The organism is Rhodoferax sp. EU05-FHT12H12, from assembly GCF_058791215.1.
The window spans coordinates 478,652-576,063 of the sequence record NZ_JBYTDI010000003.1 but is presented as its reverse complement, the minus strand read 5'-3'; the positions used below and the strand labels follow the sequence as shown (position 1 = coordinate 576,063).

Genomic DNA, 97,412 nt, shown 5'->3' with positions numbered 1-97,412 from the left:
ACCCTACGGGGATTCGAACCCCGGTACTCACCGTGAAAGGGTGATGTCCTAGGCCTCTAGACGATAGGGTCAAAACCTTGGAACTTATCCGTTACAGAAGAATTGGTGGAGGTAAGCGGGATCGAACCGCTGACCTCTTGCATGCCATGCAAGCGCTCTCCCAGCTGAGCTATACCCCCAATTTCCTTGACTGCAACACAAGCGTTACCTTGCTTTGCATTCAACTTCCGAGCCTCAAATTATATACAAGTTTTTCAGCCCCTGACAAGTCTTGCCATAACTTTTTCTCTTCCGCTCAATTCCAGCACCGCATCGAGCGACGGCGTCTGCGCCGTACCCATGACCAGCACGCGCACCGGCATGGCCAGTTGCGGCATCTTCAAGCCATGCGCTGCCAGTACTTCTTTGATCACGGCGGCAATGGACGCCTTGTCCCAGGCACAGGACGCCAGCTTGTCTGCCAGCGTTGCGATGGCCGGCTTCACTGCGTCGGTCACATGCTGGGCCAACTCAGCGGCATCGACTTGCACGTCTGCATAAAACTTTGCTGCCCATTGGGCCAGGGCCACGGTAGTGTCGCAGCGGTCCTTCAGCAAGGCGCACAGCTGGGGCAAGTGGTTTTCCACCGTCTCTGCGGGCAGCTCCACCCCCAACTTGGCCAGTTGCACGGCCACCAGCGCAGCCAAGCGTGCGTTGTCCGCCTGCTTGATGTAGTGCGCATTGACCCACAGCAGCTTGGCCGGGTCCCACTGCGCGGGGCTCTTGTTCAGGTGTGTGCCATCAAACCAGCCCACCAGTTGCTCACGCGTGAACAATTCTTCGTCGCCATGGCTCCAGCCCAGGCGGGCCAAGTAGTTGAGCATGGCCTCGGGCAGATAGCCACCCTCTTCGTAGGCGGTGACGCTAACCGCGCCGCGGCGCTTGGACAGCTTTTGTCCGTCGTCGCCCAGAATGACCGGGCAGTGGCCGAACTGCGGCAACGCTGCGCCCAGTGCGTGGAAGATGTTGATTTGCCAGGGCGTGTTGTTGATGTGCTCGTCGCCACGGAACACGTGGCTGATCTGCATGTCCCAATCGTCCACCACCACGGCAAAGTTGTAGGTGGGAATGCCATCCGTGCGCACGATGATGAGGTCATCGATCTCGCGGTTGCTGATGGTGATGGGGCCTTTGACCAGGTCGTTCCAGGTCACATCGCCGTCCGGTGGATTGCAAAAGCGCACCACGGGCTTCACGCCTTCGGGCACGGGCGGCAAGGTCTTGCCGGGCGCGGGGCGCCAGGTGCCGTCGTACAGTGCCTTCTCGCCACGCGCCTTTTTGGCTTCGCGCACGGCGTCCAGCTCTTCGGGAGTGCTGTAGCAGTAGTAGGCCTTGCCTTCTGCCATGAGTTGATCGACCACCGCCTTGTAGCGGTCCAGGCGCTGCATCTGGTACACCGGGCCTTCGTCGTATTCCAGCCCCAGCCATTGCATGGAAGCGAGGATTTGGTCCACCGAGTCCTGCGTGGAACGGGCCACATCGGTGTCCTCAATACGCAGCACAAACTCGCCACCAAAGTGACGGGCATACGCCCAGGAGTACAACGCGGTGCGGGCCGTGCCCAGGTGCAGAAAACCGGTGGGAGAAGGCGCGATGCGCGTACGAATTTTGCTCATGTTCAAAGGGTGTTCAGACCACGCGCCAGATCGGCGGTGATGTCATCAATATGTTCCAGGCCCACAGCCACGCGGATCAGGCCCTGGCCAATGCCAGCCAACTGGCGCTGCGCCTCGGACAGGCGGCCGTGCGAGGTGCTGGCGGGGTGGGCGGCCAAAGTTTTGGTGTCGCCAAGGTTGGTGCACAGCGACAGCACTTGCATGCTGTCCAGCACATGGAAAGCGTTCTTGCGTGCGGCATCCACATCGGGGGCCTTCACCTCAAACGACAACACCGCCCCACCGCTGCCCGACTGCTGGCGCATGGCCAGTTCGTGCTGGGCATGGCTGGGCAGGCCGGGGTAGAAAACGCGGGCGACCTGCGGCTGGGCTTGCAACCACTGCGCCACGGCCAGCGTACTGGCGGACTGGGCCTTGACACGTATGGCCAAGGTTTCCATGCCCTTGAGCAGCACCCACGCATTGAAGGGTGACAGCACCATACCGGCCGTGCGGATCACGGGCAGGAACAGTTCGTCGCGCTGCTTTTGCGTGCAGCAGATGGCACCCGCCATGACACGCCCCTGGCCGTCCAGGAACTTGGTGCCGGAGTGGATGATGAAGTCGGCCCCCATGAACACCGGCCGCTGCAACACGGGCGTTGCAAAGCAGTTGTCCACGGCCAGGAAGGCGCCCGCGTTGTGCGCGATATCGGCCAGCGCCCGGATGTCACACACCTCGGTCAACGGGTTGGTCGGTGTCTCGGCAAACAAGAGCCGGGTGTTGGGGCGCACGGCGGCCTTCCACGCAGCCACATCGGTCTGCGGCACGAACGTCGTCTCCACACCAAACTTCGCGAACTCGCGGCTGAACATGGGAATGACGGAGCCAAACACCGACTGCGAGCAAATCACGTGATCGCCTGCCTTGAGCAGGGCCATGCCCAGCAAGAGAATGGCAGACATGCCGGAGGACGTGGCCACGGCGGCCTCCGTGCCTTCCAGCGCGGCCAGGCGCATTTCCATGCTGCTTACCGTGGGGTTGCCCACACGCGAGTAGGTGAAGCCTTCTTCTTCCATGGCAAACCGTGCGGCGCTGGAGGCGGCGCTGGACTGCACGTAGCCGCTGGTGAGGTACAGGGCCTCGGAGTTCTCGCCATACTGGCTGCGCTCCAGGGCCGTGCGCACGGCCAAGGTGTCCAGGTGCAGGCCATCGGGTAACTGTTGTGCTGCCATGGTTCAGTCCGCGTGGTTGGGCAGGGCCAGGCGCGAGGTGTCTTCCAGGCTCTCTTCACCGCCCACCCGTTTTTCGTTCAGGCGCTCGATGTCATCGGACGAAATATCGCCGGTGACATAGATGCCGTCGAAGCAGGAGGCATCAAAGCCAGCCAGCTTGTTGCTCAGCGACCCAATGGCCTTCTTCATGCCGTCTACGTCCTGGTAAATCAGGGCGTCGCAGCCAATGATTTCGCGAATTTGCTCTACGGTGCGGTTGTGCGCCACCAGCTCGCTGCTGGTGGGCATGTCGATGCCGTAGACGTTGGGAAAACGCACGGGCGGCGCGGCACTGGCCAGGTAAACCTTGCGGGCACCGGCGTCACGCGCCATCTGCACAATTTCCTTGCTGGTAGTACCGCGCACGATGGAGTCGTCCACCAGCAGCACATTGCGGCCCTTGAATTCGCTGGCAATCACGTTGAGCTTTTGGCGCACCGACTTCTTGCGCACGCCCTGGCCGGGCATGATGAAGGTGCGGCCCACGTAGCGGTTTTTCACAAAGCCTTCGCGGTACGGCAGGCCCAGCAACTGCGCCAATTGCGCGGCACTGGGGCGGCTGGACTCGGGAATGGGAATGACCACATCGATCTCACTGGGCGGCACGGTGGAGATCACACGCTTGGCCAAGGTTTCACCCAGGTTCAGGCGGGCCTGGTAGACCGAGATGCCGTCCATGACCGAGTCCGGACGGGCGAGGTACACAAACTCAAAAATACAGGGCGAGAGCTGCGGGGCTTCTGCGCACTGCTGGGCATGCACATGGCCTTGCAGGTCGACGAACACCGCCTCGCCGGGGTCCACATTGCGTTCGAACTGGAAGCTGCTGCCTTCCAGGGTCACCGACTCGCTGGCCAGCATCACATTGCCGTCGCCGTTTTTGCCCATGCACAGGGGGCGAATGCCGTAGGGGTCGCGGAAAGCCAGCACACCGTGGCCGGCGATCAGCGCGATGACGGCATAGGAACCTTTGACGCGCTTGTGCACATTGCGCACTGCGGCAAAGATGTCCATGGGCTGCAGTGGCAGGCCCCGGGTGGTTTTTTCGATCTCGTGCGCCAGCACATTGAGCAGCACTTCGGAGTCGCTCTCGGTGTTGATGTGGCGGTGATCGGTGTTAAACAACTCTGCCTTCAGGGCATGGGCGTTGGTCAGGTTGCCGTTGTGCACCAGCACGATGCCAAAGGGCGCGTTCACATAGAAAGGCTGGGCCTCTTCTTCGCTGAAGGCGTTGCCCGCCGTGGGGTAACGCACCTGGCCCAGGCCGCAGTTGCCCAGCAAACTGCGCATATTGCGGGTGCGGAACACGTCCTTCACCATGCCCTTGGCTTTGTGCATGAAGAACTTGCGCTCTTGCTGGGTGACGATGCCAGCAGCATCCTGGCCGCGGTGCTGCAGGAGCAGCAAAGCGTCATAGATCAGTTGATTGACAGGTGCATTGCTAACGACGCCAACGATTCCACACATAGGGGTTCACTCTCAAGGTAAATACTTGCCAAATTCTTCGGGCAGCAGGGGCTTGACGCTGCTGAGCACCATGCCGGTCATGCGCGGCCCCATGGCGCTCTGCCACCAGTTTGCGGTGTGTACCGGGGTCATGCCGACGACCGCGGTGACCACCACAAGCAGCAACATGCCGCGCACCAGTCCAAATATGGCGCCCAACATCCGGTCCGCGGGGCTCATGCCTGCGGCTGCCACCAATTTTTTGACTACAAAGGCAATCAGCCCACCGGCAAACACCGTTGCCACAAAAACCAGCACAAAACCCCCGGCGTAACGCACCGCCTCGGCATCGCCGGTGATGGGAATCCACTGGGCGGCCTCCGGCGCCAACCATTGCGCCAGCACAAAGGCCACAGCCCAGCTCACGAGCGACAGCACCTCGTACACCAGCCCCCGCCAGGCGCCCAGCACCAAGGAAAACAGCAAGACGGCCAGAAAGATCCAATCCAAGGTGGGCATAGGCAGGATTCGTTCAGAGTTCCAGGATGGCGGCGGGCAGGTTCAGCTTCTTGAGCTTGTCCACGGCCTTTTCCGCCTCGGCCTTGCTGGCAAACGGTCCGATGCGTACCCGGGTGCGCTGGGCGTCTTTGGCGCCCACCACCTGGGTGTAGGTCTTGAAGCCGGCCTTCTCTACCTTCTGGCGCGCTTCGCGCAGCTTGGCAGCCTCCACATAGGCCCCCACTTGCACGACAAACCGGCCGGTAGCCGCATCGGGCTTCTTCTCGGCAGGCTTGTCCGCCACGGGTTTGCCATCCAGCAAGGCTTGGGCCTTGGCCGCCTCGCTGGGCTTGGCAACCGGCTTCTCTGCAAGCGCCGGCTTGGGCTCCGGTTTGACTTCAGGCTTGGCAGCCGGTTTGGCTACGGGCTTGGGCGCCGGCTTCGCCTCGGTGATGATGGTTTCGGGCTTGGCCTCGGCCTTGGGGGCGGGCTTTGCTTCGGGTTTTGGTTCTGGCTTGGCGGGTGCTGATGCCACCGGTGTGGCGCCGTCGATCACACCACCGCTGACCTGCGAGGGGGTCGCACTGCTGGCAGCCACCTGGGGGGCGCCCAAGGGTGCCACCTTGGCTTTGTCCGGAATCTCGATCGGAATGTCCACCGCAATCGGCCGTGGCTGGCTGTCAAACAGCAGCGGGAAGCCGATGACCCCCAGCAACACCAGCACGGCCGCGCCAATCAGGCGGTGCCGCGCGCGTTTGCGCATGACTTCCACGCTCTCGGGGGCACTGGATGGGGTGGGCTGCTCGTCGCCGCCTTTGCGAAACTTGAAAAAGGCCATGTGTGGGGTGACGGTTCAGGTAGCTTGGGGCTGGAGGTGTTTGGCGTGCAGCTTGGGGGTGCCCTCTTGCAGCACACCGCCCACGGTGTAGAACGATCCAAAGACGACGATTCTATCAGTGGGGTCTGCCGCGGCGATGGCGGCACGCAGGGCCTGCATGGGGTCGGCAAAGGCCTGGGCCGATGCGTCTTTGCGCGTGTTTTGCGCCTGCCATTGGGCCTGCAGGTCGGCGCCCGTGGCCGCCCGGGGCGAGGGCAAATCGGTGAAGTACCAGCGGTCCATCAGCGGCGCCACCTTGGCGAACATGGGCGCCAGATCCTTGTCGGCCATGGCGCCAAAAATGGCGTGGGTGGTGGGGTAAAAGCCCATCGCGTCCAGGTTAGCGGCCAGCGCGGCCACCGAATGCGGGTTGTGCGCCACATCCAGCACCAGCGTAGGCTGGCCCGGAATGATCTGGAAGCGCCCCGGCAACTCCACCAGCGCCAGACCCACGCGCACGGCCTGGGCCGTGACGGGCAACTGCTCGCGCAGCGCGGTGAGCGCGGCCAGCACGCCCGAGGCGTTGACCAACTGGTTAGCGCCCCGCAGCGCCGGGTAGGCCAGGCCGCTGTAACGCCGCCCGCGCCCGGCCCAGCCCCACTGCTGCTTGTCGCCCGACACATTGAAGTCCGTGCCCACGCGCCACAGGTCAGCGCCCACTTCCAGCGCGCGGTCCAGCACGCTTTGCGGTGGCACCGGGTCGCTCACGATCACCGGGCGGCCGGTGCGCATGATGCCGGCCTTCTCCAGGCCAATGGCCTCGCGGGTATCGCCCAGCAACTCCATGTGGTCCAGGTCGATGCTGGTGATGACGGCGCAGTCGGCGTCGATGAGGTTGACCGCGTCCAGCCGGCCACCCAGGCCGACTTCGAGAATCACCACGTCCAGCCCTTCACGCGACAAAGCCAGCAGGATGGCCAGGGTGGTGAATTCGAAGTAGGTGAGCGCAATTTCAGCGCCAATTTGGCCGTCATTTCCGGCTCTAGCCCGCTCCACCTCTGCGAGAGCAGCTACAAATTTGCTAGCATCCGCCGCTTCGCCTTTGAGCCGCATGCGCTCCTCAAAGTGCACCAGGTGGGGCGAGGTGTAGACGCCGGTCTTGTAACCCGCCTGGCCCAAAATGGATTCGAGCATGGCGCAGGTGGAGCCTTTGCCGTTGGTGCCCGCCACGGTGATGACCGGGCAAGTGAAGGAGAGATTCAGGCGCTGGGCGACGGCGCGTACGCGGTCCAGCCCCATTTCGATGCCGTTGATACCTTTGGGGTGCAGGCGCTCACAGTGGGCCAGCCATTCTTGTAGCGTGTTGGGTGTTTCCATACTCCGCCGATTGTCGCCGACCTGCTGTGCTGGGGCAGGCCGACTGGGTACTCCGCTCCGCTCGTGTCCCCCGCCCTTCGGGCTCCTCCTTTACCTCGCTGCGCAGAGCACCCAGCCGTCCCGCCCCAGCCCAGTGCTTACTTCGCAAACCGGTCCGTTGCCGCCAGCAGCACGCTCAAGATGCCGGGTTCGTTGAAGGCGTGGCCCGCGTCGTCCACCAGCGTGAAATCCGCCTCGGGCCAGGCCCGGTGCAGGTCCCAGGCGGTTTTGGCCGGGGTGGCCACGTCGTAGCGGCCCTGCACGATGACGCCGGGAATGCCCGCCAGCTTGTGCGCATCGCGGATCAGTTGCCCCTCTTCCAGCCAGCCGCCATGCACAAAGTAGTGGTTCTCGATGCGGGCAAACGCCAGCGCGTAGTCGTCACCCGCGTGCTTGGCCTTGTTGGCGGCATCGGGCAGCAGGCGGATGGTTTGGCCCTCCCACAGGCTCCAGGCCTTGGCGGCTTCCAGTTGGGCCACGGGGTCGGTGCCCACCAGGCGCTTGCGGTAGGCGGCGATCAGGTCGCCCCGTTCGGCTGGCGGAATGGGCGCCAGGTAGGCCTCCCACAGGTCGGGAAACATCCACGACGCGCCCTCCTGGTAGTACCAGAGCAGCTCGGCCCGGCGCACCGTGAAGATGCCACGCACGATGAGGGCCGACACCGCCTGCGGGTGCGTCTGCGCGTAGGCCAGGGCCAGCGTGCTGCCCCAGGAGCCACCAAACACCAGCCAGCGCTCCACGCCCAGCAGGGCACGCAGGCGTTCGATGTCGGCCACCAGGTGCCAGGTGGTGTTGGCCTCCAGGCTGGCGTGCGGGGTAGAACGGCCGCAGCCGCGCTGGTCGAACAGCAACACGCAGTAACGCTCGGGGTCAAACAGGCGGCGGTGGTCAGCCGAGCAGCCCGAGCCCGGCCCGCCATGCAAAAAGACGGCCGGCTGGCCCTGCGGGTTGCCACACAGCTCCCAGTACAGGGTGTGGCCCTCGCCGGTATCCAGCATGCCGGTCTTGAACGGCTCCAGGGGCGGGTACAGGGTGCGGGAAGTGCTGCTCATGGGGACTCTTTCACTATGAAATTGATAGCTGTTTGCGCATATTCTGCGGGCGCTGGATGCCATTTTGGTTCAAAGATTATGTCAAAATCAGCCCATGACCACCCTCTACGGCATCCCCAACTGCGACACCGTCAAAAAAGCCCGCGACTGGCTCACTGAACACGGTGTGGACTACACGTTTCACGACTTCAAAAAGCAAGGCGTACCCACCGCCCTGCTGCCCGGCTGGATTGAATCGGCCGGCCTGGACACCCTGATCAACCGCCGCGGCCCCACCTGGCGCAAGCTGGACGCGGCCACGCAAGCCAGCGTGGTGGACACCCCATCGGCCATGGCCGTGATGCAGGAACACAGCAGCGTCATCAAGCGGCCCGTGGTGGTGTGGGGCGACGGCGTGGTGACCGTGGGCTTTAGCGACGCGGCCTTTGCGGCCCGCCTCCCGTAAAATCGCAGGTTGCCCGGTGCCAAGCGCGCCGGGCCCCTATTTCCTTTCTATTACGCAGCACCATGACCACCACCCACTTCGACAACGTTTCCGTCACCACCAAAGCCAATGTGTACTTCGACGGCAAGTGCGTGAGCCACGGCTTCACCCAGGCTGACGGCACCAAGAAATCGGTCGGCGTGATCCTGCCCGCCACGCTGACTTTCAACACCGGCGCGCCCGAGATCATGGAATGCGTGGGCGGCAGCTGCGACTACAAGCTGGACGGCACCGACGCCTGGATCACCAGCGGCGAAGGCCAAAAGTTCAATGTGCCCGGCAACGCCAAGTTCCAGATCCGCGTGACCGAGGGCTTTGAGGCTTACCACTACATCTGCCACTTCGGTTGATCAGCGCTTGATCCACACGCTCAGCCACTCCTAAATTCATAGCTGCTTGCGCATATTCCACGCGGGCTAGAGGCACATTTCATGTCAAACACCATTCTGCAAAACATCCCCGTCGGCCAAAAGGTCGGCATCGCTTTCTCTGGCGGCCTGGACACCAGCGCGGCCCTGCTGTGGATGAAGCAAAAGGGCGCCCTGCCCTACGCCTACACCGCCAACCTGGGCCAGCCCGACGAGGCCGACTACGACGAAATCCCCCGCAAGGCCATGGAATACGGCGCCATCAAGGCCCGCTTGATCGACTGCCGCCCCCAGCTGGCTGCTGAAGGCATTGCCGCCCTGCAGGCCGGCGCCTTCCACATCACCACCGCCGGCGCCACCTACTTCAACACCACGCCGCTGGGCCGCGCTGTGACCGGCACCATGCTGGTGACCGCCATGCAGCAGGACGATGTGAACATCTGGGGCGACGGCTCCACCTTCAAGGGCAACGACATCGAGCGCTTCTACCGCTACGGCCTGTTGACCAACCCCTCGCTCAAAATCTACAAGCCTTGGCTGGACCAGCAGTTCATCGACGAACTGGGCGGCCGCTCCGAGATGAGCGCCTTCATCACCGCCAACGGCTTTGGCTACAAGATGAGCGCCGAGAAGGCCTACAGCACCGACAGCAACATGCTGGGCGCCACCCACGAAGCCAAAGACCTGGAGTTTTTGAACTCCGGCATCAAGATCGTCAACCCCATCATGGGCGTGCCCTTCTGGCGCGACGACTGCGTCGTGAAGGCCGAAGAAGTGAGCGTCACCTTTGAAGAAGGCCGCCCCGTCGCCCTGAACGGCCAGCGCTTTGACGACCTGGTGAGCCTGATCCTGAAGGCGAATGAGATCGGCGGCCGCCACGGCCTGGGCATGAGCGACCAGATCGAGAACCGCATCATCGAAGCCAAGAGCCGCGGCATCTACGAAGCCCCCGGCCTGGCGCTGCTGTTCATCGCCTACGAGCGCCTGGTCACCGGCATCCACAACGAAGACACCATCGAGCAATACCGCGACAACGGCCGCAAGCTCGGCCGCCTGCTGTACCAAGGCCGTTGGTTCGACAGCCAGGCCATCATGCTGCGCGAAACCGCCCAGCGCTGGGTCGCCAAGGCCATCACCGGCACCGTGACCCTGGAACTGCGCCGCGGTAACGACTACAGCCTGCTGAACACCGAGTCCCCCAACTTGACCTACGCGCCCGAGCGCCTGAGCATGGAAAAGGTGGAAGACGCGCCTTTCAGCCCGCTGGACCGCATCGGCCAACTGACCATGCGCAACCTGGACATCACCGACACACGCGCCAAACTGCAGGTCTATTCCAATGCCGGGCTGCTGGAGTTGGGCAAGGGGGATGATTTCTTGAAGTTGGGTAAGTAAGTCAATTTCAACCCAATAGTGAAGCCCGCGAAAGCGGGCTTTTTTATGGCCACAATAGTGCACCACGGGTCAGATATTCCCGAAAACACTCAGCAAAAGCGCCGCATCAATGAACGCCGTAGAAATCGAACAAGCCATATCAGAATTGGCTCTCCAATCTTTTGATGCGGCAGAGTTTCCGTACGCCTTTCTGGCGGCCTTCGGGAACAAGGAAACCACCCTTAAGCGCCTACGTAGTGGCAACAACAACGCCTCGGACCTGCCAGGTGGCGTACTGTTGCGCAACAACATACACATCGCCACTTGCGATGCTGGAAATGTCAGTGAGACCTTCTCAGCGCTTCTCGCCAGTACTGCCACCGCCAAGGGTAAAGCCAAGTTCGTCCTTGCAACCGATGGCCTGACGCTGGAAGCGCAGGAGCTGACCACCGACGAAACCATTGCCTGTGACTATTCCAATTTTCCAAATCATTTCGGGTTCCTCTTGCCGTTGGCAGGAATCTCCACCATCAAGGAGATCAAGGACAACCCCATCGATGTGCGGGCCACTGGACGCCTAAACAAGCTGTACGTCGAGTTGCTGCGCGAGAACCCCGACTGGGCCAAGGAAACCCGTCGCCACGACATGAACCACTTCATGGCACGGTTGGTATTCTGCTTTTTTGCTGAAGATACCGACATTTTCAACGGCGAAGGCCTGTTCACCCAGACGGTGGACCAAATGAGCGACCGCGACGGGAGCAACACCCACGAAGTACTTTCCGAAATCTTTCGCGCAATGAACGTGCCAACTAGGCACAACGGCATGCTGGACAACCGTCACCGCCTTGCCGCCAATCTGCGCCCCTGGTCCGATCAGTTTCCCTATGTCAACGGTGGCCTGTTCTCCGGCAGCACCGACGTGCCGCGCTTCACGCGAATGGCCCGCACATACCTATTGCATGCAGGCAGCTTGAAGTGGAGAGAGATCAACCCCGACATATTTGGCAGCATGATTCAAGCTGTGGCCGACGATGAAGAGCGTGGTGCCCTAGGCATGCACTACACCAGCATGCCAAATATCTTGAAGGTGCTAAATCCCCTGTTCCTGGATGACTTGCGCGCCGCTCTGGCCGAAGCGGGCGACAACGATCGCAAACTTCTTAACCTGCGCAAGCGCATGGCGCGTATCCGGGTCTTTGACCCAGCTTGCGGCTCCGGCAATTTCTTAGTCATTGCTTATAAGCAAATGCGCCATATCGAGGCAGAGATTAACGACCGCAGGGGCGAACAGCATTTGGACAGCGAAATTCCGTTGACCAACTTCCGAGGAATTGAACTGCGCGATTTCCCCGCAGAAATTGCACGCTTAGCGCTGATCATTGCTGAGTTTCAGTGCGACGTGCTGTATCGTGGACAGAAAAACGCACTAGCGGAATTCTTGCCGTTAGATGCACAGAACTGGATCGTCTGCGGTAACGCGCTGAGGCTGGATTGGCTGCAAATCTGTCCAGCCACGGGTACTGGCGTGAAACTATTAGCCGACGACTTATTCGAGACGCCGTTAGCGCAAGCGCAAATCGACTTCGAGAATGAAGGTGGCGAAACCTATATTTGCGGCAATCCACCTTATCTTGGGAACAAGCTGCAAACGCCTGAGCAAAAAGCTGACCTTGAAGGTATTTTTTCGGATCTAACTTCTAGCTGGAAGTCACTCGACTATGTTGCCGGTTGGTTCATGAAGGCTGCCAATTATGGGCAGCATACCCAAAGTACGACGGCGTTCGTAAGCACGAACTCCATCTGTCAAGGACAACAAGTTCCCATACTTTGGCCCCTGATTTTCGCAAAAAAACACGAGATAGCTTTTGCACACGCGTCGTTCAAGTGGACAAATCTTGCCAGTCATAACGCAGTCGTAACGGTTTCAATCATCGGTATTTCCACGAGTGCGGGCAGGGTGCGGAGACTTTTCTCCATTTCCGATGCAGGGGACCTTGTATCGAGAGAAGTGGAATTCATCAATGCCTATCTAGCACCAGGTGCGAATCTTGTTGTTGAGGCGGAAACTACACCGATTAATGGTCTTAATCAGATGATGTTCGGAAACATGCCCCGTGATGGTGGTCGTCTGCTAATGAATAACGACGAGCGCAGGGAGCTCATCGCGCAAGACCAAAGGGCCGAGAAGTACCTTAAGGACTTCGTGGGCTCAGAGGATGCGATTCATGGCGGCAGACGTGTATGCATTTGGGTGGGTGAAGAAGACTATAAAGCAGCATCTGAAATTCGTTTTTTGAATGCACGATTTCAGGAGGTTGCTGAGCAGCGGATTGGGATGAAGGCTGCATCAACCCAATCTTTTTCCAAGAAACCATATCGGTTTGTGCAAATTCAGGGGGTAGCAAAGTCACATTTGTTTCTCGTGCCTCGTCATTCCTCGGAATCTAGACCATATCTTCCAATTGCCGTTTTTAACAGCTCAACAATCGTTGCTGACAGTGCTTTCGCAATTTACGATGCTCCACTTTGGAACTTTGCGCTATTCAGTTCTCGCTTGCATCTTGTTTGGGTAGCGACTGTCTGCGGGAAAATAAAAACCGACTTCCGCTACTCAAATACATTGGGTTGGAACACCTTTCCTGTTCCACCTCTGACCGAGCAGAACAAAGCTGACTTAACCCACTGTGCCCAAGAAATCCTATTGGCGCGCGAGACGCACTTTCCCAAGACCATTGCCGACCTCTACGATCCCGAGTCCTTACCTGAAAACTTGCGTCGAGCACATGAGCACAATGACGAGGTTCTCGAACGTATCTACATTGGTCGCATATTTCGGAATGACACGGAACGCATAGAGAGACTGTTCGCCATGTACGCAAGCGGGAGGAAGAGCACCCCTCCCAACTCATCGCTACTTTCTACAAAACGGAAGCCTATATGAGCCAAATTGATTACATTGCTCAGCCCACGTCTAAAACTACCTTGGATGCACTGCAAACTATTTTGCAGAACAACGGCGTAGAACAACTCGACGTAGCGGCCGCATACATTACGGCAAGCGGTGCCCTCGATCTTGTCAAGCGGGCGACGGAAACAATGGGCGGTACTTGGGCAGGGATACCAAAAAGGTGGATCACTTCTTTCGACTACTGTCGGACCGATCCAGTGGCACTCGCTTATCTCTTATCCGTACCGAATTCGTCCATCCGTATATACGACGCGGAGTTTTGCCTACAGCACGGCGGCGCCCCAAAAGTGCCTTTTCATCCAAAGACCTTTCTAATACGCACCGATCTACGCGACTTTGCACTTGCTGGGTCAGGCAATATGTCTAGATCAGGTTTGTCACGAGGGGTCGAAGCTGGGCTTGTTGTTAGTGTCAATCGAATGCCTCCAACTGAAGCAACGGCTGCAACGGCTGTGCTAGCTATGCGCACCTGGTTTTTGAACACTTGGAACACGGCAACGCCTTTGACCAATCTGCTACTAGCGAACTATAGCCAGATCTATGAGCGCGACGAAAACTTGAAGTCGCCAACGCCAACTGAGGATGATGTTGCCAGCACCGACACAGGACGAGGAGCGTTGACAACCAGAGATCTGCAAAGACTCCGCGTGTGCAGGAATTTTTGGATTGATGCTGGGAACATTACTAAGAACAGGGGCCCGGACTTGCCTGGAAATCAACTAATGATGAAGCGCCTTTCCAGGGTTTTCTTTGGGTTTGGCCCAACCATTCTTCCAGAGAACACTCATATCGGAGATGTGGAGATTAGCTTTAATGGCGGCCCAAGCTTAGCTTTCTCTCTGACCTATAGCGACAACAAGATGGACAAACTAGTTTTACCCATACCGGGAAATGGAGGACCTCCCGCTTATGACAAAGAATACTTGCTATTTAGAAGATGCAAGCCAGGGAGCTTTGAGCTAACCATCGGGACTAAAGCAATGAAAAACCAGTGGCTTAAGAAGAGCACCGCCATAGACAGTGCCTTTCGCATGTCCAGTGGGCGCGAGTGGGGCGTATTTTGAAAGTGGCCTGTAAATCACAAGACTTCCGATCAGTACTGACTGCCGACAGAAACTTGGGAGAAAGAAATATATGAGCCGGCCAACGCAAAACCCAACCAACATTTACACGGTGCCATCGGTGTCCATCGCTACGGCTCGCACAGGCGCATCCAGTAAATCCAACGAATTAGGCATGCGCACAATGCAGGAGCGTGCCTATGCAAAACGGGGCGAGCAGTACCTGCTCATCAAGTCACCACCGGCGTCTGGCAAGTCCCGTGCGCTGATGTTTATCGCGTTGGACAAGCTGAATAACCAAGGCCTGCAACAGGCTATCGTAGTGGTACCGGAACGATCCATCGGCGGAAGCTTTGCCGACGAGCCACTCAGTCAGTTCGGTTTCTACTGGGACTGGCAGGTGGCCCCGCAATGGAACCTATGCAATGCCCCCGGTGTGGACGAAGCGCGCGTAGCCCAGTCCAAAGTGGGCGCGGTGCGGCAGTTCCTGGGCAGCAGCGACAAGGTGCTGGTCTGCACGCATGCCACCTTCCGCTTTGCAGTAGAAGAGTTGGGCGTTCAAGCCTTTGACAGCAGATTGATCGCTATCGACGAGTTTCACCATGTTTCCAGCAATCCGGACAACAAGCTTGGCAACCAACTGGGTGCCTTCATCGCCCGCGACAAGGTGCATCTGGTGGCCATGACGGGCTCATACTTCCGCGGCGACAGCGAGGCAGTGCTGGGGCCGGCGGATGAGGCGAAGTTCGAGACGGTCACCTACACCTACTACGAGCAGCTCAACGGCTACCAATGGCTCAAGTCACTTGACATCGGCTACTTCTTCTACACCGGCGCTTATGTCGGTGCCGTCGCCAAGGTGTTGGATCCGGCGCTGAAGACCATAGTCCATATCCCCAACGTCAATGCCCGCGAAAGCCTGAAGGACAAGCAGCGCGAGGTGGATGAGATCATGCACGGCCTGGGTGAATGGAAAGGCGTGGATCCTGCGACGGGCTTTCATCTGGTCCAAACCCCACAAGGTCGCGTTTTGAAGGTAGCAGACCTCGTTGACGACAGCGACGCAGCCAAGCGCTCCCGCGTGCTGGGTTCCTTGAAGGACCCCGCGCAGAAGGACAACCGCGACCACGTGGACATGATCATTGCACTGGGCATGGCAAAAGAGGGCTTTGACTGGATCTGGTGTGAACACGCCCTTACCATTGGATACCGCAGCAGCTTGACCGAGATCGTGCAGATCATCGGCCGCGCTACCCGTGACGCCAAAGGCAAGGAACGTTCGCGCTTCACCAACCTAATCGCCGAGCCTACGGCTGAGCAGTCGGCGGTAGCCGAAGCCGTAAACGACATGCTCAAGGCCATCTCCGCCAGTCTGTTGATGGAACAAGTGCTAGCGCCGCGCTATGAGTTCACACCCAAGGATGCGGGACCTCAGTTGGGCTTTGTGTATAACGGCGGCGAAGGCTACCAGGAAGGACGCACCAATGTCGGCGTGAATGAGGCCACTGGTCAGTACCACGTGGAGATCAACGGCCTGAAGAAACCAGAGACTGCCGAGGCGACCCGCATCTGCAAGGAAGACCTGAATGAGGTAGTCACCAGTTTCTTGCAGGACAAAACTGTCTTGGAACGAGGCCTGTTCGACAAGGAAAACACCTTGCCTGAAGAACTGACCCAGCTAAAGATGGGCAAGATTGTGCGAGAGCGCTACCCGGAATTGAGCGAGACAGACCACGAGGCCATTCGCCAGCACGCTATAGCCGCAATGAACATCACCCAACAAGCCAAACTGGCCTTGGCTCAGGCCGATGCGGAAGGAGGAAGTACAGCGCAAGGCAACACTGCCCTGTTGGACGGGGTGCGCAAGTTCGTCAACGTGAAAGACCTCGACATTGACCTGATCGACCGCATCAACCCGTTCGACGCCGCATATGCGGTACTGGCCAAGGCGATGGATGAAAAGTCGCTGCGTCAGGTGCAAGCCAGTATTGCGGCCAAGAAGGTCAGCATTTCGCGCGAAGACGCGGTTGACCTTGCGAACCGCGCGCGGGCCTTCAAGAAGGAGCGTGGTCGCTTGCCAGACATCAATTCCGCTGATGCGTGGGAGAAGCGCATGGCCGAAGGCGTTGTCGCATTTGCGCGCTACAAGACCCAGGAACTGGCCACCAAACAGAGTGAGGCAAGCAATGGCTGACATCGACGAAGACGAACTGCTTGCCGACCTTGGCATTGAGGTCACACCGCTCAAAGTGTCAAGCCGCACTCCGCGCGAGGAGCGCATCATTGCCGGCTTTGAAGACATCCTGCGTTTTCATCAGGCGCATGGTCGTGCGCCTTTGCACGGTGAAGACCGCGACATTTTCGAGCGCCTGTACGCCGTGCGCCTGGATCAACTGCGCAAACTTCCTGAAGCGCAAACCTTGTTAGCCGGGTTGGACACGCCCGGCCTTCTGGCCGGGGCAGTAACAGCGGCGATATCCGAAACTGGCGATTTGGACGAAGACGCCTTGATGTCCGACCTGGGTCTTGGTGGCGAACCGGCCGCCGAAGATGATATTACGGTGCTGCGCCATGTGCGCTCGGCCGCCCAAATTCGTGCGGCGGAGGAAATCGCTGACCGCACACCATGTGCAGATTTCGGCCGTTTCCAGCAATTATTTGAACAAGTGGAGCGGGAGCTGAAGGCGGGCACTCGACAAACTTTGCGCTTTGGACGCGATGCCAGCATCGTCGTCGGGGACTTCTTCATCTTAAGTGGGCAGTTGGCCTATGTTGCCGAAATGGGCGAGCAGTACCGCACACCCAACAAGGAAGCGAACGCCCGTTTGCGTGTGATTTTTTCTAACGGCACTGAAAGCGATTTACTACTTCGGTCTCTGCAACGTGCACTCTACAAAGATGAGACGGGGCGGCGTCTGACTAATCCGGAAATGGGACCACTGTTTGGCGATCAAGCGGAGGCAGATGATCTGGAAAGTGGAACGATCTATGTCCTGCGAAGCAAGTCCAGTCATCCTTACATCGCCGAGCATCGTGAATTGATTCACAAGATAGGTGTGACGGGTGGAAAGGTGGAAACGCGAATCTCAAATGCGATCAACGAATCCACTTATTTGCTGGCCGAAGTCGAGATTATTGCCATGTACAAGCTGCTCAATCTGAACCGTACAAAGCTTGAAGGGCTTTTCCACCGATTGTTCTCTTCCGCTCAGTTGGACCTAACTATTGCTGATCGATTTGGTCACCCCGTGAAACCCAAAGAATGGTTCTTGGTCCCACTGCACGTCATTGACGAAGCTGTACAAAGAATTCAAGACGGATCAATAACAAGTTTGCACTACGACGTTGCTACCGGCCGACTTGTTGCATAACGCGTTTGCCATCAGGGAGCGAGTGGCATCTAGCCTTGGCAGATCAATTCCCTGCAACGCCACAGCACTTCGCGCAGCCAGTCTTTTTGGCGGTGGTCCAGCATGTTGGACTTTTGCAGGTCTTCTAGCAGCGCCAGGCGCTTGGACTTGTCGTCGGCTGATTTGATCAGCATGCTCCCCTCCCCGTCTAATTTCTTCTAACTAGACTTTACCCGAGGCGGATGGCAACTTCCCAAGCATGGAGGCCGCTATTTTAGCCAAATTAACCTCTAGAGCCCGTGGAATATGCGCGAAAAGCTATCAAAACTATAGTAGTTTCAGCCCTCCCCTCGGGTCAGCTGCGGCGCAAATAACCTTGCGCAATAGGCTCTAGCGCAGCGGGGGTGATGCCCAGCGCCTCCAGCCCCGGGTGCTGGCCGGTGGCTACGTTAGGCGTACGCATGGAGTCCAGGTTATCGCGGCTCATCAGGGGTTCGCCGGGCAGGCATTCCATGGCCAGGGCCTGCAGGCGGCCCATCCATTGCGGCAGGCCCAGCACAGGGCGGCCGCGGCCTTCATTCACACCACTCAGCCGCCCGGCCAGCTGCACCAGCTGGCGCAGGGTGTAGACACCGGGGCCACAGGCCTCCACCACGCCGCCGGGCGCGCCGGGTGCCAAGCTGCGCACCACGGCGTTGGCCACGTCTTGCACCCACACGGGCTGGAACCGGGCATCGGCCCCAGCCAGTGGCACCACGGGGGCGACGGTCTGCAAGCGGGCAAACAGGTTCAAAAACTTGTCTTCGGCACCAAAGATGACGCTGGGGCGCAGCAGCGTGAGCTGCCACGGCGCGGACGCAGCGGCCTGCTGCAACGTGGCTTCGCCACGGCTTTTGCTGCGCAGGTATTCGGAGGGCGCGGCGTCGGGCTGCTGGGGGTCAGCACCCAACGCGCTCACGTGCACCAGCTGGCGCACCTGGGCGGCGCTGCAGGCTTGGGCCAGGCTCTGTGGCAGTGCCACGTGCACCGCGTTAAAGCGGGCGGCATTGCCATGCAACACGGCCACCAGGTTGACCACCGCCTGGTGGCCCTGCACGGCGCGCGCCAGGGCAGCGGGGTCGTGCGCATTGGTTTCCAGCACGGTGAGGCCGGGCAGGTGCAGGATGTGGCGGGCGTTGGCGCGCCTGCGAGTGGGCACGGTGACGTGCCAGCCGGCGCGCACCAGTTTTTCGCACACATGGGCACCCACAAAGCCGGTGCCGCCCAAAACCAGAATAGTGTTCATGCCCGCAATCTACCGCGTGGTGGCGCGGCCATGCGCTTGGGGGTCTTTGTGGGCGGGTGCCCTACACCACCACGGGCTCAGACTCCAGCCGGATGCCAAAGCGTTCGTACACGCTGGTCTGGATGGCTTTGGCCAGGGTCATCACCTCGCCGCCGGTGGCGCCGTTGCCGTCCACGCCCGCGCCGCGGTTCACCAGCACCAGGGCTTGTTTCTCGTACACGCCGGCCTGGCCCACGCTTTTGCCTTTCCAGCCGCAGGCGTCAATCAGCCAGCCCGCGGCCAGTTTGACCGAGCCGTCGTGCAGCGGGTAATGCACCACCTTGGGTTCGCGGGCAATGATGTCGGCGCATTGCTCGGGGGTGACGGTGGGGTTTTTGAAGAAGCTGCCCGCGTTGCCAATGACGTTGGGATCGGGCAGCTTGGCGCGGCGCACCTCGCACACCCAGTGGTAAATCTGGCGCGCCGTGGGCTGGGTGATGCCGGACTCGGCCATCTTGCGTTCCAGGTCGGCGTAGCCCAGCACCGGCTTCCAGGCCTTGGGCAGGGCAAAACGCACGCGCAGTATCAGCGCGCGGTCTTTCAGGCCCAGGGCCTGGTGGGTGTCGCCATCGGCTTTGCTGGCGTGTTTGAACACCGAATCGCGGTAGCCAAAGGCGCATTGGGCGGCGTTCAGGGTGAACACCTGGCCGTTGTGCAGGTCGATGGCGTCCAGCGATTCAAAGCGGTCTTGCAGCTCCACACCGTAGGCACCCACGTTTTGTACCGGCGCGGCGCCCACGGTGCCGGGAATCAGCGCCATGTTTTCCAGGCCGGGGTAACCTTGGTCCAGCGTCCAGGTCACAAAGTCGTGCCAGGCCTCACCGGCGCCGGCTTCCACCACCCAGTGTTTCTCGGTCTCGGCCACCAGGCGGCGGCCGGGCACCTCCACCTTCAGCACCAGGGGTTTCACGTCCCCGGTCAGCACAATATTGCTGCCGCCCCCCAGCACAAAGGTGGGAGACGCCGCCCAGGCGGGGTCGGCCAGCAGGGCTCGCACATCGGCCTCGCTGGTGATGCGCGCCAGGGCGTGGGCCTTGGCCACGATGCGAAAGGTGTTGAAGGCCTGCAGGGGAACATTTTTCTCGACTAACATGGCAAGATTGTCGCACCGGGGCCTCAGCGCGCCGGGCAGGCCCACGGCGCGGGCCACCTTGGTTTGTTGCGCACCCCGGGGCCGTGCAGGGGTGCTTTCTCTCTAGTGAACACAAAAAATGCCTTCTTTTGATACCGTCTGCGAAGCCAACCTGGTCAAGGTGAAAAACGGGGTGGAAAACACCGTCAAGGAAATCACCACCCGTTTCGACTTCAAGGGCACATCCGCCAAGATCGAGATCAAGGACAAGGAAATCACCCTGATTGGGGATGCCGAGTTCCAGCTCGACCAGATTGAAGATGTGTTGCGTAACAAGCTCACCAAGCAGGAAGTGGATGTGCGCTTTCTGGACCGCGGCGATGTGCAGAAGATGGGGGGCGACAAGGTCAAAGTCGTCATCAAGGTGCGCAATGGCATTGAGGCCGAGCTGGCCAAGAAAATCCAGCGCCTGATGAAGGACAGCAAACTCAAGGTGCAGGCCGCCATCCAGGAAGAAAAAGTGCGCATCACCGGCGCCAAGCGTGACGACCTGCAGGCCGCCATGGCGCTGATCCGCAAAGATGTGACCGACATCCCCCTGAGCTTCGACAACTTCCGCGACTAAGCCTATGAAAAACTTGTTCCTGGCTGCCACCCTGCTGTTTGCCGCCCCGGTGTGGGCGCAATCGGTTGCGATCAACGGTACGCTGGGCAACAAGGCACTGCTGATTGTGGACGGCGGTTTCCCCAAGGCGGTGGCCGTGGGGGAGGTGCACAAGGGCATCAAGGTAGTGGCCATCCAGGGGGAACAAATCACCCTGGAGATGGGTGGCAAGCGCGTGTCCATGCGGGTGGGCGATGCCCCGGCCAGCGTGGGCAGTGGCGCGGGTGAGCAGCTCAGCGGCAACCGCGTGGTGCTGGCCGCTGGCCCCGGTGGCCACTTTTTGACGGACGGGCAGATCAATGGCCGCATTGTGCAGTTCATGGTGGACACCGGCGCCACCACGGTTGCCATGAGTGTGGCCGACGCCAAACGCATTGGGCTCAACTACCAAAACGGGCAACCCGTGCAGATGAACACGGCCAACGGCGTCACCCAGGGCTGGCGCGTAACCCTCAACACCGTGCGAGTCGGCGATGTGATGGTGAGTGGTGTGGAGGCCGTGGTGTCACCCGGCGGCATGCCCTATGTGTTGCTGGGCAACAGCTTTTTGAGCCGCTTCCAGATGACACGCAATAACGACCAGATGGTGTTGGAGCGGCGTTTCTGATGTCAAAACCCCTGGACGTGCGCGACGAAAACGCCTACGAGGACCTGCTGGGCCAATGGTCGGACCTGGAAAGCGGTCTGGGCATCATTCTGAGCAGCCCGGCCAGCGCGCAGCAGTTTTCGCACCGCGTGCTGCAGTACGACCGCTGGATGCAGGGCCTGCTGCAGCGCGACCCCGATGTGGGCCTGTACCTGCTGTTCCAGCTGGCCAGCAACTCGCCCGTAGGCTACAGCGCCTCGCACGCGCTGGTGTGCGCCGTGTTGTGCCATTTGGTAGCCACCGAGCTGCACCTGCCGCAAAAAGAACGCAACAGCCTGGTGCACGCCGCACTCACCATGAATATCGCCATGACGGCGCTGCAGGATGAGCTGGCCGACCAGGCCGAAAAACCCACGCCTGCGCAGCAAGACGCCATCCGCGCCCACGCCATCAAGGGCGCCATGATGCTGGCCAACCTGGGCGTGGCGGACGACGACTGGCTGGACGTGGTGTCCAGCCACCACGACGATGCTGTGGACAAGGATGACATGCGCACGGCCGCCCCCTCGGTGCGGCTGGCGCGTATTCTGAAAGTGGTGGACCGTTATGCGGCCATGATCAGCCCGCGCAAATCACGTTCGGGCCGCAGCGCCATTGAATCGGCACGCTCGGTCATGACACGGGCCAGCAGCTCGGTGGATGCCATTGGCCAGGCCCTAGTGCGTGCGGTGGGCCTGTGCCCGCCCGGCACCTATGTGCGCCTGGACAACGATGAACTGGGCGTGGTGGTACGCCGCAGCGCCAAGAGCAACCAGCCCTTTGTGGTGGTGGTGGGCAAGCCCGGCGGCGAGCTGGAGAACCACCCGCGCCTGCACAGCACGGCCGAGGCCTACCCGCGCATCCGCTCAGCCCTGCCCTCGTCTGCGGTGCGGGCACCGCTCAACCATTTCTACATTCTGCAGCTGGGCAGCCACGCGCAGGCCATGGCCTAGGCCACGGCAGCAGCCAGGTTCACGACTTTTTCTGGCCCAGCTTGGACTCTTTGCCTTGCACCAGGCGGGAGATGTTTTCGGCATGGCGCCAGATCAGCAGCAGCGACATGGCGGCAATGGACAGCAACACACTCTTGTCCATGGCCCAGGCCACCTGGTTGCCAAACACGTAGTAGGCCGGCGCAAACAGCGCCGCCACCAGCGACGCCAGCGATGAGTAGCGAAAGAAGTAGGCAATGATGAGCCAGGTCAACCCCACGGCCAGCCCCAGCCAGCCGCTCACGCCCACCAGCACGCCCAGCGCCGTGGCCACACCCTTGCCGCCCACAAACTTGAAGAACACCGGGAACAGATGGCCCAGAAACGCGGCCAGCCCCACCAGCGCTACGGTGCCCTCGCCCAGGCCGTAGGGTGCGCCCCACCATTGCACCGCCACCACCGGCAACCAGCCCTTGAGGGCGTCCAGCAGCAAGGTCACCACGGCTGCGGCCTTGGAGCCTGAGCGCAATACATTGGTGGCGCCGGGGTTTTTGCTGCCGTAGGTGCGCGGGTCGTTCAGACCCATCACGCGGCTCACGATCACGGCAAACGAGAGGGAGCCAATCAGGTAGGCGACCACAGTGGCCAGGGCGGGGTAAAGCACAAAATTCACAACAGGATCTCCAATCACTCTTCCAGCGCGCACTGTACAGGCTTGGCGCCCAGCAATTGCACACACACCTGGGGATCTATCCCTACCAGGTAGCCGCGCCGCCCGCCATTGATGCAGATGCGTGGCAAATCCAGAATGGTGGACTCGATGTAAATCGGCATGGCCTTGCGTGTGCCAAAGGGCGAGGTGCCGCCCACCAGGTAACCGCTGTGGCGGTTGGCCACCTCGGGCGCGCAGGGCTCCACCGACTTGGCGCCAATCTGGCGCGCCAGGTTTTTGGTGGACACCTTGCGGTTGCCATGCATCAGCACCACCAGCGGCTTGGCATCCTGGTCCTGCATGATCAGTGTTTTGACCACGGTGAACGGGTCAAAGCCCAGCACCGCGGCGCTGTGCTGCGCGCCGCCATGCTCCAGGTATTCGTAGGGATGTTCGGTAAACGTCACCTTGCTGGCCTTGAGCAGCTGGGTGGCAGGGGTTTCAGAGACGTGGTCTTTTTTGGCCATAGGTACGTATTTTCCGCGACTTGCCCAATCGTCCCCTGGCTCCTAATATGGGGCAAAACAACACATGGAGCGGGCAGCTATGGCACAACTCACCTGGAATGACACGCCCATGGCGTGCACCGCCTTGCTGGACGATGTGCCCGTCTGTACGCTGAAAATCAAAGACATCGGCGGCGTGGCCGCCAGCTGGCAAGACGACCACCTGTGGCCACCACCGGCCCACATGCCCAAAGCCCCCGCCCAGCCCACCCGCTTTTTTGCCGACTTGGCCGAAGCCAAGGCTGCCGTCGAAAAAACACTGGCGGGCTAGGTTTCGCGGTCCGGGCGTTGCAAGACGAAGCACGCCTATCGGCGCAGCGCCCTGCCTTGCGGCAGAGCGCACGGGCTTGGCCTCACACCGCTGGGTCGCGAATCTCCCAGCGCACTTCGTCAATTTTCTTGAGCAGTTCTTCGGGCAGCACGGTGCCCCAGGCGTCGATGTTCTGGTCCAGTTGCTCCAGGGTGCGCACGCCGATGATGGTGCTGGCGACTTGCCACTTGGTGTAGCAGAAGGCCAGCGCCATCTGGCTGGGCGTGAAGCCGTATTCGCGGGCCAGGGCGTTGTACTTGCGGGCGGCTTTCAGGGCGTCGGGGCGGCCCCAGCGCTGCTTGCGGGTGGACTCGAACTTGCGCAGGCGCCACTCTTGCGACACGGTCTCGCCCAGCAGGCCTTCTTCGTCGTACTTGCCGGTCAGCAAACCAAACGCCAGCGGCGAATACGGCAACAGCGAGACGCCCAGGCGGTGCATGGTTTCGTCCAGGCCGTTTTCTGCGGTGCGGGCCAACAGGCCGTAGTTGTTTTGCACGGTGGCAATACGCGGCAGGCCGTGCTGCTCGGCCAGGCGCACAAACTCGTGCACGCCATACGAGGTTTCATTCGACAGGCCAATGGCGCGCACCTTGCCGGCCTTGACCAGCGTGTCCATGGCGCGCAGCTGCTCTTCGATGGCGCTGCCGCCCACGTTTTCATTGGCGGGGTTGTAGTACATGCCGCCGAACATGGGCACGTGGCGCACCGGCCAGTGGATCTGGTAGAGATCGATGACCTCGATATTCATGCGCTTCAAGCTGCCATCCGCCGCGGCCACGATGTCTTCGGCGGTCAGGTTGCTGCTGCCGTTGCGCACCCAGGGCATGCCGCGCGAGGGGCCGGCCACCTTGGTCGCGATCACCAGCTTCTCCCGCGCACCGGGGTTGGCCTTGATCCAGTTGCCGATGATTTTTTCGGTCAGGTTGAAGGTCTCGGCCCGCGGGGGCACGGAGTACATCTCGGCCGTGTCGATGAAGTTCACGCCGCGCTCCAGCGAGCGGCTCAGGATAGCGTGGGAGGTGGGTTCGTCCACCTGCTCACCAAAGGTCATGGTGCCCAGGCAGATGGGGGTGACGTGCAGGTCGCTGCGGCCGAGTTGGATGGTTTTCATTGCAAAGCAGAGTGTAAAAAATGCGAGAGGTTCGCGGCAGTTGGGAGATGGTAGCGCGGCAGGAATACCCTAGTCACCGCCACAGCCTCCGCCGCAACCGCCACCGTCGGAGCCGCCGTCTGCGCCACCGCCCGAGCCTTCGGAGCCACCAAAGCCACCGGCGTCGCCCGGCGCATCGCTGCCACTTCCGCCCTCGCCCCCAAAGGTGGTGCCACAGTGATCGCCGGAGCCACTCTGGCGGTCGATGTCGCGGCAATCGGGCACGTAGCTGTAGCCACCCGGAATGCCAAATTTTTTGTCCAGCGCAAACAACAGGGGCAGGCGGCTGGGCTGACGGGGGTTGATGCCCTCCTCCTTGCAGGTCCAGTACCAGACACGGCGCAAACCGTCGTTGCGGCGGGCGTCACGCCCCAGCACTTCGGCCGGGCTGTGGTGCAGCAGGCTGCCAAACGCGGCATGGCACCACTGCGCATACCCGCGGGTGTGCAGGATGAACTCGTGCCAGGCGGCATCCACCACCTTGGACGGCATGGCGACAAACTGGCGCTTGCTGCGCAGGTGCGCCATAAAAAACTGGCGCAGGCCGTGCAGCACCAGCTCCGTGTCGCGTGCGCTGAGCTGCGGGTACTGCGCCATGAGCTTGGCGCCCAGAAAGCGTGGCAGCGGTGCCTCGCGCACAAACTGGCGGCGCAGGCTGAACTCCCAGGCCCGCAATGCAAAAAACAGAAACACGGACAGCGCAGCGCTGAGCACCAGTGCCCCAAAAAACATGCTGCGCCAGGGGCTGGCGGCGTACTGCAGAAGGGAGAACAAGGGCACCGCCAGCCACTTGCTCCAACTCAGCCAGGCAATGCGCCGCAGCAGCGTGGGCTTAACGCCGGGCAGCTGCATAACGCACCTCTTCTTGCAGGCGCAACACCCGGCGCTGCACCTTGCCGGTGGTGGTCATGGGCAAGGCGTCCACAAATTCAATCTCCTTGGGGTACTCGTAGGGTGCCAGCTGGCCTTTTACGTGGGCTTGCAGCTCGGCCGTGAGTTTGGCATGTAATTGGGTTGTAGCGCCCGTATTACCTGCGCAAGCAGCTATGAAATCAGGAGCAATCACCACATAGGCCTTGACCAGTGCACCACGCTCGGCGTCTGGCTTGGGCACCACCGCGGCGTTGATGACGGCGGGGTGTTTGACCAGGCAGTTCTCGATTTCACCGGGGCCAATGCGGTAGCCCGCGGCCTTGAACACGTCGTCGCTGCGGCCCTGGTACCAGAGGTAGCCGTCCGCATCGCGCACGGCCAGGTCGCCCGTGCGGCACCAGTCGCCGGTGAACTTGGCGGCCGTGGCGGCGGGGTTTTTCCAGTAGCCCAGAAAGAAGATCGGGTCGGGCTGGCCGTGCACGTCCAGCCGGTGCAGCGCCACATCGCCGGGCACGCCCACTGCGCATTCCTTGCCCTCGTCGTCAATCACCGCCACGCGGTGGCCGGGGTAGCCCATGCCCATGCTGCCGGGTTTGGACGGGTAGCGCAAATTGCAATTGCCGACGATGTAGTTCATCTCGGTCTGGCCAAACATCTCGTTGGGCGGCACGCCAAGCTGCGTTGCACAGTAGCCAAACACCGCGTCACCCACGGCCTCGCCGGCACTCATGATGGCGTCCAGCTGTAGCTGGAACTGCTGGCGCACGGTTTTGCCTTTGGTGCCGGGGTAGGCCTTCATCATGGCCTTGAGCGCGGTGGGGAAGAGGAAGGTGTGTGTGACGCCGCAGTCGCGCATCAGCTCCAGCGCCGTCTGCGGGCTGAAACGGCCGCTGTAGGCCACGATGGGGCGGCCAAAGTACAGCGTGGGGAGCAGCGCGTCCATGAGTCCACCGGTCCAGGCCCAGTCTGCCGGAGACCAGAACACGGCCTTGGAAGTGGCGTTCTTCTTGCCATCGAAACCAAACCAGTTTTGGCTGGCCACAAAACCGCTCAGGTTGCCGATCAGGGCGCGGTGCGGAATCAGCGCGCCCTTGGGGTTGCCGGTGGTGCCGCTGGTGTAGATCAGCACGGCGGGTGCTTCGGCCAGGGTGTCCACGGGCGTGAAGCTGGCGGGGGCTTGGGCCAGCACGTCGGCCCAGTGCACATCGGCCGTGCCCGGCGTGCCCACGCCAATCACGGTGCGCAGCAGCGGGCAGTCGTCGCGCACGCTGTTGAGTGCGTCCAACGCACTGGCATCACCAATGGCCACCACGGCCTCGCTGTCGTGCAGGCGAAACTGCAGCGCCTCGGGGCCAAACAGCATGGAGAGCGGCATGGCCACCGCACCCAGCTGCAGCACCGCCATGTAGGCCACCGCGGTCTCGAAGCGCTGCGGCAGCACAATGCCCACGCAGTCGCCACGCTGCACGCCCAGCGTACGCAGCACGTTGGAGAGGCGGTTGGCCTGCGTCTGCAGCTCAGAATAAGTATAAAAAGTGCTCTCAGCCCCCGTGGAATATGCGCGGACAGCTATTCTTTTAGGAGCATCCGGCAGCGCCGCCCAGCGCTGGCTGCAGGCCTGGGCCATATTGAAGTGCGTGGGCACCTGCCAGCCAAAGCCCTGGTGCAACGCCGTGTAGGCGGCAGGTGGAGCGGCTCGCCTCGGCCGGGGTGTGGTGTCTCTGCCTTGACTGACGGGCATGCCCTGTCTCCTTGTACGTCCTTATGATTCCAGCAATGTACCAAGTCAAACGCCCCTGCAAAAGCGAATTCGTCCCCATCCGCAACCTGCGCTACCACGTGCAAGTGTGGGGCGAGCCAGGCGTCGGCAAGGTGCCGCTGGTCATGGTGCATGGCTGGATGGACGTCGCCGCCAGCTACCAGTTTGTGGTGGACGCGTTCGCGCAAGACCACTACATCATCGCGCCCGACTGGCGTGGTTATGGCCAGACCAAAGCCCCCGCAACCGACAGCTACTGGTTCCCCGACTACCTGGCCGACCTGGACTTTCTGCTGGACCACTACGCCCCCGGCCAGCCCGTCAACCTGGTGGGCCACAGCATGGGCGGCAATGTGGTCATGCTGTATGGCGGCGTGCGGCCCGAACGCATCCGCCGTCTGGTCAACCTGGAAGGCTTTGGCATGCCCGCCACCCGCCCAGCACAAGCGCCGGGCCGGTTTGCCAGCTGGATGGACGAACTGAAAAAACTGCACGCGGGCGAGATGGACCTGAAGGCCTACGACAGCGCCAACGGCGTGGCCCGCCGCCTCATGAAAACCAACCCACGCCTGGGCCAGGACAAAGCCGACTGGCTGGCCCGCCACTGGGCCGCCGAAAACACCGAAGGCAAGTGGTCCATCCAGGGCGATGCGGCGCACAAGATTTCCAACGCCCAGCTTTACCGCGTGGAAGAAGTGCTGGAGATCTACAAGCGCCTGACCATGCCCGTTCTGGCGGTGGAAGCATCGGACAACAGCCTGGACCTGTGGTGGAAGGGCAAGTTCACCCTGGCCGAGTACCACGAACGCCTGCAGGTGGTGCCCAACGCGGAAGTGGCACGCATTGAAGATGCCGGCCACATGATGCACCACGACCAGCCCGAAGTACTGGCCGCGCTGATCGAGCGTTTTATTGCCTGAAACGCCGGTACGCACCAGACACACAGCGGGTTGATAATGCGGCGCACCGTCCGCACCGCTTCAGGAGATTCCATGCAAGCCCGCAACCGACCATCCCCCCTTGTCAGCACCCTGCTGCTGGCCATGGCCAGCACAGCCACAGTGGCGCAAACCCAGGTGGTCCGCCCCCCTGTCGCGCAGTACTGGATGGACGTGGCCACGGTGCGCATGGCGGATATGGATGAGCTGCCCAACCTCAGTGCCCTGGGGGGCATGGCGGCCGGCATGGTGGGCATGCAAGGTGTGGGCGACAACAGCTTTGGCGCCACCAAGGGCATGATGCCCGGCCGCTGGCTGGACATTGCCGTGGCCACCCAGCGCAAGCCCGCTGGCACACAGGCCACCCAAACCATTCCCGCGGGTCTGGGCCTGGGCCCCAGCCTGCCCCTGCTGCCGCCGGAGCCTGTGGCGGCCAAAAACAAACCGCCCCAGGGCCGCGACACGGACGAGGGCATGCCCGAGCAACCCAAGGGCCGCATCCTGCTCTACTGGGGCTGCAGCGACACCGTGCGCCCCGGCCAACCCAGGGTGCTGGACCTGAGCAACGCCAAACCCGAGGACTATGCCCAGTTCATGCGCGGACGCGCCACCCGCGAGCGCGGCGCCACCGCCGCACCGGGCCACGCCATCTGGCCCAATGCCCAGAGCAAACAGCAGGTGCCCAAGGGCGCATCGGTACAGGGCGAGCACAAGGTGTCGGGCGAAGGCATTCCGGCCAGCCTGCAGTTCTCCATCGGCCAGGTGCAAGACTTCATGCCGCCGCTGGTGCTATCCAGCACGGGGGGTGGCGCCAATACCACCACCCTGGCCTGGCAGGCGCAGCCGCAGGCGCGGGCCTACTTCTTGAACGCCATGGGCGGCAACGACGGCGAGATGGTGCTGTGGAGTTCGTCCGACCCCCCCGAGCCGGGCTGGGGCCTGATGGATTACCTGAGCACCCCCAACCTGGACCTGTGGCTGGCCGACAAAACCCTGCTGCCCACCAGCCAGACCCAGTGCGCCATTCCGGCCGGCATTTTTGCCACATCCAAAGGTGCCATGGTGCAAGCCATGGCCTATGGGCAGGAGCTGAACCTGGTGCACCCACCCCGCCCCACCGACCGCCGCGTGGCCTGGGCCCCCGAGTGGTCGGCCCGCGTGCGTGTCAAATCGGTGGCCATGCTGCCGCTGGAAGACAGCGCGGGCAAGCGCCGCGCAGCTGCCGAAAGCCCCACCAACAAGCCGGACAAGGGGGAGGGCGCACCCGAGCAAAAGTCGCTCTTGCCGGTGTTGCCGGGCATACCCGGGGTAGGTGAAGCACTCAAAGGCCTGTTCGGCCGCTAGGCAGGGGCGCCGGCGGGGCGCCCAAGCATGAGAAAATCGGTGTTTTCCCCATTCAGCAGAACGAGAACACCATGATCGAAGCAGAGCGCGTCAACCTTATCGGCACCACCCTGGCAGACCTGAGCAGCAGGACCCAGGAACTTCGGGGGTATCTTTGACTACGATGCCAAAGCCGAGCGCCTGCGCACCGTCAATGCATCGTTAGAAGACCCCTCCGTCTGGAACGACCCCAAGAAAGCCCAGGAGCTGGGCAAAGAAAAGAAGATGCTGGACGGCGTGGTCGTCACGCTCAATGAGCTGACCAGCAACCTCGCGGACAACACCGAGTTGTTCGAGATGAGCAAGGAAGACGGCGACGAGGACGGCCTGATCACCATCGAAGGCGAAACCGCCAAGCTGGCCGAGATCATCGAGGGCCTGGAATTCCGCCGCATGTTCAACAACCCGGCCGACCCCCTGCCCTGCTTCCTGGACATCCAGGCCGGCGCCGGCGGCACCGAAGCCTGCGACTGGGCCAGCATGCTGCTGCGCCAGTACCTCAAGTACGCGGAACGCAAAGGTTTTACCGCCACGGTGGAAGACATCACCGACGGCGACACCGCCGGCATCAAGGGTGCCACCATCAAGATCGAGGGCGAATACGCCTTTGGCCTGCTGCGTACCGAAACCGGTGTGCACCGCCTGGTGCGCAAGTCGCCGTTCGATTCCTCGGGTGGCCGCCACACCTCGTTCGCGTCGGTGTTTGTGTACCCCGAAATTGACGACTCCATCGAGATCGAGATCAACCCCAGCGACGTGCGCACCGACACCTTCCGCGCCTCCGGCGCCGGCGGCCAGCACATCAACAAGACCGACTCGGCCGTGCGCCTGACGCACATCCCCACCGGCATCGTGGTGCAGTGCCAGGACGGCCGCAGCCAACACAGCAACCGCGACGTGGCCTGGAAGCGCCTGCGCAGCCGCCTATATGACTTCGAGCTGCGCAAGCAGCAAGAGGCGCAGCAAAAGCTGGAAGACACCAAGACCGATGTGGGCTGGGGCCACCAGATCCGCAGCTACGTGCTGGACAACAGCCGTATCAAGGACCTGCGCACCAACGTGGAAGTGTCTGCCACCCAAAAGGTGCTGGATGGGGACTTGGATGTGTTCATCCAGGCTTCGTTGAAGCAAGGTATCTAAGGCATGTTGGACGCTTTGATTTTCGACATGGACGGCACCATGATCGACTCCATGCCCTCGCACAAACACAGCTGGGTAGAGTTCGCGCGCCGCAAACAGTTGCAGGTGGACATTGACGACCTGATGCGCCGCACCACCGGCCGCACCGGCCTGGAGTGCATGCGCGACCTGTTTGACCACCCGGAGATGGACGAGGCCGTGGCCATGGCCCATGTGCACGAAAAGGAAGCGGTGTACCGCGAAATTTTCTCGCCCATCTTTGCCGAGGTAGCGGGGTTCAAAGCGTTTTTCAACCTGGCCCATGCGCGCGGCCTGAAGCTGGGCGTGGGCACGGCAGGCGACCGCCACAACCAGGCCTTCGCCTACCAGCATCTGCAAATGCCCATCGCCCCGCTCACCACCGTGGGCGGCGACGAGGGCCTGCCCGGCAAGCCCGAGCCGGCCATCTTTCTGGAAGCTGCGCGCCGCATGGGTGTGGAGCCTGCGCGCTGCATCGTGTTTGAAGACGCACCGCTGGGCATTGAAGCCGCGCGCCGCGCCGGCATGCGCGCCGTGGGCATTGCCAGCAGCCACCACCCTGACGAACTGCGCGGCCCCCACGTACTGGCCGTCGTGCCCGATTACCACACCTTGATCACATCCCAATTTCTGGAGACACACCATGTTGCAACTTCGTGAGGCCTCGGGCCCGGCTGCGGTGATCCACCGCGGCGACTACACCGCCCCCGCCTACTGGATCGACACCGTCGACCTGAGTTTTGACCTGGACCCCGCCAAGACCCGCGTGCTCAACAAGATGACGCTGCGCCGCAACCCCGATGTGGCGGCAGGGCCCCTGCGCCTGGACGGTGAAGAGCTGAACCTGGCCCGCGTGCTGGTGAACGGCCAGGGCACAAGCTTCAAGATGGAAAACAACCAGCTGGTGCTGGAAAACCTGCCCGAAGGCAGCGAGCCTTTTGCGCTGGAAATTTTTACCACCTGCGCGCCGGTCAAAAACACCAAGCTCATGGGCCTGTACGTGAGCAACGAATCGTTCTTCACACAGTGCGAGGCCGAGGGCTTCCGCCGCATCACCTACTTCCTGGACCGCCCCGATGTGATGGCCATGTACACGGTGACCCTGCGCGCCGACAAGGCCAAGTACCCGGTGCTGCTGTCCAACGGCAACCTGGTGGACAGCGGTGTGCTGGAAGATGGCCGCCACTTCGCCAAGTGGGTGGATCCCCACAAGAAGCCCAGCTACCTGTTTGCGCTGGTGGCCGGCCAACTGGTGGCGCGTGAGCAGCGCATCACCAGCCGCGCGGGCAAAGAGCATTTGCTGCAGGTGTATGTGCGCCCTGGTGATCTGGACAAGACCGAACACGCCATGAACAGCCTGATGGCCAGCGTGGCCTGGGACGAGGCCCGCTTCGGCCTGCCGCTGGACCTGGAGCGCTTCATGATCGTCGCCACCAGCGACTTCAACATGGGCGCGATGGAGAACAAGGGCCTGAACATCTTCAACACCAAGTACGTGTTGGCGAACCAGGCCACCGCCACCGATGCGGACTACGGCAACATCGAGAGCGTGGTGGGCCATGAGTACTTCCACAACTGGACCGGCAACCGCATCACCTGCCGCGACTGGTTCCAGCTGAGCCTGAAAGAAGGCCTGACCGTGTTCCGCGACCAGGAATTCAGCCAGGACCTGTGCGCCGAGCCCAGCGCCCGCGCCGTCAAGCGCATCGAAGACGTGCGTGTGTTGCGCACCGCCCAGTTCCCCGAAGATGCGGGCCCCATGGCCCACCCGGTGCGGCCCGACAGCTACATCGAGATCAACAACTTCTACACCGTCACCATCTACGAAAAAGGTGCCGAAGTGGTCCGCATGATGCAGACCCTGACCAGCCGCGCCGGCTTTGCCAAGGGCATGGCGCTGTACTTCGCGCGCTTTGACGGCCAGGCCGTGACCTGCGATGACTTTGCCCAAAGCATTGCCGACGCCAACCCCGGCTCCGCGCTGGCCAACTTGCTGCCCCAGTTCAAGCGCTGGTACAGCCAGGCCGGCACGCCCCGCCTGGCCACGCGTGGTGCATATGACGCGGCGGCGCAGACCTACACGCTGCACTTCAGCCAGAGCTGTGCGCCCACACCGGGCCAAGTCGGCAAAGAGTCCTTTGTCATCCCCGTGAACCTGGGCCTGGTGGGTGCCAGCAGCGGCGCGGCCCTGCCCCTGCAGGTGCAAGGCAGCAGCGTGGCCGGTGCCGACAGCCACCTCTTTGTGCTGACCGAGGCCAGCCAGAGCATCACCTTCACCGGGGTGACCGAAGAGCCCGTGCCCTCCATCCTGCGCGGCTTCTCGGCGCCCGTGGTGCTGGACTTTGACTACAGTGACGCCCAACTGCTCACCCTGCTGGCGAACGACCCTGACCCGTTCAACCGCTGGGAAGCCGGTCAACGATTGGCGTTGCGCAGCGCTATCAATTCAATAGCTGCTGGCGCAGATACCACGGTGGCTACACCCCTTAATGATGCCTATATCGATGCCATGCGCACCGTATTGCGCCACCCCACGCTGGACGCTGCGTTCAAGGAACTGGTACTGACCCTGCCCTCCGAGACCTACATCGCCGAACAGCTGGACGTGGTGGACCCGCAGCGCATCCACGCCGTGCGCGAAGCCATGCGCCTGCAGCTGGCCATCGCCCTGCAGGCGGACTGGCAATGGGCCTACAGCGTGCACGAGAACAACGGCGCCTACCGCCCCGACCCGGTGTCCAGCGGCCGCCGCGCGCTGGCCGGCATGGCGCTCAGCTTCCTGTGCCTGGCTGCCATGCAGAGTGGCGATGAGGTCTGGCCCGGCAAGACGCTGCAGCGCTTCAAAGACGCCAGCAACATGACCGACCGCTTCAACGCCCTGCACGCCCTGGTGGGCAGCAGCCACGCACTCGCGTCGCCCGCCCTGGCCCGTTTCCACGCGCTGTTCAAAGACGAAGCCCTGGTGCTGGACAAATGGTTTGCCCTGCAAGCCGGTACCAGCGACCGCGGTGGCCAGGTGCTGCCCGCCGTGCGCCTGCTGCTGGCCCACCCGGACTTCAACATCCGCAACCCCAACCGTGCACGCAGCGTCATCTTCAGCTTCTGCAGCGCCAACCCCGGTGGTTTCCACCGGGCGGACGCGGCAGGTTATGTATTCTGGGCCGAACGCGTGATGGAGCTGGATGGCATCAACCCCCAGGTGGCCGCCCGCCTGGCCCGCGCGCTGGACCGCTGGAAGAAGCTGGCCGAGCCCTACCGCAGCGCTGCACGTGAAGCACTGGTGCGTGTGGCCGCCAAGGCCGACCTCAGCAACGATGTGCGCGAGGTCGTGGACCGCGCGCTGGCGGACTGATTTTTCAAACTTAGGACCTTTCCATGACACAACGCATCTCGCTCACGCGCTACCTCATTGAGAAGCAGCGCGGCCACGAAGGCAAGGGCAGCGCCCCCGGCGCCATTCCACCCCAGCTGCGCCTGCTGCTGGAGGTGGTGGCCCGCGCCTGCAAAAGCATCAGCCTGGCCGTGACCAAGGGCGCCCTGGGCGGCGTGCTGGGTACGGCCGAAAGCGAAAACGTACAGGGCGAAATCCAGAAGAAGCTGGACATCATTGCCAACGAAGTGCTGATTGAAGCCAACGAGTGGGGCGGCCACCTGGCCGCCATGGCCAGCGAGGAAATGGAAGGCATCTACACCGTGCCCAACCGCTACCCGCAGGGCGAATACCTGCTGATGTTTGACCCACTGGACGGCTCCAGCAACATCGACGTCAACGTGAGCATTGGCACCATCTTCAGTGTGCTGCTCAAGGCGCCCGAAGGCCCCAGCGTGAGCGAGCAAGACTTCCTGCAGCCCGGCACCCAGCAGGTGGCCGCGGGCTACTGCATCTACGGCCCGCAAACCACGTTGGTGCTGACCGTGGGCGACGGTGTGGCCATGTTCACGCTGGACCGCGAGCAGGGCTCGTTTGTGCTGACGCAAGAGAATGTGCGCGTGCCCGAGGACACCAAGGAATTCGCCATCAACATGAGCAATATGCGCCACTGGGATGCGCCGGTGAAACGCTACATCGACGAATGCCTGCAAGGCGCCGACGGCCCGCGCGGCAAGGACTTCAACATGCGCTGGATCGCCAGCATGGTGGCCGATGTGCACCGCATCCTGACCCGCGGCGGCGTGTTCATGTACCCCTGGGACAAGCGCGAACCCGAGAAGCCAGGCAAGCTGCGCCTGATGTATGAGGCCAACCCCATGGGATGGCTCATCGAACAAGCGGGCGGCGCCGCCACCGATGGCAAACAACGCATTCTGGAGATCCAGCCCACCAAGCTGCACCAGCGTGTGGCCGTGTTCCTGGGATCGAAAAACGAGGTGGAGCGCGCCACCCGCTACCACTCGGAAGCGGCCTGATCACAAGAGGCATCCCGCTATAATTGCGGGCTTAGTTGCCGGTGTAGCTCAGTCGGTAGAGCAGCTCATTCGTAATGAGAAGGTCGGGTGTTCGATTCATCTCTCCGGCACCAAAATTGAAAGCCCCTCGCTGTTATGGCGAGGGGCTTTTGCACAGAAAGGGGCTGATGTGATGCGTGCCATATTTGGAATAGTGAGCCTGCTCATCGTGCTCGCCATCGTTGGCGTACTGGCCAAAAAACAGCTGGGTGGCACCACTAGCGTGGCCCCGGGCGCAGCACCTGCCGCAAGCCCGCAGCAGCAGAGCCAGCAAATACAGCAGCAGATCCAACAAACGGTAGAGGGCACGCTGCAGCAGGCGCGGCCCATGCCGGAAGACGCCACCAAATAGCAACTTCCGCTCCCATGTTCTTTGCTTCCAAAATTCTGGCTCTGGTGACCCAGCCTCTGGTGTGGGTATTTGTGGTGTTGCTGCTGAGCCTGCTGGGTGCGCGGCGCTGGCCCAGAGCGAGCCGTACGCTGGTGGGCGTGGCCCTGCTGGGCATGCTATTGACGGCCTGGAAGCCATTGCCTGAAGCCGTGTTGCGCCATTTGGAAAGCCGCTACACCGAGATAGCGCCCGATGCCAAGCTCGACGGGTATGTGGGTGTTGTGGTGCTAGGCGGCGGGCTGGAATCGGGCCGCACGCAACGGGCCCATACGCAGCCCGGCCTCAATGACGCAGGCGAGCGAATGACAGCCACTGTGGCCCTGCTACGCATCAACCCGAATCTGCGCGTGTTGTTTACGGGTGGCGAAGGCATGCTGTTGGGCGTAGGGCAAACCGAGGCCGAGCGGGCCAAGATTTTCTTTGACAGTCTGGGCGTGAAGGTGTCTCAGGTGCAATATGAAGATGCCTCGCGCAACACTTACGAGAACGCGGTGCTGACGGCCAAGTTGCCTGGTGTGGACCCGACCCAGCGCTGGCTGCTGCTCACATCCGCCTCGCACATGCCGCGCTCCATGGCCACGTTCCAAAAGGCAGGCTGGAATGTCACAGCCTATCCGGTGGATTTCCGCACCGGCGCCGACAGCGACTGGCTGGACTTTGCAATGGCCGGTGGTGCCAGCGACTGGCAAAACGCATTGCACGAGCTGGTGGGCCTGCTGGCCTACAAGCTCACCGGGCGCCTTTAGCCCGCGTGGCGCTTAGTCGTTGAGGGTGCGGCGGGCGTGCACCTTGTCGATGCGGCGACCTTCCAGGGCCACCACTTCAAACAGCCAGTGCGCGCAGACGATATTGGCGCCTTCTGCAGGCAGGTCGCCCGACACCGCCATGAGCAACCCCGCCAAGGTGTTGTAGCGGCCGCGTTCTTCGTCGGGCAGGTCGTCTTCTATTTCCAGCCGGGCCTTGAGTTCGCTCAGGGGCATGAGGCCATCGAGCATCCAGGAGCCATCGTCTTGCTGCACGGCCCAGGCTTCGGCTTGTACATCGGGTTGCAGCTCGCCGGTGATGGCTTCCAGCAGGTCGTGCGGGGTGATGAGGCCTTGCACCACACCGTATTCGTCCACCACAAACACCATGCGCGCGGACTTGACGCGGAACTGCTCGATCAGCTCCATGCCACTCAGAGTCTCGGGCACAAACACGGCAGGCTCCACCAAGGCAGCGATGGTGTAGGGATAACGCACACCGCGCTCCAGCAAACGCGCCACGCTGACGACACCAGCTACATCGTCCAGGGAGCCACGGCACACGGGGTACCAGGAGTGCACCCCCTTGCCAGCGCTGCCGCTGGCCATTGACAGGGCTTGCTCTACCGTGGAGTCGGCGTCCAGCCAGGCGATGTCGGTGCGTGGCAGCATCATGGAGGTGAGGTGCCGGTCATCCAGACGGAAGACGTTGCGCACCATTTGGTGCTCGTGTTCTTCGATGATCCCGGCATCCACCCCCTCTTCCAGGCTGGCAGAGATTTCGGCCTCGGTCACCGCGCGGGTGTCCGTGGTGTCGATGCGCAGCAGCTTGAGCATGCCGTGCGTGCAGACCGAGAGCAGGCGCACAAAAGGTTTGGCACCGGTGGCCACCCAGGTCATGGGCAGGGCCACCACGCGGGCCACGGTTTCCGGGTAGAGCTGGCCAATCCGCTTGGGCACCAGCTCGCCAAACAGAATGGTGATGAAGGTGATGCCGGTGACCACAATGGCGGTGGCCGAGACTTCAGCCACGCGGTCAGACAGGGTGATCGTGGTTTGCAACCAGCCGGCCAGCTTGTCACTAAAAGCAGCCTCGCCCACGATGCCGTTGAGCATGCCAATGGAGGTGATGCCGACCTGCACGGACGACAAAAACTGGGTGGGGTTATCCATCAGCGCCAGGGCCGCCTTGGCGCCCTTGTCGCCGGCCTCGGCCATGGTTTGCAGCCGCACTTTGCGACTGGCGGTGAGGGCCAGCTCGGACATGGCGAAAGCACCATTCAGCAAAGTCAGCACGATGATCAGCAAAAAATCCATGGAACCCAAGCGAGAATGAACACCATGGCAATGTACCTTATTGGCGATGTGCAGGGCTGCGACGCCGCCCTGGCGCAGCTCCTCCAGCGCATCGACTTCTCCCCCAGCCGCGACACGCTCTACCTGCTGGGCGACCTGGTGAACCGCGGGCCGGATTCGGCCGGCGTGCTGCGCCGCCTGATGGGTTACGGCGCGTCCGCCCGCTGCCTGCTGGGCAACCACGACCTGCACCTGCTGGCCGTAGCCCACGGCGTGCGCAAGCCCAGCCGCCTGGACACACTGGACGCGCTGCTGGCCGCCCCCGACCGCCCCGCCCTGCTGGACTGGTTGCGCCAGCAGCGCATGGCGATGCACGAGCGCATTGGCAATTCAGAGCTATTAATGGTGCATGCCGGCGTACTGCCTGCGTGGACAGCTATTAAAACCATAGCACTGGCAGCCGAAGTGGAAGCCGTGCTGCGTTCGGACAAAGCGGGTGCGTTTTTCCATGCCATGTATGGCAATGCCCCCGCACAGTGGAACGACGACCTGGAGGGCATTGAACGGCTGCGCGTGATCGTGAACGCGCTGACGCGCATGCGCTTTTGCACCCCCGAAGGCGCCATGGAATTCGCCAGCTCTGGCCCGGCCGACCAGGCGCCCGCGGGTTACCTGCCTTGGTACGAGGCACCGGGGCGCCAGACGGCCAATGTGGCGGTGGCGTTTGGCCACTGGTCGACGCTGGGCTGGCTGGGCCGGCCCGATGTGTTGGCGCTGGATACCGGCTGCGTGTGGGGCGGTTGCCTGAGCGCGCTGCGGGTCGAGCCTGGCGCCGCAGGTGCCCCCTGGCGCACCGAACTACTGCAGGTGCACTGCGAACAATCACAAAAACCCGGGGAATAAACCGGTCAACAAAAACGGCGCACCAGGCGCCGTTTTTTTGATTGGAAACCTGACAAGCCTTATTCGGACTTGAACAGCGCTGCCACTTTGCGTTTGGGTTTGATGTTGGAAGAGATGCTGCGTGTGGCAGGGCGCGCAGATGCTTCCCACGACGGTGCGGCATCCGGTGCCGCACTGGGCTCGTAGGGCTTGTCAAAGAACGGGTCGCGCGAGACTTGCACCGGGCGGTTGTAGTCGTTGCGCGGGGCACGAGGCACACGCACCCGGTCACCATCATCACGCGGGCCACGGCCTTCGCCACGTCCGGCGCTGCGGCCGTTGTCGCTCACCGCGCTGCCATCTTCGTGGTACATGCGGCGGCCATCGTTGATACGGCCTTGCTTGCGAATGTCGGGCTGCTCTTCTTCAAACTCCACCGCTTCGAGTTCAATCTTGGTCTTGATCAGCTTCTCGATGTCGGCCATGAGGCGGGCATCGTTGCCGCCGCCCACAAAGGTCACGGCCAAGCCGGAAGCGCCGGCGCGCCCCGTGCGGCCAATGCGGTGCACATAGTCTTCGGCGTTGAAAGGGATGTCGAAGTTGAACACCGCGGGCACATCCTTGATGTCCAGGCCGCGGGCGGCCACATCGGTACACACCAGCAAGTCCACTTCGCCCTTTTTGAAGGCTTCCAGCGCTTTGAGGCGCTCGTCCTGGCTCTTGTCGCCGTGCAGGGCAGCGGTCTTCAGGCCTTCACGCTCCAGCGAGCGCGCCAAGCGGGCACAACCCAGCTTGCTGTTCACAAAGACAAAGGCCTGCTTCATGCCACGCTGTTTGAGAATCTGGTGCAGGGCGTGGCGCTTGCTGTCTTCGCCCACGCTGTAGAAGTGCTGCTCGACCGTAGACGCCGTGGCGTTGGAGCGTGCCACTTCGATAGTGACGGGGTTCTGCAGATAGCTGCTGGCCAAGCGCTTGATCTCGGGCGAGAAGGTAGCACTGAACAACAGCGTGGTGCGCTGCTTGGGCAGGTAGGACAGGATGCGCTGCAGGTCTGGCAAAAAGCCGATGTCCAGCATGCGGTCGGCTTCGTCCAGCACCACGTACTCGACCTGGTTGAGCACGGCATTTTTGGCTTCGATGTGGTCCAGCAGGCGGCCGGGGGTGGCCACCAGCACTTCCACGCCTTTTTTCAGCTCCAGGGTCTGGGGCTTCATGTCCATGCCGCCAAACACTACGGCACTGCGCAGGTTGGTGTGCTTGGCATACAGCTTGACCTGCTGGGCGACCTGGTCGGCCAATTCACGCGTGGGCAGCAGCACCAGCGCGCGCACGGGGTGGCGGGCGGGGGACGTGGACGCGTTTTCGTGCTTCATCAGGCGGTGCAGCAGGGGCAGCGAGAAAGCGGCCGTTTTGCCAGTACCGGTCTGGGCGGCGCCCATCACGTCCTTGCCCGTAATCACCACAGGAATCGCCTGCGCCTGGATAGGCGTCATGAATTCATAGCCCATGTCGGCCACGGCGCGCTTGAGCGGCTCGGCCAGCGCCAGATCGGCGTAACGCATGGGCGGGGCTTCGGCGGGCGCAGTGGCGGCAGGCGCGGAAGCAGGGGATTGCAGTTCAGTAGTCAATTCGGTCAGGCATAGCCAAAAAGGTGCTATCCATCCGATAGCGGGGGTGCCCCAAGACTCAGGGCAAACCCCGATTATCCCCTACTCCTATAAAGAGCGGGCCGAGAAGGTGTCGCAGGCCTTGACGCTGCCGGTTTTCAGGCCCTTGTCAAACCAGCGCTGGCGCTGGGCGCTGCTGCCGTGGGTAAAGCTCTCGGGCACCACGGACTGGCCGCTGCCGCGCTGCAGGGCGTCGTCGCCAATCTTGGCGGCGGCATTCATGGCCTCGGCCACATCGCCGTCCTCCAGCAGTTGGCGCGCATTGTTGGCGTGGTGCGCCCAGACACCGGCAAAGCAGTCGGCCTGCAACTCCAGGCGCACGCTCAGGGCGTTGCCCTCGGCTTTGCTGGCGCGGCCGCGGGCCTCTTGCACCTTTTCACTGATGCCCAGCAGGTTCTGCACATGGTGGCCCACCTCATGGGCAATCACATAGGCCTGGGCAAAGTCGCCTGGCGCACCCAATTGCTTTTGCAGGGTTTCGTAAAAGCCCAGGTCGATATAGACCTTCTGGTCGGCCGGGCAGTAAAACGGGCCCATGGCGCTCTGGCCCTGGCCGCAGGCCGTGGAGGTGGCGCCGCGGAACAGCACCAGCCGGGGTTGCTGGTAGTCCGCCCCGCCCTTTTTGAACACCTCGGTCCAAACGTCCTCCGTATCCGCCAGCACGGTGGAAACAAAGCGGGCCATGCGGTCGTCGGCCGGCGGACGCTGTGCCGGGGCCTGCTGCACCATGGGTGCGGGGCCGCCCTCGCCGCTCAGCAGCCCCAGGATGGTGAGTGGATTGATGCCCAAAGCCCAGCCACCCAAGAGCGCGACGACGAGGGTGCCCACGCCGAGTTTGCTGCCCAGCAGCGCGCCCAGCAAACCGCCCAGACCGCCGCCGCCACCAAAGCCGCCATCGGATCCACCGCTGCGGCGGTCTTCGACGTTGTCAGATTCGCGATTGCCTTCCCATTTCATGGTGTGGGTTTCCCTGGGGTGGAGTTTTCGATGAACTGGGCCAGCCCGGTGGACCAGTCGGCAGACGCGGGATGCAGGTCCTGCAGCGATGCAATCTCGACACCGGCATCGGCCAGCATTTTTTCGGACGCGCCGTTGATGCGCTCCTGGTGCGCCTTTTTGTCCAGATAAATCACGCGTTTGATGCCAACCTGGATGATGGACTGCACGCAGCGCGGGCAAGGGTATTGGGTCGCGTAAATGGTGGAGCCATGCAGCGGCAGCGTGGTGCAGTTGAGGATGGCGTTTTGCTCGGCATGGACGATGTAGCTGTGGCGCGAGTTCAGCGGGTCGGTGTCGTCGTCCTGCCAGTAGTGCGCGTCATCGTCGTTGCAGCCGCGCGGCAGGCCGTTGTAGCCCACACCGGAGATCTTGTTGTCCGGGCTCACGATGCAGGCCCCGTTGCGCTTGCGCGCGTCCTTGGAGCGGCCCGATGCCAGCAACGCCACCCCCATGAACATGGAATGCCAGTGGATCAGGGAGTCGTTTTTCATAGCGCGTTGGAAGGTTGGGCTCAGTCTAGCACTGCATCGCGAAGCCCTCTGGGGCTGCGAGACAGGGTGCCACGCCGCTCCAGCAGCACCGAGGCCGCAAACACAAACAGGCCAATGAACGACAGGAAGGCCCCCACATACCCCGTGGCGGCGTAGCCGTAGCCCCATGCAATGGCCAATCCCCCCAACCAGGCACCCAAGGCGTTGGCAATATTGAAGGCGGAGTGCATGGACGCGGCGGCCAGCGTCTGGCCGTCGGCCGCCACATCCATCAGCCGCGTCTGGATGGCCGGGCCGGCCGCAAAGGTGCAACCAATCAGAAACGAGGTGAGGCACAGCATCCAGGGCGAGGCGGCAGTGAGGCTGAACAGCGTCATCACCACGATGTTGAACACCAGCATGCCGCCTATGGTGCCCATGAGCGCGATGTCGGCCAGCTTGGAGCCCACCACATTGCCCACATTCATGCCGATGCCGAACAGCACCATGATCAACGGAATCATGCCCGCCGGCATGTGCGCCACCTCGGTGGCCGTGCTGGCAACGTAAGAGAAGATGGCGAACATGCCGCCAAAACCGGTGGCCGCGAGTGTGAGGGTGAGCAACACCTGCGGGTGGGTAAACGCCACCAATTCGCGCACCACGCCAGCCCCCTCTGAAGGTTTGTCACGCGGCAGGTAAATCCAGATCAGCGTCACCGTCAATACGCTGATGAGCCCCACCGCCAGGAACATGACGCGCCAACTGAGGTACTGCCCAAACAGCGCCATCACCGGTGTGCCGATCAGCGTCGCGCCGGTCAGCCCCAGCATCACATAGCCCACGGTGCGGGCCCGCATGTCCAGCGGCACCAAAGATGCCGCCACCAGCGCGGAGACACCAAAGTAAGCGCCGTGTGGCAGGCCTGACAAAAAGCGCAACACGATGAAGCTCACAAAATCAGGCGCCAGCGCACTGGCGAAGTTGCCCACGGTGAACACCGCCATGAGGATCAGCAGCAGCGTGCGCCGGGACGACTTGGCACCCGCGATGGCAATGATTGGCGCGCCCACCACCACGCCCAGGGCGTAGGCGCTGATGACATAACCGGCCTGCGGGGTGGTGACCGCAAAGGTGCGGGCCACATCGGGCAGCAGGCCCATGATGGCGAATTCACCAGTGCCAATGGCGAAGCCGCCACAGGCCAGTGCCACGATAACCAAAACAATTTGCAGCCGTGTCAGCACGGGGGACTCTTCTGTCGCAACCATGGTTTCCTTGGGAGGGGCGGTGGGTCACACCGTGAGGCAGGGGCGGGGCCAGCGCTTGCGCACCGACCCGCCGCGGGCCTCGAACTATACGGGATTACCCTTAACCCCACCTAGCAACGCTACCAAATCAGGAGCTGCTCGCGCAACATCCACGGGGGCTAGAGGCCTAAAAGGCTTGAGAAATGACGGTTTGCTCGACCAGGCGGTCATCGCCCAGCACGATCAGCGAGAACAGCAGCTCGCCCAGATTGGCGGCCAAGGCCGTCTTGCGGGCCAGCAGCGGCGTGGCCCGGGGGTTGATGACGATGAAGTCGGCCTCGCAACCCGGCAGCAGGTTGCCCACCGCAGGTCCTCCGTTCGCACCGTCCAGGCCCAAAGCAGCTGCCGCACCTGCCGTGTGCTGCCACCACAGGTGCTGGGGCGAGAGCGACAGGCCGGGCTTGGTCTGGCCTTCGCGGCCCACGTAATACGCGGCCAACATGGTGTGGAAGGGGCTGAACGAGGTGCCGCCCCCCACATCGCTGGCCAGGCCGTACTGGTAACCGACACGGTTGGCACCCTCGTAGTCGAAGAAACCGCTGCCCAGAAACAGGTTGCTGGTCGGGCTGACGGCCGCCGCGGCGCCGGTGTCGCGCATCAGCGCGCGGTCGTCGTCGTCAAAGTGAATGCAGTGGGCGTAGATCGCGCGTTCGCGCATCAGGCCAAAGTCGTCGTAGGTGGCCAGGTAGCTGCGAGACTGGGGAAACAACTCACGCGCCCAGGTGATTTCGTCCTTGTTCTCGGCCACGTGGCTTTGGATCCAGACATCACCGTACTGCTGGGCCAGCTCGCCCGCGCCGCGCAGCTGGGCATCGGTGCTGGTGGGGGCAAAGCGCGGTGTGATGGCGTAGCCCAACCGGTCCACGCCATGCCAGCGCTGGATCAGAGCCTCGGTGTCACGCAAGCTTTGCTCGGTGCCGCTCACGCCGCCCTGCCCCTGGTTCAGCAGGTCCGCCGGGGCATGGCGGTCCATCAGGCACAGGCCGGTGATCAGGCGCATCTTCTGGGCCTGGGCCTCGGCAAACAGGGCGTTGACCGACTCCACATGCGAAGTGGCGAAGGTGAGCGCGCTGGTAACGCCGTTGCGCAGCAACTCTGCTACAAAAAAGGTAGCTGCTTGCGCACTGTAGTCGGGGGCTTCAAAGCGTTTTTCTTCTGGAAAGGTGTAATTTTCCAGCCACGGCAGCAAACCGGAAGCAGGCGAGCCGATGACGTTGGTCTGCGGGTAGTGGATGTGCAGGTCGATAAAACCCGGCGCGATGATGCGGCCCGGGAAATGCTGCACGGCCAGTTGCGGGTACTGCGGCGCGATGGCGCTGTAGGCGTCGATGGCCTGCACCACCTGGGTGCCCTGGGCATTGGGGCCGACAACCAGCAGGCCATCGGTTTCAAAACGGGCCTGCCCCGGTGCATCGGGGGCAAACCACAAAAGGGAGGCACGGTAAGCTTTCATGCGGGCAAGCATATATCGCAGCGCAGCAATGTCCATACCACGGCACGCATAGCCCCTATGGATTTACACGCAGCCGCGCCAAGGCCTTCAGGCGCGCAAGGTGCAACTGTCGCCAATGCCTTCGCGCCACACGCGCACCTGCCACAAGCCGCTGAATTCCACTGCCATGGCGCGCCAGATGAAGGCAGCCAGGTTTTCCAGCGTGGGCGGGCCCAGGTCTTCCACTTCGTCCAGCAGGTGGTGGTCCAGGCGCGGGCGCAGCACGGCGATGGCGTTGCGCAGGTGGCCCAGGTCCACCACCATGCCGGTGTCTTCGTCGGCATTGCCGGCCACGCTGATTTCGGCGTGGTACGTGTGGCCGTGGATGCGGCGGCTGCCAGCCACCTCCTCCGCGTCGTCCAGCGTGCGCTTGAGGGTGTGGGCGGCGTCAAAGAAAAACTTCTGGCTCACCTCGCAGCGGCGCGGAATGGGGATGGCGGGTGCTTGGGTCATCGGATGCCTGTGATCTTGTGGGTTTGCAGGGACAGGCGCCACTGCGGGCGCTCCAGGCATTGCGCAATGCAGGCCCGGATGTTGTCGGCCCGCAGGAGGTTGTCCATGGGTTGCAGGTAGCGGTGCAAAAAGTCCGCCGCCTCGCACTCGGCCAGCGTGATGCCGGCTTGGGGCCACACCAGCTTGAGCTCATGCCCGCTGCGCTGCACCCAGGTGGAGCCCGCCTTGGGGCTCACGCAGATCCAGTCGATGCCCTCGGGCGCGGCAATCGTGCCATTGGTTTCCACCGCAATCTGGAAACCCTGCGCGTGCAGCGCCTCAATCAGCGCAGCGTCCACCTGCAGCAACGGCTCCCCCCCCGTCAGTACCACAAAGCGGTGGGCCGCATCGGTGTCGGGCCACTGCGCAGCAATACGCTCGGCCAATGCCTGGGCGCTTTTGAACTTGCCGCCCAGTGTGCCGTCGGTGCCCACAAAGTCGGTGTCGCAAAACTGGCAGACGGCGCTGGCACGGTCCTGCTCGCGGCCGGTCCAGAGGTTGCAACCGGCAAAGCGGCAGAACACCGCAGGGCGGCCCGCGTTGGAGCCCTCGCCCTGCAGCGTGTAGAAAATTTCTTTGACCTGGTATGTCATCGCGGCCTCAATGGCTGACTTTGCCCTGCACGCCGGCCACCAGCCAGTTCATGCTCAGGATGTCGGCGTCGCTCAGGGTCTTGCCTTTAGCGATGGCGAGCTTGCCCTCGTTGTCCAGCACGTCGGCTTTGGCTGCAAAGGGATGCAGCTTGCCGGTAGCAATGTCCTTCTGGCGCTGCAACACTTCGGCCTGCACGGCCTTGGGCACCTTGCTGCCAAAGTCACCCACACGAATCATCCCGTCCTTCACGCCGCCCCAGACATTGCCGCTCTTCCAGCGGCCGTCCAGCACGGCCTGGGTGCGGGCGGTGTAGTAGCTGCCCCACTGGTGGGTCACGGCCACGATTTGCGCGTCAGGCGCGACCTTGCGCATGTCGGAGTGGTAGGCCACAGCCAGCTTGCCGCGCTCTTGCGCCGCGGCCATCACGGCGGTGGAGCCGGTATGGAAAGCGATCACATCCACGCCCTGGTTGAACAAGGTCATGGCGGCATCGCGCTCACGCGGCGGGTTGAACCACTCCCCCAGCCACAGCACCTTGACCTGGGCCTGCGGGTTGACCGAACGCATGCCCAGTGTGAAAGCGTTGATGCCTTGCAGCACCTCAGGAATGGGAAAACCCGCCACGTAGCCGGCCAGCTTGCTCTTGGTCATGCGGCCCGCGGCCACACCAGCCAAGTAGCGACCCTCGTAGTAGCGCGCATTGGCCACGGCCACATTGAGCGCAGTCTTGTAGCCGGTGATGGATTCGAACTTCACGTCCGGAAACTCTTGCGCCACCTTGAGCGTGGGTTCCATATACCCAAAGCTGGGGGTGAAGATGAGCTTGTGGCCCTGGCGCGCCAGGTCGCGGATCACACGTTCGGCATCCGGGCCTTCGGCCACGTTTTCTACGTAGGTGGTCTGCACCTGGGTGCCCAGGGCGGCGGCCACGGCCTGGCGGCCTGCCTCGTGCTGGCGCACCCAGCCGGCGTCGCCCAGGGGCGCGACGTACAGAAAACCAACCTTGAGCGGCTGGTCTTTGGCAGGGTCAGTGGTTTGGGAGATGGCGCTGTGGGGCGCGCAAAGAAAACAACAAGCGGCCACGGCAGTGGCTGCGAGGTTTTTATACATGGTAGTCCTCTACATGGCCCTGAGACATCACAACCAGCGCTTCAGGGCAGCGGCGCCGGGCGCATATTTTACGCCACACGGCATAATTGAGAATAATTCTTGTTTGGAACGCTTTTCTCGCCATGCCCACGCCTCACTTGTCATTGCCCGAATCCGCCCACGATCTGGCCCGCTGGACACCTGCCGACTGGCAGAGCGTCATCACAGGTGAACCCACCACCTCGGCGCAGTGGATGTTGCACAGTGCCCGCCTGGGCCATGCCGATGCACAAACCATCCTGGGCCAGTGGCTGCTCAACGGCCATGGCCTGAACCGTGACCCGGTAGGCGCACTGGCCTGGTTCCTGAAAGCGGCCGCACAGGGCCACCCCATGGGCGTCAACATGGCGGGACGCTGTTTTGAGAACGGCTGGGGCGCCGATGCCGATTGTTTTGCCGCGGCTAATTGGTACCGCCAAGCCGCCACCAAGGGACTGGATGCCGGCATGTACAACTACGCCAACCTGCTCGCCACGGGCCAGGGCGTGAAGCAAGACGCCGCAGAAGCCCTGCAGTGGTACCGCAAGGCCGCCGCCTTGGGCCATGCCAAGTCCATGACCAAGATCGGCTTCTTTTACGAAGACGGCCGGGTGGTGGCGCAAGACAGCGCGGCGGCCTTCACCTGGTTCGAGGGCGGTGCGCGCGGTGGCGACTTTCGTGGCCAGTACAACTACGCCAGCATGCTGGCAGCGCGCGGCCAGATGGATGTGGCGCTGGAGTGGTTGCGCAAGGTGCCGCTAAGCGCAACCCCTGGCTTCAAACGCTTGGCCGGGGAGCAACTGCTGCAGTCGCCCCACCCGGCCTTCCGGGCCGTGGGGCAACAAATGCTGGATGCACTGTCCAGCGTGGCAGCGCCTTAAGCAGCCAGGCCAGCACGCGTGGCAAGGACACGCGCTGCGGCACCAACAGATCCAGCTCAGCATCCGATTGCGCCACGATGCGCAGCCAGTCGGACACCTGTACCCGGTGCACCGCACCGCGTGGCAACGCCATGCGCTTGCTCCACAAACCATCGTCCAGGGCGATGCGCTGCTCCAGCACCACCGCGCCAGTGCTGACCCGAATCACCGTACCCCGTGGCATGTGTTCAAACAGAGACTGCCCCTGGGCCAGCACACGCTGGTCCAGGGGAAACGATGCGGATCCGCTGGGCATAGACCACCTCCGGGTTGCTGCGTTGAAAGGGCAAAGCGCCTCATCACAAGGGCTTTGTGCACCGGGGAAATCGTAGGGTCCAGCCAGGGTTCGTAACAGGCACAGCGGCGCACTGTCTGGGCCAGAACAGATGCCACACCAGCCATCTGTTACGGTACGGTTTTGACAAATCTGTACCTGTTCTCCCCACCCCGGATCAAGGACTATCGGCCATGGACACCGCATTGATCACCATCACAGGACACCGCGCACCACCCACGGCAGAGCCCATCTACCAGCGCCTGGCCGCGCACTACCGCGGCGCCATCCAGGCAGGGTCGCTGGTGGTGGGGGACCGCATGCCCTCGCTGCGCAGCCTGATGCGCCAACACGAGGTCAGCCTGTCCACCGCCATGCAACTGAGCCGGCAGCTGGAGAGTGAAGGCTGGCTGGAGGCGCGGCCGCGCTCGGGCTACTTTGTGCGCAAGCCCTTGCGCAACACACTGGCCACGGTGAGCGAGCCACGCATGGATGTCACGCCGGACCCGGCGCAGTACGTGGGCATCCATGCGCGTGTGTCCGACTTCATCGCACGCGGCCGGCTGCACATGGTCAAGACCAATCTGGCCGTGGCGCGCTGTGCACCCGAGCTTTACCCCGCCGAGGCCCTGAAACTGGCCGCCATGCGGGTGCTGCGCAACCACCCGCAGTTGTTGGTGTCGGCCTCGTCACCGCGGGGCAACCCGGTGTTTCGCGCGGTGCTGGCCAAACGCGCGCTGGGCCTGGGGGTGACACTCTCGCCCGACGAGGTACAGATCACCAACGGCTGCATTGAAGCGCTGAACCTGGCGCTGCGCGCCGTGGCCCAACCCGGCGACACCATCGCGGTGGAGTCCCCCACCTTCTATGGCCTGCTGCAGGTGCTGGAGGCGCTGGGCCTGCGTGCGCTGGAAATACCCACCAGTCCGCAGACCGGCATCTCGCTGGACGCGCTGGAAATGGCGATGCAGACCTACGACAACATCAAAGCCGTGGTGGTCGTGCCGCACCTGCAAAACCCGCTGGGCAGCATCATGCCGGACACCCACAAACAAGGCCTGGTGCAGCTCTGCGAGCGCCATGGCACCGCGCTCATTGAAGACGACACCTACAGCGAGCTGGTCAACGAAAGCACGCGCGGAGATACCCCTTTGCGTGCCATGAAGTCCTGGGACACCACGGGCAATGTGATCTATTGCGCCTCGCTGCACAAAATCCTGGCACCCGGCGCCCGCGTGGGCTGGATGGCGGCAGGCCGCTGGCAAGCGCGGGTGGAAATGCTCAAGTTCAGCCAGACCCGTAGCAACGAAGAGCTGTCACAACTGGCACTGGCCGACTACATGGCCTCGCCCGCCTACGACCGCCATTTGCGCCGACTGCGCAGCACCCTGCATGTGCAGCGCGAAAAAACGGCGCAGGCCATTGCCAGCTACTTCCCTGAGGGCACCCGCCTGAACGTGCCCGATGGCGGCTTGTCACTGTGGGTGGAGCTGCCGCAAAAGTTGTCCAGTCGGCGCGTGTTTGACGCCGCCCTGGTGCAGCAGATTTTGGTGACACCGGGGCAGATGTTTTCCAACAGCCTGCGCTTTGACCCCTACCTGCGCATCAACTGCGGCTGGCCCCACCAGCACGACGTGGAACAGGGCCTGCGCCGCCTGGGGCAGATCGTGACCACGCTGCTGGAGACCAAGGCTTGAATACCCTGGCCAGAGCCGTTGTCCTACCTGAACGTCTCGAACACACCATCCAGGCGCTGCACATAGTTCTGGCGCAGTGACGCATCGATGAAGCTGGCGTCAAAGCTGTTGCGTGCCAGCGTATAGGCGTGTTGTGCGGTCAGGCCCAATGCCGCAAAGGTCTGGGTGAAGTTCTCGTTGATATAGCCACCGAAGTAGGCCGGGTCGTCCGAGTTGACGGTGGCCATGATGCCGGCGTCCAGCATGGCTCCAATATTGTGCTGGGCCAGCGTGGGAAATACCCGCAGCTTGAGGTTGGACAACGGGCAGACGGTGAGCGGCATCTTGTCTTTTGCGAGGCGCTGCATGAGTGCGGCGTCGTGGATGGCTTGCACACCATGGTCAATACGCTCCACCTTGAGCACATCGAGCGCGCTCCAGATGTAGGCCGGTGGCGCCTCTTCCCCCGCGTGGGCCACCAGGCGAAAGCCCAGCTGTTTGGCGCGCGCATAGACCTTGGCAAATTTCTCGGGCGGATGACCCACCTCGCTGGAGGCCAGGCCAATGCCGACAATCTTGTCGCGCAGCGGCAGTGCCTGCTCCAAGCATTCAAAGGCTTCCTCTTCGCTCAGGTGGCGCAGGAAACACAGGATCAGCGAGGCCGTCATGCCGAACTTGGCAGGCGCATCGGCACAGGCACGGTACAGGCCGTTGATGACCACCTCGGCGCTCAGGCCGTGGCCGGTGTGCGTCTGGGTGTCAAAGAAGATTTCGGTGTGCAGCACGTTGTCGGCCTGCGCACGCGCGAGGTAGGCGCAGGTCATGTCGTAGAAGTCCTGCTCGGTCTTCAGCACCATGGTGCCCTCGTGGTAGATGTCCAGAAACTCTTGCAGGTTGTTGAACACATAGGCATCGCGCAGCGCCTGCTCGCTGGGGAAGCGCAGCGGCACCTGGTTGCGCTTGGCCAGTGCAAACATCAGCTCGGGCTCCAGCGAGCCTTCGATGTGCATGTGCAGTTCGGCTTTGGGCATGGCACGCAACAAGGCCGGCATGCGGTCGGCGGGAATGGTCGGCAGGTTCATGGTGGCTCGCGATCCGGTCGCTCAGGGGTTATAGACAGATGAAGAGGATGGTACCCGTGATAGCAGTTCGCGTGCCAGAGCAGGCTCAGATCGCCAGGGTGGCGGGCGCGGCCGGGCTGGTGGGGAACACACCACTCATGACCACAAAACCGGGAATGCGTTTGACGCGGTCGGTCCAGCGGCGGATGGCTGGGTAATTCAGCAAAGGAATGCCGCCGTCTTCGCTCATCACCACATAGGGAAAACAGGCGATATCGGCCACCGTGGGATGCGCCGCACCGCATAACCACTGCCCGCCTTGCGCCTCGCGGAACCAGAGATGCTCGTCGAGGATGCGGTACAAGCGGTGGGCACCAGCGCGGGCCGCCTCCACATCTAGTGGGTAAAACAGCATGTCGTGCAGGCGCGCGGCCGACGCGGTAGCGGTAATGCCGTCGGCAAATGCCATCCACTGCAGCACTTCCCCCAACAAGGTGGCGTCATCCACGGGCAGCCACTGCTGGCTGGTGTCATAGCGCCGAGCCAGGTAGGACAGGATGGCCTGCGCGTCGCGCAGCACATAGCCGCCATCATCGATCACCGGCAGTTGGCCTAGCGGGTTGATCTCCAGAAAGGCTTCGCTCTTGTGCTGCGCCGCCGGGTAGAAGCTGATGGGCTCCTTCTCGTAGGCCACGCCCAGCATGCTGAGCAGCAGTCGCACCTTGTAGCAGTTGCCGGAGAGTTCAAAGTCGTAGAGTTTGAGCATGGGGAGAAGGCCTAAAGGTCCAGAACCAGGGTCGGTGTTTTGGCGCGCGACACGCACACCATGGTGCAGCGCTGGCTGCGTCGTTCGTCGGCGGAGAGGTAGACATCGCGGTGGTCGGGTTCGCCTTCGAGCACCGCGGTTTCGCAGGTTCCGCAGGCCCCCTGCTCGCACACGGTGTTGACGCTGACACCCGCCTCGCGCACCACCTGCACAATCGTGCGCCCCGCTGGCACGTGCAAGGTTTTGCCACTGCGTTGCAGCACCACGTCAAAGGCGGTGTTGTCTGCGCGGTCCAATGCCTGGTGGTTGGCAAAGTACTCGCGGTGCAACTGGTCTTCGGGCCAACCCAAGGTACGCGCAGTTTGCAGCACCAAGTCCATCATGGCCCCCGGGCCACACACGTACAAGCGCTTGCCTGCAGTGTCGGCGGCCAACAGTTTCTGCAATGTGTCAGCCGTGCCTTGCACATCCAAGCCAGTGTGCAGCTGCACCGCACCACCCAGCGACTGGACACGCTCCGCAAACGCCACATGCTCGGACCCACGCACAAAGTAATGCAACACAAAGCTGCGCCCCGCGGCCTGCAGCTGCTGTGCCATGGCCAGCAAGGGGGTGATGCCAATGCCACCGGCAATCAGCACACTGTGCGCGGAATCCTGCAAGCCAAAGCGGTTGACCGGCCGGCCTGCAGACAGCGTATCGCCCACTTGCAGGTCATCGCACATGGCGCGCGAGCCGCCGCGCGATGCAGCTTCGCGCTTCACACCGATCACATAGTGCGCACGCTCGGCCGGTCCATTGACCAGCGAGTAGTGGCGCACCAACCCACCGGGTGTCACGACTTCCAGATGCGCACCGGCCGTGAAACCGTGCAGTGGTGCAGCGCTGTCGCTCACCAGACGGAAGGCCACCACATCGTGTGCGGTCTGCACCTTCTCCACCACCTTGAGGCTTTGGCGCGACTGGCGCTCGCCCTGGTTCAGCGGAATGGCCAGGGGCTCGGGCAGCACCAGGCTCAGCGGTGCGTGCGCCTGCGCTTCCAGGCGCGCACGCAGTTGCGAAAAGAGGCCGTTGAAATGGCGCTGGGCGGTCAGGGTCGCCGCCGCATCCAATGGCTGCACAGTACCCCACTGGGCATGCAGAATGCAACTGCTGTCGCTCTGGGTCTGCACTTGTACACGCAAGCTGCCACCGGGCAAAGCCAGGGTGTAGAACTGCCCGGCGCCTGCCGTGCCGTGCGCCTCCAATGGCCCCTCCAGTTCGGTTTCCAGCGCCGCCATCAGCGTGCGCGCTGCCACATGCATGGGCAGGGCACGCAGTGCCACCCGGCTCCCCTGCACGGCCCACGCAGGCACCGCAAATGCAGCGGGCTTGGCCAGCGCCACCCACACCCAGCCATCCTGCTCGATACAGTCAAAACTGTTCACACAGGCCGCATGGTTGTCGCGCCGCCCCACCTCGGCCGGCACGGTGGTGCACTCGCCCGAGCCGGAGGCAAAGCGCCAGCCGTGGTACTGACAGCGCAACTCCTGCCCCAGGTTGATGCCCATGCTGAGCGGCACGCTGCGGTGCGGGCAACGGTTTTCCCAGGCGTTGACCAAGCCGTCATCGCTGCGCCACAGCGCCAGGTTGTAGACACCCACACGCGCAGGAAACACATGGCGCAAGGCCAGGTCGCAGCTGGAGGCCAGCACATGCCAGCCGCGCACAGAGTCCGGGGAATGCAATACAGACGTGCTCATCAAACAATGGCTCCATAACGAACGTGCTTGGCACGCAGCCAACGCCGGTAGGCCACCGACATGGCGTCAATCTTCACAGGAAATTCCAGGTTCCAGGCCAGCGGCAGGCGCTTGGGGTTGTGCGACTGCAGGATGGGCCGGTCCTGCCCAAAAATGATTTGCTGGAAGCGCGAAATCGGCTCCTCGGAGCCAGGCGCATCGACATAACACAGCAGCGTGTGGCCAATGCTGCTGGTCTCCGACACGGGCTGCAGGCCCAACACGATGATGTCGAACTCGCGCGTGTCCACCGACGAGGTCTTCTTCAGCATAGCAATGTGCGGGTGCACCACCCGGTATTCGTACTGCGTGTCCAGGCCCTCCCCCCCTGCAGTAGGCGAGCCTTGTGGTTGCCAGAACTTGCAGTCGGTGGCGACGATCTGGTCGGTCGCGTCCTCATGGTGCAACTTGTACGGAGGCACCTCGGTATGCGGCTCCTTGCCCAGGTAGTCGGTATGCACAAAGGGGAAGTGGCCCATGTCCAGAAAGTTCTCGACACAACGCAATGCCGAGGCATGCACACCAAAGCTGCCGGGGTGGGTGAATACGCGCCCTGGCTGATCCCAGCGTGGCAATTCAACGATGTCGCGCGCGGGGGTGCCCAAACACACCCACACCCAGCCGTGGCGTACCTGCACATGGGGCACGGCTTGGCCGCTGTCGGCAAAGGTCACCGAGACCGCGTCTCCCACGCGGCGAAGCGTCAGCGCGCGATCAAACAGCTGCGTGTGCAGCGGTGCCGTGGCGGGGATGCGATCTGGCGGGCCCAGGGTCTGCCAGTCGTTCCACAGTGCAGCATCGTCTTGTGCATTCATGGGGAGTCTTTCGGAAAAATCACGTTGGTCCCATTGTATTTTGGTATACCAAAATTTCCAAGAATCCACCCCCTAGAATCCAGCGAAACATGAAAAATCTTCGCGTCCAACACTTGGTCGATGCCATCACCGCCGCCATCGTCGCCCGGCGCCTGCCGCCAGGCACTCGCCTGCCGGAGCGCGAGCTGGGTGACATCTTCGGCGTAAGCCGCACGCTGGTGCGGGCCGCAGTGGCCGAACTCAAGACACATGGCCTGGTGGAAGCGGCAGGCCCCAAGACCACCATCGTCGCCCAGCCCAGTGTGGAAGACGCACAAGCCCTGTTCGAGACCATGCAGGTGCTGGAGTCTGGCGCAGTGCATCGCCTCAGCGGCCAGCTCAAACCCAAGCAACTCACCCACCTGCGCCGGCACGCTGCCCGCGAAGTCCAAGCCCAGCGCCGCCAAGACTGGCTCTTGGCCAACCAACTCGGGCGCGCTTTTCACACCGAGCTCGTGGCGCAGTTGGGCAACCCCATCCTGTCGCAGGTGTTCGAGAGTTTGTTGACGCGCGAGGCCGTGATCTCTGCGCTCTACAACACCGAATTCGACTACGACCATCTGCACGACGAGCATCTGGAGTTGCTGGACCACCTGGAAGCGGGCCGCACGGCAGAGGCGCAGGCGCTGGTGATCGAGCACTGGACCCTGGTGGTGAAGGGCTACCGCATCGAAAGCGCCGAGCCAGGCAGCGTGGACTTGGCCACCGCGCTGCAGGCATAAAAAAGGCCACCTTGCGGTGGCCTCTTCGGGTTCACTCGCGCCTCAGCGCGAGATGGCGGCTTACTTGGCGCCGGGAACCTTGCCTTCCACGCCCTTGACGAAGAAGTTCAGGCCACCCAGCATCTTGCCGTCGGCGACTTCGTCCTTCTTCAGGCGTTCCTTGCCGGTGTTGTCAAACAAGGGGCCCTTCCAGATGGAGAAGCTGCCGTCTTTCAGACCGGCCTTGACTTCTTCGACCTTGGCCTTCACATCGGCAGGCACGTCTTCGGCGATGGACACGAGGTCGATCGCGCCTTCTTTCACGCCGTACTCAGTGTCACCTTCAGACTTCCAAGTGCCTTCCAGTGCATCCTTGGTCGCCTTGATGTAGTAAGGCGCCCAGTTGATGGTGGAGGAAGCCAAGTGAGCCTTGGGACCGTAGGCGGTCATGTCGGAATCCCAACCGAAGGCGCGCTTGCCCTTGTCCTGGGCAGTCTTCAGCACGGCAGGCGAGTCGGTGTTCTGGAACAGAATGTCGGCGCCGCCGTTGATCAGGCTGGTAGCCGCTTCGGTTTCCTTGGGTGGGTTGAACCACTCGTTGACCCACACCACTTTGGTCTTGATCTTGGGGTTGCCGGTTTGTGCGCCCAGAGTGAAGGCGTTGATGTTGCGGATCACTTCAGGAATTGGCACCGATGCCACCACACCCAGCGTGCCGGTCTTGCTCATCTTGCCGGCGATCACGCCTGCCATGTACGCACCTTCGTAGGTACGGCTGTTGTAGGTGCGCAGGTTGTCGGCTTGCTTGTAGCCGGTGGCGTGCTCGAACTTCACGTCCTTGAAGTCAGGCGCCACCTTGAGCATGGGTTCCATGTAACCAAAGCTGGTGCCGAAAATCAGCTTGTTGCCTTGGGTGGCCATGTCGCGCACCACACGCTCAGCGTCCGCACCTTCAGGCACGTTTTCCACGAAGGAGGTAACGATCTTGTCGCCAAATTCTTTTTCCAGCGCCTTGCGAGCGTTGTCGTGGGCGAAGGTCCAGCCGCCGTCACCCACAGGGCCGACGTAGGCGAAAGCAATCTTCAGGGGATCAGGCTTGGCCGGTGCGGGGGCAGAAGCAGCAGGTGCTGGTGCGGGCGCAGGAGCCGGCTCTTCTTTTTTGCCGCAACCCACCAGGGCCGCACTGGCCACGGCGGTCAGGGCCGCTATTTTGAGCAATGAACGTTTTTGCAAATCTGTCATGTCACTTCCTTATAAAAAACCGAGGGATGAAAACGAAACAACCACGTATCACGAGCCCGGATAGAACGGCTTGCCGATTGAAGCAGGCATGTTAATCCGAATCCAGCGCGGGTTACGCGATATCAGGGCCAAAACCAAGATGGTGGCGACATAGGGCAGCATGGTCAAGAACTGGCTGGGCACATCCACACCGATGCCCTGCAAATGGAACTGCAACATGGTCACGCCGCCAAACAGATACGCACCAAGCAACACCCGTGCCGGGCGCCAGGTGGCGAAGGTGGTCAACGCCAGAGCGATCCAGCCCTTGCCAGCCACCATGCCCTCCACCCACAGCGGCGTGTACACCACCGAGATATAGGCACCGGCCAGGCCGCACAACGCGCCACCGGCCACCACGGCAGCCAAGCGGATGCCGCGCACCGGGTAACCCAGCGCATGGGCAGACTCGGGGCTTTCACCCACGCTGCGCAGAATCAGGCCGGCGCGGGTGCGGTACAAAAACCAGATCAGGGCCAGCGCAAAGAACACGGTCAGGTAGACCATGGGGTGGTGACGAAACAGGGCCTCGCCGAGAAAGGGAATGTCCGACAAGCCGGGAATGGCGAAAGATGCACGGTCAGGGATTTTTTCCTGCACATACGAGATGCCCACAAACGCCGAGAAGCCGCCACCAAACAGGCTGAGCGCCAGGCCGGTGGCGTACTGGTTGGTATTGAGCCAAATGACCAAGCCACCAAAAATGGCTGCCAGCACCGCGCCCGCCGCCATGCCCGCCACAAAGCCGGCGACCGGGCTGCCGGTGTGCACCACCGTGGCAAAGCCGGCAATGGCGGCACACAGCATCATGCCCTCGGCCCCGAGGTTGACGATGCCAGATTTTTCGTTGATCAACAGCCCCAGTGCAGCCAGAGCCAGCACCGTGCCAGCATTCAGCGTGGATGCGATCAGCAGAGCGTAGGAATCCATTATTTCTTTCCTCCGGCCACAGGCTTGACCCACCTGAAGCGGTAATTCACCAGGGTGTCACAGGCCAGCAGGCTGAACAGCAGCAGGCCCTGAAACACGCCGGTCAGCGACTTGGGCAGCCCCAGGCGCGACTGCGCGAGTTCACCACCGATATAGAACATGCTCATCAGGATGGCAGAGAACACCATGCCCACCGGGTGCAAGCGCCCCACATAGGCCACGATGATGGCCGCAAAGCCGTAGCCCACGGGCACAAACGGGGTGAGTTGGCCCACGGGACCTGCCACTTCCAGCGCCCCAGCCAGGCCCGAGGTCGCACCAGAAATCAGCATGGCAGTCCACAGGGCGCTGCGGGCGGAGAAGCCGGCATAGCGCGCGGCGGCGGGTGCCAACCCGCCCACCTGCTGTGCAAACCCAGCGCGCGTGCGGAACAGGAACACCCACAGCCCCGCCACACCCAGCAAGGCAAAGATCACACCGATGTTCACGCGCGAACCGTCAAACAAACGGGGAATGCGGGTGACAGCATCGAAATTTTTGGACTGCGGGAAGTTGTAGCCCAGTGGATCTTTCCAGGGGCCATAGACCAGGTAGTACAGCACCTGCACGGCGATGTAGACCATCATCAGCGTCACCAGAATTTCATTGGCGTTGAAGCGGTCGCGCAGCAAGGCCGCAATGCCGGCCCAGACCATGCCACCCAGCACACCGGCAACCAGCACATACGCCACAATCTCGCGGCCGGTGCCGGGGCCCGCCATCAGGGCCACGCCGCTGGCGGCCACGGCGCCCATCACGTACTGCCCTTCAGCCCCGATGTTCCAGACATTGGAGCGATAGCACACGGCCAGCCCCAGCGAGATGAGCAGCAGCGGCGTGGCCTTGACGGTCAACTCGCCAAGGGCGTAGCCCGACTTGAGTGGCTCCCAAAAGAACACCATGAGGCCGCGCACCGGGTCTTTGCCCAGCAGGGAGAACAGGATGACACCAATGACCAGCGTGATAGCCACCGCCAGCAGGGGCGAGGCATAGGTCCATAACCGCGAGGGTTGCGCGCGTACTTCCAGCTTAAGCATGTTGCAACTCCGGCGCATTCCACAAACCACTCATCCACTCTCCCAACTTTTCCACCGTGGCTTCGGCCACCGGCACCGAGGGCGACAGCTTGCCACGCGCAATCACGTGCAGGCGGTCGCTCACCTCAAACAATTCGTCCAGCTCTTCGCTCACCACCAGCACGGCACAACCCGCATCGCGCAGCGCCAGGATGGCTCCGCGGATTTGTGCGGCCGCCCCGACGTCCACCCCCCAGGTGGGCTGGGAGACGATGAACAGCTTGGGCGCGGCGTCAATCTCGCGGCCGACGATGAACTTTTGCAAATTGCCACCCGACAGCGAGCGCGCCACGGCGCTGGGGCCATTGGCTTTCACGCCGAAGGCCTTGATGATGCGGGCGGCATGTTCCTCGAGCTGGCCCACGCGAATCCAGCCCCCAGCGAACTTGGGCAGGGAGATGGAGCCGGTACGGGTCAGCAACATGTTTTGTGCCAGGCTGAGCGTGGGCACGGCACCGCGGCCCAGGCGCTCCTCCGGCACAAAGTGCAGGCCCAGCTTGCGCCGCCCGCCAGGGTGCACCGCCGATACATCGGCCTGGTCCATGCGGATGCTGCCTTTGGGCGCACGACAGTCTTCGCCCGACAGCGCATACAGCAACTCCTTCTGGCCATTGCCCGACACACCGGCAATGCCCACCACCTCGCCGGCATGTACGGTGAGCGAAATGCCATCCAGGTCCACCCCGAACTGGTCTTCGCGCGCCAGGCTGAGCTGGCTCACGCGCAGCACCGGGGCACCGGCATGCAGGGGGCGGTGCTCCAGCTGCGGTGGCTCGGCACCAATCATCAGGCGCGAGAGCGAAGCGTTGGACTCTTCGGCCGGGTTGCACACCCCGGTGACCTTGCCGCCGCGCAGCACGGTGCAGGCGTTGCACAGCTCGCGGATTTCGTGCAGCTTGTGGCTGATGTACAGAATGCTGCAGCCCTCAGAGGCCAGCTTTTTCAGCACCACAAACAGTTTTTCCACCGCCTGCGGCGTGAGCACCGAGGTGGGTTCGTCCAGGATCAGCAGCTGCGGGTTGGTCAACAGCGCACGGATGATTTCCACCCGCTGCATCTCGCCCACGCTCAGCGTGTGGACCGGGCGGCTGGGGTCGATGTCCAGGCCGTATTCGGCCGCCTTGGCGGTGATGCTGGCGGTGACCTGCTCCAGGCTTTGTGCCTTGTCCAGCCCGAGCCAGACGTTCTCGGCCACGGTGATGGTGTCAAACAGGTTGAAGTGCTGGAACACCATGCTGATGCCCAGGGCGCGTGCCTCCTTGGGGTTGCGGATGGAGACGGGCTTGCCGTTGAACAGCACCTGACCGGCGTCGGGCTTGATGGAGCCATAAATGATCTTCATCAGCGTGGACTTGCCGGCGCCGTTTTCGCCCAGCACCGCGTGGGTCTGGCCGGGCAACACGCTGAGCGACACCTCGCTGTTGGCCACCACGCCGGGGTAGGCCTTGGTGATGCCGGTGAGCTGGAGACGGGGAACGGAGGAAGGCGGGGAATCGGGTACGGGGGTAACCATGGGTAGGTGTCTCTTATTCTTTTCGGAGTTCGGCCGCGACCGACTTGATGCGCTCGCGCAGCCACTTGTTGGAAGCGCTGGTATGGGTGCGGGCGTGCCAAAGCTGGTAGTACATCATGCGGGGGAATTCCACGGGGCAAGGCAGTATTTTGACCGGCAGTGTGTCCACAAACCGTTCGCAGTACTGCCTGCCGGTGGTGAGCACCAGCAAGGTTGATGCCACCATGCCCGGAATCAGCCCGAAATGCGGGCAGCGCGCCACGATATGGCGCTGCAGGCCCAGGCCGGTCAGGTGGTCGTCAATGACTCCCTTGGCACCGGGGTGGGTGGCACCGGGCGCAATGTGTTCGGCCTCCAGCCACGAGGCCTGGTCCCAGCCGCGGCGCACGGCCGGGTGTTTTTTGGACACCAGGCACACCACCTCGTCGCCAAACAGGCGGCCCAGGTGCAGGTCGTCGGGCGGTTGCGGCCAGTTGCCGATCACCACATCAATATCGCCCTGGGCCAGCAGGGTGCGGTAGTCGCTGGCGCCCGACAGGGGGTGGATCTCGATCTCGGCCAGCGGCGCGTGCGATTTGATCTGCGCGACCAGCTGGGGCAAGAACAGCGGATCCAGGTAATCGCTGGCGGCCAGGCGGAAGGTGTTGCGCGCGGTGGCGGGCTCAAAGCCGCGGGCATCAGAAAACAGCATCTCGGCGGCACGCAATATGCTGGCACTGGGCTCCAGCATGCGCAGCGCCGTTTCGGTGGGCACCATGCCCGAGCCGGAGCGCACCAAAAGTGGGTCGCCGGCAAAGTCGCGCAGGCGTTTCAGCGACGCGCTCACCGCCGGCTGGTGCATGCCCAGTCGGATGGCGGCTTTGGAAACGCTGCGCTCGGTTAACACGGTATGAAGGACCCTGATCAGATGAAGGTCTATCTTGTCGAAAAGGGATTGGTCTCTCATACAGGCGTGTAAATTGGTGCCATATGCTAATGCGTATGGGAGCCATGCCCCTCCCGACTTACCCTCCCGCACGAGGAACCCATTCCATGACAACCCAAGTTTTGAGATTTATCCGCCGCGGCGAGATCGTGACCCTGCCCAACGTCCCCCCCACCCGCACCCTGCTGGAGGTGCTGCGCGAAGACCTGCACTGCACCGGCACCAAGGAAGGCTGCAACGAAGGCGACTGCGGCGCCTGCACCGTGGTGGTAGGCGAAGCAGTAGACGGCCAGCTGCAGACCAAGGCCGTCAACAGCTGCATCAAGATGGCGCACAGCCTGGACGGCAAGGCGCTGTGGACCGTGGAAGACATTGCCGCGGACGACGGCTGCCTGCACCCCGCGCAAGAGGCCATGGTGCAGTGCCACGGCTCGCAGTGCGGCTTCTGCACCCCCGGTTTTGTGATGAGCCTGTTTGGCCTGTACCAGCAGCACGCCCACGCCGGCCAGCCCATCACCCGGGCCGACGCCCAACAGGCGCTCAGCGGCAACTTGTGCCGCTGCACCGGCTACCGGCCGATTCTGGACGCGGCGCAGGCCATGCTGGGCCTGCCCGCCGTGCCGGTGGACGAAGCCAAAACGCTATCAAAACTGGAGCTGCTCGCGCATATTCCACGCGGGCTAGAGGCCGATTTGGCTTATAAATCGCCCACCACGCTGCGGGGCCTGTTGGCCGCGCGTGCCCAGCATCCGCAGGCGCAAATTGTGGCCGGCTGCACCGATGTGGGCCTGTGGGTCAACAAAATGCACATGGACTTTGCCCAGGTGCTGGACGTGACCCAGGTGGCCGAGCTGAAGCGCGTGGAGCAGTACCCGCACCACATCGCCATCGGCGCCGCCGTCACGCTGACCGACGCCTTTGCCGCCCTGGTGGCCGACCGGCCGCAGCTGGGCGCCTTTGCCAGCCGCTTTGCCGGCCTGCCGGTGCGCAACGCCGGCACGCTGGGCGGCAATGTGGCCAATGGCTCGCCCATTGGCGACTCCATGCCGCTGCTGATTGCGCTGGGGGCCAACGTGGTGCTGATGGCCTTGCGCAAAGGCAAGGTGGTGCACCGCGAGCTGCGCCTGGAAGACCTGTACACCGGCTACCGCAAGAACGTGATGGCCGCAGACGAGGTGCTGGCCTGGATCAAGGTGCCCAAGGCGGTGGCCAACGAGCGCTCCAGGGTCTACAAGATTTCCAAGCGCTTTGAGGACGACATCTCCGCCGTCTGCCTGGCGCTGAACCTGCATATCGTGAACGGCAAGGTGGCGCACGCCAGCATCGGCGTGGGCGGTGTGGCCGCCACGCCGGTCCGGGCTGTCAAAACCCAGGCGGCGCTACTGGGCCAGCCCTGGACGGCTGACACCGTGATGACCGCGATGGCCACGCTGCGTGCCGAGTTTTCGCCCATCTCCGACATGCGCGCCAGCAGCGCCTACCGTACCGAGGTGCTGGGCAATCTGCTGCAGCGCTACTGGCTGGAGAGCCAGGGCCTGGCCGCCATCAACCTCGAAAGTTTTGTGCTGGAAGGAGAAGCCGCATGAGCGCCGCGTCCGTCATCGCCTCTGGCATGCCCAGCCTGTCGCCCACCGTGCTGGAGGCCGCCCCCACCCCGCGTGGCACCGCTGCCGGGGTCAACCAGTTCCATGAAAGCGCCCTGGCCCAGGTGGCCGGCGCCGTGCACTACATCGACGACCTGCCCGAGGTGCGCGGCACGCTGCACGCGGCGCCCATCCTCTCAACGCAAGCGCACGGCAAGCTGCTGGGCGTGGACGCCAGCGCCGCACTGGCCATGCCCGGCGTGGTGAGTGTGGTGCTGAGCGAGGACATTCCCGGCGACCCCATGCTGGCCGCCTTTGCGGGCGACGAGCCGGTGTTTGCCATGGACACCGTGCAGTTTGTCGGCCAGGTGGTGGGTGTGGTGGTGGCGCACACCGCCATGCAGGCGCGCCACGCGGCGCGCAAGGTCAAGCTCAACATCGAGGCCCTGCCCGCGGTGCTGACCGTGCAGCAGGCGCTGGAGGCCAAGAGCTTTGTGCTGCCCCCGGTGACGGTGCGTCGTGGTGATGCCACCGCCGCACTCGCCAAGGCACAGCACTCCCTGCACGGCACGCTGGAGGTGGGCGGCCAGGAGCACTTTTACCTGGAGGGGCAAATTGCCTACGCCATGCCGCTGGAGCAAAACCAGTGGTGCATCTACAGCAGCACCCAGCACCCGGGCGAGGTGCAGCACTGGGTGAGCCACGCGCTGGGCATCGACAACCACGCCGTCAAGGTGGAATGCCGGCGCATGGGCGGCGGCTTTGGCGGCAAGGAAACCCAGGCCGGCCACCTGGCCGTGTGGGCCGCCGTGGCCGCGGTGAAGACCAAACAGGCCGTGAAGCTGCGCATGGACCGCGACGACGACTTCATGGTCACCGGCAAGCGCCACCCCTTTGCCTACGAATACACCGCGGGCTTTGACGACAGCGGCCGCCTCACCGCGCTGCAATTGCAGATGGCCGCCAACTGCGGCTTCAGCGCCGACCTGTCGGGCCCCGTGGCCGACCGCGCCATCTTCCACACCGACAACGCCTACTACCTGCAGGACGTGGACATCACCTCCTACCGCTGCAAGACCAACACCCAAAGCCACACCGCATTTCGCGGCTTTGGCGGCCCACAGGGTGTGATCCTGATCGAGACCATCATGGGCGACATTGCCCGTGCGCTGAAGCTGGACCCGCTGGACGTGCGCCTGCGCAACCTCTACAGCGACGAAGCCATTGCTGGCACCGACCAGAAACGGGATACCACCCACTACCAGATGAAGGTGGAGGACAACATCCTCCATCCATTGCTATCAAAACTGGAGCTATCCGCGCAGTATCGGCGCCGGGTAGAGGCCATTTCGGCATGGAATGCAGGCAGCCCCGTGCTCAAGCGCGGCATTGCCATCACCCCGGTCAAGTTCGGCATCAGTTTCACCGCCACGCTGTTTAACCAGGCCGGCGCGCTGGTGCATGTGTACACCGACGGCAGCGTGCAGGTGAACCACGGCGGCACCGAGATGGGCCAGGGCCTGCACACCAAGGTGGCGCAGATCGTGGCGGACGAGCTGGGTATTCCATTTGCGCGCGTGCTGTGCACCGCCAGCGACACCAGCAAGGTGCCCAACGCATCGGCCACCGCGGCCAGCGCGGGCACCGACCTGAATGGCCGCGCCGCCCAGTTTGCCGCGCGCCATGTGCGCGACAACCTGGCGGCCTTTGTCTGCGGGCTGGACGGCTGTGGCGCCGGCGCCATCAAGTTCAAGGGGGGCGAGGTGTTCTCGCCCGTGGCCACGCGCAGCTTTGACGAGGTGGTGAAGCTGGCCTACGCCAACCGCATCCAGCTCTGGAGCGACGGCTTCTACCGCACACCCAAAATCCATTACGACAAAACCACGCTGACCGGCCGCCCCTTCTATTACTTCGCCTATGGCGCCGCGTGTACCGAGGTGGTCATCGACACGCTCACGGGAGAGAGCAAGGTGCTGAAAGTGGACATCCTGCACGACGTGGGCCGCAGCATCAACCCGGCCATCGACGTGGGACAGATCGAGGGCGGCTTTGTACAGGGCATGGGCTGGCTCACCACCGAGCAGCTGGTGTGGAACGACAAGGGCTACCTCAGCACCCACGCGCCCAGCACCTACAAGATCCCCACCGCGGGAGATGTGCCCGAGCACTTCAAGGTGAACCTGTGGCCCGAGCCCAACCGCGAGGACAACGTGTTTGGCAGCAAGGCCGTGGGCGAGCCCCCGTTCATGCTGGCCATCAGCGTCTACGAGGCACTGCGTGACGCCGTGGCCCAGGCACGTGGCGACGACAAGCTGGTGCGCCTGACCGCCCCGGCCACGGCCGAAAACGTGCTGCGCGCGTTACAGTCCGGGGCATGACGCCAGACACCGCCACCACCCCCGCTCCACTCCCAGCGCCCATCACGCTCACCATGCCCATTCCCACGGGCGAGCAGCTCAAGGCCGCGCGCGTTGCGGCCGGGCTGAACCAGGCCCAGGCGGCCGAGCTGATGGGCTACTCGCTGCAAACCGGCAGCCGCGGCGGCCTGCAGTCCCGCACCTGGCAGGCGCTGGAAAGCCCGACCGATGAGCGCTGCATGCAAGGCCCCATGTTCGCCATGTTTTTGCTGCTGACGGGGCAGCACCCGGCCTACACCTTGGTACCCAAGGCGCCAGACTAAGGCCCTAAGGCCGCGCCTGCAGCAGCTGCACCATGGCCTGGTAACCCCGGGCCTGGGCCAGCTGCAGCGCGGTGTGGCCACTGCGGTCGGTGAGCTTGGGGTTGGCCCCGGCCATCAGCAGCTGGCGCACCACATTGGTGTGGCGCGCACCACCATCGCCCAACACCACCGCCTCAATCAGCGCCGTCCAGTGCAGGTTGTTCACATGGTCCAGCGGCGCACCGGCCGCAATGAGCTGGCGCACCACACCCGCGTGGCCCAGGTGCGCCGCGGCTATTAGCGCCGTGCCCTCAAAAGGGCTCGTCGTGTTCTTGGCACTGGCGCCCAGTTGCAGCAGCAAGGCCAGCGTCTCTTCATCATTGGCCACCGCCGCAATCGTCACCGGGTCGTACTGCTGGACCTCCATCGCATTCAGGTCCGCCCCGGCCACCGCCAGCAAGCGAATCGCTTCGCGCTGGCTGGCATAGGTGGCCACATGCAGCGGCGTGCGCTGCTGGGCGTCGCGCACCTCCAGGGCGGGCTTGCCCGCCAGCAGGGTACGCAGCTTGGCTAGGTCGCCACGGTGCGCGGCACTCAGCAGGCCCGTGTACTGCGCGGCCTGCGCCGGGCTGGGTGCAATCTGCGCCTGGGCGGGGACCAGCCCCAGCAGAGCCCAGGCAATCGCAATGGCGGAAAGACGCTGGCGCATGGCGCGACCTTACTTCAGCAGGTCGGCCACCGTGGCAATGGCCGCCACCGCGCACTGCTCGTCCAGGTGGCCACCAGGCGCACCGCCAATGCCCACGGCACCAATCACTTCGTTACCCACCTTCACCGGCACACCACCACCCACCAACAGCATGCCCGGCAGGTAGACCAGCGTGGCCGCAGCAGGGTTCTTCTGCGCGTTGTCCATCATGGCCAGCGTGGTGTTCTTGGCAGAGGCCGAGGTGTAGGCCTTGGCGCGGCTCGCGTCCACCGTGTGGGGGCCGGCGTTATCCGCACGCATCACGGCGCGCACGGTGCCAGCGCGGTCCACCACGGTGGTGGTCACGGCATAGCCCTTGTCTTGGCAAGATGCCACAGCGGCAGTAGCAATGCGGTTGGCCAGCTCCAGCGACATATTGCGTTCAGTACGCACACCTTCGGCTTGCGCGCCAGCGGCGGCCAACAGGGCGATGGAGGCAATGGCGAGGGCAGACAGGGACTTGTTCATACGGTTCTCCTAAAGGGATTTGGATTTACGGCGAACACTTGTTTGCCGTTGGGAGAACTGTAGAAAAAGGCGGCGCTGCGGGGTATTCGTAGGCTTACGCGCGGGGGTCCGTAGAAATACGGAGAAGGGGTCAGATGCAACTCAGGGAAACACTAACTACTCATCTTCAAGTAGTTGCAAAGTTCTATTTAATTGACATTCCTCACTGGCTAGGCTTCGCTATGCGAACCCAGGGGCAGGAGAGGCACACAAGTGATATTGACTCGATGCGAGCGCAGACCTTCGTCGATCTCGTCCAAAAACGGATCTACCATGTACTCTAGTGAAGCAAAAGCAGAGACCTATGTACGCACAAGAACTTGAAAAGATCATCACCAACCTTCGGGAGATGGAAGGTCGTTTTGAGAAGCGCCAGTCTGACACTGCGCCACACTTAAACAGTGTTGATCGTGCTGCTTTCAAACGCCTAATGCTGGAAGCCAAGGGAATCCTTGACACAGTATTGGGGCTCAATGACTTTGGAGCTCCTTTGCTTCTAATGACAACCTTCCCCGGATACGGTGCATTCAATCCGCCGCTGCTCGAGCAATACCACGAGGCCATTGGATTAGTTGAGGGCGGGCTAAATCAAGTGCACCGAAAGAGCAGTCAGGTCAGCAAGCCGCGAGGCGCAATGTCGAAGCCCATGTATGTCGACCCGGCACGTATTCTGCAATTACGCGGCTCAAAGTCGCCCCAATGGGACCTGAAGCGCTTAGTACGTATGCTTGAAGAGCTGAACTCTGCGCATGAACACGAATTACACATGGCAACGGCAATGCTTGTCCGAGCAGTTACCGATCATGTACCGCCAATCTTCAATGCGAAGAACTTCTCGGAAGTTGCGAACAACTATCCGGCGCCTCGATCTTTCACCGACCAGATGAAGCAGTTGGACAACTCACTGAGGAAGATCGCTGACATGCATCTCCATCAGACAGTGCGTAAGGCAGAGGTACTTCCCTTGGCGCCACAGGTGGATTTCCGTGGCGCGCTAGACGTATTGCTTTCTGAAGTAGTCCGATTGCTTCAATAGGCGTCTGAAACACAGTGCTGGGGACCGAGGGATCTGACCTATCCAGAGCCAACAAGCGATGCAGTTAGTTTATGAATGAATCTTGACGGCCAGATGTTGCGATTTTCTTTGGACACAGTTGCAACACTGAAATACGTTTCCTACACCCCATCCCCCTCTTCCACCAACGCCGCATAGTGCCGAATCAAATAGGCCAGTGAGGGCGCTTCCAGCTTCTCAAAAAGGTTGGCCCGATGCGTCTCCACCGTGCGCGGTGACACGGCCATGGCGCGGCCGATCTCTTTGTTGGTGAGGCCTTCGATGATCAGACCCAGCACCTCGCGCTCGCGCTCGGTCAGGCCCGCGTAGCGCTGGCGTGCCGCTTGGTCGGCGGCGTGGCGCTGGCGGGATTTGACGTGGCGGCGCACGGCTTGCTGCAGCGTGTCCAGCAGCAGTTCGTCGTTCACCGGCTTTTCCAGAAACTCGGCAGCACCGGCCTTGAAGGCGCGGCGGCACAGGTCCACCGTGCCGTGACCGGTGAGCATCACCACCGGGTGGTCCACACCTGCGGCTTGCAAATGCTCCAGCACTGCCAGGCCTGATATGCCGGGCATGCGCATGTCCAGCACCACTGCCCCCAGGCTATGCCGGTCAAACTCGGCCAGAAAGCGCTCGGGGTCGGCCCAGGGCTGCACGCGCAGGCCCACGGTGCTGATGAGCAGCGCCAGCGCGTCGCGCACGGCCTCGTCGTCGTCCACCAGGTGGATGAGGGGGGACAGGGATTCGGCGGCACTCATGCGGCGTCTCCTGCGGTGGCGGCGGGCAGTTCCAGCACAAACACCGCACCCGGTTGCGCGGGCGTGTGGCGGATGTGCCCACCCATCTCGGCGGCCAGGGTTTCGCACAGGCTCAGGCCCAGCCCCAGGCCGCCGGGGCGCCCGCTCACAAAGGGTTCAAACAAGCGTTCCGCCAGCGCGGCGGGCACACCGGGGCCGTTGTCTTGCACGCTCAGGCGCACCGTGGTGGGTGCCACAGCCTCCACCGTGAGCGTAAGAACGCGCGCCCTGCCCTCCACCTGCTCCAGCGCGCTCAGCGCGTTGTTCACCAGGTTGTGCAGGATTTGCTCCAGCGCCACCGGGTCGCCCAGCGCCAGCAGCGATGCGGGGCCTTGCAACTGCACGGCCACCGCGCGTTTGCGGCATTCGGGTTCCAGCAGTTGCAGCACGTCGCGCGCGGCCTGGGCCACGTCCACCGGCGTGGTGGTGCCGGTGTTGGGCCGCTCGATGGCGCGGCGCAGGCGGGCCACCACCTCGGCGGCGCGCCGGGCCTGCACCACGGTCTTGTCCATGGCGGCCTGGGCTTGGGCCACATCGGGCGGGTCGTCGGCCAACAGGCGCACGGTGGCCTGGGTGCTGGCCAGCACGGCGGTCAGTGGCTGGTTCAGCTCATGGGCCAGGCCGGCGGCCAGCTCGCCCAGCGCGTTGAGGCGCGACACCTGGCCCAGGCGCAGCAGCTCTTCGGCACGACGCCGGGCCCCGCGCTGGCGCAGCGCACTGGCCAGCGCGACCAGGGCCAGGGTCCAGCCCACCAGACCGGCGGCTAGCGGCCCCCAGGGTAAGTCGCCCAGGGTGTAGTCGCGCTCCAGCACCACGTCAAAGGGCTGGCTGGCCGCGGCCAGCTGTTTGCGGAAGGCAAAGCGGTGCAGGGCCGCATCCGACGTGCTGCCATGCAGCGGCCAGCGCGCGCTGCCCTGCTCCAGCCAGGCTGCAGTGTGGCGGGCGGCTGGTGCCTGCGGGTTGTCGCCATAGGGCCAGTCGGCCCAGGGAACCATGAGCGGCAAAGAGATTTCCAGCGCGTAGGCTGCGGCCTGTGGGCCACTGCCCGCCGCGGGCGCCATCACCACCCAAAAGCGCGCGTTGGGCAGGTCAGCCAGCGCCAGCTGGGGGCTGCCCTTGCCCTGCTCGGCAAGCCGCAGCGCGGCCGACAGGGTGCTGTCGCCGGGCCAGACAGCATCGCCCACGCGCCGCCACATGCGCATGAACTGTGGGTAGATGGCAGGTAGACGAACGTCCAGTGCGGGCTGCATCAGGACCAGGGTGGCCAGCACTGCCTCGTGCTGCACTGCGCGCTGGGACAGCAGGCGGTGGGCAATGCGGGCGTCGGTCTCAAAGGCGTTGCGGCTGCGCTCCATCGACTGCCAGACCAGCCAGCCGCTGCCCACCAGCAGCCCCAGCAACCAGACCACCGCCCAGGCGGCGCGCGGCCGCCGCCGCAAGAAGGACTGGAAACCGGTGGAAAGTGAAATGGCGCGCATGGAAAATTCTGGCACAGCCAGCCCCTGGCGCCTTGGCAAAGCAAGGCCTTCGCTCAAAAATTGTCCGCCGTGCCTCTGAGGGATGTTTGCCCGCTAATGGGGTCGGGCATAAAACTGCACGCCGTTGCGGCCGGCCGTCTTGGCCTGGTACATGGCAAAGTCGGCCGCGCTCAGCAGGGTGTCAAGCTCCGTGCCATGCTGCGGAAAGCAGCTAACCCCAATACTCGCCGTGATGCGGACGGTGTGGGCCCCCAATTGGTAATCAGGCCGCAGAACGTTGAGCACCTTGTCGGCCATGCGGTGGGGGTCGTCGTTCCCTTCCACCAGCACCACAAACTCGTCGCCCCCCAGACGGGCGACCAAGTCCCCTTCGCGCACACAGTCCTGAATACGCTGTGCCACTTGCCGCAGCAGCAGGTCGCCCATGTCGTGGCCCAGTTCATCGTTGATGGCCTTGAAATGGTCCAGGTCGATGAACAGCAGAGAACTCGTCCCACCGCTGCGCTCCATGCGATGCAGGCTGCGTTTGAGCGTGTCCATAAACATGGCACGGTTGGGCAAGCCGGTCAGGGCATCGTGGTAGGCACGGTAGCGCAGCTCGTCGTGCGCACGCTTGCGCTCATCCACGTTGAGCAGCGCGGTCATCACACACACATGCCCCTCGTAACGAATGCGCTGCGAGGAATACAGCCCCCAGAAGGGTTTGCCATCTGCATCTTGCAACAAAAGCTCCAGGTCGGTCACGCTGCCGGTGGCCTCCAGCGCAGCGATCAGTCGGTCGCGGTCGGCACCGTTGACGTAGAAATCCCGCGGGCGCAAGCGCTCCAGCGAAGTTGCCCCCAGGCGGAACTGCAGGCGCGCATGGTTGTTTGCATAGAGCACGCGCTCGTCGGACAGGCGCACGATGATGATGGGCAAGGGGGCAAACTGCAGCACGCTTTTGAGCTGCTCTTCGCCGCTGCGCAGCGCCTCCTGTGTGAGCTCGAACTGCAAAAACAGGCGCCGCGAGAACAAATAGGCCAGCGTGAGCATGAGCACCACGACGAAGAACATGAGCACCAGAATGATCTGGGTGTACTTGCGCGCGGCCTCGCCCAGCGTAGAGGAGAAACGGTCTTCCAGCGGCGTCAGCGCATTGTTGATCGCGTGCAGTTGCAACAGGAACTGCCGCGCCTGTTCGGGTGGCAACGGACCTGCCCGAATGGCCGTGCGAATGCGCTCGCCCACCTGCGTCAAGGTCTCAATGTGATGGTCCGCAGCGGCCCAGATGGTGATGGCCTTGTCGATATCGGGCAGCTTGCGAAAGTTCCGAAACAAAAACACCATGCCATCGATGTCGTCCGGGTGATTGCGCCCCTGCAAAAAACCGTCGCGGGCAATATCCAGATCCGGGTCCGGCTTCTCCAGCTCGATGCGGGCCTGCCGGTCGCCGGTGTTGACGGCCAGTGCCATCAGGTAGGCGCTGTAATCGGCCTCGTTGGCGTACAGGGTGTAGCGGGTCAGGGCGTAGATAGCGTCCTTCTGCCCCTTGGACCACAGTCCCTCGCCCTCCACATAGGCGCGCACGGCAGAAAGCAGGCGAATGCTGAGGTAGGTCAGCACAAAAAGGCCCACCACCACACCCACAAAAACCCAGACCACGGCAAACAGCCGTCTGCGCTTCGTGACGGGCAATACTGGGGCTGAAAGGTCAGCCACAGGTGTCATTGGCACCTCCCCCAAAAGGAATGCCGCTTTGTAGTTAGGACTGCGCGGCTATGCTTGGTGCCACTATACGCGAGGAGCAACGCGGTGCAAACGTCATCGGAACGTCAATGGCAAGGTGAGCGCCCGCCTGAAGCGGCACACCATCAGCGGTCCTTGTTGGTGATGATGCGGTCGGTCTTGCGGGGGCGACCGGCGCGGCCGGCCTTGGACCAGTCGTAGTCCTGGCCATCAGGTGTCTTGCCATCTGCCACCGTGTCCACACCGGGCTTGCCGGCGTTCTGCGGGTTCTCGCTGGCCATGGTCACAAAGGTGTGGCCGGCGTCGCGTTTTTCTTTGGTGATTTGCAGGGCCTGCACGATGGCCTCGGCCTCTTGGCCGTGGACTTGGCCGGTTTCATCGGTCCAGTAAATTTTGAACATGGTGCTCTTGCAGAGGGTGGGTCAGTTTGCCGAGCCACCACAGCAGGCAGCCCATGCACCCATCCTATCCGCAAGCGCGGGGCTTAACCCCCTGCCAAAGACCGCAGGCCCGGCGGGTCCACCAGATTCAGGGTGCGGCCCGAGCCGCTGATGAGGCTGCGCTCGCGCAGATTGCGCAGCACACGCGACAGGGTTTCGGGCGCAATGCCCAGCTGGGCGGCAATCAGACGCTTGCGCTGCTGCAGCTGCACCGAGCAGACGCCCTGTTCGCTGTTTTGGGCATGGCGCAGCAGCCATTCGGCGCAGCGCGCCTCGGCGTCTTTGGCCAGGCGGCTGACCGCCAGCTCGGTTTGCTGGCGGTGGGCATGCGCCACATCCAGCAACACACTGCCCAGAGGTGCGCGGGCATCGAACAGTGCATCCCGAAAAACGGGCAAGGGCACAGCGCGCAGTTGCACCGGGGTTTCGGCCACGGCGTCCATGGCGGCAGGCAGGTTCAGCACGGCGGCCGTGGCGTCCAGCCAGCCCGACTCCAACTGGGCACCCAGCTGGTGCTCCAGCAGCTCCCCATGGGTATTGGCGCTGCCCGCGACTCCCAGCACCACACGTCCGCTCTCCAGGTACAAGACCTGGGCAGACATCTGGCCACGGGTCAGCAAGCGGCTGCCCTCCGAGCGCGTCTCCGAGGGATAGGTTGCCAACAAGGTGGCAAGTGTGGGTGGTAAGGGGGCCAACATGGCTGCCACTGTGCCCCGCCAGCGGCCGCCAGACCTTGAGGCATATCAACGTTTGCGCAGGCGCCCGGCCGCGCTACACCACCAGCAGGGCCCGGAAGTCGTTGACGTTGGTGTGGGTGGGGCCGGTGGTGAACAGGTCGCCCAGTGGCGCAAAAAAGCCCACCGCGTCGTTGCGGTCCAGGCAGTCGGCCAGCGACACCCCGGCGGCGGCGGCACGGGCCAGCGTATCGGGTGCCACCAGGGCACCGGCGTTGTCTTCCACGCCGTCAATGCCGTCGGTGTCGGCGGCCAGCGCCCACACACCGGCCTGGCCTTGCAGCGCCTGGGCGAGGCCCATGCAGAACTCGCCGGCCCGGCCGCCCCGGCCCTTGGCGGCGCCTTCGCGGCGCGGGCGCACAGTGACCGTGGTTTCGCCACCGCTCAAGATCACACACGGCTTGGCAAACGGCTGCTGTGGGGACGCGGGCCGCTGGGCGGCGGTGCGGGCCAAGGCGGCGTGCACCTTGCCCACCTCGCGCGACTCGCCTTCCAGCTCGTCGCTGAGCACATAGGCGTTCAGGCCCATGGCACGGGCCGCGTCTGCCGCCGCCTGCAGGGACTGCTGGGGCGTGGCGATCAGGTGCACCGTGTTGCGGGCAAATACCGCATCACCCGGCTTGGGAGTCTCCAGCGCCCCGCTTTCCAGCATTTTTTCAATGGAATTGAGCTCCAGCCCCGATGAATGCTGCGCAAGCCGCTTCAATATTGATAGCGCCTCTGCCGCGGTAGTGGGGTCGGGAACGGTCGGGCCACTGGCAATGACGCTGGGGTCGTCGCCCGGCACATCGCTGATCAGCAGTGTCACCACCTGGGCCGGGTGGCAGGCCGCGGCCAGGCGCCCGCCCTTGATGGCGGAGAGGTGCTTGCGCACGCAGTTCATCTCCTGAATGCCGGCACCGCTCTCCAGCAGCAGTTGGTTGATGCGTTGTTTGTCCGCCAGGCTGATGCCACCGCCCGCCCACTGCGCGGGCAGGGTCAGCAGCGAGGAACCGCCGCCCGAGATGAGGCAGATCACCAGGTCGTCCGCCGTCAGCCCATCCGTCAGCGCCAGGATGCGTTGCGCGGCGGCCAGGCCTGCCGCATCGGGCACGGGGTGGGCAGCTTCCACCACCTCGATGCGCTGGGGCGCGGCGTCGGCCGGGCGGGGCGGGGTGTGGTCGTATCGGGTGACCACCAGCCCGCTGAGGGGCGCGTCTTGCGGCCACAGCGCATCCAGCGCATGGGCCATGGCGCCACCAGCCTTGCCGGCGCCCAGCACCAGGGTGCGGCCCTTGGGGACGGGGGGCAAAAAGCCCGCCAGCGTGTGGGCCGGCAGCGCCTGGCGCACAGCGGCCCAGTAGAGCTGGCCCAGCACATCGCGCGGCGCCAGCTCGGAGAAGTGGGAAGTAGTTTGGCTTGGCATGGTCATCGCTTTATTTTGAAGGAACTGGGGCAAAATCCGCTGGCGCAATGCGCAAGCACAGCCCGGGATGCTCGGCAACGTGGTGCTCGCCTCTGGTGGCCGGTCTGGCCCGCCAGCGGGATTCGGCCTCGGCAGGACCCACCTTTGCAGGTGGAAAACTTGTTTGACGGAGAGACTCTGACATGGGCACTTTGCTGATCCACCACGCGCGGGCCATTGCCACCTTTGACAACGCCGCCCCGGCGCAATCCACCGAGCTGCGCGACGCATCCATTTATATCGAGGGCAATCGCATCGCCTTTATCGGCGCCACGGCCGATCTGCCGCCCCACGCGCTGCAGGCCGAAGAGGTGATTGACGCCCGCCACCACCTGGTCACGCCCGGGCTGGTCAACACGCACCACCATATGTACCAGAGCCTCACGCGGGCGATACCGGAGGTGCAGAACGCCGAGCTGTTTGGCTGGCTGCGCGGGCTGTACCCGATCTGGGCCGGGCTCACGCCCGAAATGGTGCACGTGAGCACACAGATTGCCATGGCCGAGCTGCTGCTGAGTGGTTGCACCACCAGCAGCGACCACCTCTACATCTACCCCAACGGCGTGCGGCTGGACGACAGCATCGAAGCCGCGGCCGACATCGGCATGCGATTTGTGGCAACGCGTGGCAGCATGAGCGTGGGCCAGAGCCAGGGCGGCTTGCCACCGGACCGTGTGGTGGAGCGCGAGGACTTCATCTTGAAAGACACGCAGCGCCTGATTGAGCAGTACCACGACGCTGCGCACGGCTCCATGCTCAACATTGCGGTGGCGCCCTGCTCCCCGTTCAGCGTGAGCCGCGACCTGATGCGCGAATCGGCACTGCTGGCCCGAACCTACGGCGCGCGCCTGCACACCCACCTGGCCGAGAACGACCACGACCTGGCCTACAGCCGCGAGAAGTTTGGCTGCACCCCCACGCAGTACGCACAAGACCTGGGCTGGCTGGGCCACGACGTATGGCATGCCCACTGCGTGAAGCTGGACGACGAAGGCATCGGCCTGTTCGCCGCCAGCCGCACCGGCGTGGCGCACTGCCCGTGCAGCAATATGCGCCTGGCCAGCGGCATTGCGCCCGTGCGCAAGATGCTCAACGCCGGTGTGCCCGTGGGTCTGGGCGTGGACGGCAGTGCCAGCAACGATGCAGCGCACATGGTGAACGAAGCGCGCCAGGCCCTGCTGCTGGCCCGCGTGGGCCGCGCCATGCAAGCGCCCGAAGTGCGCGAGGGCCGCACCTTCTTTGGCTGCGACCTGGGCCCGGCCGAGATGACGGCGCGCGACGCGCTGAGCGTGGCCACGCGCGGCGGCGCGCAGGTGCTGGGCCGCGCCGACATCGGCCACCTGGCGGTGGGCATGTGCGCCGACCTGGTGTTGTTTGACCTGGACACGCTGGGTTTTGCCGGTGGCGCCGTACACGACCCCGTGGGCAGCCTGCTGCTGTGCGCCAGCCCACAGGCCGACTACACGGTCGTGAATGGCAAAGTGGTGGTGCGCGAGGGGCATCTGGAGACCGTGGACCTGGGCCCGCTGATGGAGCGCCACAACCGCTTGGCACGGCAGTTGGCCGAGGGTGCGCGCTAACTTCGGCGCAGCCTCCGGGCCAAAAACGCTCCTAAAACAGGAGCTGCTTGCGCAGCATCCAAGCGGGCTAGAGGCCAATTTGGCTTAAAAATCAGAGGCAAGACCCGCTGATTTCAGCGTACCAGGCAAGGGCTCTTGGGGTTGAATGCCCAGCCCGGAATCAGGTACTGCATGGCCATGGCGTCGTTGCGCGCGCCTAGGCCGTGCTGCAGGTACAGCTGGTGCGCCTTCTCCACTTCCGCCATGTCCAGCTCCACGCCCAGGCCGGGTGTGGTGGGCACGGCGATCTGGCCGCCCACGATCTGCAGCGGATCTTTGGTGAGGCGCTGGCCGTCTTGCCAGATCCAGTGCGTGTCGATCGCGGTGACCTTGCCGGGTGCCGCGGCAGCCACATGCGTGAACATGGCCAGCGACACATCAAAGTGGTTGTTGGAGTGCGAACCCCAGGTCAGCCCCCAGGTCTGGCACACCTGCGCCACGCGCACCGAACCCTGCATGGTCCAGAAGTGCGGGTCGGCCAGCGGAATATCGACCGACTGCAGCGCCAGCGAATGCGCCAGCTCGCGCCAGTCGGTGGCAATCATGTTGGTGGCGGTGGGCAGGCCGGTGGCGCGGCGGAATTCGGCCACCACTTCGCGGCCAGAGAACACGCCTTCGGCACCGCACGGGTCTTCGGCATAGGCCATCACGCCATGCAGGTCGCGGCACAGGCGCACCGCGTCTTTCAGCAGCCAGCCGCCATTCGGGTCCAGGGTGATGCGGGCTTGCGGAAAACGTGCGTGCAGCGCACGGATGGCCTCCACCTCTTCCTCGCCACGCAGCACACCGCCTTTGAGCTTGAAGTCCTGAAAGCCGTAGCGCGCATACGCGGCTTCGGCCAGGCGCACCACGCCCTCGGCGTCCATGGCTTTTTCGTGGCGCAGGCGTTTCCAGTCGTCCTCGGCATCCGGTTCGCTGATGTAGGGCAAGTCGGTGGCTTTGCGGTCACCCACATAAAACAGGTAGCCCAGCACCGCCACGCTGTCGCGTTGCTGGCCGTCGCCCAAAAGGGCCGCCACTGGCACGTTCAAAAACTTGCCCAGCAAATCGAGCAAGGCGCATTCCACCGCCGTGACGGCGTGGATGGCCACGCGCAGGTCGAAGGTTTGCTGGCCGCGGCCTTCGCTGTCGCGCGCGGCAAAGGCCTCACGCATGCGGTTGAGGATGGCGTTGTAGTTGCCGATGGACTGGCCCACCACCAGGGTGGCCGCATCTTCCAGCGTCTGGCGAATCTTCTCGCCGCCGGGCACTTCGCCCACGCCGGTGTTGCCGCTGCTGTCGGTCAGGATGACGATGTTGCGGGTGAAAAACGGCGCGTGGGCGCCGCTCAGGTTCATCAGCATGCCGTCGTGGCCCGCAACGGGGATGACACGCAAGGCGGTGACGGTGGGCGCGCCGCGCACGGCGCCGGATTCAGTAGGGGTCATGGTCAGTCTCCTCTGCGGGGCGCTCGAAGGAATGGGTGGGTGGCGCCCCTACACATCAGACATCATACAACTAAACCGCGTCGGGTTGGGACTTTCTGAGGCGGTCTTTGCTGTTGGCCAGGTGCGTGCGCATGGCCGCGCGGGCGGCATCGGCGTCCTGGTTGCGGATGGCGTTGAAGATGTATTCGTGCTCGCCGTGCACCCGGCGCAGGTAGTTCAAACGCCCCTCGGGCGCGCTGCTGGCGGTGTTGATCCGGGTGCGCGGAATGATCATGGTGCCCAGGTAGGTCATCAGGTCGGCAAAGTGGCGGTTGCCGGTGGCCTTGGCCACTTCCATATGGAAGCTGAAGTCAGAGGGCACGGCGTCCGAGTCTTCCAGAATGGAGGTCTGGAAGGCATCGAGCATGGCCTGCATGGCCTGCAAATTCGCCTCGGTGCGGCGCTGGGCGGCCAGGCCGGCGGCCTCAGTCTCCAGTGAAATACGCAGCTCCAGCAGGGCAATCACGTCGGCCACGGTGGCAAAGTCCACGTCAGCAATCTGGAAGTTGCCGCTGCTCTGGGGCGCCAGCGCAAAGGTGCCCACACCGTGCCGTGTTTCCACCAGGCGGTTGGCCTGCAGACGCGAAATGGCTTCGCGCACCACGGTGCGGCTCACGTCAAAGCGGGCCACGATTTCGGATTCGGTGGGCAACTTGGCACCGGGCGGGATGGCCCCTTCGCGGATGCTGGCGGCCAGGCTTTCCACCACTTCATTGACCAGACCTCGGGCGCGGCGCGGACGCGCCACATCCCCGACATCAGCAGGTGACGGTTGCGCGACGGAGGCTCTAGGGGTTTGCACTAGGTCCATGGAAAAGCCCTTGACTCGGTTGGAACAGGTGTTGACAATTTAACACATCAGACAACATACAACTGACAAGACAGCATACATTTCATGACGATCAAAGTACACCACACTTTGCTGATGACCGGTGCCGCAGGCGGCTTGGGCACGGCCATGCGCGAGCGCCTGAAGGCCAATTGCGAGGTGCTGCGCCTCTCCGACCGCGCCGATTTTGGCCCCGCACGTGCCGGCGAAGAAATCGCCCTGGCCGACCTGGCCGATGCCGCCGCCGTGGACGCCATGGTGCAGGGTTGTCAGGCCATCGTGCACTTTGGCGGCATTTCCGTCGAAGCCGCATTCGAGCCGATCATGCAGGCCAACATCCTGGGCGTCTACAACCTGTACGAAGCGGCCCGCAAGTTTGGCGTGAAGCGCGTGGTGTTTGCCAGCTCCAACCACGTGACCGGCTTTTACAAGCAGAGCGAAACCATCACGCTGAACCACCCGGCCCGCCCCGACAGCCTGTATGGCGTGAGCAAGGCGTTTGGTGAAGACCTGTCCCGCATGTATTACGACCGCTACGGCATCGAGACCGCCTGCGTGCGCATCGGCTCCTCGTTTGCCGAACCCCGGGACCGCCGCATGCTGGCCAGCTGGCTCAGCTTTGACGACCTGCACCGCCTGGTCACCGCCTGCCTGACCACGCCCATCCTGGGCCACACGGCGATCTTCGGCATGTCGGACAACGCGGTGGCCTGGTATGACAACAGCGCGGCCCGCCACGTGGGCTACGTGCCGCAGGACAGTTCGGACCCATTCCGCGAGGCCATCTATGCCCGCACTCCCCAGCCCGACATCACCGACCCTGCCGCGATCTACCAGGGTGGCGGCTTCCTGTTCCAGGGCGAGCCCATGACGGCCCACAAGGCTGGCAAGTAAACCGGCCATGACCGCTGTTTTTGCCATTTCCAGCGCTCGCGACCGGGTGGGCGAGTCGCCCGTGTGGTCGGTGGCCACCCAAGCCTTGTATTGGGTGGACATTGAGAGCCAGCGCATCCACCGCCTGGACTGGGCCACCCGTATCCAGCACAGCTGGGCGCTGGCCGAACGGGTGGGCTGTATTGCGCTGAGCACCCGCGGCACCGTGATTGCCGCCATGGAGAGCGGCATTTTTGAAGTGGAACTGCAGGACCCGCCCATGGCCCAGGTGAAATGCCTGGCCACCATCAGCCATCCGCAGCCCGGCATGCGCTTTAACGATGGCCGCTGCGACGCGCAAGGCCGCTTCTGGATCGGCACCATGGTGCGTGACATGGGTCTGGCCAGCCCTGCAGGCGGCATCTATTGCCTGGACACGCAAGGCCTGCGCGGCCCGGTGCTGCAGGGTTACATCACCCCCAACGGCATGGCCTTTAGCCCCGATGGGCACACCGCCTACCTGTCGGACTCACACCCCAGTGTGCAAAAGATCTGGCAGCACACCTTTGACGGCGCCACCGGCAGCTGGGGCCCACAGACCGCGTGGGTGGACATGCAGCCCCTGCCCGGCCGCCCCGATGGTGCCGCCGTGGATGCCGAAGGCTGCTACTGGATCTGTGGCAATGACGCGGGCCAGGTGCACCGCTTCAGCCCCACCGGCGCGCTGCTGCAGTCCATCGCCGTGCCCGTGAGCAAACCCGCCATGTGCGCGTTCGGCGGGCCCGAGCTGCGCCACCTGTTTGTCACCTCCATCCAGCCCGCCACGCCCGCCCCCGGCTTCGATGCCGCGCTGGACGGCGCCGTGCTGGTGCTGGAGCCCGGCGTGCAAGGCCGGCCCGAGCCCCTGTTTTCCCAGTTTCCCGTTCGATAGCTTTCCGTTCTTTCAACCAACCATCCCAAAGAGGAGACAAGCATGAAGTTCGTACCCACCGTCCTGGCCACCGCCATCAGTCTGTTGAGCATTGCGGCACACGCCACAGAGTTCAAATCGGCCGACATCCACAACTCGGATGACTACCCCACAGTCACCGCGGTCAAGTTCATGAGCGACGAGCTCAAGAAGGTCACCGGCGGCAAACACAGCATCAAGGTATTCAACAAGGGCGCCTTGGGCACCGAGAAGGAAACCATTGACCAGGTGAAGATTGGTGCGCTGGACATGGTGCGCGTCAACATCAGCCCGATGAACTCGGTCTGCGCCAAGACCAACATCCCGGTGCTGCCTTTCCTGTTCCGCTCGGTGGACCACCTGCACAAGGTGCTGGACGGCCCCATCGGTGAAGAAATTGCCAAGGACTGTGAAGCACAAGGCTTCGTTTTGCTGGCCTATTACGACTCTGGCGCCCGCTCCATCTACAGCAAGAAGCCTGTGCGCTCGGTCGCCGACACCAAGGGCATGAAGATCCGCGTGCAACAGTCCGACTTGTGGGTGGCGTTGACCGCTGCCATGGGTGCCAACCCCACTCCCATGCCTTTTGGTGAAGTGATGACCGCACTCAAGACCGGCATCATTGACGCCGCTGAAAACAACTACCCCTCCTATGGTTCTGGCAGCCGCCACTATGAAGCGGCCAAGTACTACAACAAGACCGAACACTCCATGGCCCCCGAAGTGCTGCTGTTCTCCAAGGCCGCCTTTGACAAGCTGCCCAAGGTTGAGCAAGACCAGATCCGTGCAGCGGCCAAAGCGTCGGTCGCATTCAACCGCACGGCCTGGGCTGCCTACGAGAAGAAAGAGTTCGACATGGTGAAGGCCGCCGGCACCGAAATCGTGGAAGTGGACAAGAAGTCCTTCCAGGACGTCATGGGCCCGGTGTATGACAAGTTCGCCAACACACCTGACATGAAACGCCTGGTGAAGGCCGTGCAAGACACCAAGTAAGCGTGTCGTTCCAACACCCCGGCCTTCTGCCGGGGTGTGTTTCCCATCCACCGGAGCTGTTCATGTATACCCGCTTCTGTGCCACCCTCTCCAAGCTCAGCCTGATGCTTGCGGTGGTTGGCCTCATCGTGCTCATCGCCTGCGTGCAATACCAGGTCATCGGGCGCTATGTGTTTAACGACACCCCCACCTGGGCAGAGGCATTGGCCTTGCTGCTGGTGCTCTATATCACCGCGCTGGGCGTGGCCGTGGGCGTGCGCGACGCGGGCCACATCGGCATGGATTCCATCATCAGCCTGCTGCCCGAGCGCATGCGGCTGAAACTGGAAATCCTGATCCACATCCTGGTCGGCATCTTTGGCGCGCTGATGGCCTACAACGGCTACATCTGGGCCGCCCTCAAATGGAACGACCAGAAACCCATGCTGCCCATTCCCTCCAGCATGGACTACGTGCCTCTCATCATTGCCGGCGTGCTGGTGGTGCTTTTTACGATTGAACATGTGATCGCCCTGCTGCAGGGCAAGGAAGTGGTGCCGGCATGGAACTGATAGTTTTGGGTGTGAGCTTCGGCTTGCTGTTGATCATCGGTGTGCCAGTGGGCTTCGCGGTCGGCCTGTCATCGGTCGCCACCATCATCACTGCCGGCTTGCCGGTCGCCGTGGTGTTCCAGAAGATGGTGGGGGGCATGCAGGTGTTCTCCTTCCTGGCCATCCCGTTTTTTATCTTTGCCGGTGAGCTGATGCTGCACGGTGGCATTGCCCACCGCATCGTGCGTTTTGCCAACAGCCTGGTGGGCCATGTACGCGGCGGCTTGGGCATGTCCAACGTGGTGGGCTGCACCTTGTTCGGCGGCGTCGCAGGTTCGCCGGTGGCGGACGTGTCCGCCATGGGCTCGGTGATGATTCCGCTGATGAAGAAGGAAGGCTACGACACCGACTACGCGGTGAACGTGACCACCCATGCATCCCTGGTCGGCGCCTTGATGCCGACCAGCCACAACCTGATTCTCTACACCCTGGCCACCGCAGGCATTGCGTCGGTCAGCGTGCTGAACATGATGCTCGCCTGTGTGGTGCCAGCCCTCTTGCTGACAGCTTTGAACCTGCTGGCAGCCTATGGCGTGGCCATCAAGCGCGGCTACCCCACACGCGGCGTATTCCCCGGCTGGGGTGAAGTCTTTAACAGCTTCATCGCCGCACTTCCGGGCTTGCTGATTGTGGGCATCATTCTGGGAGGCATCTTGTCCGGTGTCTTCACGGCCACGGAATCGGCCGCCACAGCGGTGCTCTGGGCCTTGCTGATCACCGTGGTGGCCTACCGTTCGCTGTCGTGGAAAGACTTCATCAAGTCCTGCGCCAAGGCGTGCAAAACCACTGGCGTGGTGTTGTTCCTGATCGGCATCTCCAGCGCTTTCGGCTACTTCCTCGCCATGTACGACGTGCCGGAACGCACCGGCGCACTGATGGCCTCGGTCACCCAGAACCCCTGGATGATTTTTCTGATGATCAATCTGGCTTTGTTCGTGCTGGGAACCTTCCTGGACATGGCGCCCACGCTGCTGATCTGCACCCCCATCTTCCTGCCGATTGCCCAGAAATTCGGCATGGACCCGACCCAGTTCGGCGTGGTGATGCTGCTCAATTGCGCCTTGGGCCTGAACACACCGCCGGTAGGTACGACCCAGGCGGTGGGGTGTGCCATCGGGGGCATCTCGATTGGTGCCGTCATGCGCTCCATCTGGCCGTTCTACGGCGCCCTGCTCGCCTGCATGATGCTCGTGACCTACGTGCCCGCGTTCTCGCTGTGGCTGCCCAAGCTCTTGCTGCACTGAACCCAAGACCCGACGTCTTTACCCCTGGAGAAACCGCATGAAAAAGCAACTGATCACCTTGCTCTTGGCCGCAGGCACCAGCTTGGGCGCCATGGCCTGGCCCGACAAGCCCATCACCCTGGTGGTGCCCTTCCCGCCCGGCGGCTCCACCGACCAGATCGCCCGCATCCTCTCGACCAAGATGGCCGAGAAAATGGGTGCTGGCGTGACCTTCGTGGTGGACAACAAGGCAGGTGCCACCGGCACCATTGGCGCAGGGTTTGTGGCCCGCGCACCGGCCGATGGCCACACCCTCTTGGTCGCCTCGCTGGGGCCCTTTGTGATTGCCCCCCATCTGGTCAAGGTGAGCTACGACGCGCTGAAAGACCTGGAGCCCATCACGATTGCGGTGCAAGCGCCCAACGTGTTGGTGGTGCCCGCGGCCTCCGAGCGCAAGTCGGTGGCCGAGGTCATCACCTACCTGAAAGCCAACCCCGACAAGATGAGCTTTGCCTCATCGGGCAACGGCAGCAGCGACCACCTGACCGCCGAACTGTTCTGGCAACAGACCGGCACCAGCGGCGTCCACATCCCCTACAAGGGCGGCGGCCCGGTGATGACCGACCTGCTGGGCAACCAGGTGGAGTCCTCGTTCATGAACATCAACACCGCCATGCCCCAGATCAAATCGGGCAAGCTGCGGGCACTGGCCATCACCAGCGCCAAACGCTCACCCCTGCTGCCCGATGTGCCCACGCTCGAAGAGAGCGGCGTGAAAGACGCCAACGTGAACTCCTGGCAAGCGCTGGCCGCACCACGGGGCCTGCCTGCGGATGTGAAAAAACGCCTGCTGGATGCCGCCGTGGCCTCCATCAAGGACCCCACCGTCGCCCCCAAGCTGCAAGAGCTGGGCTTTGAGCTGGTGCTGAACACGCCCGAGCAGTTCGCCGCCTTCCAGGCGCTGGAATTCGCGCGCTGGCAGAAGCTGATCAGCAGCCGCAACATCAAGGCGGACTGAGCCTCCTATGTCCTCAAGCCCCAGCTCGAACCCGCTGACGCCACGCTGCATCACCATGCATGCGGCGGACAACGTGGCCATCGTGGTCAATGACGGCGGCTTGCCGCCGGGCAGCGTTTTGCCCAGCGGCCTGACGCTGCTGGACCGCGTGCCACAAGGCCACAAGGTGGCGCTGGTGGCGATTGCCAAAGACGCCGCGGTGCTGCGCTACAACGTGCCGATTGGCTATGCCCTGAAAGACATTCCGGCCGGTGCCTGGGTGCACGAGCGCCTGCTGCACATGCCCGAGGCCCGGTCGCTGGCCGACCTGCCCCGTGCCACAGCGGCCGACTGGAATGCCGAGCCCCTGGAGGGCTACACCTTCGAGGGCTACCGCAACGCCGATGGCTCGGTGGGCACGCGCAACATCCTGGCCATCACCACCACGGTGCAATGTGTGGCCGGTGTGGTGGACTTTGCGGTGCAGCGCATCAAGGAGCAGCTGCTGCCGCGCTACCCGAATGTGGACGATGTGATTGGCCTGGAGCACGCCTATGGCTGCGGCGTGGCCATCGACGCGCCCGACGCCATCATCCCCATCCGCACGCTGCGCAACATCTCCAAAAACCCCAACTTTGGCGGCGAGGTGATGGTGGTGAGCCTGGGCTGCGAAAAGCTGCAACCCGAACGCCTGTTTCCCGCCGAGAAGCGCGCTATCGAAATAGTAGCTGCTCACACAGATAGCACGGGCGCTACAGGCACATTTGGCACTCAAACCGGGCCAGAGCTCGATGTGGTGTGCCTGCAGGCAGAGAAGCATGTGGGCTTCATGAGCATGATCGACTCGGTGCTGGCCAGCGCCGTGCCACACCTGGAGCGGCTCAATGCCCGCCAACGCGAAACCGTGCCCGCCAGCGAGCTGGTGGTAGGGGTGCAGTGTGGCGGCAGCGATGCGTTTTCGGGCGTAACCGCCAACCCGGCCGTGGGCTTTTGCACCGACCTGCTGGTGCGCGCCGGTGCCACGGTGATGTTCTCGGAGACCACCGAAGTGCGCGACGCCGTAGACCAGATGACCGCGCGCGCCACCACCCCCGAGATTGCCGATGCCATGGCCCGTGAGATGGCCTGGTACGACGCCTACCTGGGTCGCGGCCAGGCGGACCGCAGCGCCAACACCACGCCGGGCAACAAGGCCGGTGGCCTCTCCAACATCGTGGAGAAGGCCATGGGCTCCATCATCAAGTCCGGCACCGCGCCCATCAGCGGCGTGCTGTCGCCGGGCGAGAAGCTGCAGCACAAGGGCCTGCACTACGCGGCCACACCCGCCAGCGACTTCATCTGCGGCACGCTGCAGCTCGCTGCGGGCATGAACCTGCATGTGTTCACCACCGGCCGCGGCACGCCCTACGGCCTGGCCGAGGTACCCGTGATCAAAGTGGCCACCCGCACCGACCTGGCCCGCCGCTGGCACGACCTGATGGACGTGAACGCCGGGCGTGTTGCCGATGGTGACGCCACGATTGAAGACCTGGGCTGGGAGCTGTTCCGCCTGATGCTGGACGTGGCCAGCGGACGCAAAAAGACCTGGGCCGAACACTGGAAGCTGCACAACGCGCTGGTGCTGTTCAACCCGGCCCCCATCACCTGACCCCACACCAGAACGACCCGATTTCCTGAAGGCATTGCCATGACCTACCCTACCCCTTATCGCCCTTTTCCCAACCAGTTCAAGCAGGACCTGCTGGCCGGCAAACGCCTGATTGGCTGCTGGGCCTCGCTGGCCAGCCCCATCACCGCCGAGGTGCTGGGTGTGGCCGGTTTCGACTGGATTTTGTTGGACGGCGAACACTCGCCCAACGACGTGGTGACCTTTGTGCCCCAGCTCATGGCACTGAAGGACAGCGTGAGTGCGCCCTTTGTGCGCCCCACCAGCAACAACGCCATCGAAATCAAGCGCCTGCTGGACGCGGGCTTCTACAACTTCCTGGTGCCCTTTGTGCAGAACGCCGAAGAAGCCCAGCAGGCCGTGGCCGCCACCCGCTATCCGCCCGAAGGCATGCGCGGCGTCTCGGTGGCCCAGCGCAGCAACCGCTATGGCTCGGTGCCCAACTACTTCCAGGAGGCCAACCGCCACATGTGTGTGGCCGTGCAGATTGAAAGCCGCGAGGCGGTGGCCGCCAGCGGCGAGATTGCTGCCGTGCCTGGCGTGGACTGCATTTTTGTCGGCCCATCCGACCTGGCGGCCGGTTATGGCCACTTGGGCAATGCGGCGCACCCCGAAGTGCAAGCCGCCATTGCCCATGTGTTTGCCCAGGCCAAGGCCCATGGCAAGCCCACCGGCATCCTGGCGCCGGTAGAGGCCGATGCGCGCCGCTACATGGACATGGGCGCCACCTTTGTGGCGGTGGGCAGCGACCTGGGCGTGTTCCGCAACGCCACACAGGCCCTGCGCGACCGCTACCTTGGCTAACACTTCTTTTCTGGCCGGGAGACTGGGCGGCAGCGTGTTCTGCTCCGTGTCCCCCGCCCTTCGGGCTCCTCCTTGACCTGCGCAGAACTCGCTGCCACCCAGTCTTTTCACACCTTCACTGCAACACTATGAAAACTCTCGGATTTATCGGACTCGGCATCATGGGCGCGCCCATGGCGGGCCACCTCATCGCCGCCGGCCACACCGTCTACCTGAACACCCGCAGCGCAGTGCCTGCCGCACTGCTGGACGCGGGCGGCCACGCCTGCGCCAGCGCACAGGAAGTGGCGCAGAAGGCCGACATCATCTTCCTCATGCTGCCCGACACACCGGACGTGGAAGCCGTCTTGTTTGGCGCCAACGGCGTGGCAGCCGGCTTGAGCGCGGGCAAGACCGTGGTGGACATGAGCTCCATCTCGCCCATGGACACCAAGGCCTTTGCGGCCAAGATCAATGCGCTGGACTGCCAGTACATGGACGCCCCCGTGTCGGGTGGCGAAGTGGGCGCCAAGGCCGCCAGCCTGACCATCATGGTGGGCGCCGAAGAGGCCACCTTTAATGCCGTGTTGCCACTGCTGCAGCACATGGGCAAAAACATCACGCTGGTGGGCGGCAATGGCGACGGCCAGACCTGCAAGGTGGCCAACCAGATCATCGTGGCGCTGAACATCGCCGCCGTGGGCGAAGCCCTGCTGTTTGCCAGCAAGGCCGGGGCCGACCCCGCCAAGGTGCGCCAGGCGCTGATGGGCGGGTTTGCCTCCTCACGCATTCTGGAAGTGCATGGCGAGCGCATGGTCAAACGCACCTTCAACCCGGGCTTCCGCATTGGCCTGCACCAGAAAGACCTGGCGCTGGCGCTGAGCGGCGCCAAGACCCTGGGCCTGGCCCTGCCGCAAACCGCCGGTGCCGCCCAACTGATGCAGGTGTGCGCCGCCAACGGCATGGCTGGTCTGGACCACTCGGCCCTGGTGCGTGCGCTCGAAATCATGGGTGCCCACGAAGTCGCCCAAGCCTGACCCGATGGCAACCCCCTCCGCACGTCGCTGGGCCCTCGTCGGCCTGCTGGCCTTGGCCTGCGCCAGCGCGGGTGCGCAAACCAAGCTGCGCGCGTGGAACATCCACCCCGATGGCTACCCCGTCACCGAGGCAATGAAACGGTTTGCCAGCCTGGTGGCCCAGAACACGGGGGGGCGTTACCAGATTGAAATCTTCTCCAACGCCACCCTGGGCGACCAGCCCAAGGCGGTGCAGATGCTGAAGGCCGGCGAGGTGGATGTGGCCGAATTCAGCTCGGGCCCGCTGTCTGAAGCTGTGCCAGGCCTCAAGGCGCTGAACCTGCCGTTTTTGTTTACCGATTCGGCCCACATGTTCAAGCACCTGGACGGCAAGCTGGGCGAACGTTTTGCGGCCAAGCTGCAAGCCGCCGGTTTTGTGGTGCTGGGCTGGTACGACGGGGGCGGCCGCTCCTTTTATTGCGCCAGCCGCACGATCAACAGCTTCAAAGACCTGGCCGGTGCCCGCATCCGCGTGCAGCAGTCCGAGATTTACATCGAAATGGTGAAGCTGCTGGAAGCCACCCCGGTGGCCCTGCCTTTCAAGGACGTGCTGGGCGCGCTGGAACAAAACACGGTGGACTGTGCCGAGAACAACATGCCCTCGTTCGAATCCACCGGGCACTACAAGGTGGCCAAGTCGGTGTATGTGACCAACCACGTGGTCTCGCCCGAAGCGCTGGTGGTCTCCACCAAGCTGTGGGCCAGCCTGAGCCCGGCGGACAAGGCGGCGTTTCAGAAGGCAGGCCTTGAGTCTGCACTGCTGATGCGCGAGCTGTGGAACAAACGTGTGGCCTCCGCCATCGACACTGCCAGCAAACAGGGCGTGCAGTTTGTCCGTGTGAAAGACGTGGCCCCCATGGTGCGCCGGATGGCACCGATGTACGGCAAGTACATGGCCGACCCCAGCACCCGCGAAGAGCTGCTCACCATCATCGGCAACTGAGGGCGCACCAGGCGTTAGGATGGCAGGCCCTGCCCTCCTTTGCCGCGCCTGCGGCGTATCGCCATGCTTGCTCTGGACACCACGCTCACGTTTTTTGCCGCCTCCGTTCTGCTGGCCCTCTCGCCCGGGCCCGACAACGTATTTGTGCTGCTGCACTCGGCCGTGCATGGCCGCCGCGCCGGCCTGCTGGTGGTGCTGGGCCTGTGCAGCGGCCTGCTGTTTCACACCGCCGCCGTGGCGCTGGGCCTGGCCGCCGTGTTTGCAGCGTCGGCCACCGCCTTCACCGCGCTCAAGCTGTTGGGTGCGGGCTACCTGCTGTGGCTGGCATGGGGCGCCTGGCACGCACCGGTGGGCATTGCCGACACCACCACCCAAGCCGCCATGACGCCCTGGCAAACCTACCTGCGCGGCGTGATGATGAACATCACCAACCCCAAAGTGGCAATTTTCTTCCTGGCCTTTTTGCCCCAATTTGCCGACCCGGCCCGCGGCAGCATGGCGCTGCAAATCGTGCTGCTGGGCGGCGTCTTCATGCTGGCCGCGCTGCTCACCTTCAGCACCGTGGCCTGGTTCGCCGCCGGCTTCGGCCAGGTCTTCAAACGCTCACTGCGCGCCCAGCGCGCACTCAATCGCGTGGCCAGCGTGGTGTTTGTGGGCTTGGCGCTGCGGCTGGCGACGGCGCAGCGCTGAGTCCGAAGATCGACCGCTAATCGGTCTTCGCCCCCGCCTCAAACCACTGCTTCACCATCAGGCGCTCGGCGTCGGTGATGTTGGTGGCGTTGTTCATGGGCATGATCTTGGTGACCACCACTTGCTGGTACACGGCTTGGGCGTGGCTGGCCAGGGCCTGGGGGGAATCCAGGCGCACGTTTTTCATCTGCACGGCTTCGCCGTGGCACATGTAGCAGCGCTGGGCCAGCATGGGCTGCAATTCTTTATAGCCAATTGGGGCTGCAGTGCCCGTGGATACTGCGCCAGAAGCTCCTGAATTAATAGCACCTTGCGCAGGCGGTGCGGGCTTGAGCCAGACCAGCATGCCGAGGATGGCCACCACACCGGCCGCCGCATAGGGCCAGGGGTGGCTGTTGCGGCCCAGCTTGTAGCCATGGCGCAGCACAAAGAACTGGCGAATGGCGGCGCCCGCAAACATCATGACGATGAGCACCAGCCAGTTTTGCGGGTGGCTGTAGGTGAAGCTGTAGTGGTTGCTGAGCATGGCAAACAGCACGGGTAGCGTGAAGTAGGTGTTGTGCACACTGCGCTGTTTGCCGCGCCAACCGTGGATCGGGTCTACCGGCTCACCCGCCTTGATGCTGGCCACCATCTTGCGCTGGCCCGGAATGATCCAGTGCGCCACGTTGGCGCTCATGGTGGTTGCCATCATCGCCCCCACCAACAGGAATGCCGCGCGCCCGGCAAACCAATGGCAGGCCAGCCACGACGCGATGCACACCAGCACCGCCACCGCTGCGCCCACGATCAGGTCGCCGTTTTTGCGCTGCCCGAAGCGGCGGCAAATCTGGTCATACGCCAGCCAGAACACCACCAGAAACGCCAGCGCCACGGCAATGGCGGCATGCGGATGCCAGCCCATGACGGACTTGTCGATCAGGTAGGTGCCAGCGTTCCACAGATACGACACGGTGAACAGCGCGAAGCCGGTGAGCCAGGTGCTGTAGCTCTCCCAGTAAAACCAGTGCAGGTTCTCGGGCAGCTTGGGCGGCGCACCGGCAAACTTGACCGGGTGGTAGAAGCCCCCACCGTGCACGGCCCACAGCTCGCCGCTCACACCTTGTTTCTTCAGGTCATCCTCCACCGGCGGCGTGAGGCTGCTGTCCAGAAACACGAAGTAGAACGAAGAGCCGATCCAGGCGATGGCGGTGATGACGTGCACCCAGCGCAAGAGCAGGTTGGCCCAGTCGAGTAAATAGCTTTCCATGCGATGGTTCTCCTAGGATTCAGGTCAGGCCGCAGCCTTGGGTTCAGGGTCTTGCACTTGCAAGAGTTGGGCCGCCACGGCCACGGCAATCACCTCGGGGCGCTTGTCGTGGATACCGGGCACGCCAATGGGACAGGTGATGTGGGCCAGCGCGTCAGCACCAAAGCCACGCGCCTCCAGCCGGTGGCGAAAGGTCGCCCATTTGGTCTGGCTGCCAATCAGGCCGATGTAGGGCAGATCGCTCCGTGCACGCTGGCGCGCCAGGCAGGCGGCCACAATGTCCAGGTCTTCGGCGTGGCTGAAACTCATGATCAGCACGCGCGACTGCGGTGCCAGACCCGCCACTGCTGCTTGCACGGGGTCGGAGTGTTCGCAGTGCACGTTGTCCGGCACCACGGCCGGGAAAATGCCATCGCGGCTGTCGATCCACTCCACCGCAAAGGGCAGGTTGCCCAGCACGTCCACCAGCGCCTGGCCTACATGGCCGCCGCCAAACAGGGCCACCGGCGTGCGCGGTGGCTGCAAGCGCTGCAACACCGCGGTGCTGTCCTGTGCCGTGATGCGCTCAAATTGCAAGTGCACCTCGCCGCCACAACACTGGCCCAGGCTGGGGCCCAGTGCATAGCGCTGGGTAAAAGGCGCGGCACCCAATTGCAACAAATGATTGCGGGCTGTAGCGATGGCATCCAGCTCCAGCCGCCCACCGCCCACGGTGCCCAGCACCGCGTCGGCAAACACCGCCATCCATGCCCCGGCCTCGCGCGGCACCGAGCCGCGGCTGCTGTGCACACGCACCAGCACCGCATCGGCCTCGGCCAGTTGCACCAAGAGCTGGGGCAGCCATTTCACAATCGGATACCTTTTGCTGCAAAGCACAACGGGCGCAGGCCATAATTTGCCCCACAGTTCATCGGCAACGCACCGACCGGAGACACACCATGCACCGTATTTCGCATCCGCACCGCCACACGGCGTTCTGGCCACAGGCCATCGTAGGAGGCTTGTTGCTGGCCCTGGCGGGCTGCTCGAGCCCACCGCCCGCGCCCGCACCCGCCGCCAATGCACCCGTGGCGCCGCCCGTGGCTGTCGCCCCGCCGCCGCAGCCCGAGCCCGCCCACCGTTCGCAAGCCCCCACGCCGCGCGACTACCGGCGCGATGCAGCCGGCCACCTCTATTCGCGCAACACGCAGCGCATCTATGCGGGCAAGCTGCCGCCCTTGCTCTACGCCGTGGGTGTGCTGCAGGTGGACATTGACCGCATGGGCCAGGTCACCGATATCCGCTGGATGCGTGCGCCCAGCCATGCGCCCGAGGTGATGGCCGAGATCGAGCGCGCCGTGCGATCGGCCGCGCCCTTCCCCGCACCCGTGCGCATGGGCCGCGTGACCTACACAGACACCTGGCTGTGGCACAAAAGCGGACGTTTTCAATTGGACACCCTCACCGAAGGCCAGCTCTGATCACGAGCCCCGGTACGTGGAGTAGCTCCAGGGGCTGACCAGGAGGGGCACGTGGTAGTGCTGGTCCACATGGGCCACACCAAAGTCCAGGCTCACCTGGTTCAAAAAGTTGGGGGTGGGCAAGGCCACATTGCGGGCCTTGAAGTAGCCCGCCACCTCAAATACCAAGCGGTAGGTGCCCACGCGCAGGCTGGCGTTGTCGTACAGCGGGCCGTCGGGGTTGCGGCCATCGGCGTTCAGCACAAAGCGTTTCACCAGCGTGGCGGTCTCGCCCTGCGGGGTGGTGTGGGTGGTGTACAGCGCCACCGCCATGCCCGCAGCAGGCGTGCCGTGCATGGTGTCCAGTACATGTGTGCTCAAGCCCATGGCGCTGCCCTTTTGCTGAAAAATCCAAAGTGTATACACTTTTCGGCATTCTCGGTATCATGGCCGCATGGAGCCCACCACCACCAGTTTCATCGTCGATGCCATCACCCGGGCCATCGTGGAGCACCGGTTGGCACCGGGCACCAAGTTGGGTGAACAAAAGCTGGCCGACCAGTTTGGCGTCTCGCGCACACTGATCCGCCAGGCCCTGTTCCAGCTCTCGCAAAACCGGTTGATCCGCATGGAACCCGCACGGGGGGCATTTGTTGCAGCCCCGTCTGCGGCTGAAGCCCGCCAGGTGTTCGCCGTGCGCCGCATGCTGGAGTCCGGCATGGTCCGTGCATTCATCCAGAGCGCCACCGACTCCCACCTGAAAGCCCTGCGTGAACACATTGCCCAAGAGCAACAAGCCGTGCAGCGCGGCGATGTCTCCAGCCGCACCGAGCTGCTGGGCGATTTCCATGTCCGCATGGCGCAGCTCATGGGCAACGAGGTACTGGCCTTGCTGCTGATGGACCTGCTCTCGCGCTGCGCGCTGATCACGCTGATGTACCAGTCCAGCGCTGCGGCTGCGCATTCGCACGAAGAACACACGGCCATCGTTGATGCGCTCCAGGCGCGTGACGAGCCCCTGGCCCTGCGCCTGATGGATGAGCATCTGCACCACGTGGAAGCCGCCCTGACCCTGACACCTGCCCCCACACCATGAGCACCTACGACAGCACCCTCCCCTACCCCCGCGACCTGATTGGTTATGGCGAACACGTGCCCCACGCGCAGTGGCCCGGCCAGGCCCGTGTGGCCGTGCAGTTTGTCCTGAATTACGAAGAAGGCGGCGAAAACAGCGTGCTGCATGGCGACGCCGGCTCCGAACAGTTCTTGTCGGAAATGTTCAACCCCGCCAGCTATCCCGAGCGGCACATCAGCATGGAAGGCATTTACGAATACGGCTCGCGCGCGGGTGTGTGGCGCATCCTGCGTGAGTTTGAAAAACGCGGCCTGCCGCTCACCGTGTTTGGCGTCGGCATGGCGCTGGAGCGCCACCCCGAGCTGACGCGCCGCCTGGTGGAACTGGGCCACGAAATTGCCTGCCACGGCCACCGCTGGATCCACTACCAGAACATCGATGAAGCCACCGAGCGCGAGCACATGCAACTGGGCATGGCCGCTATCGAAAAGCTCACGGGCCAACGCGCGCTGGGCTGGTACACCGGCCGCGACAGCCCGCGCACGCGCCGCCTGGTGGCGGACTACGGTGGCTTTGAATACGACAGCGACTACTACGGCGACGACCTGCCCTTCTGGATGAAGGTGCAAAAAACCGACGGCAGCCTGGTGCCCCAGCTCATCGTGCCCTACACGCTGGACTGCAACGACATGCGCTTTGCCCTGCCCCAGGGTTATTCGCATGCGGACCCGTTTTTCCAGTACCTGAAAGACACCTTCGACGCGCTCTACGCCGAGGGCGACGAGCGCCCCAGCATGATGAGCATTGGCATGCACTGCCGCCTGCTGGGCCGCCCGGGCCGCATCACGGCGCTGCAGCGTTTTCTGGACCACATCGGCCAGCATGAGCGTGTGTGGGTGGCGCGGCGCATTGACATTGCGCGGCACTGGAAAGCCACGCACCCTTACGCCGGGTGAACACCATGGCCACACCGATCACCCTGGACCCACTCAACCACGCCACGCTGGATGAAGCCGTTGCGCTGTTGGACGGCCTGTACGAACACTCGCCCTGGATCGCGCGTGCGGCACTGGCCCAACGCCCATTTGTCTCACTGGCCCAGCTCAAACACGCCATGGTGCAAGCGGTGGCCAATGGCGGACGCGATGCGCAGCTGGCCTTGCTGCGCGCCCACCCCGAACTGGCCGGCAAGGCCATGGTGGACCAAAGCCTGACCGCGGAGAGCAGCCACGAACAAAGCAAGGCCGGCCTCACCCACTGCACGCCGGCCGAGTTCGACAAGATCCAGCAGCTCAACGCGCAGTACAACGCACGCTTTGGCTTCCCCTTCATCTTGGCGGTACGTGGCCCGCGCGGCACGGGTCTGAGCAAAGCCGAGATCATCGCCACGCTGGAGCGCCGCGTACAAGGCCACCCGGACTTTGAACTGGCTGAGTGCCTGCGCAACGTGCACCGCATTGCCGAGATTCGCCTGAACGACAAATTTGGCTACGTGCCGGTGCAAGGCCACCAGGTGTGGGACTGGCAGGAGGCACTGGCCCAGCACACCGACCCCGGCTACGCCGAGCTGGGCCAACTTACCGTGACCTACCTGACGGATGCGCACCTCGCCTGCGCCCGCCAGATCCAGGCCGACATGCTGGCTGCCGGTTGCGACAGTGCCACCATCGACGCCGTGGGAAACGTGGTGGGTCGCTATGAAAATGATAGCTACTCGCGCATATCGGACGGGCGCCAGATCCCTATTTCATCCAAAACTCTGCTCACCGGCAGCCACTTTGATACGGTACGCAACGGCGGCAAGTACGACGGCCGTCTGGGCATCTACGTGCCGCTGGCCTGCGTGCAAGCGCTCAAGGCCCAAGGCCAGCGCCTGCCGTATGCGCTGGAGGTGGTGGCCTTTGCCGAGGAAGAGGGCCAGCGCTACAAGGCCACCTTTCTGGGCTCGGGCGCGCTCACCGGCGACTTTGACCCCGTCTGGCTGGACCAGACGGACGCGGACGGCATCGCCATGCGCGACGCCATGGCCAAGGCCGGGCTGGATGTAAATGCGATTCCCGCCATCCGCCGCAATGCGGCCGACTACCAGGGCTTTGTGGAAGTGCACATCGAGCAAGGCCCGGTGCTCAATGCGCTGGACATTCCGTTGGGCGTGGTCACCTCCATCAACGCCAGCGTGCGTTATGTGGGCGAGATCGTCGGCATGGCCAGCCACGCCGGCACCACGCCCATGGGCCAGCGCCGCGACGCGGCCGCAGCGGTGGCTGAGCTGGTGCTGCTGGTGGAACACCTGGCCGCCCAAGATGGCGACTCGGTAGGGACAGTTGGCCAGCTGCAAGTACCCAACGGGTCCATCAACGTGGTGCCGGGGCGCTGCCAGTTTTCGCTGGACTTGCGCGCGCCATCTGACGCACAGCGCGATGCACTGGAAGAGAAAGTGCTCACCGGCCTGCGCCTGATTTGCGAGCGCCGCGGCCTGCACCACAGCCTTACCCGCACCATGCAGGCCAGCGCCGCTCCCAGCGCGCCCGAATGGCAGCAACGCTGGGAAGCTGCGGTCACCGCACTGGGCGTGCCCCTGCACCGCATGCCCAGCGGCGCCGGCCATGACGCCATGAAGCTGCACACCATCCTGCCGCAGGCCATGCTGTTTGTGCGCGGCCTGAACTCCGGCATCAGCCACAACCCGCTGGAATCCAGCACCAGCGACGACATGCAACTCGCCGTCGATGCCTTCAGCCACCTGCTGCATCAACTGGCCCAGAACTGACTCCACCATGACCACCCACTACCCACAACTCGACGCCTGGATTGACGCGCACTTTGACGAGCAAGTGCGCTTTCTGCAAGAACTGGTGCGCGTGCCCACCGACACCCCGCCCGGCAACAACGCCCCCCACGCAGACCGCACCGCCGAGCTGCTGGCCACCATGGGCCTGCAGGCCGAAAAACACAGCGTGCCCGCCAGCGAAGTACACGCCGCCGGCATGCAAAGCATCACCAACCTGGTGGTGCGCCGCCCTTACGCTGCCGGTGGCATCACCATCGGCCTGAATGCCCACGGCGACGTGGTGCCCCCTGGCGAAGGCTGGACCCATGACCCCTATGGTGGCGAGATTGCCGACGGCAACATGTACGGCCGCGCCACTGCGGTGAGCAAGAGCGATTTCTCCAGCTACACCTTTGCGGTGCGCGCGCTCGAATCGCTGGGCCTGCCGCTCAAGGGCGGCGTGGAACTGCTGTTCACCTACGACGAAGAATTTGGCGGCGAACTCGGCCCCGGCTGGTTGCTGGAAAAAGGCCTCACCAAGCCCGACCTGCTGCTGGCGGCAGGCTTTTCGTACCAGGTCATCACCGCGCACAACGGCTGCCTGCAAATGGAAGTGACGGTACACGGCAAGATGGCGCACGCCGCCATTCCCGAAAGTGGTGTGGACGCACTGCAAGGCGCAGTGCACATCCTCAACGCGCTGTATGCCCAAAACACGCTCTACAAACAGGTCACGTCGGATGTGGACGGCATCAACCACCCCTACCTGAACGTGGGCCGTATTGAAGGCGGCACCAACACCAACGTGGTCCCCGGCAAAGTGGTCTTCAAGCTGGACCGCCGCATGATCCCGGAAGAAAACCCCGCCGAAGTGGAAGCCTCCATCCGCAAGGTGATTGCCGATGCGGCAGCCCAAGTGCCCGGCATCACGGTGGATATCAAGCGCCTGCTGCTGGCCAACTCCATGCGCCCGCTGGCGGGCAACAAGCCTTTGGTGGATGCGCTGCAAAAACACGGCGAAGCGGTGTTTGGCGAACCCATCCCCGCCATGGGCACACCGCTCTATACCGATGTGCGCCTGTTTTCTGAGCGCGGCATCCCCGGCGTCATCTACGGCGCGGGCCCGCGCACGGTGCTGGAGTCGCACGCCAAGCGCGCCGATGAACGCGTGAGCCTGGACGATTTGCGTCGCGCTACCAAAGTGGTAGCAAGAACACTACTGGATTTGCTGAAGCCCTGAGCTTTGACGAAACGCCCCAAGATTGGGCATTTTTCTTGCTTCACCTGTTCCATCTGTACACCTTGAAGGACTTTCCATGAAAAAGCGCCAGTTTCTCCACGCCATCGCCTTCGCTGCTGCCACCGTGGCAGCCGGTTCTGCCTTGGCCCAGACCACGCCCATCAAGTTTCAGCTGGACTGGCGTTTTGAAGGCCCTGCCGCCTTGTTTTTGACCCCCGCAGCCAAGGGCTACTTCAAGGATGCCAAGCTGGACGTGACCATTGACGCGGGCAACGGCTCGGGCGGCACGGTGACCCGTGTGGCGTCTGGCGCCTACGACATGGGTTTTGCCGATATGGCCGCGCTGATGGAATTCCACGCCAACAACGCGGATGCACCCAACAAGCCCGTAGCCATCATGATGGTTTACAACGACACGCCGGCCTCGGTCATGGCGCTCAAAAAGAGCGGCATCAAGACCCCCGCCGACCTGAATGGCAAGAAGCTGGGCGCCCCCGTGTTTGACGCGGGCCGCCGCGCCTTCCCCATCTTCGCCAAGGCCAACGCCATCAGCGGCGTGCAGTGGACTGCGATGGACCCCCCGCTGCGTGAAACCATGTTGGCACGTGGCGACATCGACGCGATCACCGGCTTCACCTTCACCTCGCTGCTCAACCTGGAAGCGCGCGGTGTAAAAGCCGAAGACGTGGTGGTGTTGCCCTACCCCGACTTTGGCGTGAAGCTGTATGGCAATGCCATCATTGCCTCGCCCAAGATTCTGAAAGAAAACCCCGCGGCGGTGAAAGCCTTTTTGGCAGCATTTGCCAAGGGCATGAAAGACGTGATTGGCAACCCCGCGGCCGCCATTGGCGACGTGAAGGCGCGTGACGGCATCATCAACGCCGAACTTGAAACCCGCCGCCTGAAGCTGGCCAT

Annotated in this window: 92 protein-coding genes and 3 tRNA genes (1 of these 95 cut by a window edge); 46 read left to right on the top strand and 49 right to left on the bottom strand. The window is 63.3% G+C overall.

Annotated features, from left to right (window positions below; genetic code table 11):
- From AC3WS7_RS12200 to pip, 9 genes are all read right to left on the bottom strand, one after another.
- Window positions 1–71: transfer RNA gene (locus AC3WS7_RS12200), tRNA-Glu, on the bottom strand.
- A 32-nt stretch (window positions 72–103) separates the two neighbouring features.
- A tRNA-Ala gene (locus tag AC3WS7_RS12195) sits at window positions 104–179 on the bottom strand.
- A 75-nt stretch (window positions 180–254) separates the two neighbouring features.
- A complete protein-coding gene (gene gltX, locus AC3WS7_RS12190; RefSeq protein ID WP_296469180.1) occupies window positions 255–1,655 on the bottom strand; it encodes a glutamate--tRNA ligase in 1,401 nt (466 codons plus the stop codon).
- A gap of 2 nt (window positions 1,656–1,657) precedes the next feature.
- Window positions 1,658–2,869, bottom strand: a complete 1,212-nt coding sequence (locus AC3WS7_RS12185) for an O-succinylhomoserine sulfhydrylase (protein WP_492656526.1) — start codon at window positions 2,867–2,869, stop codon at window positions 1,658–1,660.
- Between the two features lie 3 nt (window positions 2,870–2,872).
- Window positions 2,873–4,375, bottom strand: a complete 1,503-nt coding sequence (purF, locus tag AC3WS7_RS12180; protein ID WP_296469176.1) for an amidophosphoribosyltransferase — start codon at window positions 4,373–4,375, stop codon at window positions 2,873–2,875.
- 12 nt (window positions 4,376–4,387) lie between these two features.
- Entirely contained in the window at window positions 4,388–4,873 is a 486-nt protein-coding gene (locus AC3WS7_RS12175; protein WP_492656525.1) for a CvpA family protein, read from the bottom strand.
- Window positions 4,874–4,886: 13 nt separating this feature from the next.
- Entirely contained in the window at window positions 4,887–5,690 is an 804-nt protein-coding gene (locus tag AC3WS7_RS12170; protein ID WP_492656524.1) for an SPOR domain-containing protein, read from the bottom strand.
- 15 nt (window positions 5,691–5,705) lie between these two features.
- Entirely contained in the window at window positions 5,706–7,046 is a 1,341-nt protein-coding gene (gene folC / locus AC3WS7_RS12165; protein ID WP_492656523.1) for a bifunctional tetrahydrofolate synthase/dihydrofolate synthase, read from the bottom strand.
- A 137-nt stretch (window positions 7,047–7,183) separates the two neighbouring features.
- Complete coding sequence (pip, locus tag AC3WS7_RS12160; protein ID WP_492656548.1) at window positions 7,184–8,116, bottom strand: prolyl aminopeptidase; 933 nt, start codon at window positions 8,114–8,116, stop codon at window positions 7,184–7,186.
- A 115-nt stretch (window positions 8,117–8,231) separates the two neighbouring features.
- Between pip and AC3WS7_RS12155 the strand changes: the two genes are divergently transcribed.
- The 7 genes from AC3WS7_RS12155 (at window position 8,232) to AC3WS7_RS12125 (ending at window position 17,766) form a co-directional block, all read left to right on the top strand.
- The gene (locus AC3WS7_RS12155) at window positions 8,232–8,582 is read left to right on the top strand and encodes an arsenate reductase (RefSeq protein WP_492656522.1); all 351 of its coding nucleotides are present in this window, start codon (window positions 8,232–8,234) and stop codon (window positions 8,580–8,582) included.
- Between the two features lie 62 nt (window positions 8,583–8,644).
- Complete coding sequence (ppnP, locus tag AC3WS7_RS12150) at window positions 8,645–8,971, top strand: pyrimidine/purine nucleoside phosphorylase (protein ID WP_296469165.1); 327 nt, start codon at window positions 8,645–8,647, stop codon at window positions 8,969–8,971.
- An 81-nt stretch (window positions 8,972–9,052) separates the two neighbouring features.
- Entirely contained in the window at window positions 9,053–10,384 is a 1,332-nt protein-coding gene (argG, locus tag AC3WS7_RS12145; protein WP_492656521.1) for an argininosuccinate synthase, read from the top strand.
- Between the two features lie 109 nt (window positions 10,385–10,493).
- Complete coding sequence (locus AC3WS7_RS12140) at window positions 10,494–13,307, top strand: class I SAM-dependent DNA methyltransferase (RefSeq protein ID WP_492656520.1); 2,814 nt, start codon at window positions 10,494–10,496, stop codon at window positions 13,305–13,307.
- The gene (locus AC3WS7_RS12135; protein WP_492656519.1) at window positions 13,304–14,398 is read left to right on the top strand and encodes a phospholipase D family protein; all 1,095 of its coding nucleotides are present in this window, start codon (window positions 13,304–13,306) and stop codon (window positions 14,396–14,398) included. The genes AC3WS7_RS12140 and AC3WS7_RS12135 overlap by 4 nt, the downstream gene beginning before the upstream one ends.
- Window positions 14,399–14,468: 70 nt before the next feature.
- Window positions 14,469–16,589: a DEAD/DEAH box helicase gene (locus AC3WS7_RS12130; RefSeq protein WP_492656518.1), complete on the top strand. Its 2,121-nt coding sequence runs from the start codon at window positions 14,469–14,471 to the stop codon at window positions 16,587–16,589.
- On the top strand, window positions 16,582–17,766 hold the full coding sequence (locus AC3WS7_RS12125) for a GIY-YIG nuclease family protein (RefSeq protein ID WP_492656517.1): 1,185 nt from the start codon (window positions 16,582–16,584) through the stop codon (window positions 17,764–17,766). Before AC3WS7_RS12130 ends, AC3WS7_RS12125 begins: the two co-directional genes overlap by 8 nt.
- A gap of 29 nt (window positions 17,767–17,795) precedes the next feature.
- On the opposite strand, the gene AC3WS7_RS12120 is transcribed toward AC3WS7_RS12125, so the two are convergent.
- From AC3WS7_RS12120 to murB, 3 genes are all read right to left on the bottom strand, one after another.
- A complete protein-coding gene (locus AC3WS7_RS12120; RefSeq protein ID WP_492656516.1) occupies window positions 17,796–17,939 on the bottom strand; it encodes a hypothetical protein in 144 nt (47 codons plus the stop codon).
- A 161-nt stretch (window positions 17,940–18,100) separates the two neighbouring features.
- On the bottom strand, window positions 18,101–19,030 hold the full coding sequence (locus AC3WS7_RS12115) for a complex I NDUFA9 subunit family protein (protein ID WP_492656515.1): 930 nt from the start codon (window positions 19,028–19,030) through the stop codon (window positions 18,101–18,103).
- Between the two features lie 61 nt (window positions 19,031–19,091).
- Window positions 19,092–20,162: a UDP-N-acetylmuramate dehydrogenase gene (murB, locus tag AC3WS7_RS12110; RefSeq protein ID WP_492656514.1), complete on the bottom strand. Its 1,071-nt coding sequence runs from the start codon at window positions 20,160–20,162 to the stop codon at window positions 19,092–19,094.
- 118 nt (window positions 20,163–20,280) lie between these two features.
- Here murB and AC3WS7_RS12105 point away from each other — a divergent pair, with 118 nt between their 5' ends.
- The 3 genes from AC3WS7_RS12105 to AC3WS7_RS12095 are packed head-to-tail and all read left to right on the top strand — an operon-like array spanning window position 20,281 to window position 22,383.
- On the top strand, window positions 20,281–20,766 hold the full coding sequence (locus tag AC3WS7_RS12105; RefSeq protein WP_296469153.1) for a YajQ family cyclic di-GMP-binding protein: 486 nt from the start codon (window positions 20,281–20,283) through the stop codon (window positions 20,764–20,766).
- A 4-nt stretch (window positions 20,767–20,770) separates the two neighbouring features.
- Complete coding sequence (locus AC3WS7_RS12100; protein WP_492656513.1) at window positions 20,771–21,412, top strand: retropepsin-like aspartic protease family protein; 642 nt, start codon at window positions 20,771–20,773, stop codon at window positions 21,410–21,412.
- Entirely contained in the window at window positions 21,412–22,383 is a 972-nt protein-coding gene (locus tag AC3WS7_RS12095) for an HD-GYP domain-containing protein (RefSeq protein WP_296469149.1), read from the top strand. Before AC3WS7_RS12100 ends, AC3WS7_RS12095 begins: the two co-directional genes overlap by 1 nt.
- A 19-nt stretch (window positions 22,384–22,402) precedes the next feature.
- Here the strand turns inward: AC3WS7_RS12095 and plsY are convergent, their stop codons facing one another.
- Both plsY and AC3WS7_RS12085 read right to left on the bottom strand, forming a co-directional pair.
- Window positions 22,403–23,035 (bottom strand): glycerol-3-phosphate 1-O-acyltransferase PlsY, encoded by a 633-nt coding sequence (plsY, locus tag AC3WS7_RS12090; RefSeq protein ID WP_492656512.1) that lies wholly within the window; start codon window positions 23,033–23,035, stop codon window positions 22,403–22,405.
- 14 nt (window positions 23,036–23,049) lie between these two features.
- Complete coding sequence (locus AC3WS7_RS12085) at window positions 23,050–23,541, bottom strand: aminoacyl-tRNA deacylase (RefSeq protein WP_492656511.1); 492 nt, start codon at window positions 23,539–23,541, stop codon at window positions 23,050–23,052.
- Between the two features lie 79 nt (window positions 23,542–23,620).
- Between AC3WS7_RS12085 and AC3WS7_RS12080 the strand changes: the two genes are divergently transcribed.
- The gene (locus tag AC3WS7_RS12080; RefSeq protein ID WP_296469144.1) at window positions 23,621–23,851 is read left to right on the top strand and encodes a hypothetical protein; all 231 of its coding nucleotides are present in this window, start codon (window positions 23,621–23,623) and stop codon (window positions 23,849–23,851) included.
- An 82-nt stretch (window positions 23,852–23,933) separates the two neighbouring features.
- Here the strand turns inward: AC3WS7_RS12080 and AC3WS7_RS12075 are convergent, their stop codons facing one another.
- From AC3WS7_RS12075 to AC3WS7_RS12065, 3 genes are all read right to left on the bottom strand, one after another.
- On the bottom strand, window positions 23,934–25,001 hold the full coding sequence (locus AC3WS7_RS12075; RefSeq protein ID WP_492656510.1) for an aldo/keto reductase: 1,068 nt from the start codon (window positions 24,999–25,001) through the stop codon (window positions 23,934–23,936).
- A gap of 69 nt (window positions 25,002–25,070) precedes the next feature.
- Complete coding sequence (locus tag AC3WS7_RS12070) at window positions 25,071–25,892, bottom strand: glycine-rich domain-containing protein (RefSeq protein WP_492656509.1); 822 nt, start codon at window positions 25,890–25,892, stop codon at window positions 25,071–25,073.
- A complete protein-coding gene (locus AC3WS7_RS12065; RefSeq protein ID WP_492656508.1) occupies window positions 25,873–27,654 on the bottom strand; it encodes an acetate--CoA ligase in 1,782 nt (593 codons plus the stop codon). The genes AC3WS7_RS12070 and AC3WS7_RS12065 overlap by 20 nt, the downstream gene beginning before the upstream one ends.
- Window positions 27,655–27,689: 35 nt before the next feature.
- Here AC3WS7_RS12065 and AC3WS7_RS12060 point away from each other — a divergent pair, with 35 nt between their 5' ends.
- The 9 genes from AC3WS7_RS12060 to AC3WS7_RS12020 all read left to right on the top strand — a co-directional run bounded on the left by AC3WS7_RS12060 (window position 27,690) and on the right by AC3WS7_RS12020 (window position 36,734).
- Complete coding sequence (locus AC3WS7_RS12060) at window positions 27,690–28,592, top strand: alpha/beta fold hydrolase (protein ID WP_492656507.1); 903 nt, start codon at window positions 27,690–27,692, stop codon at window positions 28,590–28,592.
- Between the two features lie 72 nt (window positions 28,593–28,664).
- Complete coding sequence (locus AC3WS7_RS12055; RefSeq protein WP_492656506.1) at window positions 28,665–29,954, top strand: hypothetical protein; 1,290 nt, start codon at window positions 28,665–28,667, stop codon at window positions 29,952–29,954.
- Between the two features lie 74 nt (window positions 29,955–30,028).
- Window positions 30,029–31,133 (top strand): peptide chain release factor 2 gene (prfB, locus tag AC3WS7_RS12050; RefSeq protein WP_296469204.1). Its coding sequence is split into 2 segments (ribosomal slippage): window positions 30,029–30,109 and window positions 30,111–31,133, totalling 1,104 coding nucleotides; the frame shifts between segments, so codons are not numbered across the junction.
- A gap of 3 nt (window positions 31,134–31,136) precedes the next feature.
- Window positions 31,137–31,811 (top strand): HAD family hydrolase, encoded by a 675-nt coding sequence (locus AC3WS7_RS12045; RefSeq protein WP_492656505.1) that lies wholly within the window; start codon window positions 31,137–31,139, stop codon window positions 31,809–31,811.
- Window positions 31,795–34,503 (top strand): aminopeptidase N, encoded by a 2,709-nt coding sequence (gene pepN, locus AC3WS7_RS12040; RefSeq protein WP_492656504.1) that lies wholly within the window; start codon window positions 31,795–31,797, stop codon window positions 34,501–34,503. The genes AC3WS7_RS12045 and pepN overlap by 17 nt, the downstream gene beginning before the upstream one ends.
- Before the next feature lie 23 nt (window positions 34,504–34,526).
- A complete protein-coding gene (locus tag AC3WS7_RS12035) occupies window positions 34,527–35,558 on the top strand; it encodes a class 1 fructose-bisphosphatase (protein ID WP_296469129.1) in 1,032 nt (343 codons plus the stop codon).
- 37 nt (window positions 35,559–35,595) lie between these two features.
- Window positions 35,596–35,671: transfer RNA gene (locus AC3WS7_RS12030), tRNA-Thr, on the top strand.
- Between the two features lie 59 nt (window positions 35,672–35,730).
- Window positions 35,731–35,949 (top strand): hypothetical protein, encoded by a 219-nt coding sequence (locus AC3WS7_RS12025; protein WP_492656503.1) that lies wholly within the window; start codon window positions 35,731–35,733, stop codon window positions 35,947–35,949.
- Window positions 35,950–35,963: 14 nt separating this feature from the next.
- Window positions 35,964–36,734 (top strand): YdcF family protein, encoded by a 771-nt coding sequence (locus AC3WS7_RS12020; protein ID WP_492656502.1) that lies wholly within the window; start codon window positions 35,964–35,966, stop codon window positions 36,732–36,734.
- A gap of 12 nt (window positions 36,735–36,746) precedes the next feature.
- Here AC3WS7_RS12020 and AC3WS7_RS12015 read toward each other — a convergent pair whose 3' ends face one another.
- Window positions 36,747–38,048, bottom strand: coding sequence for a hemolysin family protein (locus AC3WS7_RS12015; protein WP_296469124.1), 1,302 nt, complete (start codon window positions 38,046–38,048; stop codon window positions 36,747–36,749).
- A gap of 24 nt (window positions 38,049–38,072) precedes the next feature.
- Between AC3WS7_RS12015 and AC3WS7_RS12010 the strand changes: the two genes are divergently transcribed.
- Window positions 38,073–38,930: a symmetrical bis(5'-nucleosyl)-tetraphosphatase gene (locus AC3WS7_RS12010; RefSeq protein WP_296469122.1), complete on the top strand. Its 858-nt coding sequence runs from the start codon at window positions 38,073–38,075 to the stop codon at window positions 38,928–38,930.
- Between the two features lie 59 nt (window positions 38,931–38,989).
- Here AC3WS7_RS12010 and AC3WS7_RS12005 read toward each other — a convergent pair whose 3' ends face one another.
- The 8 genes from AC3WS7_RS12005 to AC3WS7_RS11970 all read right to left on the bottom strand — a co-directional run bounded on the left by AC3WS7_RS12005 (window position 38,990) and on the right by AC3WS7_RS11970 (window position 47,043).
- Window positions 38,990–40,471 carry a DEAD/DEAH box helicase gene (locus tag AC3WS7_RS12005; RefSeq protein WP_492656501.1) on the bottom strand — a complete coding sequence of 494 codons (1,482 nt, stop codon included), beginning with the start codon at window positions 40,469–40,471 and terminating at the stop codon, window positions 38,990–38,992.
- A 153-nt stretch (window positions 40,472–40,624) separates the two neighbouring features.
- Window positions 40,625–41,533: a KPN_02809 family neutral zinc metallopeptidase gene (ypfJ, locus tag AC3WS7_RS12000; RefSeq protein WP_492656500.1), complete on the bottom strand. Its 909-nt coding sequence runs from the start codon at window positions 41,531–41,533 to the stop codon at window positions 40,625–40,627.
- Window positions 41,530–42,066, bottom strand: a complete 537-nt coding sequence (locus tag AC3WS7_RS11995; protein ID WP_492656499.1) for a deoxycytidylate deaminase — start codon at window positions 42,064–42,066, stop codon at window positions 41,530–41,532. Before AC3WS7_RS11995 ends, ypfJ begins: the two co-directional genes overlap by 4 nt.
- A 20-nt stretch (window positions 42,067–42,086) precedes the next feature.
- Window positions 42,087–43,316, bottom strand: a complete 1,230-nt coding sequence (locus AC3WS7_RS11990; protein WP_296469117.1) for an MFS transporter — start codon at window positions 43,314–43,316, stop codon at window positions 42,087–42,089.
- A gap of 166 nt (window positions 43,317–43,482) precedes the next feature.
- Window positions 43,483–44,808 carry a guanine deaminase gene (guaD, locus tag AC3WS7_RS11985; RefSeq protein WP_492656498.1) on the bottom strand — a complete coding sequence of 442 codons (1,326 nt, stop codon included), beginning with the start codon at window positions 44,806–44,808 and terminating at the stop codon, window positions 43,483–43,485.
- 87 nt (window positions 44,809–44,895) lie between these two features.
- The gene (locus AC3WS7_RS11980; RefSeq protein ID WP_296469113.1) at window positions 44,896–45,300 is read right to left on the bottom strand and encodes a 6-carboxytetrahydropterin synthase; all 405 of its coding nucleotides are present in this window, start codon (window positions 45,298–45,300) and stop codon (window positions 44,896–44,898) included.
- On the bottom strand, window positions 45,297–45,932 hold the full coding sequence (gene queE, locus AC3WS7_RS11975; RefSeq protein WP_492656497.1) for a 7-carboxy-7-deazaguanine synthase: 636 nt from the start codon (window positions 45,930–45,932) through the stop codon (window positions 45,297–45,299). Before queE ends, AC3WS7_RS11980 begins: the two co-directional genes overlap by 4 nt.
- 7 nt (window positions 45,933–45,939) lie before the next feature.
- Window positions 45,940–47,043 carry a BMP family ABC transporter substrate-binding protein gene (locus AC3WS7_RS11970; RefSeq protein WP_492656496.1) on the bottom strand — a complete coding sequence of 368 codons (1,104 nt, stop codon included), beginning with the start codon at window positions 47,041–47,043 and terminating at the stop codon, window positions 45,940–45,942.
- A 122-nt stretch (window positions 47,044–47,165) separates the two neighbouring features.
- Here AC3WS7_RS11970 and AC3WS7_RS11965 point away from each other — a divergent pair, with 122 nt between their 5' ends.
- Window positions 47,166–47,942 carry a tetratricopeptide repeat protein gene (locus AC3WS7_RS11965; protein WP_492656495.1) on the top strand — a complete coding sequence of 259 codons (777 nt, stop codon included), beginning with the start codon at window positions 47,166–47,168 and terminating at the stop codon, window positions 47,940–47,942.
- Here the strand turns inward: AC3WS7_RS11965 and AC3WS7_RS11960 are convergent.
- The gene (locus AC3WS7_RS11960; protein ID WP_492656494.1) at window positions 47,839–48,237 is read right to left on the bottom strand and encodes a hypothetical protein; all 399 of its coding nucleotides are present in this window, start codon (window positions 48,235–48,237) and stop codon (window positions 47,839–47,841) included. The genes AC3WS7_RS11965 and AC3WS7_RS11960 overlap by 104 nt on opposite strands.
- A 212-nt stretch (window positions 48,238–48,449) precedes the next feature.
- On the opposite strand from AC3WS7_RS11960, the gene AC3WS7_RS11955 reads away from it, so the two are divergent.
- Window positions 48,450–49,952, top strand: coding sequence for an aminotransferase-like domain-containing protein (locus AC3WS7_RS11955; protein WP_492656493.1), 1,503 nt, complete (start codon window positions 48,450–48,452; stop codon window positions 49,950–49,952).
- A gap of 23 nt (window positions 49,953–49,975) precedes the next feature.
- On the opposite strand, the gene AC3WS7_RS11950 is transcribed toward AC3WS7_RS11955, so the two are convergent.
- The 4 genes from AC3WS7_RS11950 to AC3WS7_RS11935 form a co-directional block, all read right to left on the bottom strand.
- A complete protein-coding gene (locus tag AC3WS7_RS11950; protein ID WP_492656492.1) occupies window positions 49,976–51,013 on the bottom strand; it encodes an adenosine deaminase in 1,038 nt (345 codons plus the stop codon).
- An 85-nt stretch (window positions 51,014–51,098) separates the two neighbouring features.
- A complete protein-coding gene (locus AC3WS7_RS11945) occupies window positions 51,099–51,758 on the bottom strand; it encodes a glutathione S-transferase family protein (RefSeq protein ID WP_492656491.1) in 660 nt (219 codons plus the stop codon).
- 11 nt (window positions 51,759–51,769) lie between these two features.
- The gene (locus AC3WS7_RS11940; RefSeq protein ID WP_492656490.1) at window positions 51,770–53,500 is read right to left on the bottom strand and encodes a PDR/VanB family oxidoreductase; all 1,731 of its coding nucleotides are present in this window, start codon (window positions 53,498–53,500) and stop codon (window positions 51,770–51,772) included.
- Window positions 53,500–54,354 (bottom strand): aromatic ring-hydroxylating oxygenase subunit alpha, encoded by an 855-nt coding sequence (locus AC3WS7_RS11935; protein ID WP_296469097.1) that lies wholly within the window; start codon window positions 54,352–54,354, stop codon window positions 53,500–53,502. Before AC3WS7_RS11935 ends, AC3WS7_RS11940 begins: the two co-directional genes overlap by 1 nt.
- A gap of 89 nt (window positions 54,355–54,443) precedes the next feature.
- Between AC3WS7_RS11935 and AC3WS7_RS11930 the strand changes: the two genes are divergently transcribed.
- On the top strand, window positions 54,444–55,115 hold the full coding sequence (locus tag AC3WS7_RS11930; protein WP_492656489.1) for a GntR family transcriptional regulator: 672 nt from the start codon (window positions 54,444–54,446) through the stop codon (window positions 55,113–55,115).
- Between the two features lie 60 nt (window positions 55,116–55,175).
- On the opposite strand, the gene AC3WS7_RS11925 is transcribed toward AC3WS7_RS11930, so the two are convergent.
- The 5 genes from AC3WS7_RS11925 to AC3WS7_RS11905 are packed head-to-tail and all read right to left on the bottom strand — an operon-like array spanning window position 55,176 to window position 60,879.
- Complete coding sequence (locus AC3WS7_RS11925; protein ID WP_296469093.1) at window positions 55,176–56,336, bottom strand: BMP family ABC transporter substrate-binding protein; 1,161 nt, start codon at window positions 56,334–56,336, stop codon at window positions 55,176–55,178.
- A 48-nt stretch (window positions 56,337–56,384) separates the two neighbouring features.
- The gene (locus tag AC3WS7_RS11920) at window positions 56,385–57,305 is read right to left on the bottom strand and encodes an ABC transporter permease (RefSeq protein ID WP_492656488.1); all 921 of its coding nucleotides are present in this window, start codon (window positions 57,303–57,305) and stop codon (window positions 56,385–56,387) included.
- On the bottom strand, window positions 57,305–58,381 hold the full coding sequence (locus AC3WS7_RS11915; protein ID WP_296469089.1) for an ABC transporter permease: 1,077 nt from the start codon (window positions 58,379–58,381) through the stop codon (window positions 57,305–57,307). Before AC3WS7_RS11915 ends, AC3WS7_RS11920 begins: the two co-directional genes overlap by 1 nt.
- Entirely contained in the window at window positions 58,374–59,933 is a 1,560-nt protein-coding gene (locus AC3WS7_RS11910; RefSeq protein WP_492656487.1) for an ABC transporter ATP-binding protein, read from the bottom strand. Before AC3WS7_RS11910 ends, AC3WS7_RS11915 begins: the two co-directional genes overlap by 8 nt.
- Window positions 59,934–59,946: 13 nt before the next feature.
- The gene (locus tag AC3WS7_RS11905; protein ID WP_296469086.1) at window positions 59,947–60,879 is read right to left on the bottom strand and encodes a LysR family transcriptional regulator; all 933 of its coding nucleotides are present in this window, start codon (window positions 60,877–60,879) and stop codon (window positions 59,947–59,949) included.
- Between the two features lie 86 nt (window positions 60,880–60,965).
- Between AC3WS7_RS11905 and xdhA the strand changes: the two genes are divergently transcribed.
- The 3 genes from xdhA to AC3WS7_RS11890 are packed head-to-tail and all read left to right on the top strand — an operon-like array spanning window position 60,966 to window position 65,121.
- Window positions 60,966–62,444, top strand: coding sequence for a xanthine dehydrogenase small subunit (gene xdhA, locus AC3WS7_RS11900; RefSeq protein ID WP_492656486.1), 1,479 nt, complete (start codon window positions 60,966–60,968; stop codon window positions 62,442–62,444).
- Between the two features lie 26 nt (window positions 62,445–62,470).
- Window positions 62,471–64,819, top strand: coding sequence for a xanthine dehydrogenase molybdopterin binding subunit (gene xdhB / locus AC3WS7_RS11895; RefSeq protein ID WP_492656547.1), 2,349 nt, complete (start codon window positions 62,471–62,473; stop codon window positions 64,817–64,819).
- Window positions 64,816–65,121, top strand: coding sequence for a helix-turn-helix domain-containing protein (locus tag AC3WS7_RS11890; RefSeq protein ID WP_296469082.1), 306 nt, complete (start codon window positions 64,816–64,818; stop codon window positions 65,119–65,121). Before xdhB ends, AC3WS7_RS11890 begins: the two co-directional genes overlap by 4 nt.
- Window positions 65,122–65,125: 4 nt before the next feature.
- Here AC3WS7_RS11890 and AC3WS7_RS11885 read toward each other — a convergent pair whose 3' ends face one another.
- Window positions 65,126–65,809, bottom strand: coding sequence for an ankyrin repeat domain-containing protein (locus tag AC3WS7_RS11885; protein ID WP_492656485.1), 684 nt, complete (start codon window positions 65,807–65,809; stop codon window positions 65,126–65,128).
- A gap of 9 nt (window positions 65,810–65,818) precedes the next feature.
- Window positions 65,819–66,316 (bottom strand): GlcG/HbpS family heme-binding protein, encoded by a 498-nt coding sequence (locus AC3WS7_RS11880; protein WP_492656484.1) that lies wholly within the window; start codon window positions 66,314–66,316, stop codon window positions 65,819–65,821.
- A 343-nt stretch (window positions 66,317–66,659) separates the two neighbouring features.
- Between AC3WS7_RS11880 and AC3WS7_RS11875 the strand changes: the two genes are divergently transcribed.
- On the top strand, window positions 66,660–67,391 hold the full coding sequence (locus tag AC3WS7_RS11875) for a hypothetical protein (RefSeq protein WP_492656483.1): 732 nt from the start codon (window positions 66,660–66,662) through the stop codon (window positions 67,389–67,391).
- Window positions 67,392–67,531: 140 nt separating this feature from the next.
- Here the strand turns inward: AC3WS7_RS11875 and AC3WS7_RS11870 are convergent, their stop codons facing one another.
- The 6 genes from AC3WS7_RS11870 to AC3WS7_RS11845 all read right to left on the bottom strand — a co-directional run bounded on the left by AC3WS7_RS11870 (window position 67,532) and on the right by AC3WS7_RS11845 (window position 73,988).
- Entirely contained in the window at window positions 67,532–68,167 is a 636-nt protein-coding gene (locus tag AC3WS7_RS11870; protein ID WP_492656482.1) for a response regulator transcription factor, read from the bottom strand.
- Window positions 68,164–69,684, bottom strand: coding sequence for a sensor histidine kinase (locus AC3WS7_RS11865; RefSeq protein ID WP_492656481.1), 1,521 nt, complete (start codon window positions 69,682–69,684; stop codon window positions 68,164–68,166). Before AC3WS7_RS11865 ends, AC3WS7_RS11870 begins: the two co-directional genes overlap by 4 nt.
- 93 nt (window positions 69,685–69,777) lie before the next feature.
- Window positions 69,778–71,358 (bottom strand): diguanylate cyclase domain-containing protein, encoded by a 1,581-nt coding sequence (locus AC3WS7_RS11860; protein WP_492656480.1) that lies wholly within the window; start codon window positions 71,356–71,358, stop codon window positions 69,778–69,780.
- A gap of 176 nt (window positions 71,359–71,534) precedes the next feature.
- Window positions 71,535–71,810, bottom strand: coding sequence for a hypothetical protein (locus tag AC3WS7_RS11855; protein ID WP_296469071.1), 276 nt, complete (start codon window positions 71,808–71,810; stop codon window positions 71,535–71,537).
- Window positions 71,811–71,893: 83 nt separating this feature from the next.
- The gene (locus AC3WS7_RS11850) at window positions 71,894–72,547 is read right to left on the bottom strand and encodes a Crp/Fnr family transcriptional regulator (protein WP_296469070.1); all 654 of its coding nucleotides are present in this window, start codon (window positions 72,545–72,547) and stop codon (window positions 71,894–71,896) included.
- A gap of 73 nt (window positions 72,548–72,620) precedes the next feature.
- Entirely contained in the window at window positions 72,621–73,988 is a 1,368-nt protein-coding gene (locus tag AC3WS7_RS11845; RefSeq protein WP_492656479.1) for a glycerate kinase type-2 family protein, read from the bottom strand.
- Window positions 73,989–74,170: 182 nt separating this feature from the next.
- Here AC3WS7_RS11845 and AC3WS7_RS11840 point away from each other — a divergent pair, with 182 nt between their 5' ends.
- Complete coding sequence (locus tag AC3WS7_RS11840; protein ID WP_492656478.1) at window positions 74,171–75,607, top strand: 8-oxoguanine deaminase; 1,437 nt, start codon at window positions 74,171–74,173, stop codon at window positions 75,605–75,607.
- 113 nt (window positions 75,608–75,720) lie between these two features.
- Here AC3WS7_RS11840 and gudD read toward each other — a convergent pair whose 3' ends face one another.
- The gene (gene gudD, locus AC3WS7_RS11835) at window positions 75,721–77,073 is read right to left on the bottom strand and encodes a glucarate dehydratase (RefSeq protein ID WP_492656477.1); all 1,353 of its coding nucleotides are present in this window, start codon (window positions 77,071–77,073) and stop codon (window positions 75,721–75,723) included.
- A gap of 70 nt (window positions 77,074–77,143) precedes the next feature.
- Window positions 77,144–77,923, bottom strand: coding sequence for a FadR/GntR family transcriptional regulator (locus tag AC3WS7_RS11830; protein WP_296469064.1), 780 nt, complete (start codon window positions 77,921–77,923; stop codon window positions 77,144–77,146).
- 84 nt (window positions 77,924–78,007) lie between these two features.
- Between AC3WS7_RS11830 and AC3WS7_RS11825 the strand changes: the two genes are divergently transcribed.
- The 11 genes from AC3WS7_RS11825 to AC3WS7_RS11775 all read left to right on the top strand — a co-directional run bounded on the left by AC3WS7_RS11825 (window position 78,008) and on the right by AC3WS7_RS11775 (window position 88,724).
- Window positions 78,008–78,835, top strand: a complete 828-nt coding sequence (locus AC3WS7_RS11825; protein WP_492656476.1) for an NAD-dependent epimerase/dehydratase family protein — start codon at window positions 78,008–78,010, stop codon at window positions 78,833–78,835.
- Between the two features lie 7 nt (window positions 78,836–78,842).
- Window positions 78,843–79,745: an SMP-30/gluconolactonase/LRE family protein gene (locus AC3WS7_RS11820; protein WP_296469061.1), complete on the top strand. Its 903-nt coding sequence runs from the start codon at window positions 78,843–78,845 to the stop codon at window positions 79,743–79,745.
- Window positions 79,746–79,787: 42 nt separating this feature from the next.
- Window positions 79,788–80,756, top strand: a complete 969-nt coding sequence (locus tag AC3WS7_RS11815; protein WP_492656475.1) for a TRAP transporter substrate-binding protein — start codon at window positions 79,788–79,790, stop codon at window positions 80,754–80,756.
- 62 nt (window positions 80,757–80,818) lie between these two features.
- Entirely contained in the window at window positions 80,819–81,307 is a 489-nt protein-coding gene (locus AC3WS7_RS11810; RefSeq protein ID WP_492656474.1) for a TRAP transporter small permease, read from the top strand.
- Window positions 81,298–82,590 carry a TRAP transporter large permease gene (locus tag AC3WS7_RS11805; RefSeq protein WP_492656473.1) on the top strand — a complete coding sequence of 431 codons (1,293 nt, stop codon included), beginning with the start codon at window positions 81,298–81,300 and terminating at the stop codon, window positions 82,588–82,590. Before AC3WS7_RS11810 ends, AC3WS7_RS11805 begins: the two co-directional genes overlap by 10 nt.
- A 37-nt stretch (window positions 82,591–82,627) precedes the next feature.
- Entirely contained in the window at window positions 82,628–83,587 is a 960-nt protein-coding gene (locus AC3WS7_RS11800) for a Bug family tripartite tricarboxylate transporter substrate binding protein (protein ID WP_296469051.1), read from the top strand.
- Between the two features lie 7 nt (window positions 83,588–83,594).
- Window positions 83,595–85,214 (top strand): galactarate dehydratase, encoded by a 1,620-nt coding sequence (garD, locus tag AC3WS7_RS11795; protein ID WP_492656472.1) that lies wholly within the window; start codon window positions 83,595–83,597, stop codon window positions 85,212–85,214.
- A 39-nt stretch (window positions 85,215–85,253) separates the two neighbouring features.
- The gene (gene garL / locus AC3WS7_RS11790) at window positions 85,254–86,036 is read left to right on the top strand and encodes a 2-dehydro-3-deoxyglucarate aldolase (RefSeq protein ID WP_492656471.1); all 783 of its coding nucleotides are present in this window, start codon (window positions 85,254–85,256) and stop codon (window positions 86,034–86,036) included.
- Window positions 86,037–86,164: 128 nt separating this feature from the next.
- Entirely contained in the window at window positions 86,165–87,052 is an 888-nt protein-coding gene (locus tag AC3WS7_RS11785; RefSeq protein ID WP_492656470.1) for a 2-hydroxy-3-oxopropionate reductase, read from the top strand.
- A gap of 4 nt (window positions 87,053–87,056) precedes the next feature.
- A complete protein-coding gene (locus AC3WS7_RS11780; RefSeq protein ID WP_296469043.1) occupies window positions 87,057–88,034 on the top strand; it encodes a TRAP transporter substrate-binding protein in 978 nt (325 codons plus the stop codon).
- 63 nt (window positions 88,035–88,097) lie between these two features.
- Window positions 88,098–88,724, top strand: a complete 627-nt coding sequence (locus AC3WS7_RS11775) for a LysE family translocator (RefSeq protein WP_492656469.1) — start codon at window positions 88,098–88,100, stop codon at window positions 88,722–88,724.
- A 16-nt stretch (window positions 88,725–88,740) separates the two neighbouring features.
- On the opposite strand, the gene AC3WS7_RS11770 is transcribed toward AC3WS7_RS11775, so the two are convergent.
- Window positions 88,741–89,973 carry a urate hydroxylase PuuD gene (locus AC3WS7_RS11770; RefSeq protein WP_492656468.1) on the bottom strand — a complete coding sequence of 411 codons (1,233 nt, stop codon included), beginning with the start codon at window positions 89,971–89,973 and terminating at the stop codon, window positions 88,741–88,743.
- Between the two features lie 24 nt (window positions 89,974–89,997).
- The gene (xdhC, locus tag AC3WS7_RS11765; protein ID WP_492656467.1) at window positions 89,998–90,822 is read right to left on the bottom strand and encodes a xanthine dehydrogenase accessory protein XdhC; all 825 of its coding nucleotides are present in this window, start codon (window positions 90,820–90,822) and stop codon (window positions 89,998–90,000) included.
- Between the two features lie 89 nt (window positions 90,823–90,911).
- Between xdhC and AC3WS7_RS11760 the strand changes: the two genes are divergently transcribed.
- On the top strand, window positions 90,912–91,433 hold the full coding sequence (locus AC3WS7_RS11760; RefSeq protein WP_296469026.1) for an energy transducer TonB: 522 nt from the start codon (window positions 90,912–90,914) through the stop codon (window positions 91,431–91,433).
- On the opposite strand, the gene uraH is transcribed toward AC3WS7_RS11760, so the two are convergent.
- Entirely contained in the window at window positions 91,434–91,799 is a 366-nt protein-coding gene (uraH, locus tag AC3WS7_RS11755) for a hydroxyisourate hydrolase (protein ID WP_492656466.1), read from the bottom strand. It abuts the gene before it with no gap.
- Between the two features lie 67 nt (window positions 91,800–91,866).
- On the opposite strand from uraH, the gene AC3WS7_RS11750 reads away from it, so the two are divergent.
- The 5 genes from AC3WS7_RS11750 to AC3WS7_RS11730 form a co-directional block, all read left to right on the top strand.
- Window positions 91,867–92,508, top strand: coding sequence for a GntR family transcriptional regulator (locus tag AC3WS7_RS11750; protein WP_296469024.1), 642 nt, complete (start codon window positions 91,867–91,869; stop codon window positions 92,506–92,508).
- Window positions 92,505–93,443 carry an allantoinase PuuE gene (puuE, locus tag AC3WS7_RS11745; RefSeq protein ID WP_296469022.1) on the top strand — a complete coding sequence of 313 codons (939 nt, stop codon included), beginning with the start codon at window positions 92,505–92,507 and terminating at the stop codon, window positions 93,441–93,443. Before AC3WS7_RS11750 ends, puuE begins: the two co-directional genes overlap by 4 nt.
- A 5-nt stretch (window positions 93,444–93,448) precedes the next feature.
- The gene (gene uraD, locus AC3WS7_RS11740; protein ID WP_492656465.1) at window positions 93,449–95,257 is read left to right on the top strand and encodes a 2-oxo-4-hydroxy-4-carboxy-5-ureidoimidazoline decarboxylase; all 1,809 of its coding nucleotides are present in this window, start codon (window positions 93,449–93,451) and stop codon (window positions 95,255–95,257) included.
- 7 nt (window positions 95,258–95,264) lie between these two features.
- Complete coding sequence (locus AC3WS7_RS11735) at window positions 95,265–96,497, top strand: M20 family metallopeptidase (protein ID WP_492656464.1); 1,233 nt, start codon at window positions 95,265–95,267, stop codon at window positions 96,495–96,497.
- 76 nt (window positions 96,498–96,573) lie between these two features.
- Window positions 96,574–97,412 carry the 5' portion of an ABC transporter substrate-binding protein gene (locus AC3WS7_RS11730; RefSeq protein WP_492656463.1) on the top strand. 190 nt of this gene lie beyond the right edge of the window, so only the first 839 of its 1,029 coding nucleotides appear in the window; the start codon lies at window positions 96,574–96,576; its stop codon lies beyond the right edge, outside the window.

Coding starts and splice junctions, on each gene's coding strand:
- gltX (WP_296469180.1), bottom strand. CDS start 1,655: ATGAGCAAAATTCGTACGCGCATCGCGCCTTCTCCCACCGGTTTTCTG.
- AC3WS7_RS12185 (WP_492656526.1), bottom strand. CDS start 2,869: ATGGCAGCACAACAGTTACCCGATGGCCTGCACCTGGACACCTTGGCC.
- purF (WP_296469176.1), bottom strand. CDS start 4,375: ATGTGTGGAATCGTTGGCGTCGTTAGCAATGCACCTGTCAATCAACTG.
- AC3WS7_RS12175 (WP_492656525.1), bottom strand. CDS start 4,873: ATGCCCACCTTGGATTGGATCTTTCTGGCCGTCTTGCTGTTTTCCTTG.
- AC3WS7_RS12170 (WP_492656524.1), bottom strand. CDS start 5,690: ATGGCCTTTTTCAAGTTTCGCAAAGGCGGCGACGAGCAGCCCACCCCA.
- folC (WP_492656523.1), bottom strand. CDS start 7,046: ATGGAAACACCCAACACGCTACAAGAATGGCTGGCCCACTGTGAGCGC.
- AC3WS7_RS12155 (WP_492656522.1), top strand. CDS start 8,232: ATGACCACCCTCTACGGCATCCCCAACTGCGACACCGTCAAAAAAGCC.
- ppnP (WP_296469165.1), top strand. CDS start 8,645: ATGACCACCACCCACTTCGACAACGTTTCCGTCACCACCAAAGCCAAT.
- argG (WP_492656521.1), top strand. CDS start 9,053: ATGTCAAACACCATTCTGCAAAACATCCCCGTCGGCCAAAAGGTCGGC.
- AC3WS7_RS12140 (WP_492656520.1), top strand. CDS start 10,494: ATGAACGCCGTAGAAATCGAACAAGCCATATCAGAATTGGCTCTCCAA.
- AC3WS7_RS12135 (WP_492656519.1), top strand. CDS start 13,304: ATGAGCCAAATTGATTACATTGCTCAGCCCACGTCTAAAACTACCTTG.
- AC3WS7_RS12130 (WP_492656518.1), top strand. CDS start 14,469: ATGAGCCGGCCAACGCAAAACCCAACCAACATTTACACGGTGCCATCG.
- AC3WS7_RS12125 (WP_492656517.1), top strand. CDS start 16,582: ATGGCTGACATCGACGAAGACGAACTGCTTGCCGACCTTGGCATTGAG.
- AC3WS7_RS12120 (WP_492656516.1), bottom strand. CDS start 17,939: ATGCTGATCAAATCAGCCGACGACAAGTCCAAGCGCCTGGCGCTGCTA.
- AC3WS7_RS12115 (WP_492656515.1), bottom strand. CDS start 19,030: ATGAACACTATTCTGGTTTTGGGCGGCACCGGCTTTGTGGGTGCCCAT.
- murB (WP_492656514.1), bottom strand. CDS start 20,162: ATGTTAGTCGAGAAAAATGTTCCCCTGCAGGCCTTCAACACCTTTCGC.
- AC3WS7_RS12105 (WP_296469153.1), top strand. CDS start 20,281: ATGCCTTCTTTTGATACCGTCTGCGAAGCCAACCTGGTCAAGGTGAAA.
- AC3WS7_RS12100 (WP_492656513.1), top strand. CDS start 20,771: ATGAAAAACTTGTTCCTGGCTGCCACCCTGCTGTTTGCCGCCCCGGTG.
- AC3WS7_RS12095 (WP_296469149.1), top strand. CDS start 21,412: ATGTCAAAACCCCTGGACGTGCGCGACGAAAACGCCTACGAGGACCTG.
- AC3WS7_RS12085 (WP_492656511.1), bottom strand. CDS start 23,541: ATGGCCAAAAAAGACCACGTCTCTGAAACCCCTGCCACCCAGCTGCTC.
- AC3WS7_RS12080 (WP_296469144.1), top strand. CDS start 23,621: ATGGCACAACTCACCTGGAATGACACGCCCATGGCGTGCACCGCCTTG.
- AC3WS7_RS12075 (WP_492656510.1), bottom strand. CDS start 25,001: ATGAAAACCATCCAACTCGGCCGCAGCGACCTGCACGTCACCCCCATC.
- AC3WS7_RS12070 (WP_492656509.1), bottom strand. CDS start 25,892: ATGCAGCTGCCCGGCGTTAAGCCCACGCTGCTGCGGCGCATTGCCTGG.
- AC3WS7_RS12065 (WP_492656508.1), bottom strand. CDS start 27,654: ATGCCCGTCAGTCAAGGCAGAGACACCACACCCCGGCCGAGGCGAGCC.
- AC3WS7_RS12060 (WP_492656507.1), top strand. CDS start 27,690: ATGTACCAAGTCAAACGCCCCTGCAAAAGCGAATTCGTCCCCATCCGC.
- AC3WS7_RS12055 (WP_492656506.1), top strand. CDS start 28,665: ATGCAAGCCCGCAACCGACCATCCCCCCTTGTCAGCACCCTGCTGCTG.
- AC3WS7_RS12045 (WP_492656505.1), top strand. CDS start 31,137: ATGTTGGACGCTTTGATTTTCGACATGGACGGCACCATGATCGACTCC.
- pepN (WP_492656504.1), top strand. CDS start 31,795: ATGTTGCAACTTCGTGAGGCCTCGGGCCCGGCTGCGGTGATCCACCGC.
- AC3WS7_RS12035 (WP_296469129.1), top strand. CDS start 34,527: ATGACACAACGCATCTCGCTCACGCGCTACCTCATTGAGAAGCAGCGC.
- AC3WS7_RS12025 (WP_492656503.1), top strand. CDS start 35,731: ATGCGTGCCATATTTGGAATAGTGAGCCTGCTCATCGTGCTCGCCATC.
- AC3WS7_RS12020 (WP_492656502.1), top strand. CDS start 35,964: ATGTTCTTTGCTTCCAAAATTCTGGCTCTGGTGACCCAGCCTCTGGTG.
- AC3WS7_RS12015 (WP_296469124.1), bottom strand. CDS start 38,048: ATGGATTTTTTGCTGATCATCGTGCTGACTTTGCTGAATGGTGCTTTC.
- AC3WS7_RS12010 (WP_296469122.1), top strand. CDS start 38,073: ATGGCAATGTACCTTATTGGCGATGTGCAGGGCTGCGACGCCGCCCTG.
- AC3WS7_RS12005 (WP_492656501.1), bottom strand. CDS start 40,471: ATGCGTTACGCCGATCTGGCGCTGGCCGAGCCGCTCAAGCGCGCCGTG.
- ypfJ (WP_492656500.1), bottom strand. CDS start 41,533: ATGAAATGGGAAGGCAATCGCGAATCTGACAACGTCGAAGACCGCCGC.
- AC3WS7_RS11995 (WP_492656499.1), bottom strand. CDS start 42,066: ATGAAAAACGACTCCCTGATCCACTGGCATTCCATGTTCATGGGGGTG.
- AC3WS7_RS11990 (WP_296469117.1), bottom strand. CDS start 43,316: ATGGTTGCGACAGAAGAGTCCCCCGTGCTGACACGGCTGCAAATTGTT.
- guaD (WP_492656498.1), bottom strand. CDS start 44,808: ATGAAAGCTTACCGTGCCTCCCTTTTGTGGTTTGCCCCCGATGCACCG.
- AC3WS7_RS11980 (WP_296469113.1), bottom strand. CDS start 45,300: ATGACCCAAGCACCCGCCATCCCCATTCCGCGCCGCTGCGAGGTGAGC.
- queE (WP_492656497.1), bottom strand. CDS start 45,932: ATGACATACCAGGTCAAAGAAATTTTCTACACGCTGCAGGGCGAGGGC.
- AC3WS7_RS11970 (WP_492656496.1), bottom strand. CDS start 47,043: ATGTATAAAAACCTCGCAGCCACTGCCGTGGCCGCTTGTTGTTTTCTT.
- AC3WS7_RS11965 (WP_492656495.1), top strand. CDS start 47,166: ATGCCCACGCCTCACTTGTCATTGCCCGAATCCGCCCACGATCTGGCC.
- AC3WS7_RS11960 (WP_492656494.1), bottom strand. CDS start 48,237: ATGCCCAGCGGATCCGCATCGTTTCCCCTGGACCAGCGTGTGCTGGCC.
- AC3WS7_RS11955 (WP_492656493.1), top strand. CDS start 48,450: ATGGACACCGCATTGATCACCATCACAGGACACCGCGCACCACCCACG.
- AC3WS7_RS11950 (WP_492656492.1), bottom strand. CDS start 51,013: ATGAACCTGCCGACCATTCCCGCCGACCGCATGCCGGCCTTGTTGCGT.
- AC3WS7_RS11945 (WP_492656491.1), bottom strand. CDS start 51,758: ATGCTCAAACTCTACGACTTTGAACTCTCCGGCAACTGCTACAAGGTG.
- AC3WS7_RS11940 (WP_492656490.1), bottom strand. CDS start 53,500: ATGAGCACGTCTGTATTGCATTCCCCGGACTCTGTGCGCGGCTGGCAT.
- AC3WS7_RS11935 (WP_296469097.1), bottom strand. CDS start 54,354: ATGAATGCACAAGACGATGCTGCACTGTGGAACGACTGGCAGACCCTG.
- AC3WS7_RS11930 (WP_492656489.1), top strand. CDS start 54,444: ATGAAAAATCTTCGCGTCCAACACTTGGTCGATGCCATCACCGCCGCC.
- AC3WS7_RS11925 (WP_296469093.1), bottom strand. CDS start 56,336: ATGACAGATTTGCAAAAACGTTCATTGCTCAAAATAGCGGCCCTGACC.
- AC3WS7_RS11920 (WP_492656488.1), bottom strand. CDS start 57,305: ATGGATTCCTACGCTCTGCTGATCGCATCCACGCTGAATGCTGGCACG.
- AC3WS7_RS11915 (WP_296469089.1), bottom strand. CDS start 58,381: ATGCTTAAGCTGGAAGTACGCGCGCAACCCTCGCGGTTATGGACCTAT.
- AC3WS7_RS11910 (WP_492656487.1), bottom strand. CDS start 59,933: ATGGTTACCCCCGTACCCGATTCCCCGCCTTCCTCCGTTCCCCGTCTC.
- AC3WS7_RS11905 (WP_296469086.1), bottom strand. CDS start 60,879: ATGAGAGACCAATCCCTTTTCGACAAGATAGACCTTCATCTGATCAGG.
- xdhA (WP_492656486.1), top strand. CDS start 60,966: ATGACAACCCAAGTTTTGAGATTTATCCGCCGCGGCGAGATCGTGACC.
- xdhB (WP_492656547.1), top strand. CDS start 62,471: ATGCCCAGCCTGTCGCCCACCGTGCTGGAGGCCGCCCCCACCCCGCGT.
- AC3WS7_RS11890 (WP_296469082.1), top strand. CDS start 64,816: ATGACGCCAGACACCGCCACCACCCCCGCTCCACTCCCAGCGCCCATC.
- AC3WS7_RS11885 (WP_492656485.1), bottom strand. CDS start 65,809: ATGCGCCAGCGTCTTTCCGCCATTGCGATTGCCTGGGCTCTGCTGGGG.
- AC3WS7_RS11880 (WP_492656484.1), bottom strand. CDS start 66,316: ATGAACAAGTCCCTGTCTGCCCTCGCCATTGCCTCCATCGCCCTGTTG.
- AC3WS7_RS11875 (WP_492656483.1), top strand. CDS start 66,660: ATGTACGCACAAGAACTTGAAAAGATCATCACCAACCTTCGGGAGATG.
- AC3WS7_RS11870 (WP_492656482.1), bottom strand. CDS start 68,167: ATGAGTGCCGCCGAATCCCTGTCCCCCCTCATCCACCTGGTGGACGAC.
- AC3WS7_RS11865 (WP_492656481.1), bottom strand. CDS start 69,684: ATGCGCGCCATTTCACTTTCCACCGGTTTCCAGTCCTTCTTGCGGCGG.
- AC3WS7_RS11855 (WP_296469071.1), bottom strand. CDS start 71,810: ATGTTCAAAATTTACTGGACCGATGAAACCGGCCAAGTCCACGGCCAA.
- AC3WS7_RS11850 (WP_296469070.1), bottom strand. CDS start 72,547: ATGTTGGCCCCCTTACCACCCACACTTGCCACCTTGTTGGCAACCTAT.
- AC3WS7_RS11845 (WP_492656479.1), bottom strand. CDS start 73,988: ATGCCAAGCCAAACTACTTCCCACTTCTCCGAGCTGGCGCCGCGCGAT.
- AC3WS7_RS11840 (WP_492656478.1), top strand. CDS start 74,171: ATGGGCACTTTGCTGATCCACCACGCGCGGGCCATTGCCACCTTTGAC.
- gudD (WP_492656477.1), bottom strand. CDS start 77,073: ATGACCCCTACTGAATCCGGCGCCGTGCGCGGCGCGCCCACCGTCACC.
- AC3WS7_RS11830 (WP_296469064.1), bottom strand. CDS start 77,923: ATGGACCTAGTGCAAACCCCTAGAGCCTCCGTCGCGCAACCGTCACCT.
- AC3WS7_RS11825 (WP_492656476.1), top strand. CDS start 78,008: ATGACGATCAAAGTACACCACACTTTGCTGATGACCGGTGCCGCAGGC.
- AC3WS7_RS11820 (WP_296469061.1), top strand. CDS start 78,843: ATGACCGCTGTTTTTGCCATTTCCAGCGCTCGCGACCGGGTGGGCGAG.
- AC3WS7_RS11815 (WP_492656475.1), top strand. CDS start 79,788: ATGAAGTTCGTACCCACCGTCCTGGCCACCGCCATCAGTCTGTTGAGC.
- AC3WS7_RS11810 (WP_492656474.1), top strand. CDS start 80,819: ATGTATACCCGCTTCTGTGCCACCCTCTCCAAGCTCAGCCTGATGCTT.
- AC3WS7_RS11805 (WP_492656473.1), top strand. CDS start 81,298: ATGGAACTGATAGTTTTGGGTGTGAGCTTCGGCTTGCTGTTGATCATC.
- AC3WS7_RS11800 (WP_296469051.1), top strand. CDS start 82,628: ATGAAAAAGCAACTGATCACCTTGCTCTTGGCCGCAGGCACCAGCTTG.
- garD (WP_492656472.1), top strand. CDS start 83,595: ATGTCCTCAAGCCCCAGCTCGAACCCGCTGACGCCACGCTGCATCACC.
- garL (WP_492656471.1), top strand. CDS start 85,254: ATGACCTACCCTACCCCTTATCGCCCTTTTCCCAACCAGTTCAAGCAG.
- AC3WS7_RS11785 (WP_492656470.1), top strand. CDS start 86,165: ATGAAAACTCTCGGATTTATCGGACTCGGCATCATGGGCGCGCCCATG.
- AC3WS7_RS11780 (WP_296469043.1), top strand. CDS start 87,057: ATGGCAACCCCCTCCGCACGTCGCTGGGCCCTCGTCGGCCTGCTGGCC.
- AC3WS7_RS11775 (WP_492656469.1), top strand. CDS start 88,098: ATGCTTGCTCTGGACACCACGCTCACGTTTTTTGCCGCCTCCGTTCTG.
- AC3WS7_RS11770 (WP_492656468.1), bottom strand. CDS start 89,973: ATGGAAAGCTATTTACTCGACTGGGCCAACCTGCTCTTGCGCTGGGTG.
- AC3WS7_RS11760 (WP_296469026.1), top strand. CDS start 90,912: ATGCACCGTATTTCGCATCCGCACCGCCACACGGCGTTCTGGCCACAG.
- uraH (WP_492656466.1), bottom strand. CDS start 91,799: ATGGGCTTGAGCACACATGTACTGGACACCATGCACGGCACGCCTGCT.
- AC3WS7_RS11750 (WP_296469024.1), top strand. CDS start 91,867: ATGGAGCCCACCACCACCAGTTTCATCGTCGATGCCATCACCCGGGCC.
- puuE (WP_296469022.1), top strand. CDS start 92,505: ATGAGCACCTACGACAGCACCCTCCCCTACCCCCGCGACCTGATTGGT.
- uraD (WP_492656465.1), top strand. CDS start 93,449: ATGGCCACACCGATCACCCTGGACCCACTCAACCACGCCACGCTGGAT.
- AC3WS7_RS11735 (WP_492656464.1), top strand. CDS start 95,265: ATGACCACCCACTACCCACAACTCGACGCCTGGATTGACGCGCACTTT.